Here is a 115,343-nt window from a genome sequence, read left to right as displayed (position 1 = left end):
GGGGTGACGCGGGCGATGCCGTCAGTGACGAGGTCGACGTTCGGCCGGTCGAGTGCGGGGTAGTAGTTGTTCGAGATCAGCATGCGCTTGCAGCCGATACCGTAGTTCGGCGTGACCTTCCGGCGCAGTTCCTTGTCGCGGATCTGCCGCCAGACCTGGATGCGCGCGGCGAGCTCGAGCGGCTTCATGAAGGCCTGCGCCTTGGCCAGACCCACGACCTGCGTCTCGCGGGCGGTGTACTGCAGGGCGCGTGAAAGGCGCTGGAAGCCGGGGATGAACCGGAAGGCGAACCGCTCGGGAGCGGTGTACTCGCGATCGAAGCGGGGGAGGATCCACGGTGCCGTGCGCTGGTAGACGTCGAGACGGCCCACGGTGCCGGCGATGGCCGGCACGATCTGGATGGCGGAGGCGCCGGTGCCGATGACCGCGACGCGCTTGCCGGCGAGGTCGGCGTCGTGGTTCCACCGTGCCGAGTGGAAGATCTCGCCCTCGAAACCGGAGATGCCCTCGATGTCGGGGAGCGACGGCTCGCACAGGGCGCCCACCGCGGAGATCACGACCTTGGCGCTGTACTTCCCGCGCGTGGTGGCCACGTCCCAGCGGTGCGTCGCGGTGTTCCAGCGGGCCGTCTGCACGTCGCACCCGAAGACAGTGCGTCGCCGCACGTCGTACCGGTCGGCGACCGAGCGGATGTACTCCTGGATCTCCGGCTGCGGCGAGAACGAGCGCGTCCAGCCGGGGTTGAGGGCGAACGAGTAGGAGTACAGGTTCGACGGCACGTCGCACGCCGCGCCGGGGTAGGTGTTGTCGCGCCAGGTGCCGCCCACCTCGGAGGCGCGTTCGAGCACGAGGAAGTCCTTGCCCGCCTGCGACAGTCGGATGGCCGCACCGAGCCCGGCGAACCCGCTGCCGATGATCAGCGTGTCGACCTGACGGATCTCCGCGTCGGCGACGGTATATGTAACCGGAAGACTCATGTACTTGAGGTTAGAGCGTTCCAGTGACCTGGTCAACACTTGTTGACCATAATTCAATAACGGTGTTTGCATGGTGGACGTGACAGACGACAGTCCCGGACCCCGCCGGACCCGCCTCGGTCCCGCCCAACGCCGGGCCCAGCTGATCGAACAGGGTCTCGAACTGCTCGCCGACCGGCCCCTCGAACAGATCTCCGTCGACGAGGTCGCCGACCGGGCCGGGGTCTCGAAGGGGCTGCTGTTCCACTACTTCGCCTCGAAGCACGACTACCACGTCGAACTCGTGCGATGCGTCGGCCAGGATCTCGTCGAGTACACCGCACCGGACGAAGGTCTCGAACCGATCGAGATGCTGCGCGGCACGCTCGTCGCGTACGTCGACTACGTCACCCGGCGCCGCGACATGTACGTCTCGATCCTGCGCGGCGCCACCAGCGGCGACCCCGACATGCGGGCGGCCTTCGAGGACACCCGCACAGCGCTCGTCGACCGGACCGTCGCGCACCTGCCCGCCATCGGGATCGAGCCGACGCCCGCCGTGCGGCTCGCCGTGCGCGGCTGGGTGGCCTTCGTCGAGGACACGACCATCGCGTGGCTACGCGATCCCGAACTCACCCGCGACGAGTTCGTCGAACTGGCCATCGCGGCGCTGTCCGGCGTTGCGCTGGCGGCACATTCGCTCCACTCATCGGCCGGTGACGCTGCTCCGGCCGGGGGGTTTCTCAGCGATCGTTTCCGGGAAGGTACTCCTGCAGCTTCGTCTTGACGCCCTGTTTCACGAAGCCCCAACGGTTCTCGTCACCGGCGAGCACGGCCTTGGCGACATCGGTGAACTGCTCCCACGTCGCGTGCGGCGGGATCGGCGGCATGTCCGGATCGGTGTACACGTCGAGCACCGTCGGACGGTCCGCGGCCAGCGCGCGATCCCAGGCCGAGCCCATCTCGTCCGAGGACTTCACGGTTTCGCCGCCCAGCCCGAGACTGCGCGCGAAGGCAGCGTAGTCCACGTCCGGAAGCGACTGGGACTCCGCGAATTTCGGTGCCCCACCCATCGCACGCATCTCCCAGGTGACCTGGTTGAGATCGTTGTTGTGGATGATCGCGACGACGAGCCGCGGATCGGTCCACTGCTGCCAGTACCGCTGGATGGTGATCAGCTCGGCCATGCCGTTCATCTGCATCGCCCCGTCGCCGGCGAACGCGACCACCGGACGACCCGGATGCGCGAACTTCGCGCCGATCCCGTACGGCACCGCCGGACCCATCGTCGCGAGGGTGCCCGACAGCGAACCGCGCATGTCACCGCGGAACTGCAATTGGCGCGCATACCAATTGGCGGCCGAACCCGAGTCGGCGGTGATGATCGCATCGTCCGGCAGTCGTGGTGAGGCCTCGGCGAACATCCGCAGCGGATTGACGAACTCCGTCTCGACCTCCGCCTGCTGTCCCATGGTCTGCCACCAGCGCTGCACGTTCTGCTCGATGCCCTCACGCCATGACCGGTCCTCCTTGCGCTGCAGCAGCGGGACGAGCGCGTCGAGCGCGGCGGCGGCATCCGCGACGAGGTTGACCTCGTTCGGATAGCGCATCCCGATCATGTTCGGGTCGATGTCGATCTGCACGCAGCGGGCCTGGCCGTATTCGGGCAGGAACTGGCTGTAGGGGAGGGACGAACCGACGATGAGCAGCGTGTCGCAGCCGGTCATCATCTCGTGGGTGGGCCGCGTGCCCAGCAACCCGATCGATCCGGTGACCCACGGCAACTCGTCCGACAGCACGTCCTTGCCCAGCAGGGCTTTCGCCACCCCGGCGCCGAGCAGATCCGCGACCTGCTCGAGTTGCACCCGCGCACCGCGGGCGCCGCTGCCGACGAGCATCGCTACCTTGTCCCCGGCGTTGAGGATCTCCGCGGCCCGTCGGATCGCGTCGTCGTCCGGTGTGATCCGGGGACGGTCGAAGCCGACGCTCGACGGCACCATCTTGAACTCGTGGCCAGGCGGGGAGTACTCGAGTTCCTGCACGTCGCCGTGGATGATGACTGCCGTGGGAGTGCGGTACGCGATGGCGGTGCGCATCGCCCGGTCGAGGACGTTCGGCAACTGCTCGGGCACCGTCACCGTTTCCACGAACGCCGACGCCACATCCTTGTACAGCGTGTGCAGGTCCACTTCCTGCTGGTACGACCCGCCCATCGCTGAACGGTCGGTCTGGCCCACGATCGCCACCACCGGAACGTGGTCGAGTTTCGCGTCGTACAGGCCGTTGAGCAGATGGATCGCGCCCGGGCCGGAGGTCGCCATGCACACCCCGGGCCGGCCCGTGAACTTCGCATAGCCCACGGCTTCGAAGGCGCTCATCTCCTCGTGCCGGGACTGCACGAAGACCGGATCGTTGCCGGTGCGCGTCCAGGCGGCGAGGATCCCGTTGATGCCGTCGCCGGGATATCCGAAGACGTGGTCCACCCCCCACGCGCGCAGGCGGTGCAACAGGTAGTCGGCCACGGTCGGATTTGCCATCGGTAGCTCCTCGCAGGACACGATCGGGGGTCCTCCGGAGGGTGCCCGTCGTGCCCGGTCCGAAACACACCGGAAAAAGGCGTGAGCCGGGTCGATCGCCCCTCGCGGGGACGAACCGACCCGGCTCACATGAGAACCGTCAAGGACCCGAAGGATCCGAAACGGAGCTTCTAGCGACCGAAGGCCTTCTCGATGATCTCCTGCTGCTCGACAGCGTGGACCTTGCTCGAGCCGGACGACGGTGCCGACATCGCGCGACGCGACACGCGCTTGATACCGCTGAGCTTGTCGGGCAGCAGTTCCGGCAGCGCGAGGCCGAGGAACGGCCAGGCACCCTGGTTCGCCGGCTCCTCCTGGACCCAGAAGAACTCGGTGGCGTTCGGGTACTGCTCGAGCGTCTCGGCGATGCGGCGACGCGGCACCGGGTACAGCTGCTCGATGCGCACGATCGCGACGTCGTCACGACCTTCCTTCTGCTTCTTCGCCAGCAGTTCCCAGTAGATCTTGCCGGAGGTGAGCAGCACACGAGTGGCCTTCGACCGGTCGGCCGTGCCCTCCTCGTAAGGAACCTCTTCGAGCAGCGAGCGGAACTTGCCCTGCGTGAAGTCCTCGATGTTGCTGACCGCGGCCTTGTTGCGCAGCATCGACTTGGGCGTGAACACCACCAGCGGGCGGCGGATGCCGTCGAGGTGATGGCGGCGCAGCAGGTGGAAGTAGCTCGCCGGGGTCGACGGAACCGCGACCGTCATCGAACCCTCGGCGCACAGCTGCAGCCAGCGCTCGATGCGGCCCGAGGTGTGGTCGGGACCCTGGCCCTCGTGGCCGTGCGGCAGCAGCAGCACGACGTCGGAGAGCTGACCCCACTTGGCCTCACCGGACGAGATGAACTCGTCGATGATGGGCTGCGCGCCGTTGACGAAGTCGCCGAACTGCGCCTCCCACAGCACGAGCGCGTCGGGGTTGCCCACCGAGTAGCCGTACTCGAAGCCCAGACCCGCGAACTCGGTCAGCGCCGAGTCGTAGACCATGAAGCGGCCGCCGTTGCCGGCCTGGTTGGCCAGCGAGGCGAGCGGGTTGTACTCGTCGCCGGTCTTGCGGTCGATGATGACCGAGTGGCGCTGCGTGAACGTGCCGCGACGCGAGTCCTGACCGGCCAGGCGCACCAGGGCACCTTCCTCGGCCAGCGAACCGAACGCGAGCAGCTCGGCGAACGCCCAGTCGATCTTGCCGTTGCGTGACATCTCACGACGCTTCTCGAGCACCGGCTTGACGCGCGGGTGGACGGTGAAGCCCTCGGGCGCCTCGGCGAAGGCGTCGCCGATCCGCTCGAGCACCGGCCGGTCGACGGAGGTGTCGAGACGCTTCGGCGGGGTCTGGTCGAGCTCGACCGACTCCGACGGCTCCGGCGGGTACTTCTCGAGTTCGCGGACCTCGTTGAAGACCCGTTCGAGCTGTCCCTGGTAGTCGCGCAGGGCGTCTTCCGCTTCCTTGAGCGAGATGTCGCCGCGGCCGATCAGGGCCTCGGTGTAGCTCTTGCGGACGCTGCGCTTGGTATCGATCACGTCGTACATCGCCGGCTGGGTCATCGACGGGTCGTCGCCCTCGTTGTGACCGCGGCGGCGGTAGCAGATCATGTCGATGACGACGTCCTTGTGGAACTTCTCGCGGAAGTCCACGGCGAGCTTCGCGACCCACACGCAGGCCTCGGGGTCGTCGCCGTTGACGTGGAAGATCGGCGCGCCGATCATCTTCGCCACGTCGGTGCAGTACTCGGACGAACGCGAGTGCTCCGGCGCGGTGGTGAAGCCGACCTGGTTGTTGACGACGATGTGCACGGTGCCGCCGGTGCGGTAGCCGCGCAGCAGCGCGAGGTTGAGGGTCTCCGCGACGACGCCCTGACCGGCGAACGCAGCGTCGCCGTGCAGGAGCAAGGGCAGGACGGTGAAGCCGTCCTCGCCCTTGTCGAGGATGTCCTGCTTGGCGCGGACGAGGCCCTCGAGCACCGGGTTGACCGCCTCGAGGTGCGAGGGGTTCGCGGTGAGCGAGACCTTGATGTCGTTGTCGCCGAACATCTGGATGTAGGTGCCCTCGGCGCCGAGGTGGTACTTCACGTCGCCGGAACCGTGCGCAGCGGCCGGGTTCAGGTTGCCCTCGAACTCCGAGAAGATCTGCGAGTACGGCTTGCCGACGATGTTCGCGAGCACGTTCAGGCGACCGCGGTGCGGCATCGCGATGGCGACCTCGTCGAGCGTGTGCTCGGCGGCCTGGTCGATGATCGCGTCCATCATCGGGATGACGGACTCGGCGCCCTCGAGCGAGAAGCGCTTCTGACCGACGTACTTGGTCTGCAGGAACGTCTCGAACGCCTCGGCGGCGTTGAGGCGGCTCAGGATGTACTTCTGCTGGGCGACCGTCGGCTTGACGTGGTGCGCCTCGACCCGCTCCTGCAGCCACTGCTGCTGCTCGGGCTCGAGGATGTGGGTGTACTCGACACCGACGTGGCGGCAGTACGCGTCGCGCAGCACCGACAGCACGTCGCGCAGCTTCATCTTCGGGCGGCCGTGGAAGCCACCGACATTGAACTCGCGATCGAGATCCCACAGCGTCAGGTCGTGGGTCGTGACGTCGAGATCGGGATGCGACCGGAACTTGTCGCGCACGAACTGCAGCGGATCGGTGTCGGCCATGAGGTGGCCGCGGCTGCGGTAGGCGGCGATGAGCTCGAGCACACGGGTGTGCTTGTCGACGAGACCTTCCGGCACGTCCTTGCGCCAGCGGACCGGCTCGTAGGGGATGTGCAGGGTGTGGAAGATGCCGTCGTAGAAGTCGTCGCTGATGAGCAGCTCGTGGATCTTCTTCAGGAACTCACCCGACTCCGCGCCCTGGATCACGCGGTGGTCGTAGGTGGAGGTGAGCGTCAGCAGCTTGCCGATGCCGATCTCGGCGAGCCGCGCGTCGGACGCACCCTGGAACTCGGCCGGGTACTCCATGGCGCCGGCGCCGATGATCGCGCCCTGGCCCTGCATCAGACGCGGGACCGAGTGCACGGTGCCGATACCGCCCGGGTTGGTCAGCGAGATCGTGACGCCGGAGAAGTCGTCGCCGGTGAGCTTGCCGTCGCGGGCGCGGCGCACGATGTCCTCGTAGGCCGAGTAGAACTGCGCGAAGTTCATCGTCTCGCAGTTCTTGATGGCCGCCACGACCAGCGAACGCTGGCCGTTCTTGCCGGGCAGGTCGATCGCGAGACCGAGGTTCGTGTGCGCGGGCACGACGAGGTTCGGCTTGCCGTCGACCTCGGCGAAGTGGTTGTTCATGTTCGGGAACGCCTTGACCGCCTGGACGATCGCGTAACCGAGGATGTGGGTGAACGAGACCTTGCCGCCCCGGGTGCGGGCGAGGTGGTTGTTGATGACGATGCGGTTGTCGAACATCAACTTCGCGGGCACCGCGCGAACACTGGTGGCGGTCGGGATCGACAGCGAGGCGTTCATGTTCTTCGCAACGGCAGCAGCGGCGCCGCGCAGAACCTTCTTGTCCTCGGTGGCCTGGCCCGACGGGGCCGCGGCGGGCTTGGGAGCCGGCTTCGCGGGCGCGGCCTGGGCCTTCGGCTGCGTCGCAGGCTTGGTCTCCGCCTTCGGTGCAGGCTTGGCCGGCGCGGCCTCGGCCTGCGGTGCGGGCTTCGCCGACGCGGTCTCGGTTTTCGGTGCAGGCTTGGTGGGGGCCGAAGCGGAGGAACTCGGCGCAGATGCTGTGCTCGGCGCGGGCTTCTCGGTCGTGGCGGTGTCGGAGCCGTTGGTGCCTCCGGCCACCGCGGCTTCCGGCGAATAGTCGGTGAGGAATTCGTGCCAACTCGCGTCCACGGACGAAGGGTCGTCCTGGAAGCGCTGGTACATCTCGTCAACCAACCACTGGTTCTGTCCGAACTGTGATGTAGAGCTGCTGCTCACGGCAGTTGTTCGCCTCGTTTCTTTCTTCGGTACCCGATCGGAGCGCCTGTGAATATGAGGCTAGCCCGTGGCATGTGACGATCCGAACTGACCGCGCATGTCGGTGGGCTACCTCACAATCTGGTGCGATGGGGTCTCCATCGATGACGGTTCTCGAGAGCCGATTATTCCCTCTAAGGTGCATCGGCGCAGCGCGCACCCCGTTACAAACGTGAGGACGATCTCATGTTCGATCCTTCCGTCGTCGAAGTGAGCAGGATCTCGGGCTCCTCCGGAACGAGACCACCGGTAGCGAGTTGCCACAAAGTGGTGTACAGACCTCCCGCTCGGCGGAGCTCGTCGTGGGGCCCGCACTCGACGATACGGCCGTCGTCGACGACCACCACGAGATCGGCGCGTGCGGCAGTCGCGAGACGGTGCGCCACCACCACGGCCGTCCGCGAGCGGGCCACCCGCGCACCCGCCTCGAGCACCGCCTTCTCGGTGGCGGGATCGAGGGTCGCGGTGGCCTCGTCGAGCAACAGAAGATCGGGGTCCACCAGTTCGGCGCGCGCGAGTGCGATGAGCTGACGCTGCCCTGCCGACAGACCCTGACCGCGCTCACCCACCGGATGGTTCATGCCGCCGGCGAGTCCCGCGATCATGTCCAGCGCCCCCACGGCGCGCGCGGACGATTCGATCTCCTCACGCGTCGCCTCGGGTCGGCCGTAGGCGATGTTGGTCGCCACCGTGCCCGTGAACAGGTGCGCCTCCTGCGGCACCACCCCGAGCCGGCCCCGATAGTCGCGCAGACGGTAACTGCGCAGATCGGTGTCGTCCACCCGCACCGAACCGGAGGTCGGGTCGTAGAACCGGGCGAGCAGTTTGACGACCGTCGACTTCCCGGCACCGGTGCGGCCCACCAGGGCGACCGTCGAACCGGCCGGGATCGACAGGTCCACATCGCTCAACGCGTCACGGTCGGCCTCGCTGTACCGGAAGCCCACCTGCCGCAGGTCGACGTCGCCGCGGAGGTGCCCGGTGATGGCGACCGTGCCCTCCTCGGCAGACTCGAGCGAGCTCTCGGTCCGCAGCAGGTCGCCGATCCGGCGCAGACCGACGCGCGCCTGCTGGTAACCGTCGAAGACCTGCGACAACTGCTGGATGGGTGCGAACAACAGGTTCAGATACAGCACGAACGCGATCAGCACACCGGGGCCGACCGCGCCCGACGCCACCTCGCGGGCGCCGACGAAGACGACCGCCGCGAGCGCCAGATCGGACAGGAAAGTGATGAAGGGGAAGTACAGCGAGATGGCCCGCTGCGACCGCAGGCGACTGCGCCGATAGGCCTCCGCGCGCTCGGCGAACCGCCGCGCCGCGGTCTCCTCCCTGCGGTAGGCCTGGGCGGCGCGCAGACCCGTGACGTTCTCCTGGAAATCCGCGTTCACCAGGGAGATGCGTTCGCGGGACTGCGCGTACGCCGTCCCGGAGACCTTCCGGAACCACAGGGTCGCGCCGACCAGCACGGGCAGCACCGCCAGCACTACCAGGGCCAGCGACAGATCGGTGGCGATCAGCGCGATCGAGATACCGGTGAGCGTCAGCACCGCCACGACCGCGGTGGACAGGCCGGTCTGGATGAACTGCGACAGCGCGTCCACATCGGTCGTCATCCGCGTCATGATCCGGCCCGACAGTTCGCGTTCGTAGTAGTCGAGCCCGAGCCGTTGCAGGTGCGCGTACGAGCGCACGCGCAGCCCGAACAACACCCGTTCGCCCGCCCGCGCGGTGAGCACCGTGAGGATCGCGACCACGAACCAGCCGAGCAGCGCGAGCACCACACCCGCGGCGGTCGCCTGCCACAGCCGGGACGGATCGCCCGGGGTCACCCCGCGGTCGACGGCGTACCGCACCAGCGACGGGAACGCGATGCTCGTCAGCGACTCCACCGCCAGGCACAGCACGACGACCGCCAGCAGTGCGCGCACCGGGCGCAGCGTCGTCCACAATCGGAACTGCGGGTCGGGCAGGCGCAGGGCCTCGGACCGCAGGGCCGGATCGCGTCCGGGGGTCTCGGTGGCCGGGGGAAGCGCGTCGACGGCCGCGCGCAGTTCCGGNGCCCCGGACACCGGCCCGCCGCGGCCACCACTGCCCGCCGGTCCGCCGCGACCTCCACCGACCGCCGGAAGATTCCGGACGGTACCGGACGGCTCATCGTCGTCCGGTTCCTCGGGCCACAACTCACCGGCGGGAACCGGGCGTTCCGGTGCCGGTGCGGCGTCGTCGTCGGTCGAGAGCAGACGCCGGAAGACGGGACTGCGCTCCTCGAGTTCGTCGACCGTCCCGATGTCGACGATGCGTCCCTCGTCGAGCACGGCGACCCGGTCGGCGAGTGCGAGCGTCGACCGCCGATGGGCGAGCACGAGGGTCGTGCGGCGCCGACCCGCCCGCAACGCGCCGTAGATCGCAGCCTCGGTCTCGGCGTCGACCGCAGAGGTCGCGTCGTCGAGGATCAGCACCCGCGGATCGACGAGCAGTGCCCGCGCCAGCGCGACCCGCTGCCGCTGCCCACCGGACAGTGTCAGGCCGCGTTCACCGACGACCGTGTCGTAACCCTCGGGGAGGGCCTCGACGAAGTCGTCGGCGCGTGCCGCCGCGGCCGCGGTGCGGATCTCGTCGTCCGACGCGTCGGGCCGGCCGAGCGCGATGTTGGACGCGACCGTGTCGGAGAACAGGAACGGCTCGTCGAAGACGAGGCCGACCGCCCCGCGCAGATCGTCGGCGCGGAGCGTGGCGACGTCGATGTCGCGGCCGTCCGCGGTCAGGCACACCGACCCGCGGTGTGGCGCGTAGAAGCGGGGGAGCAGCAGCGACAGCACGGTCTTGCCCGACCCGGCCGGGCCGACGATCGCGACGGTCTCGCCGGGCGCGATCTCCAGGTCGAGGCCGCGCAGTACGTCCCGGTCGTCGTCGAAGCCGAACGTCACGTCCTCCAGGTGCACCCCGAGCGGACCGTCGGGCAGTTCGACGGGATGCGGGGGATCGGCGACGTCGGGTTCGGTGTCGATCACCTCGTACACCCGCTCGACGGCGGCGCGGGACAGCTGCGCCATGATCACGACCTGCGAGAGGGTGCGGGTCGTCCCCGTCATCGTCGCCACATAGGCGGTGAACGCCACGAAGGTGCCCACGGTGATTCCGCCCTCGAGGGCGAGCCAGCCGCCGAGAGCGATGGTGGCGACGAGCCCGAACTGCGGGATCGCACCCATCGGCGCCGAGAACCACGCGTTGATTCGGGCGGCACGCAGACGCTCCGCGTACAGCCTGCGACCGTGCTCCTCGAGTTGGTCGACCGCGTGCGATTCCTGCCCGAATCCCTTCACGACCCGCACGCCCGTGACCGTCTCCTCGACGTGCTGGGCGAGATCGGCCGCGCGCTGCTGCGCCGACCAGGTCGCGGCGAACAGCCTCGGGCGCACGACCCGCACGAGACCCGCGATGATCGGGACGATGACCACCGCGACCAGCGTGAGCAGCGGCGAGAGGGTCGTCATGATCACCAGCGCGAGCACGAATTGCAGCAGCGCACCCGCCGACATCGGCACCATCGCGAGCAGCCCTTGCACGAGCTGCAGGTCGGTGATGGACCGCGAGACCACCTGACCCGTGCGGATGCGGTCCTGACCGTGGCCGTCGAGACGTTGGAGTGAGCCGAGCAGGCGCAACCGCAGGTCGTGCTGCACGTCGAGCGACAGGCGTCCGGCGAGCATGCGGCGCCCGTACTGGCAGCCGAACCGGATCACCGCACCTGCCGCGATCGCAGCCGCGGCCAGCCCGATCAGGCGCAGGTCGTCGGCGGGCACGTCGCCCTGCCCGGTCGCGCTGTCGACCGCGACCTTCGTCAGCAGTGGGAAGGCGATGTCGATCAGGGCGGCGACGACGGTGACGGCCAGCGCCCCGACGGCTGTTCTGCGGTGTTTCAGGCATTCGGCGACGAGCCGGGAAATCCATCCCGGCGAGCGCGGAATCGGGTCGTGTGCCATCGAACCGACATTAGCGCCGAGCGACGACAGGGCACGTCGGAGCCGCTCGGGGAGGGCCGGTGACGCAGGTGATCGAACGTGTCAGACGACGTCGGCGGTGCGGGCGCGCCACCAGCCGAGGCCGCCCAGCACCACGGTCCAGAGGAGCAGGAGCAGCGGGGCCGCCGGCCACGTCATCTCGAGTGTCACGTCCTCGGGCATCGACACCGCGGAGAACAGCACGTACCAGGTCACCTGCGCCGGCAGGTACGACGCGATCGCGCCGAGACCGAGACCGTGCAGGACGACCGAGACCATCAGCTCCCCGAACGGCACCCACGCGCAGATCGCGAGCACACTGCCCGTCGTCGACCGTGTGAGCAGACCCAGCCCCGCTCCGATGAGCGACCACATCAGCGCGCAGAACAGACCGATGCCCATCACCTTGGCGACCGATCCGAGGTCGGCACCGTCGAAGCCCCCACCGAACAACACGAGCGTCGCGGCCGCCGCGACTTCCGTGACGATGCAGTACAGCAGCCCGATCACGGCGACGGTCGCGAACTTCACGCCGACGACCCGGTCGCGTCCCCGCGCGGTGAGGAAGGTCGTCACGATCGTTCGGTGCGCGAACTCGCTGCCCGTCGCCACCGCGCCGAAGATCGCGGCGAACAGGAACACCAGCGACAACGAGAGGGAGATGCCGACCGCGGCGGCGACGGCCTCGGCGAAACCGTCACCGAAGCCGAGTTCGAGTTGCCGCGCGACCGGCAGCGTCAGCGCCCCGCAGAACAGTCCCACCAGCAGCGGTGCGATGCCGAGGATCCACCAGTAGCGCAGGCTCAGGACCTTGCGGAACTCGGCGGTGAGAAGCGCGGTCATGCGGTGGGACCTCCTTGCCCGGTCGGCGGTCGGTTCGGCTGTCCCCACTGCGACTGCGGGTACTGCTGTGAGTTCGGGTACTGCTGTGCGGTCGGGTACTGCTGATACTGCTGGCCGTTCGGATACTGCTGGCCGTTCGGATACGGCTGGGCCTGCGGGTGCTGCTGGGCACTCGGGTATTGCGGGCCCTGCGGATACTGCCCGCCCGGCGGATGGTGGGCTCCGTGCCCCGGATACTGCGCGACCGGCGCGGCCGCGTAGCGACCGGCCGTCATCGCCAGGTAGACCTGCTCGAGATCGACGTGCTCGACACTCGTCCCGAACAGCGTCACCTCCGCGGTCGCGGCGATCTCGGCGATGCGGTCGGAAGTCACACCGACGACCGCGAGCCGTCCGTCCTGCTGCACCTGCGCGTCGGTGTGCCCGGCCGCGGCGAGTGCGGTCGCGAGGCGGGCCGGGTCGGAGGCCGCGGCGAACACCCGCGAGCGGTAGGCGTCGCGCAGATCGGTCATCGAGGTCTCCGCGACCAGGTGACCGTTCGCGATGATCACGAGGCGGTCGGCCATCTGCTCGATCTCCCGCAAGATGTGGCTCGAGATCAGCACGGTCCCGCCGTTGGCGGCGAATGCGCGGAGGAAGTCGCGCAGCCAGGCCATGCCCTCGGGGTCGAGTCCGTTCGCCGGTTCGTCGAGCACGAGATAACGCGGTTGTCCGAGCAGGGCCGTCGCCAGGGCGAGTCGCTGCCGCATGCCGAGGGAGAACTCCCCGATGCGACGCCGCGCGACCGACCCCAGGCCGACGAGGTCGAGCATCTGCCTCGCCCGTTCGTCGGGCACGCCGATCGCGGCACAGTAGATCTGCAGGTGTGTCAGCGCCCGGTGTTTGGGGTGGGCGCTGCGCGCGTCGAGCACCGCTCCGACGACCTGTGCAGGCTGCTGCAGGGAGGTGAACGGCACGCCGTCGACGAAGGCGTTCCCGGCGCTCGGCCGGACGAGGCCGAGCATCATGCCGAGGGTGGTGGTCTTGCCCGATCCGTTGGGTCCGAGGAAGCCGGTGATCGAGCCCGGCGGCACCGTGAACCACAGATTCGATACGGCCGTGTGGTCACCGAACGTCCTGTTCAGGCCGTGGACGGCGATCCCCGCGCCCGGTGCCCCCGAGGGCACCCGGGGATCGGGTGTGCCGTACGGCGGTTGCGTTGACGGTGCTGTCACGGATTCGGACCCCCGCGTCGTCGAGATATGGGTGCGGCTGGTGCCGCGGTCGCCGTGAGCTTACGGGTCAGTCGAGGAAGGGCAGGACGGCGTCGAGGAACTCGCGGGGCGCGTCGAGCTGAGGACAGTGCCCGGCATCGGGGATGATCACCACCCGTCTCCGGCCGCCGGCCTGCACCCGTCGTGCGGCGTGAGCGGGCGTCAACCGGTCTTGTGCACCCCACACCAGCAGGGCCGGCATGTCGAGGGCGTGCACCATCTCCGGGATCGGCAGTCGGCCGAGCTCACCGATCGCGTGCCGGCCCACGGTCAGCAGCGTGTCGACCTGCTCGCGGGTCGCGTAGTTCGCCGCGAACGCCGTGCGCGCCGCCCGGTCGAAGGTGCCGCGCCGGTGCACGGCGGCCCGCGCGTACAGGGCACCCATGGCCTGCTGTATCACCGGAGCGGGCAGCAGGCGCGACAGTTCGACCGGCATGCGTGCACCCTGCGTCCACCACCGGGGGATCCCGGCGAGACCCGGCATGTCGGCGAGCACCACGCGGTCGACCCGGGACGGGTGGACCGACGCGAACACCAGTGCGGTGACCGCACCGAGCGAGTTCCCGACCAGCGACACCGGTTCGGGAACGTCGTCGACGAGCTCGTCCAGGACGTCGACATAGTGGTCGAGCACGGGGGTCTCCCAGTGCTGCGCGCTACGTCCGAAACCGGGCAGGTCGACCGCGAGCACCCGGTGCCGTTCGGCGATCGCGGGCGCGACCTTGCACCACGTACCGCCGTGATCGGAGAAGCCGTGCAGCAGAACGACGGTGCGTGGTCCCGCACCGGACTCCCTTACGAACACCTTCCCGTCGGCCGGCACGGTCAGTCCTTCGGGACCGGAACACCGGTGTCGAGCGCCGGTGCCTCTCCGCTCGCCGGGAGGACGGGACGTGCGACGGGCCACGCGGCCGGCGGTGGACCGAAGGCGTCGCGGGCGTTCTGGATCGTGCGCTTGCCCAGCGCACGGTTGCCGACGCCACCGATCGCGGCGCCGATACCAGCGGGGACGAGCTTGCCGATCAGCAGCGGACTGCGCTTGGCGAAGTACCGGCGGATGAACTTCTTGACCAGGGAATTGTTCAGCGTCTTCAGCTGGGTGCCGCCCGCGCCGGTGGTCAGCGCCTTGGGCCAGTTGCGCAGCGACGCGCCGGTCGCGGTCGCGACGATCTCCCGGCCGGCGTCACCGAGGGAGACGGCGAGCACCAGCGCGCGGCGCTGCTCGTGGTTGTGGGGTTCGATCCCGTGCACCGATGCGATGGCCAGGGTGAGCAGCGCGGACGCCTCGAAGAAGAAGGCCGTCTCGGCGCCGACCGCGCCGATGGCCGCGAGTGTCCCGATGCCGGGGAAGGCTGCGGTCGCGCCCGCCGCGGACCCGCTGCCGGTGACGGTCAGCAGGAACTGCTTCTCGAGCCGCTCGATGATCTGCGCCGGGGACTCGTCGGGGTGCGAGCGCCGCATGAGATCGACGTACTTGGCCACCGCAGGGCCCTGCAGCCTCGCGCCGTTGTCCAGCATCTTGACGATAAAGGCCTCTGCGACGCCTGCCTTGTTGCTCATCGTGCCCCTGTTCTCCGGTGCTCTTGTCTTCCGGACTGCTCTCACTACGCTGGTGCCATGACCGGGTCCGCAGTCGGTGAGTCTGACGGCGCCAGGCGGCGTCCGACACCCCTGCTGACACCCTACGTACGGTCGTACGAGGGGTATCGGCTCGACGGTTTCCCGTCGGGGACCCATCTGGGTATGCCCTCTCCGGAGGTCACCGTAATCCTCACGATCTCCGAACCCGTCGAACTCTCGCGGGGCGACGGACGGTGCCCGGAACGTTTCGACGCGCTCGCCGGAGGGTTGTCGACGCAACCGGTGCCCATCGTCCACCACGGCCGGCAGCACGGGATCCAACTCGCGCTCACCCCCGCGGGTGCGCGCGCCCTGCTGGGTGTGCCCGCCGCCGCGCTCGGGCCGTGGGCCGTCGATCTCGAGGACGTCATCGGCGCCGACGGCCGGGAGTTGTTCGACCGGATCTCCGCGGTCGAATCGTGGGACGAGCGGTTCGCCGTCCTCGACCGGATTCTCACCCGCCGCCTGGTCGCCGCACGGTCGACGAGTCCGGACGGGCACCTCGTCCACGCCTGGCACCTGCTCGTGACGCACCCGGCTCGCCCGGTCCGCGCTGTTGCGGACGAACTCGGATGGAGCAGGCGACACCTCGCGAACCGGTGCGCCGCCGAGTTCGGACTGTCCCCGAAGGACGTGGCCCGGGTGGCGCGCTTCGACCGGTCGCGACGGATGCTGCGGGCCGACCCCGGCCGCCGCCTCGCCGATGTCGCCGCCGAGTGCGGCTTCTACGACCAGGCGCATCTCGCCCGCGACTGGCGCGATCTGGCGGGCGTCCCGCCGTCGCGGTGGCTCGAGGACGAGGTGTTCCCATTCGTCCAAGACGACCGGGGGGTTCCGGGCCGACACTCGGAGACATGACGTACACAACGAATTCCACGCAGCAGTCGACCACCCTCACACCCACCGTCGACACGGTGTGGCCGTGCTTCGCCTACACCGACGCCCGGGGCGCGATCCGTTTCCTCGTGGACACCCTCGGGTTCGCCGAAGCGGAGGTCTACGGGGAAGGGGATCGCGTCGACCACGCAGCCCTGCTCTGGCCGCACGGCGGAGGGGTCATGCTCGGCTCGACCGGTCGCGGGTCGCCGCTCGACCAGCACGCCGACAGGGGCGCCGCCTATCTCGTGCTTCCCGACGACGTCACCGTCGATGCCCTGTACGAGAGGGTGCTCGCCTCGGCGCAGGCGGAGGACCCGGCGGTCCGTGCGACCGTGACCGTCGAACTCCGCGACGAGGACTACGGATCGCACGGGTTCACCTGCCGGGACCCGCACGGTGTGTACTGGACGATCGGCACCTACCGGCCCCGCCGGCCGTAGGAACCGTCGCAGGGGGTCAGCGTCGCAGGGGATCAGCGGGCGACCGTGCCGTGCCCTTCGGGGACCACCTCGCTCGGACGCGGCGGGGGCGGCGGTGTGCCGTCCCCGAACGGCCGCCCGCCGAGCGCCTCACGGCCGTGCGGATCGAGCCAGTTCGACAGGTCCGGTCCCTTCGGCACGATGCCCGTGGGATTGACGTCGGTGTGCACGAGGTAGTAGTGCTGCTTGATCTGAACGAAGTCGATGGTGTCGCCGAAGCCGGGTGTCTGGAACAGATCGCGCGCGTAGGCCCACAGCGCCGGGAAGTCCGCGAGCCGGTTCCGGTTGCACTTGAAGTGCCCGTGGTAGACGGGATCGAACCGGACGAGCGTGGTGAACAGGCGCACGTCGGCCTCGGTGATGGTCTCGCCCACGAGATAGCGCTGCGCCCCGAGGCGTTCCTCGAGCCAGTCGAGGCGGGCGAAGAGACGGTCGAAGGCCTTGTCGTAGGACTCCTGCGAACCGGCGAAACCGCACCGGTACACGCCGTTGTTGACGTCCTGGTAGACGAGCTCGGCCACCTCGTCGATCTCGCCTCGTAGCTCCTCGGGATACAGATCCGGGGCGCCCTCGCGGTGGAACTGCGTCCACTCGGTGGAGAAGTCGAGGGTGATCTGCGGATAGTCGTTCGTCACGACCTGCCCGGTGGGCACGTCGACGACGGCCGGGACGGTGATGCCGCGGTCGTATCCGGGGAATCGCGCGAAGTACGCGTCCTGCAGTCGCGGGATGCCGAGGACGGGGTCGACCCCGCCCGGGTCGAGATCGAACGTCCAGCTGCGCTCGTCGTGCGTCGGGCCGCACAGTCCCAGCGACAGAGCGTCCTCGAGACCGAGCAGCCGCCGCACGATGAGGGTGCGGTTGGCCCACGGGCACGCCCGGGCGGCGACGAGCCGGTACCGCCCCGACTCGACGGGATAGCCGTCGCGCCCGTCCGCGGTGATGCGGGTTCGGATGTAGTTGGTGTCGCGGGCGAACTCCGCACCCGGCTCGACGTACTTGTTCTCGGTCACCTACGCATCCTTCCGTGCACACTCGTCACTTCCCGGGGGGAACCCGAACCGTCACGAGGGTTCCCCAGATGTCGTATCCCGACACCGCCGCGACCGTCCGGGCACCGCGGTTGTCGCGGCGCATGCGGGCCAGCGGGACGAGTCCGGCGTCGAGCGCGTCGTGGGTCGCCAGCGTCGCGACCGTCGAGGCGAGCCCGAGCCGGCGCGCCGGCGGTGTCGTCAGCACCCGCACATCGGCCAGCAACGACCCGAGTTCGCTGTAGGCCGCGCCGGCGAGGGGACGGTGATCGTCGTCGAGCAATACGAACACGCGCGACGGCCCGGTCGGCGACAGTTCGGCCTCGGTGACGTCGTCGGGCGGGCAGCACCGCAGCAGTTCGGCGAGGTCCTCGGGGTCGTCGGAGATGAGCGGGTTCTCGACGCGTGTCGCGTCGATCCAGTCGGTGCACAGGGCGAGGATCTCCGTGCGACCCGCGTGGCCTGCGACGACGAGCTCGGCGTTCGGGGCATCGATCTCGGCCGGGTCGGGTTCGGCCGCGAGGCGGGAGACCGCGGAGTCGGGTCCGACGATCGCGGTGGCGCGCCCCACGGCGAGCAGTCGGACGTCGCGGAACGAGTCGTCGACACGCGTCACGCACCCGGGTTCGACGAGTGCGCCGTCGGGTAGGCCCAGTGCACGACACCACGCGAGGGCGGCGATGCTCGAGATGTGCGGGTCCACCCCGCTACCGTAGACCGCCGACGAGGGGAGAGGTCCGGTGAGCGACGACAGCGGGGTGGACACGCGCGAACGCGGGTCCGATGTGGCGGTGGAGATGTCCGACGGTGCCCGCTGGGCGGCGTTGGGCGCTCTGTGCCTGGGCTTCTTCATGATCCTGGTGGACAGCACGATCGTCGCCGTCGCCAACCCGGCGATCATGCGGACCTTCGGGGCCGACATCGCCGCCGTCGTGTGGGTCACGAGCGCCTATCTGCTCGCCTACGCGGTGCCGCTGCTCGTGACGGGCCGCCTCGGCGACCGCTTCGGCCAGCGCCGGGTCTACCTCTGCGGGCTGGTGCTGTTCACGATCGCGTCGTTGTGGTGCGGTTTCTCGTCGACGATCGAGATGCTCATCGTCGCCCGCGTGTTCCAGGGATTCGGCGCGGCGCTCATGTCGCCGCAGACCATGGCCGTGGTGACCCGGATCTTCCCGCGTGAGCGGCGCGGGACCGCGATGGGCCTGTGGGGCGCCGTGGCCGGGGTCGCGACGCTCGTCGGGCCGCTGGCCGGCGGTGTCCTGGTCGACGGGCTGGGCTGGGAATGGATCTTCTTCGTGAACGTGCCCGTCGGGATCGTCGGGTTCGCGCTCGCAGTGCGGTACGTGCCGGTGCTGCCCACGAGCCCGCACCGGTTCGACGTGCTCGGCATGCTGCTCAGCGGCGCCGGCCTGTTCTGCCTCGTGTTCGGGATCCAGGAGGGCAACTCGTTCGAGTGGACCGCCCGCGTGTGGGTGCTGATCGGACTGGGCATCGTGTTGCTCGTCGTGTTCGTCGTCCAGCAGTCGCTCAACCGCGGTGAACCGCTCGTACCGCTGTCGCTGTTCCGGGACCGCAACTTCGGGTTGGCGAACATCGGTATCGCGACGATGGGTTTCGCCATCACCGGCGTCATGCTGCCGATCATGTTCTACGCCCAGTCGGTGCGCGGTCTGAGCCCGACCGGCGCCGCGATGCTCATGGTGCCGATGGCGGTCTTCAGTGGTGTGCTCGCGCCGCTCGTGGGCAGGCTCGTCGACCGGGTCCATCCACGGCTGATCGCCGGCACCGGCTTCTCGCTGCTCACGATCGGGCTGGGTTGGCTCGCGCTGGTGATGACCCCCGACGCGGAGATCTGGCAGTTGCTGCTGCCGATCGCCCTGATCGGGGTGGCGAACGCGGGCATCTGGTCGCCGCTCTCGGCCACCGCGACGAACGGTCTCGCACCGAGCCGGGCCGGGGCGGGTTCCGGTGTGTACAACACGACGCGTCAGGTGGGCGCGGTGATGGGGAGTGCCGCTCTCGGTGCGATCATGGCGGCGCGGTTGAGCGCCAACGGTGTCGGCGGGGGAGGAGGGGCGCCGGAGATGGAGACGTCCGGCTCCGTCCTGCCGGAGCCCCTGCACGAACCGTTCGCCGCGGCGATGGCCGAATCGTTGTGGCTTCCCGCCGGCATCCTGCTCATCGGGCTCGTGGCCGCGCTCGCCTTCGACCGTCCCGCGAGCCAGAAGGAACAGCGTGCCGCCGAGGAGCGTTCGGCGGCAGCGAGCGCCTGACGGACGTTCCAGCGACCACCCTGCGGCACCTTCCCCGGTTGTCCGTGACCCGCCGTTTCCTCACATGGCTGTGATCCACGCCATATAGTGCAGGCACGCACGCCGGGTGGGAGGTGGCATGTCGGTGGCCGTAGTGGAAATTCCGGCAGGGAGTCGTTGGCTCCGCGACGATCGGGTCACTCGCCGCGACAGCGGCATCCTCCAGTACGACTGCCTGGAGCCGTGCATCGCCGAGCTGCTCGATCGGAGTGCGTTGCGTTTCGCGAACCGCGTCGCGGTGGTCGACCGATGCGGCCGCGCACTCACCTACCGCGAACTGTGGGCCGCCGCCGCCCGCGTCGCCGGTGGTCTCCTCGATCAGGGGGTCGGCCCCACCGACCGGGTGGTCGTCTGTCAGCCGAACGGGGTCCGTTGGCTGATCGGGTTCCTGGGCGTGGTCCTTGCCGGAGGTGTTCCGGTGCTCCCCGACCCGAGCTGCAGCCCCGAGGAAACGGCGGAGATCGGGGTCCACAGCGGTGCGGTTCTCACCCTGGACTCCGATCTGCCCGACGGTGTCGCCTTCCTCGACGGAGGTGCGTCACCGGACGAGCTCGCGGTGCTCTACTACGTGCGCGTCGCCGGTGGTGGACTGCGCGGCGTCGAACTGACGAACACCAACGTGCTGTCGACGATCGAGGCCGTCGCCCACGCAATGGATCTCGTCGGCGACGGCGTACGGACCGTGCTGACGGCGCCGCTGTCCACGGCGGTCGGATGCAGCGTCCAGTTGCTGCCCACCCTCGCCTCCGGGGGAACCGTCGTGGTCTCGGGATCGCGCGTGATCCGCGCACCGTGGCGGCACCTCCGCGCAGCTTTCCCCACCTCGCGGTGTGTGCGGGGCTGGGGAGTCGCCGAGACGGGAGGGATCGGTCTGCTGCTGCCTTCGGAACACCGCTCCCGCCATCCCCGCAGTGTCGGAGTGCCGTTCGGAGGGATCGAGATCGCGCTGCTCGGGCCCGATGCCGAGCACGGTGTCGGCGAACTGCTCTGTCGCGGACCGAGCGTGGCCCGCCGCTATTGGCGCGATCCGTGCGCCACGGACGAGACGTTCACGGAGGACGGCTGGTTCCGCACGGGCGATCAGGTGCGCATCGACGACGAGGGCTTCGTCGATCAGATCGCCGTCCGGGTGTCGTGAACCCTGCAACGGGTTCCCGTCCGGTATACAGCCTGTAACCCGATGAACCGGCATTTTTCGTAGTGGAGAGGTGTGTCCATGTCCGACGTAGTCCTGCTCGAACGACGCGATCGCGTTCTCGTCATCACCATCAACCGGCCCGAGGCGCGCAACGCCGTCAACGCCGCCGTGAGCCACGCGCTCGCCGAGGCGGTCGACCAGCTCGACAGCGACGACTCCCTGTCGGTCGGTGTGCTCACCGGCGCCGGCGGCAACTTCTGCGCGGGCATGGACCTCAAGGCGTTCGTCGCAGGCGAGAACGTGGTCGTGCCCGGTAAGGGTCTCGGCTTCACGGAGGCGCCGCCGCGCAAGCCGCTCATCTCCGCCGTCGAAGGATTCGCCCTCGCCGGCGGAACCGAACTCGTCCTGGCCACCGACCTCGTCGTCGCCGCGAAGGACGCGAAGTTCGGCATCCCGGAGGTCAAGCGCGGCCTCGTCGCCGGTGGCGGTGGCCTGCTGCGCCTGCCGTCGCGTATCCCTTACCAGAAGGCCCTCGAACTCGCCCTCACCGGGGACGCGTTCACCGCCGAGGAAGGCTACGGATACGGTTTCGTCAATCGTCTCACCGAACCCGGTGGGGCACTCGAGGGTGCATTCGAACTGGCCGAGCGCATCACAGCGAACGGACCGCTCGCCGTGGCGGCGACCAAGGAGATCATCGTCCGCTCGGCCGACTGGTCGAGCGACGAAGCATTCGCGAAGCAGATGGAGATCATGGCGCCCGTGTTCACCTCGGAGGACGCGCGTGAAGGCGCCACCGCATTCGCCGAGAAGCGACCCCCTGTGTGGAAGGGTCGCTGAGCTCCGGTGTGGAAGGGTCGCTGAGCTCCGGTGTGGAAGGGTCGCTGAAAGACCGAACGAGAGATGACGAGGATCAGGTGACCGACGGATTCGCAGAACTGCACGTACACATCGAGGGCACGCTCGAACCCGAGCTGATCCTCGCCCTCGCCGAGCGGAACCGCATCGAGTTGCCCTATCGCGATCTCGACGATCTGCGCAGCCGCTACGAGTTCACCGACCTGCAGTCGTTCCTCGACCTGTACTACGCGAACATGGAGGTCCTGCGCACCGCGCAGGACTTCGCCGACCTCGCCCGCGCCTATTTCGCTCGTGCGGCGCGGGCGGGTGTCACCCACGCGGAGTTCTTCTTCGATCCGCAGGCCCACACCTCGCGCGGTGTCCCGCTGCCAGAGGTCGTAGCCGGGCTCTCCGACGCGGTCGCCGGGGCACACCGGGAGTTCGGGGTCGATGCGGCGATGATCGCGTCGATCGTGCGCGATCGCCCCGTGCCCGAAGCGCATGAGGTGTTCGGCGAACTGCTGCGCCTCGGTGCGCCGATCATCGCTCTCGGCCTGGACTCGGCGGAGGTCGGTCACCCGCCGTCACTGTTCGAGGACGTCTTCGCGCGGGCGCGGGCCGAAGGGCTGCACATCACCGCGCACGCGGGGGAGGAGGGACCTCCGGAATATGTTCGGCAGGCGCTCGATCTGCTCGGCGCCGAGCGCATCGACCACGGCATCCGCTCGCTCGAGGATCCCGAACTCGTCGCGCGCCTGGTCGACGAGAGCATTCCCCTCACCGTCTGCCCGTTCTCGAATGTCCGCCTCCGCGTGGTGGATACGCTCGCCGACCATCCGCTGCGCCGCATGCTCGAGGCGGGCCTGTCGGTGAGCGTGCACTCGGACGATCCCGGCTATTTCGGTGGTTACGTCGACGACAACCTCGCAGGGCTGAAGGATCAGCTCGGTCTGACCGATGCCGAACGGGATGTGCTCCGGCGCAATTCGTGGGACGCCGCCTTCCTCTGAGTCCGTCCGGGTGAGTCGGCTCGGGCGTCATTCGCCCAGGACGCGGCGCAGATACGGGTTCGTGAAGGTGCGGTGCGGATCCACGCGGTCGCGCACGGCGAGGAAGTCGTCGAACCGAGGGTAGAGCTCGCGTAGAGCGTCCGCGGTCAGGGAATGGAGCTTGCCCCAGTGCGGGCGTCCCTGCGCGGCGCGCAGGATCGGCTCGACACCGTCGAAGTAGGGCGTGTGGTCGCGCCGATGGTACTGGTGCACGGCCACATAGGCGGTATCGCGGCCCTGCGCCGTGGACAACCAGACATCGTCGCCCTGCGCGAACCGCACCTCCACCGGAAAACCGACACGAACGTCCGTGCGCTGCAGCCACGCATCGATCTCGCGCAGAACCGCTGGAAGGTGCTCGGCGGGGAGCGCGTACTCCATCTCCCGGAACCGCACCCGGCGGGTGGAGGCGAACACCCGGTAACTGCGGTCGACGAAGGTGCGCGGGGACAACGCCCGAGACGCGACCCGGTTCAGCGCCGGGATGGTGGCGGGAACCCGCGTCCCGACCTGCTGGAGGAGTGCGAAGGCGCCGTTGGAGAGCAGTTCGTCGTCGAGGAGGGTGCGCACCCGCCCGACCGGCTGCACCGGTGCCTCACCGGGGAGGCGGGTGTTGCGTTTGATGAGCACGCCGTCGGTGTGTGGGAACCAGTAGAACTCGAAATGGTCGACACCGCTTCGCAGTTCGTCGAGGACATCGAGTGTGGTGCGGAGCGACGAGGGGGCTTCCTCTGCGCGCAGGCGGAATGCGGGGACACAATCGAGCGTCACGGTCGCGAGCACGCCGAGGGCGCCGAGGCCGAGCCGGGCGGCCTCGAACAGGTCGGGCTCGTGCTCGGGGGAGCAGTCGACGATCCGGCCGTCGGCGAGCACGATCGTCGCGCCGCACACGGCTGCTGCCAGTCCGCGGAAGGTCGCGCCGGTGCCGTGGGTGCCGGTCGAGATCGCGCCGGCGACGGACTGCACGTCGATGTCGCCGAGATTCGGTACGGCGAGGCCCTGTGCCCACAGCAGGTCGCCCAGGCCGCGCAGTCGCGTCCCCGCCCGCACGGTGACGCGCGCGCCGGTGGCCGACGGTTCCACCGCGACGAGACCGGACATCCGGTCGAGCGAGATGAGCGTGCCGTCGGTGACGGCCGCGCCGGTGAACGAGTGCCCGGCGCCCACGGCCTTGACATGTTCGCCCTGCTCGGAGGCGCGGACGACGACGCGCGCGAGGTCGTCGGTGCTGCCGGGGGTCTCGAAACGGCGAGGTGCCGCACTCTCGGTGCGAGCCCAATTGTGCCAGGTGGACATGCCTCATCTTCGACCTGGACAAGCGTCCAAGTCAACACCTGCTCGTGAACCTTTCCCGACCTCTACCATCAGGGTCATGCCGAATCGGTTGCCTGCTGACGAGCGCCGCGCCCAACTCGTGGCAGCAGCACTGGAACTGGCGGAGGGCGGGGGAGTCGGAGCCGTCACGGTCCGCGCCGTCGCCGAGAAGGCCGGAGTGTCACTGGGCGTTGTCCACTACTGTTTCGACAGCAAGGAAGCCCTCGTCGTCGCCATGGCGAACGCCGTCGTCGGCGAACTCGCCGGAGCCATGCACGCGGCCTTCGATGTGCCCGAGGACGCGCAGCAGACCGGCGGAGTCGACTGTCTCCGCTCGATGCTCCACACCGGCCTTCGCTCCATGTGGTCGACGATCGAATCCACGCCGGGGCTGCAGACCCTCACCTACGAGATCACCGCCTACTCGCTCCGGCAGCGCACCGATGGCAGTCCCGCCGGCGGCGACATCGCCGTGGAGCAGTACCGCCTGATGGACAAGCAGGCCCAGTTGTTCCTCGACACCTGCGCCGAGCGGTGCGGCGTCGAATGGTCGCTGCCCACTTCGACGCTCGCACGACTGTCGTTGTCCGTGCTCGACGGCGTCGTGCTCCGGTGGCTCGTCGATCGCGACGGCGAGGCGGCCACGGCCGAACTGGGAGTCGTCGCCGACATCATCGCGACCCGTGCCGTAGAACGTTCCTGACCCGACCCGACCTTTTCGAAGGGATCGCCCGTGCTCCGTGCTGCTTCCGTTCACGACGCCGCCCTCGACCGGGTGCACGCGGCGACGGCCGACCTCGACCCGCCGTTCGCCGCCGTCGATCTGCCCACCCTGCGGCGCAACGCCGACGACCTGATCCGCCGCGCGAACGGTGTGCCCGTGCGGGTCGCGAGCAAATCGGTGCGCTGTCGTGCCGTCCTCGCCGAGGTCCTCGGCCCGGAACTGACCACCCGCGGCGGTTTTCGCGGCATCATGGCGTACTCGCTACGGGAGGCGCTGTGGCTCGTCGAGCACGGAGCGCGCGACATCCTGATGGGCTACCCCACGGTCGACCGGGCGGCGCTCGGGAAGCTCGCGGTGTCGCCGGACGCGGTGCAGGCGATCACGCTCATGGTCGATTCGGCCGAGCACCTCGACATCATCCGTACGGCTTTGGGGAAGAACACTTTCCGGACGAAGGTCTGCCTGGACATCGATGCGTCGTTGCGGGTGGGTCCGCTCCATCTCGGTGTGCGCCGTTCTCCGCTGCGCGACCCGGAGGCAGCCTCCGGCCTGGCCCGTCGCGCCGACGCCGCCGGATTCGACGTCGTCGGAGTGATGTTCTACGAGGCCCAGATCGCGGGCCTGCCCGACTCGTCGCTGCCGGTACGGCTCGTCAAGGGACTGTCGGCGCGGGATCTCTCCTCGCGCCGCCGCGCCGTGGTGGAGGCCGTGCGTGCGGTCGTGGGTGACCTCGAACTGGTCAACGGTGGCGGAACCGGCTCGCTCGAGGTGACCACCGCCGATCGTGTCGTCACCGAGGCCACCGCGGGATCGGGGCTGTACGTGCCCACCCTGTTCGACGGCTACCGGGCGTTCACCCCGAACCCGTCGATGTTCTTCGCGCTGCCTGCCGTACGCAAACCGTCACCGTCGGTCACGACGTTGTTCGGCGGCGGGTACATCGCGTCCGGCCCGACCGGCGCCTCACGGGTGCCGCGCCCGGTCCGTCCTGCGGGATTGAAGTTGCTGGGGACGGAAGGTGCCGGCGAGGTGCAGACCCCGGTGCGCGGTCGCGCTGCCGCGTCGATCCCCGTCGGGGGACGGGTGTGGTTCCGCCACGCGAAGGCCGGCGAACTGTGCGAGAGGTTCGACCGGGTGTACCTCGTCGACGAGAACGGACGCACCGAGGTTCCCACCTATCGCGGTGAGGGCGGCTGCTGGTGACCTTCCGGCTCCGGCCACAATGAGGCCATGCCGTTGACGTTCTTCCCCGGGTCGGTCGGCCGGGTCCACTGGCGGTGCCGGACCGTCGACGACGCGAGAGCCGGTGTGGTGTTCGCGCACGGCTTCGGGCAGCACACCGGGCACTACCACCGTTTCGCCTCCGGCCTCGCCGCCCACGGCATCGCGTGGTGGGGACTCGACCTCGCCGGACACGGGCTCTCCGAAGGAGAACCCGGCTCACCGGGCAACGTCGAGTTCCACGCCGAGGACTTCGGCGTGCTCACCGGCCTCGCCGCCGAGTCCGGTCTGCCGCTGGTGGTGATGGGCCATTCGCTGGGGGCGGCAACGGTCCTGACGGCGCTGGATGCCGATCCCTCCGGTGGTAGCCGCCTCGCGGGCGTCGTGCTGTGCGGTACGCCGCGCACCGCGGCCCTGCCGGAGACGGCCGAAGCGCTCGGCGCGAGCGACCTGCCGGTCCTGCTGGTCCACGGCGTCGACGACCGGCTGGCCCCCATCGACCCGGTACGCGAGTGGGCGTCGTCGCTGCCCGGGGCACAGTGGTGCGAGTATTCCGATGCCGGGCACGACCTGTTGCACGAACCCGTACATCGCAGGGTGACTTCGGATATTGCCGCGTTCGTGGGCGACGTGGCCGACCGGATTCCCAGATTCCCCGAGAAACGACCGGGCCCCTCGCGGTGACGAGGGGCCCGGTCGACGGTGTGGAACCTCAGTTGTAGATCGCTGCGATCTCGGCGCCGTGCTTGTCGTGGATGATGTTCCTCTTGAGCTTGAGCGTCGGGGTCAGCTCGCCGCTCTCGACGCTGAAATCGGTCTCGAGGAGGCGGTACTTGCGGATCGCCTCGGCCTTCGAGACCTTCTTGTTGGTCTCGGCAACCGCCTCGTCGATCTCGGCGATCAGGTCGGGGTTCTTGATCAGATCGGCGACCGTGGTTTCCGCCGGCAGACCGTGTCGCTCGAGCCAGCCCGGCAGCGCCTCCGGATCGAGGGTGATCAGCGCGCCGACGAATGGCTTGGAATCACCGACCACGATGACCTGGCTGATCAGCGGGTGGGCGCGCAGCGAATCCTCGAGGACGGCCGGGGCGACGTTCTTGCCCCCCGCGGTGACGATGAGTTCCTTCTTGCGGCCGGTGATCGAGATGAAGCCGTCCTCGTCGATCGCACCGATGTCGCCGGTGTGGAACCAGCCGTCGCGGATGGCTTCGTCGGTGGCCTTGTCGTTCTGCCAGTAGCCGTCGAACACCTGGGGGCCCTTGAGGAGGAGCTCGCCGTCCTCGGCGATCTTCGCGGCGCAGCCGTTGAACGGCGTGCCGACGGTGCCGATCTTCTGGGCGGCCGGGGTGTTCATGATGATGCCGCCGGTGGTCTCCGTCAGGCCGTAACCCTCGTAGATGGTGACGCCGACACCGCGGAAGAAGTGGCCGAGACGTGCGCCGAGTGCGGCGCCGCCCGAGACGGCCCGGGTGACGTTGCCGCCGAGCGCGGCCTTGAGCTTGCCGTAGACCAGCTTGTCGAAGACGAAGTGCTGGATCTTCAGGCCGAGGCCGGGGCCGCCGTTCTCGAGGGCCTTGCTGTACTCGATCGCGACCTCCGAGGCCTTCTCGAAGATCTTGCCCTTGCCGCCGTCGTAGGCCTTCTGCTTCGCCGAGTTGTAGACCTTCTCGAACACGCGGGGCACCGAGAGGATGAAGTTCGGCTTGAAGACCGCGAACTGGTCGAGCAGCGTCGTCAGGTCGGAGGTATGACCGACGGTGACCTTGCTGTCGAATGCCGCGAACGAGATCAGGCGCGCGAAGACGTGTGCCATCGGGATGAACAGCAGGGTGCGCTGGCCCTCGTGCATCGAGTCGGGCAGGGCCAGGCCGCAGGCCGCGGACTCCGAGGCGAAGTGGCGGTGCTTGAGCTGGACGCCCTTCGGCCGGCCCGTGGTGCCGGAGGTGTAGATGAGGGTCGCCGCGGATTCGGCCGTGACCGAGTTGCGCCGTTCCTCGACCTGCTCGTCGGTGACCGCTGCGCCGCGTGCGATGAGCTCGTCGACCGCGCTCTTGCCGCCCGGCGCCGGCTCGATCTGCAGGACCTCGCGCACGGTCGGGGCGTTCTCGGCGACCTCGCGGACGGTGTCGACGTGGCCGGAGTTCTCGACGATGAGCAGCTTGGTCCCGGAGTCCTCGAGGATCCACTGGGCCTGGTCGGCCGACGACGTCTCGTAGATCGCCACGGTGGCACCGCCCGCGGCCCAGATGGCGTAGTCGAGCAGGACCCATTCGTAGCGCGTCGCCGACAGGACCGCGACGCGGTCGCCGAGCTCGATACCCGACGCGATCAGGCCCTTCGCCACGGCGCGCACCTCGGATGCGAACTGGCGGGCGGTGACGGGAACCCACTTGCCGTCGACCAGTCGCTCAAACGGCACGAACTCAGGCGACTCCTTCTCGTGCCGGAAGACGCTGTCGGCCATCGACGTGTTCTCGGGAATCGAGAACGACTGTGGTACGGCAATCTCACTCACTGTGACCCCTCCATCGTTAGGTGCTGTCGGTGTGCATTGCATCACACGTCGTTGGGAAATGCATTACCCTCGGACCGCTTTGCCCCCTTTTTACAGTCCGATAGGCAGTGATCCAGGTAACAATGCTACCCGCCGGTAACGAGGATTGCCACTATCGGATCGTCTCGTCGGATTTCCCGGTACCGGAAGTACCAGTATTTCGGAGAAGGAGAATCGCTTCGTCGTCGCCGAGCTGATGGAAGTCGTCGTAGGCGGCGCCGACGCTGTCGGTGTCCACCGGCGTCCACGGGCAGATCACCTCGTCGGCCGTCCGGCCGGCCCGGCGCAGTGCGTCGGGGGAGGCCACCGGCACCGCGAGGACGACCCGGGTCGCTCCGGAGGCGCGCGCGGCGAGGCATGCCACCGCGGCCGTCGCACCTGTGGCGATGCCGTCGTCGACGACGATCGCCGTGCGGCCCTCCAGCGGCACCCGGGTGCGACCGGCACGCAGGCAATCGGCACGTCGAGCCAGTTCGGCCAGCTCGCGTCGCTCGACGGCCGCCACGGATTCGGGGGCGATCCGCCCGCGCCGGATCACGTCGTCGTTGAGGACCCGGAAGACGGCGTCCTGCGTGGTCGATTCCCCGGCGGTTCCGGGACCCGGTCCTTCGGCGATCGCGCCCATCGCGAGTTCGGGATGCCAGGGCACGCCCAGTTTGCGCACCACGAGGACGTCCAGGGGCGCATCGAGGGCTGCGGCGAGTTCACGGGCGACGGGAATGCCGCCGCGAGGTAGTGCGAGGACCACCGGGTCGGCGTCGCGCAGGTGCCCGGCCGACCGGGCGAGTCGCCGGCCTGCCTCCTCGCGTGTGGCGTACCCCACACCTCCAGTATGGGACGGTCCGCCCGGGCGGGCGAGCACTCACCGCCCGGACGGACCGGGGGGATCTCGGTCGAGCTCGCCCGACAGGTACGAGTGGTAGGCGGGCAGATCGAGCTGGCCGTGGCCGGACAGGCCGATCACGATGACCTCGGGTTCGGTGAGGCCCCGCGCGTACTCCGCGGCCGCGGCGATCGCGTGCGACGACTCCGGCGCCGGCACGATGCCCTCGTTCCGGGCGAAGAGCACCGCCGCGGAGAAGGCATCGGTCTGTGCCACGGACTGTCCCTGCACGTAGCCGAGCTCGACGGTGTGGCTGAGCAACGGCGCCATGCCGTGATATCGCAGCCCGCCGGCGTGGATCGGATCCGGGATGAAGTCCTGGCCGAGGGTGTGCATCTTGAGCAGCGGCGTCAGGCCCGCGATGTCGCCGTGGTCGTAGCGGTACTCGCCCTGGGTGATGGACGGGCATGCGGCCGGTTCGACGGCCACCACGCGCGTCGCGGCACGCTCGTGCAGCACCTCGCGGATGAACGGGAACGCCAGACCGGCGAGGTTCGAGCCGCCGCCTGCGCAGCCGAACACGACGTCGGCGTTCTCCTCACCGGCCGCGCGCAGCTGCGCGACGGCCTCGAGGCCGATCACGGTCTGGTGCAGCACGACGTGGTTGAGCACGCTGCCGAGGGTGTAGCGGGCGGCCGGGTCCTTCACCGCGACCTCGACGGCTTCGGACACGGCGATGCCGAGGGAGCCCGGGGTGTCCGGATGGTCGGCGAGGACCTGGCGGCCCGCGTCGGTGAGTTCGGACGGGCTCGCGTGCACGGTGCCGCCGTAGGTCTCGATGAGGAACCGGCGGTAGGGCTTGGAATCGTACGACGCGCGCACCTGCCACACCTCGAGGTCGATCCCGAACTTCGCGCACGCGAAGGACAGGGCCGAACCCCACTGCCCGGCACCGGTCTCGGTGGTCAGCCGGGTGACACCGTCGATCGAGTTGTAGTACGCCTGCGCGACCGCGGAGTTGACCTTGTGGCTGCCGACCGGGCTCACGCCCTCGTACTTGACGTAGATGTGGGCCGGGGTGCCGAGGGCCTTCTCGAACGACCGCGCCCGGATCAGCGGGGTGGTGCGGTAGTTGCGGTAGGCATCGCGGACGGGTTCGGGGATCTCGATGTCCGTCTCGGTGGACAGTTCCTGTTCGATCAGGCCCTTCGCGAACAGCGGGGCGAGGTCGTCCGCCGTGATCGGTTCCTTCGTGCCGGGGTGCAGGTGCGGCGGCGGAGCGACAGGCAGGTCGCCGGCGATGTTGTACCAGTGGGTGGGAATGCTGACGGGCTCCGACACCGGGTCGTCCTTTCGGTCTGCAACGAGAACTCGTTCAGTGTGCCAACGCACACATCGACGCCCGTCGGCGGTGTGGCCCCTACCTAAAATATGTAGACCGGTCTATTATTTTGGCGTGACCACCAAGGGAGCGCGAACCAGGACGCGCATGATCGACACCGCGCTCGAACTCATCCAGACCCGCGGCTACCACGGCACCGGGCTCGCACACATCACCGCCGGCGCCGCGGCACCGCGCGGCTCGCTCTACTTCCATTTCCCCGGCGGCAAGGACGAGCTCGTCGTCGCCGCCCTCGACCGGGTCGGCGCGGAGTTCACCGGCCTGCTCGAGTCGCTGATCGCCGACGGCCGGGGCGCCGGCGCCGTCGTCTCGGCCGTGTTCGACGACCTCGCTGCCCGGCTCGAACGCTCCGATTTCGCGGCCGGCTGCGCGGTCGCGTCCGTCGCCGTCGACGCCGCCGCCGAGAACCCCGCGCTGCAGGAGAGCTGCGCCCGGGTGTACGAGTCGTGGCGGGTCGTCCTCGAGCAGCTCCTCGTCCGGGACGGCGTGCCGAACCCGGCAGCGCTCGCGGGTGCGATCGTCGGTCTCGTCGAAGGCGCGACCGTCGTTGCGCGGGCGCGACGCGACACCGCCCCGCTGCACGAGGCGAAGGCCGTCGTGCTCGACCTGATCGGAGCCTCACGATGAACGGGGCAGCGACGAACGGGGCAACCGTGGTGTTCGGCGCGACGGGCTTCATCGGCCGCGGGCTGCTGCGCGAACTGCTCACCGGACCGGACGACGGCCGGATCGTCGCGGTCGTGCGCTCGGCGGAATCCGGGGCCCGGCTCCGGGAGCGGCTCGCGGGCGACGGCGTGCCGATCGACCGGCTCTCGGTTCACCTCTTCGATCCCGACGCCGCGGAGATCTCCCTCGAACCGGCGGTGCCGGAGGTGCGCGACGTCCACAACCTCGCGGCCGCGTTCGCCTTCGGCATGACACCGCAGGCGGCGCGCGCGGTGAATGTCGTTCTGGCCGAGAAGATCACCCGCTTCGCCGCCGCGTCCGGGGCGCGCCGGCTGATCCACGTCAGCGGGTATCGCGTCGGTGCGCATCCGACGATGCCGGTGCCGTGGCCGCCGCGTCACCGGCGCCGGATCTACGGCAGGCTCGGCGCCTACGAAGCGTCCAAGATCGAAGCCGACGCGGTGGTGCGCGCGCTCGCGGCCGCGCTGAACGTCCCGCTCACCGTCGTCAATCCCGGCACCGTGATCGGCGACTCCCGGACGGGGGAGGCCGACCAGTACCTGGGCCTGGCGGAACTCGTGCTGCAACTGTCCCGCGGGCAGCTGCGGGCGGTGCCCGGCTCCCGGGGCACCGTGGTGCCCGTCGTCACCGTCGACCACCTCGCACGGTTCCTGGCGCTCGTGCCGCGGGACCCGCAGGCCGCGGGGCAGGCGTACTGGGTTCTCGACGACGCGACGCCGGCGCTGCCCGAACTCGTCGCCCTGGTCGCGGGGGAGCTGGGTGTGCCCGCGCCGCGTCGTCTCGTTCCCGTCGTCGCGCTGCGGATCCTGCCGGCGTGGCTCACCGGGGCGCAGAAGGAAACGCTGAGCTTCGTCAGTACCGACACGTACCCGACGGCGTCGGCCACTGCGTTCGCGCGCAGGCACGGGCTCGAATATCCACCGGTGCGGCCCGCGCTGCGACGCTGGGCGAAACACCTCGCCGCGACGGCTCCGGACCGGCGACTCGAGGGTGCCGGAGGGAGGTCGGGGCGCCGATGATTCGAGGTCAGCGACGCTCATCCGATAAACTGCAGGTCAAATGAGTGATACTGTGCAAGACCCCGACGCCGAAAACGCCACCCCCACGTTCGCCGATCTCGACATCGATGCCCGTGTGCTGCAAGCGCTTTCGGATGTGGGCTACGAGTCCCCGTCGCCGATCCAGGCGGCGACCATCCCGCCGCTGCTGGAGGGACGGGACGTCGTCGGTCTCGCTCAGACCGGCACCGGCAAGACCGCCGCGTTCGCGGTGCCGATCCTGTCCCGCATCGACACCTCGAAGAAGCGTCCGCAGGCGCTGATCCTTGCGCCCACGCGCGAGCTCGCGCTGCAGGTCGCAGAGGCTTTCGGCAAGTATTCGGCGCACATCCCCGGGTTGCACGTGCTGCCCATCTACGGTGGCCAGGCGTACGGGGTGCAGCTGTCGGGGCTGCGTCGCGGCGCCCAGGTCATCGTCGGCACCCCCGGACGTGTGATCGATCACCTTTCCAAGGGCACCCTCGACATCTCGGAGCTCGAATTCCTCGTGCTCGACGAGGCCGACGAGATGCTCACCATGGGCTTCCAGGAGGACGTCGAGCGGATCCTCGCCGACACCCCGGACACCAAGCAGGTGGCGCTGTTCTCCGCGACGATGCCCGGCGCGATCCGCCGGCTGTCGAAGCAGTACCTCAACGACCCCGAAGAGATCACGGTCAAGTCGAAGACCACGACCTCCTCGAACATCTCCCAGCGCTGGGTGCTGGTGTCGCACCAGCGCAAGCTCGACGCCCTGACCCGCATCCTCGAGGTCGAGTCGTTCGAGGCGATGATCATCTTCGTCCGGACCAAGCAGGCCACCGAAGACCTCGCCGAGCGGTTGCGTGCCCGCGGCTTCTCGGCCGCCGCGATCAACGGCGACATCGTGCAGGCCCAGCGTGAGCGCACGATCAACCAGCTCAAGAACGGCACGCTCGACATCCTCGTCGCGACGGACGTCGCCGCGCGTGGTCTCGACGTCGAGCGCATCAGCCACGTCGTGAACTACGACATCCCTCACGACACCGAGTCGTACGTGCACCGCATCGGCCGCACAGGCCGCGCCGGCCGCACCGGCGACGCGCTGCTGTTCGTCGCTCCGCGCGAGCGTCACCTGCTCAAGGCGATCGAGCGGGCCACCCGCCAGCCGCTCGCCGAGATGCAGCTGCCCACCGTCGAGGACGTCAACGCCCAGCGCGTGTCGAAGTTCAACGACTCGATCACCGAGGCGCTCGCCTCCGATCACCTGCAGCTGTTCCGCACGTTCATCGAGGACTACGAGCGCGAGCACGACGTGCCGCTCGCCGACATCGCGGCCGCGCTGGCGGTGCTGTCTCGCGACGGCGAGTCGTTCCTCATGGAGGCCGAACCCGAGCCGGTCGCACCGCCGCGCCGCGAGCGCGAACCGCGCGAGCGTCCGCCGCGTCGCTTCGACGACGGGCCGAAGGTCGGTCGCGACGGCCAGGAGATGACCACCTACCGCATCGCCGTGGGCAAGCGTCACCGCGTGCAGCCCGGTGCGATCGTCGGTGCCATCGCCAACGAGGGCGGACTGCGTCGCGGCGATTTCGGGCACATCAGCATCCGTGCCGATCACAGCCTCGTCGAGCTGCCGAAGGATCTGTCGCCGCAGACCCTCGACGCGCTGCGCTCCACCCGCATCTCGGGCGTGCTCATCCAGCTGCAGCCCGACTCCGGCGCACCGTCCGGACGTCCCAGCTCGTATCGCGGACGCGACGACCGTCGCGGCGACGATCGACGCGGGGGAGACCGTCGCGATCACGGCAAGCGTGATCGTGGCGGCAAGCGCGAGTACGGCGACAGCCGTGGTGGCCGCTCCGGCGACTTCACGCACCGCAGCGACCGCAACGATCGTGGTGGTCGCGGCGGATACCGCGACTGAGACCGCCGGCCGATCCACTCGGCCGGGACGTCGGCGGTGGCACCGTCGACGTCCCGGCGCTCATGCGTCGAGTATGGGGGTTCCCACCGATACCTTCGGTCCCGAATCGGCGAACTGCGTGCGGTACAGCTCCGCGTAGCGGCCGCCCGCCGCCAGGAGATCGTCGTGGTTGCCGCGTTCGACGATGCGCCCGGCCTCGACGACCAGGATCTCGTCGGCGGCGCGGATGGTCGACAGGCGGTGCGCGATGACCACCGACGTGCGACCCTCGAGCGCCTCGGTCAACGCCTCCTGCACAGCGGCCTCCGAGGTCGAATCGAGATGGGCGGTGGCCTCGTCCAGGATCACCACCCGCGGATGGGCGAGCAGCAGTCGCGCGATCGTCAGCCGCTGACGCTCACCACCCGAGAGCCGGTAGCCGCGTTCGCCGACGACCGTGTCGAGTCCGTTCGGCAACGACGCGATCAGGGGCTCGAGGCGTGCGCGACGTAGGGCGTCCCACAGTTCGTCCTCGCCGGCTTCGGGGCGGGCGAGCAGCAGGTTGTTGCGGACCGTGTCGTGGAACAGGTGACCGTCCTGGGTGACCAGCCCGACCGTCGCGCGGATCGAGTCGGCGGTCAGTTCGCGGACGTCCGCTCCGCCGAGCAGCACGGCGCCGGAATCGACATCGTACAATCGCGGGATCAGTTGTGCGATGGTCGATTTGCCCGCGCCGGACGATCCGACCAGTGCGATCATCCGGCCCGGTTCCACGCGGAACGACACGTCGCGCAGCACCTCTTCGCCGCCCCGCGAATCGAGCACCGCGACCTCCTCGAGGGAGGCGAGCGAGACCTTGTCGGCGGACGGATACGCGAAGGTGACATCCCGGAGTTCCACCGAGACCGGACCGTCGGGCACCGGCCGGGCGTCGGGCGACTGCTCGATCAGCGGTTTCAGATCGAGGATCTCGAAGACCCGCTCGAAGCTCACCATCGCACTCATGACGTCCATGCGGGCACTGGCCAGCGCCGTCAGCGGCGAGTACAGGCGCGTGAGGAGCATCGCCATCGCGACCACCGAACCGGGATCGAGTTGATCCCGCAGGGCGTAGAAACCGCCGAGGCCGTAGACGAGCGCGAGCGCGAGCGCGGACACCAGCGTCAGGGCCGTGACGAACACGCTCTGCAGCATCGCGGTGCGCACCCCGATGTCGCGGACCCGCGTCGCCCGGACGGCGAACTCCCTCGACTCCTGCGCCGGACGGCCGAACAGCTTGACCAGGGTGGCGCCTGGAGCCGAGAACCGTTCGGTCATCTGCGTGTTCATCACCGAGTTGTGGTTGGCGGCCTCCCGGCTGAGCTGCGCGAGCCGGGCGCCCATGTGCCGGGCGGGAATCACGAAGATCGGGAGCAGCAGAAGTGCGAGAAGGGTGATCTGCCAGGAGATCCCGATCATCACCACGAGAGTGATCGCGAGGGTGACGATGTTGCCCACCACGCCGGACAGGGTGTCGCTGAAGGCACGCTGCGCACCGATGACGTCGTTGTTCAGGCGCGAGACGAGCGCGCCCGTACGGGTTCTCGTGAAGAAGGCGACCGGCATGCGCTGCACGTGGTCGAAGACCGTGGTGCGCAGATCGAGGATGAGATCCTCGCCGATGCTCGCCGACAACCAGCGGTTCGCGATCCCGAGGCCGGCCTCGATCAGTGCGATCGCGGCGATGATCACCGCGAGCAGCACCACGACCGAGACCGCAGCGCCGTCGACGATCGCGTCGATCACCCGGCCCGCGAGTACCGGTGTCGCGACGCCGAGCGCCGCGATGGTCACGCTCAGGACGAGATAGAAGGTGATGTTACGGCGGTGCGGCCGGGCGAACTCGGCGATCCGCCGTAGGCTCGCTCGGGAGAACGGCCTGCGGTCGCTCTCGGCGTGCATCGCGTTGTACATCGCGTTCCACGCGGTGACTTCCATGCTCATGGTGTCGGCCTCCTCGGGTCGCAGCCGAGGCTAGGACCTCGAGTGCGCTCGAGGTCAAGCCTAGGCTCGCACCACGACAGGACGAGGCGTCAGCGAGCCACGTCGATCACCACGCGGGTCGGTCCGGTGAGGGAGTACACCGAGAACGGCGTGCCGTGCGCGGCGACGCCGATGAACGACTGGGTGACACCTTCGAAGACGCCGGACCCGCTGACCTCCACCACGGATCCGCCGGCATCGGCGAGCACGGGATCCGGGCCGGCGTACTGCTCGACACCGCTGTCGAACGGATAGGCCGAGCCGTCGATGAGCACCTGCAGCACGGCGTCGCCGGCGACGGGGACCTCGTTGCCGCTGCCCTGCTGGAGTGCCTCGTCGACGTAGCCGACCCGCCACCCCGGTGTGCCCTCGCCGCCGAGTTCGTAGACCACGCGGTCGAAGCCCTCGTGACGTCCGGTGCGGATGTCGACGACCGTGAGTTTTGCGCCCTCTCCGGCCGGGGAGACCTTCTCGCGCGCGTCGCGCGGGACCTCGTCGGAGGTGGTGGTCTCGGGAGCCGAGGACGTCGGCGTGTCGACCGAGACGGCGGGGGAGGGTGCGGGCTCGTCGGCACCGGCGGAGCATCCCGCCAGGACCAGTGATGTTGCGGTGACGGCCAGGGCGAGACGCGTGTGCTTCATGGGACTCATGGTACGTCGGAGCTCCCGTCGGCCACTGGCGACGCTCGCGGGGGTTGACCGGATCGAGACGTGAGGCGCACAATTCATCCAAGGATGATTTCAACACTCGATGAATTGAGTGGATCATGGCCATCGACCACATCTCCGACGCTGTCGACATCCGCGATCTGCACGTTCGGCGTGGCACCCATCGAGCTCTCGAGGACGTGAGCGTGCGCGTCCCGCGCGGGGCGATCACCGGACTGCTCGGCCCCTCGGGCTGCGGGAAGACCACCCTGATGCGCACGATCGTCGGCACCCAGATCGTCGAATCCGGCACGGTCACGGTGCTGGGCCTGCGCGCGGGCAGCGCCGAACTGCGCCGCCGCATCGGTTACGTCACCCAGTCGCCGAGCGTCTACCCCGACCTGACCGTCACCGAGAACGTCTCCTATTTCGCCTCCCTCTACGGGCGGAAGGGCGCCGCGGTCGCCGACACCCTCGCGGCGGTCGGGCTCACCGACCACGCCGGCAACCGGACGGCGGCCCTCTCCGGCGGTCAAATGGGCCGGGTGTCGCTCGCGTGTGCGCTGGTGGGCGATCCCGAACTGCTCGTGCTCGACGAACCCACCGTCGGACTCGATCCACTGCTGCGCGCCGAGCTGTGGGAGCACTTCCGCGCACTCGCCGACCGCGGCACCACCCTGCTCGTGTCGAGCCACGTCATGGACGAGGCCGGCCACTGCGACGAGCTCGTCCTCCTGCGCGAAGGCCGACTGGTGGCCCAGCTGACCCCGGTCGAACTGCGCGAACAGACGGGGGAGACGGGCCTCGAGAACGCTTTTCTCCGACTCATCCGGAACCGGACGGGAGCACGACCGTGAGCGCCGTCATCTATGCCACCACGACCACCCGCATCCTGCGTCAGTTGCGAGCCGACCATCGCACCGTCGCGATGATCGTGCTCGTCCCGAGCCTGCTGATGACGCTGCTGTACTTCATGTACCAGAACGCCCCCACCGGTCCGGGCGGAGTCTCGCTGTTCGACCGGATCGCCGTCACGATGCTCGGGATCCTCCCGTTCGTCGTGATGTTCCTGGTCACCTCCATCGCGATGCAACGCGAGCGCAGTTCGGGCACCCTCGAACGGCTACTCACGACACCGCTGACGAAACTCGACCTGCTCGCCGGNACGGCAGCGCTTTCTCGCTCGCGGCGGCCGTCCAAGCCGGTCTCGCATGCGTGGTGGCCTTCTGGCTGCTCGACGTCACCAGCGCCGGATCGGTGCTGTGGGTGCTGGTCGTCGCGGTTCTCGTCGCCGTCCTCGGGGTCTCCCTGGGGCTGTTGTGCAGCGCCTTCGCCCGCACCGAGTTCCAGGCCGTGCAGTTCATGCCGGTGATCGTCATTCCGCAGTTCCTGCTGTGCGGGTTGCTCGTCGCCCGGGACGATCTGCCCGACTGGCTGCGCTGGATCAGCAACGCACTGCCGTTGAGCTACGCGGTGGAGGCGCTGCAGGAGATCACCGTGAATCCGGGGGTCACCGCCGTCATGGTGCGGGATCTGATCGTCGTCGCGGCGTTCGCCGCCGCGGCCCTCACACTCGGTGCGGCGACGCTGCGCCGTCGCACCCCGTGACGAGCGAGGCCGGGACGCGGCGCCCCGGCCGCCGTCCCGGGAACTCGGGCGCGCGCGGTGACATCCTCGCGAGCGCCCGGGAACTGTTTGCCGCCAACGGTTTCGACAAGACGACGGTGCGTGCGGTAGCGGCCCGTGCAGGGGTGGACCCGGCGCTCGTGCACCACTACTTCGGCACCAAGCTGCAGCTGTTCACCGCGTCCATCGCGCTGCCGGTCGATCCGCGCGACGTCCTCGCCCCCGTCTACGCGGCCGAACCCGAAAATCTCGGCCGTGCCCTCACGACCGCCCTTCTCGGTGTGTGGGACTCCCCGCACCGCGACGCGGCCGTGGCGATGTTCCGTGCGCAGATCGCCGGGGGCGACAGCGGTCTGATCCGCTCGTTCCTGCTGGAAGTCGCGCTCGCACCGCTGTTCGAGCGTATCGACCGTCCCGTCGGCACCGGCCGGCTGCGGGCCGAACTGGTGGCCACCCAGATGACCGGGATCATGCTGGTGCGCTACATCATCGGACTCGAACCGCTCGCGTCGATGTCGTCGGAGCAGCTCGTCGAGATCGTCGCCCCCACTGTGCAGCGCTATCTGACCGGCGACCTGCCCGGCATGTGACCGCAGCTTCGGGGGCGTGCGCTTCGGTCGGAGACAGAGGCGCGCCGTCGACACGGTGCATCGGTCCGCGCACGACGCAAACGTAGAACGGAGTGTGTCGTCAGGTCGAGTGCTCCCGCAGGAAGGCGATGTCCTCGGCGAGTCCCTCCGCCGGGGTCTCGAGCACGATCGGTGCGTCGGCCTGCACCGCGATCTCCGCGAGCAACTGCGGATCGATCTGCCCGTCGGCGAGATTGGCGTGCCGGTCGCGGGCCGAATCGAACTCGTCACGCGAATTGTTCAGGTGCACCAAATCGATCCGGCCGGTGACCGCACGCACCCGTTCGACGACACCGACGAGATCCTCACCGCCCGCCCAGGCGTGGCAGGTGTCGAGGCAGAAGCCGGGACCGTAGTCGCCGATGGCGTCCCACAGACGTCCGATCGCGTCGATGTAGCGGGCCATCGCGAAGTCGCCGCCCGCCGTGTTCTCGACGAGGATCGGCACCCCGAACCCGCCCTTGTCCTCCTGCCGTTCGAACAGCTTGCGCCAGTTCTCCACCCCGGCGGCGACATCCTCACCCGCGCGCACGTGCCCGCCGTGGACCACCAGCCCGAGCGCACCGATACGCGCGGCCGCCTCGGCGTGGTCGGCGACGGCCTTGCGCGACGGCATCCGCACCCTGTTGTTCAGGCTCGCTACGTTGATGACGTACGGCGAGTGCACCACCACGTCGACGTCCGATGCGAGGATCTCCTCGGTGCGCGGATGCTCACCGGGCTTCGTCCATTTCTGCGGGTCCGACAGGAACACCTGCACCAGATCGGCACCGAGATGTTCGCCCTGACCGATGGGATCGTCGTCCTGCCGGACGTGCGCACCTATCCGCATGTGCCACAGGTTAGGGCAGTGTCCCGCCGACCGGGACCGCAATACCCGGACGTGCCCGGAATCTGCTCGACTCCTCGCATGGGCACACTCGAAGGCGGCAAACTCGACGGCAGGGTCGCGCTGATCACCGGCGCAGGTCAGGGGGTCGGTCAGGGGGTTGCGTTCGCGCTGGCCCGCCAAGGTGTGGCCATCGCGGTCGCCGGCCGGACCGAGTCGAAGCTGATCGACACCGCCGAGCAGATCCGCGCCTTCGGTGGCACCGCCGAGCCGGTCGTGTGCGACATCGCCGATCCGGATGCGATCGCCGCCGCGGTGGACCGCACGGTCAGAGCCTTCGGAGGTGTCGACATCCTCGTCAACAACGCGAGCTTCAATCCGCTCGGGCCGCTGCTCGACCTGAAGCCGGCCGTGCTGGAGAAGGCGTACCGCTCGGGTCCGCTCGCCGCGCTGCACGCCATGCAACTCGTCCACCCGATCATGAAGGAACGCGGTGGCGGGTCGATCGTCAACATGGTCACCTCCGCCGCGGTGCGCTGGGACGCGAGTGGTTACGGCGGCTACGCCTCGACCAAGGAGGCACTGCGGTCGCTGACCCGCACCGCGGCATCCGAATGGGGAGTCGACGGCATCCGAGTCAATGCCATCGCCCCGCACGCCCTTTCGCCGGGCCTGAAATGGTGGACGGAGAAGAACCCGGAGGAGGCCGCCGAGTTCGTGCAAACCATCCCGCTCCGCCGCATCGGCGACCCCGAAGAGGACATCGGGCGCGCCGTGGCGTGGATTGTGAGCGACGACGCACGCTATCTCACCGGCGCGACGATCCCGCTGGACGGGGGTCAGGCACGCTGGGCCTGAGCCACCGCCCCGGCATACACCCGTATCCCCGAATCGAAGATCGGGGTCATCCCCGATGGTGCGGTGGTCCCGGCACCGGGAAGATGGGTGCATGCCACTGCACTCGGCCCCAGCAGCCCGCGCCCAGGACCTGAAGAAGATCTACGGAACCGGAGAAACCGCGGTACACGCCCTCGACGGTGTGACCGCGGATTTCGCCGCCGGTGAGTTCACCGCGATCATGGGTCCCTCCGGATCGGGCAAGTCGACCCTCATGCACTGCCTCGCAGGTCTCGACAGCGCGACCTCCGGAGCGGTCTTCATCGGCGACACCGATCTGACGACCCTGTCCGACAAGGGGATGACCCAGCTGCGGCGCGACCGCATCGGCTTCGTCTTCCAGGCGTTCAACCTCGTCCCCACCCTCACCGCGCTCGAGAACATCACCCTGCCGGTGGATATCGCGGGCCGCAAGATCGATCAGGAATGGCTCGACACCGTCGTCACCCGTCTCGGTCTCACCGACCGTCTCGGACACCGCCCCGGCGAATTGTCCGGTGGCCAGCAGCAGCGTGTCGCGTGCGCGCGTGCCCTCGCGGGCCGGCCGGAGATCATCTTCGGCGACGAGCCGACCGGCAACCTCGACTCCCGCTCGTCCGGTGAGGTGCTGTCCATCCTGCGGGCGGCCGTCGACGAGTTCGACCAGACCGTCGTGATCGTCACCCACGACCCGCGTGCCGCCGGCTACGCCGACCGCGTGGTGTTCCTCGCCGACGGACGCATCGTCGACGAGATGCGCGAACCGACGGCCGAACGAGTGCTCGACCGGATGAAACAGTTCGATCCCGCCTCCGCGGCTCCCGTGGCGGAANTTCATCACCGGTTCGTTCGTCTTCACCGACACACTGCAGCGCACCTTCGACGGCATCTTCGGCGACGTCGCCCAGGGCGTCGACGTCCGCGTCAGCACCGAGCAGTACGGCACCAGCGGTGTCCCGATCGAGGCCGTCGACCAGGTCGTCGCCCTCCCCGGCGTCGAGCGCACGTCCCCGTCGATCGGTGGCGGCATCATCGTCCTCGACTCCGAGGGCGCCGCGATCCAGACCGGAGGCGCACCCGCCGAGGGTTACGCCTACATCCCGCCCGACCGTCTCGTCGGCGAACCGGAGACCTTCGTGGCCGGTGGACCACCCGCGGAGAGCGGGCAGATCGCGCTCAACGAGAGCGCGGCCGAACGCGGTGATCTCTCGATCGGCGACAGCACGACCGTGCTCACCATCTCGCAGGGCATGGTGCCGGTGACCGTCAGCGGCATCTACGAACTCGAGACCGACACCGGCGGCTACATCGGTGCGTTGTTCACCGAGGAACAGGCCTCCCAGCTGTTCACCGACGGCCGGCACATCGGCTTCCTCGACGTCGCAGGCGACGGTTCGCTCTCGCCCGAGCAGCTGCGCGACGAGATTGCGGCAGCGCTGCCCGAGCTGAAGGTGCAGACCGGAGCCGAGGTCACCGAGGAGACCAAGTCTCAGGTCGCCGAGGCCCTGAACTTCCTCAACTACTTCCTGCTCGCGTTCGGCGCGATCGCACTGCTCGTCGGCACGTTCATCATCTACAACACCTTCTCGATGATCGTCGCCCAGCGACTACGCGAACTCGCCCTGCTCCGCGCGATCGGCGCGAGCCGCAAGCAGGTCGGCCGGTCGGTCACCCTCGAGGCCTTCGTCGTCGGTCTGATCGGCAGCATCATCGGTATCGCCGCGGGCGTCGCGCTCGCCTACGGTCTGCGCGCGGCACTGAACGCCGCGGATCTCGGACTGCCGTCGGGCCCGCTGCAGTTGTCCCCGCGCACCGTGATCGTCGCGCTGCTCGTCGGCGTGGTCGTGACGATGGTCAGCGCCTACGCCCCGGCGCGGCGCGCGACCCACGTTCCGCCCGTCGCCGCGATGCGCGAGGAATCCACAGCGACCGTCGAGTCGCTGCGCATCCGCACGATCATCGGTGTGCTCTGCGCGATCGTCGGTGCGGCACTCGTCGTGGTGGGCGCACAGCAGGTCGGTGGCGGCGCGGCTGCGACCGTCGGTATCGGCGCCTTCCTGCTGATCCTGTCGGTGCTGTTCGCGGCGCCGGCGTTGTCCCGGCCCGTCGTGAACGCGCTCGGTGCGGTCTTCGCTCGGCCGTTCGGGGCGATCGGCCGGCTCGCGCGCACCAATGCGACCCGCAATCCGCGTCGCACCGCCGCGACCGCGTTCGCCCTCACCCTGGGACTGATGCTCGTCTCCGTCATCGGGGTATTCGGGTCGTCGGCGAAGGCCAGTGTCGACGCGCTCGTCGACAACGGGGTCGAGGCGGACTTCATGCTCACCGGGCCGCAGATGTTCGGTGTCCCGGCCCCCGCCGCCGAGGCGGTCCGCGGAGTGGACGGCATCGAGGAGGTCGTGCCCGCCTACGGCGTGCAGGCCAAGATCGACGAGGACTTCGAGTTCGGCACCGGAGCGGGCGGGCCCCTCCAGGACGTTCTCGACCTGGACATGGTCGCGGGAGCCTTCGAGGTGACCGGGAACGAGATTCTCGTCTCGCAGGCCTCGGCGGACGACCACGGCTGGGAAGTGGGCTCCACCGTTCCGCTCACCAGTCGCGACGGCGACACCGTCGACACCACGGTCGCCGGCATCTTCGCCGACAACCAGCTGATCGGTCCGTGGGTCGTCTCGCAGGAGCTGTTCGAGCAGTTCACGCCGCCGAACAACCGGTCGGCGCTCGTCGTCCTCATGAACACCGTCGACGGTGCCGATCCGGAGACCGTGCGCGCGTCGATCGAGGAGGCCGTCAAGGACTACGTGATCGTGCAGGTCCTCGACCGTGAGCAGTTCAAGGGTCAGCAGGCGCAGCAGATCGACATGCTCCTCGCGATCCTCTACGGCCTGCTCGCCCTCGCCGTAGTCATCGCCATCCTCGGCATCGTCAACACCCTCGCGCTGTCGGTGGTGGAACGGCGGCGGGAAATCGGCATGCTCCGCGCCGTCGGTATGCAACGCGCCCAGGTGCGTCGCACGATCTACCTGGAGTCGCTGCTCATCGCGGTCTTCGGCGCGGTCGTGGGTGTCGTGCTCGGTCTCGCGTTCGGCTGGGCGTTCGTACGCACCCTCGCCGATCAGGGACTCGACATCATCTCGGTGCCGTGGTCGCAGGTCGTCGGCATGCTCGTCGCGTCCGGCATCATCGGTGTCCTCGCGGCGCTGTGGCCCGGGCAGCGGGCGGCGAAGACGCCGCCGCTCGAAGCGATCAGCGACATGTAGGCAGAAAGTGCAGGTGGACACGAGTTGTCCACAGGCAGTGGAGTTGTCNCCGGCCGTCGTCGGTGCCCCTTATGCTTCCGCGGCAGGGGGTGGTGATGTGCAGGTGGACGATCTGGCGGGGTGGGATCCGGATGCGCTCGAGCGCACGGCGACCGAGCTCGCGGCATGTGCCGATGCCGTCGACGCCGTGGCCGGCGACGTCGCGCGGTCGGCGTCCTTCGGCGACGCCTGGAGCGGTGCGGCGCATGACGGAGCGATGTCCGCATTCGCCTCGTACGGGCGGGATCTCGCGGCACAGGCCGAGTCGTATCGGCGCGTGTCCGCATGTGCGCGGTTCGTCGTGCCGCGACTGCGGGCACTGCACTCCGAACTGGGCGAGCTGCAGACCAGGGCCGCTGCGCGGGGTTTCCCGCTCGACGCCGACGAATTGCTCGCGGCGTCGCTGCGATCGCTGCTCGTCCGTGCCGATGGGCTCGACCGCGAGGCCGCCGCTCGCCTGAGTGTCGAATCCGATCCGCCGGGAACGGTTCTCGGCGAACAGGGTCGCCTACATACCGCGATCGCGCGGTCCGGATCGACGACGCTGCCGGTCCTGCCGGATCCGGCCACCGATCCCGTGCAGGTCGCGCAGTGGTGGAACGGTCTCGACGACACGGCACGCACCGCGCTGGTCGCCGAACATCCCGAACGGATCGGCGCCCTCGACGGACTACCCGCTGCGGTTCGCGATCTCGCCAATCGTGCCCTGCTCGACGACGAACGTCGCCGCCTCGAATCCGTCGCGACACAACTGCGGGCCGAACTCGACGCGATGTTCCTCGGTGGCACCGTGATCGACAGTCTCGGCGTCACCGGACTGTTCACCGACGCCGATGCCGGGCTCGAACAGACGGTGCGGAAGATCGAGGCCCTCGCCGCGATCGACGCGACCCTCGCCCACGGCGACCGGCAATTGCTCGCCCTCGACCTGTCCGGACGCGAAGCGATGGCGGCGGTGGCCGTCGGGGACGTCGACACCGCCGAGCACCTGGCCGTCTTCGTCCCCGGCGCCGGCTCGACCGTGCAGGGCAATCTGCAGGGCTACGACACGCAGGTCGCGGCGCTGCGCGACGCCGCTCGGCTCCACCTCACCGGCGGCGATCCCTCCGTCGCGGCGGTCACCTGGCTGAATTACCAGGCTCCCCAATGGGGATGGGGTCTCGCGTTCACCGAGCGCAGTCCGGTCTCCGACCTCGCCGCCCGGATCGCCGCGCCTCGCCTGGTCGACTTCCTCGACGGCATCGCGGCCTCGCGTCCCGACGACCCGCGTATCACCACGGTCGGGCATTCCTACGGGGCCGTCGTCTCTGGTCTGGCGCTGAGGGAGACCGGTGCGGTCGATGCCGCGGTGTTCGTCGGGGCTCCGGGGATCGGGACCGGCGACGTGACCGACCTGCGGATCCCGCCCGACTCCGCCTATCTCGTCGAAGCCGAGCGCGACATCGTCGCCGACGTCGGAACCTTCGGTGGCGACCCGAGCTTCCTCGACGGCCTGACGCATCTTCCCGCCGGTCCGGGCACCACCACCGCCGGAGTCCCGCTCGCGGGCATCACCGGCCACAGCTCGTATCTCACCCCCGGAACGTCGAGTTCCCACCACATCGCCGGTGTCGTCGCGGGCACCGCAGAACGGAGTACGCCGTGACCTCTGTGTGGAGTTCTCGGCTCGGGGCGTGCGTCGTCGTTCCGGCAGCACTGCTCGCGGCGTGCACCACCACGGTGACCCCGGTCGCGATGCCCGAACCGGTCGCCACGACCAGCGCGGGCGCGGTCGAGTTCTACACCGCCGTGCAGCGCGACGTCCTCACCGCGCTGTCCGCCGAGTTCCCCAGCGTGCGCTTCGAACCGAAGTACGCGAGCACCACCGCGGGATGCACGCTGCCCGACGGCACCTCGGGCCTGACGGTGCACCTCCCGATCCACGGCTCGGGCAGGCCGGTGCCGGTCGACGAACTGGACCGTGCGGCCAGGGTCTTCGAGGACACCGCCGCGCGGGCGGGCTTCCACGGTCGTCATGTGCTGCCTCCGGATACCGGTCTCGCCGTCCGGATGTTCGCGGCCGACGGCTCGTACATCACCTTCGGCAGTTACGTCGCCGCGACCGTCGGACTCACCGTCGGTTGTTACCCGGAGTAGGCCCGGTAGTCGGCTAGGCTCGTCCGAGCGACGGCCGCTCGGGCCGTCGTGATTCGTGCTGGCAGCCGTGGAGGGACGAACAGATGCGCCCGATGCTCGGCATCTCCGTCGACGACGGTGAAGTGTGCGCGGTCCTCGTCGATGCCGACGTTCCGAGTCTCGGTCCGTTCGACTCCCAGCGAGGCTTCGGCGCACCCGGGGACACGCCGGCGGAGGCCGCTGCCGCTGCCGCCTCCGCCATGGCGGAACGTGCCGCCGCGGCGTCGCTGACCCTGTCCGCGGCCGCGGTGGTGACCGGTCCCGAGAACGACGAGGACGCCGAACCGGTCACCGAGGCGGTGCGAGCCGTGCTCGGTATCGACGTCGACACGGTCCTGCTCGACGACGCGCGACTGGCCTTCCTCGCCGGAGCACCCGAACTCGCGGAACTGCCGGTCCTGGCCCTGCACACCCGTACCTACGGCGTCGAATCCGCATCGATGGTCGACGTCCCCTCGCGCACGGTGCTGTCCACGGTGAGTCCCGACGGCGACGAGTTCGGTCCCTACACGCAGTCCCTGCCCGAGGCGATGGACGAAGCGGTCGCCCGCGCAGGCACCTCGCCCGACGCGGTGGTCTTCCTCGATCTGCGTCCCGGCGACGCCCGTCCGGCACGAGAACTCGCCACCGTCCTCGGTGTTCCCTTCGTGACTCCGCACGGGGTGCCCTGGCATCGCGCGACCGGTGCCGCGCTCGTCGCAGCCGCCCGCCGTTCCCCGACGGTCGTCGCCGCGCCCACGAACCGTCGTCGCGGCACCGTCCTGCCGGCCATGCTCGTCGCGCTCGTCGCCCTGCTGGGTGGGGGACTGGCCGTCGCGGTGAGCAGCGGCGTGCAGGCGGAACGCTCCGCGCCCGGACTGCAGACGGCCGTGGCGCCGCCGCCGTCGCCGGTGCCGTCGCCCGATCGCGCACCCGTCGCCGACCCGTGCTCCGAGGCGCGACCGGCATCGTGGCCGGCCCACGCGTCCGATCCGGTCGACCCGGTGCCGACGCCCGAGACGCCCACCGAGATTCCCTGCGGCAGCGCACCTCCCACCGCTCCGTGATCGGCCGGTGATCGGGCGCATTTCTCAGGTGCGCAGTGCCGAAAGGCGCATCTCTCAGGTGCGCAGTGCCGAAAGGTACATCTCTCAGGTGCGCAGTGTCCGACCGGCGCGCGTCAGCGATTCCGCATCGGATGCGACGACGACATCGGCGAACCGCTCGCGGTAGTCGCCGAGGTCGTCGCCGACCGAACCGACCACCGCGACCACCGGAACGTCGCTGCAGCGCGCGAGGATCGCCGAGACGATCTTGCCCGCCCGCGACTGGCCGTCGAGCCGTCCCTCGCCGACCACCACGAGATCGGCGGTGCGCACGGCGTCGTCGAATTCCACTGCGTCGAGCACGAAGTCGGCTCCCGACCGCAGTTCTGCACCGAACCGCGACCACATCCCACCGGAGAAACCCCCGGCCGCTCCGGAGCCGTCGACCTCCCGCGGGTCGCGGGGGAGGGTCAGCGCCCTCTCTTCGAGGCGGCGCGTGAGCAGCGCGACGGCTGCCGTATCGGCGCCCTTCTGCGGCCCGAAGATCCGTGCCGCATCGGTGTAGCGGGTCGTCACGTCGGACAGCACGGTGACGCGGGCGTCGTCGAGCCCACCCCGCTCGTCGATCGCGGCGATCGCACCTGCGCCCCCGTCGGTCGTCGCCGACCCACCGGCCGCGACGACGATGTGCCGTGCTCCGCGCCGGACGGCTTCGGCCATGACCATCCCGGTGCCGTAGGTGTCGGCGGTGACGGCGTCGCGCGGACCGTCGTGCGGAGTGGTGATGCCGCTCGCCGTCGCGAGTTCGACGACGGCCGTGCCGTCCGGCGACATCCCCAGCAGTCCGCGGCACGGTGCGCGCCACGGGTTCACGGCCTCGACCTCGATCCGGACGAGACCGAGCGGCCCGGCGAGCGCGTCGAGAGTGCCCTCGCCGCCGTCCGCGACGGGCATCCGGATCGCGGTGTGCCCGGCGCTCTCCACACCGGAGGCGATCGCGTCGGCGACCTCGACGGCGGTGTAGGTGCCCTTGAAGCTGTCGGGGGCGATCAGGATGCGGGTCACCGGAGGGCCCAGTCGAAGGCCTCGGCCTCGGAGCGGGCGCCCTGCCGGGCACGCGACCGGTTCGGTTCGTCCAGTTCGGCGACGATGTCCTCGCCGAGCCGGACCAGGGCGCCGAAGACCTCCGGGTCCAGCCACGACGGGCGGGTCGCGAACAGCAGGTCCTCGCTCGCGGTGTTGCCGCTCGCACCCGGTGCGAACGGGCACCCGCCCAGGCCGGCGAGTGCGCCGTCGACGACGGTCGCCCCGGCGTCGATCGCGGCGAGGCTGTTGGCGACACCGAGACCCCACGTGTCGTGACCGTGGTAGACGATCCGTCGGTCGGGGGATTCGGCGGCCAGGCGCGCGACCAGCGACGACACCTGGCCGGGCACGGCCTGGCCCAGGGTGTCGGCGACGACGATGTCGGCGGCCCCGTCGGTGCGCGGATCGCATGCGATCTCCACGACCCGGTCGGGATCGACCGGCCCGTCGAACGGGCACGTGAACGCCGTGGCCAGGCACAACTGGATACCGCCGCCGACGGCGTGGGCGCGTTCGATCGCCGCCGGCATCGCGGCGATGCTGTCCGCGGTGTCGCGGCCGATGTTGGCGCGGTTATGGGCGTCGGAGACCGAGAAGCAGTACTGGAACCGTCGGGCACCGGCCGCGATCGCCTTCTCGACGTGGCGCGGCGTGGCGACCCAAATCCAGCAGCGGTCGAGTTCCTCCTCGGTCAGCGCTGCGACGAGGTCGAGGGTGTTCGCCATCGGCGGCACGAGGTCGGCGCGGGCCAGGGACCCGATCTCGAGTTCGGGCACGCCCGCGGCGAGCAGCGCCCGGACGATCTCCACCTTGCGTTCGGTGGGGAGCAGTTTGCCGGTCAGCTGCAGTCCGTCGCGCAGCGTCACGTCGCGCAGGATCACGTCCGTGCATGCTCGGTCACTCGTCGGTTCCGCCACTGTTTCCGCCTCCCCGTCGTGTTCCTGCCGACCCCACCGTCTCGAACCGCACCAGTATGCCCCGGTCACCGTGCGGGCACGATCCGTCGACACACCGATGGACTTTCGCGAGGACTGTGACAGATGACACTATCCTCACCGTTCTGATCGTGAATTGCCGGAAGGTGCGGGGAAATGGCTTCGGTCCTGGGAAAAGTACTGCTCTGGATCGCTCTGCTGGGGGGACTGGCCGGGGCGGTGATCGCCGTGTGGGCGCTGCACGTGAACGGGCTGGTGGCCTCGCTCATCGTCGCGTCGGTGACGGGACTCGTCCTGCTGCGGCTGCGCCCGGAGGCGCGTGACGACTCCGACATCGCGCTCACCTGAGCGGTCGACCTCGCGATCACCTGAGCGGTCGACCTCGCGATCACCTGAGCGGTCGACACCGCCCTCACCTGACGGGAAACGGGGCGTTCGGACTGTAGGGTGAGAACCGGCGTCCGGGTCGAGGGCGCCTCGCGTGGACGCGCTGCACGAGCGCGCCGTCGACGCCGGAGAGGGGGCCCGCGGCCTCCGCCGGGCGTGGAAGAGGAGCATCGGTCAGTGTCGCTGTGGTCTCGTGCCTTGTCGTCGGACGAACTCGACAGTCGTCGCTGGGTGGATCTGATGCCGTGGATCGACCGCTACGGATCGGCCCGCACCGCCGCCCTCGGGGCACTCGTGTCGTCGTCCCGCTGGTGGGAGAACGAGTCGCCCGCCGAGACCTGCGAGCACACCGAGATTCCCGAACTGTGCGCCGAACTCGCCCACATCTACGTCACCGACCACCCGGAGCTGCGCTTCGCGGACGGTCTGCTGCGTGAGGACGAAGTGCCCGTGGCCGCACTCGATCTCGGTCCGGCCGCCGCGACCCTCGTCGCGCGCCTCCCGCACGCACCCACCACCGCCGAATTGTTCAGTCGCAGTCCGGCCGATCTGCTCGGGATCCGCGGCGCCGACCGCGACGCGGTGGAGGAGATCGTCTGCGCCGCGCTCGTCGCGACGGTGCTCCGCGAACCGGCCACCCTCGAAGCCGATCCGCGTGCCGCGCGGGTGCCCGCCGCGGCGCTGCTCCTCGACGACCTGGCGGCGCTGGCGCGGTGGAGTCGCGTGTGCGGCCGCGACGATGCTCCTCTCCTGCTGGCCGTGATCGACGACGGGGCGCCGGAGGAGATCCAGGACGCCGCGGCCCGGTTGCGGGCACTCACCGCCCGCGACCTGCCGGTGGCGGCGCCGGCCGATCCGATCGCCGAACTCACCGACTACCTCGAGGGCTTGCCCGACGCGGAACGCACGGCCTTGCGGCGCCGCGTCCACGACGGCGTCGACGACCCGGCCGGGCCGTCCACCTTCCCATTCGGCACGGCGGTCGGCGACCTGCTCGCGGCGTTGCGCGTCGACGTGCGGCCGGTGGCGGCCTTCGACCGGATGGTGCGCACCCACCCGGTGCTGGGCCGGACCGTCCAGGGTTTCGACGTGCCCCTGTGGCGGGTGTTGCACCGTCTCGACGACCGTTTCGAGGTCGCGGACGGGTGGATCGCGGTACCGGATCTGCCCGACGCCGAGAAGCAGACCCGCGGACTGCTCTCGGAGTTCGAATCACCGAACGGTGTGGTCGAGCCCGCCGCCGTGAAGGCCGTGTGGTCGCTTCCCGACGACGAGTTCGAGGCGTGGACCCGGTACTGCGGCACGACGACCTTCGAAGGCCGTTTACTGTCCCCGCCGGACGGGCTCGCCGGACGTGCCGCTCAGGTCCTCGAGGTTCTCGGCGACCCCCTGACCGCCGACACGCTTGTCGCGCGCATGGGGGTCAATGCCGACGTCCACACCCTCGTCTCCGAACTCGCCGACGACGAGCGCTTCACATCCGACGGTGAACGTTGGGCGCTGGCCGAGTGGGACGTCGACGTGGTCACCGCCATCCGCAACCGCATCGCACGGCTGGTCGATGCCCGCGGCGGAAGCGCCGATCGCGACATGGTGGTCGCCGCGCTCGTCGACCGATTCGGCATCTCGGAGGATTCCGCCCGGACGTTCACGGCCGGAGGGGATTTCGAGGTCGTCGACGGCCGTGTCCGGCGTCGTCACCGCTCGCACGTCCCGATCGCCCTGCCCGAGCGCACACGCCGCCTCTACCGGCTGGGGGAGGCCTGGCGCCTGCGCATCCCCGCGACCCGCGACCACCTGCGGGGAGCCGAGTTCACGGTTCCGTCCGCCGTCGCCGCGATCGCCGGGTGCGCACCGGGTGGGCATGTGGTGCTCCCGTCCCGCCTGGGCGGCCAGACCCTGCGCTGGACGGGACCGGTGCCGCGTCTGTCCTCGATCCGCCGGTTTCTCGAGGACGTCGGGGTGGAGGAGGACAACGAGCTGCTGCTCGAGGTCCGCACCGACGGCCGGTTCGACGTCCTGCCGCTGCGCACCGTCGCCGACAACGCCGAACCGCTGCGCAAGGCGCTCTCGCTCATCGGCCACACCGAACCGGAAACCGTACCCGAGGAGCGGATCGCGTCGGCGTTGGCGTCCGCTCTCGGCCTCGACGGGGAGTCGCGCCCGCGCCGGATCCTGTCGGCCTACCGGGCCCGCAGGGAGACCGAAGTGGTGGCCCTGCTCGAACAGGCGTGGGTCCGTGTCCCGAACTGAGCGGGAAGTGGGTGCGCGTCCCGAACTGAGCCGGAAGACGTGATGCATCCGGCCCTTCGACGTAGCACGATTGGGGTATGGCCGACACGTCGAAACCCACCGCCGCAGTCCCCACCGCCCCCGACGCGGTCCTCGAGGCGTTGCGGGGAGCAGTCGCGTCGGTGGAGGCCGCCGTCGTGCGTCTCGAAGGCGACGATGCGGCGCCCGGAACCGTCGACTGCGTGCTCGACCTGGCCGGGGCGGAGCCGGCCGGCGACATCGTCGCGACCCATAATGTTCTGACCAGGGCGGCATCGATCGCCGACCACACCGGCGGTCTTCCCGACCGGGACTGGCAGTCGATCGCCGACCTCGGTGAGGTCCTCGCCCGGACGGTGACGCGTCTGCGCGGGCACGTCTCTTCGTCGCTCGACGATCTCGGACTCGACGCGGCGGTGGGTGAGCACGTCGAACTGCTGCAGAAGGTCGCGGTGGAGGAGGCTCTGGGGGAGACGCTGCAGTTGCTCGTGATCGTCGAGGACTGCCTGTTCCTGTGGCATCGCGTGCGCCTGGCACGCACGCCCGACGACGAACTGCGCGACGCGCTGACCTCCGCCCGTCAGGTCCTGGCCGACCACTTCACGCAGGACGCCGAACTGCTGCGCCGCGCCCGTGCCGCGCTCGCCCGGTTCGCGGAGGGCACCCCGATCGAGGTCGTACGCCGCTTGTCGTCGGGACGGACGACGAAGGTGCTCGCGGGTCTGCGTCAGGACTTCGACGACTTCCGGTGGGCGTGCCGTGCCGACGAGGCGGGTTGGCTCGACGACGAGGACCCGGTGATCGCCGAGGCCCTGGACTCGATGAGCAGTCCGCTCAAGGCGGTCGGGGGAGTCATCGGAGACGTGTTCGAACGCGGCCGTGCGCGGGTGACGGAGACGTGGAGTCGCTCCGAGGCTTCGGAATCTGCCGCTTCGGGATCTGCCGCTTCGGGATCTGCGGATTCCGGATCGACCGCCTCCGGCTCCGACGAATCCACAACCGCCGGATCCGACGACCGGCAGTAGACGCCACCGCACCACCTTGCGGAGAGCGCTCGGTCCTCATACCTAGATCTGCTAGGGTCACCGTTATCCATAGAACCTCTAGGTATGAGGACGACATGTTCATCGAGAAGGATTTGGTGGCCGCGTCCGCCACCCCGCTCGTGCTCGGCATCCTCGCCGAGGGCGAGTCGTACGGGTATGCGATCATCAAACGCGTCAACGAGCTGTCGCAGGGCCGGATGCAGTGGACCGACGGGATGCTCTATCCCCTCCTGCACCGTCTCGAGCGGGCGGGGCACGTGTCCGCCACCTGGCGTGTCGCCGACAACGGGCGGCGCCGCAAGCACTACGCCATCACCGACGCGGGCCGGGAAGTCCTCACCGAACGGGCGGCGCAGTGGACGGTCGTCGCCGAGGCCCTGCACCAGGTGTGGCAGTCGGCCCAGTTGCCTCCCGCCGTCGCGCCGGGGTGGTCGTGATGACACTCGACGCACATCTCGAGGACCGGATCGCCGGCTGGCGCAACTACGTCGCCGACCATCGGGTCATCTCGTCCTCGGACATCGACGAGATGGAAGATCATCTGCGGGAACAGATCTCGGACCTCGTGTCGGTCGGACTGACGGCCGACGAGGCATTCCTCGTCGCGGTCGGCCGGATGGGTGGTCTCGACGAGGTCTCCCGCGAGTTCGCCCGGGAACACTCCGACCGGCTGTGGAAGCAGCTCGTCCTCACCGGTGGCGGTCGCGGTGAGGAGTACGGAACCCCGCGTCGCCGTAGGGAACTCGCGGTCGTCCTCGCCTGCGCGCTCGGTGCCGGTCTGGCCGTCCGGGCCGGATTCGAGTGGCTCTCCGATAACGCACTGGTGCGCAACGCCGCCGTGCTCATGCTGCCCTTCCTCACGCTGTATTTCGCGTGGAAGCGTCAGATGAGTCCGAAGAGCAGTGCGCTCCTTGCCGTTCCGTTCGTCCTCGTGGCGATCGTGCTCAACGTCTTCCCGTTCGAACCGGGCGGCGCCACCGAGATCATCGCGGCGATCCACGCCCCGGTGGTCCTGTGGTTCGTCGTCGGTGCGGCCTATGTCGCAGGGCAGTGGCGATCCCATCGCCGTCGCATGGACTTCGTGCGCTTCACCGGGGAGTTCGCCGTGTACCTGGCGCTGCTCGCGCTCGGCGGCGGCGTGCTCATGGGGCTGACCGCGGGTGCCTTCAGCGCCCTGGGGATCGATATCGAACCGTTCTTCGAACAGTGGATCGTCCCGTTCGGGCCGGCCGGAGCGATCGTCGTCGCGGCCTGGCTCGTCGAGGCGAAGCAGCAGGTCGTGGAGAACATCGCTCCCGTTCTCACCCGGGTCTTCACGCCCGTCACGATCCTCATGCTGGTCGCGCTGTTCGTCGCGGTGATCGCGTCCCACAGCGTCGTCGACGTCGACCGGGGCCTGCTGATCCTCATGGACCTGATCCTCGTGCTCGTCCTCGGACTTCTGCTCTACTCGATCTCTGCCCGCGACCCGCACGCCGCACCGGACGTCTTCGATCTGCTGCAGGTGATGCTGATCGCCGCGGCGCTCGCCGTCGACCTGCTGATGCTCACCGCGATGGCCACCCGCATCGCCGAGTTCGGCTTCACCGCCAACAAGGTCACCGCCCTCGGTCTGAACCTCGTCCTCCTGGTGAACCTCGTGTGGGCGGCGTGGCTCGGCATCTCGTTCCTGCGGGGCCGCACCGGTTTCGCGGCGGTCGAGCGGTGGCAGATGCGCTACCTGCCCGTCTACTGCGGGTGGGCGGCACTGGCGGTCGTCGCGATCCCGCCGCTCTTCCGGTTCGTGTGAGCGCTCTCGACTCGGGACTACCATGCCCAGGACGGACGCGGTGCCCACGTACACGATGAGGCAACTCGCTCTCGTCTGCGATCACCGACCAGAAGGCCCTCGCGGTCAAGTTCCTCGTCCGGCAGCGCGCCCAGGGCGTCAAGCTCACACCGACCGGTCACGCGGTGCTCGAGCGGGCGAAGATGCTGCTGCACCACGCGAGCGAACTCGAGAGCGACGCGCGGTCGGAGGCGGGCGACATCGTCGGTCCGGTGGCGGTGGGGTGTTATCTCTCCCTCGCGCCGACATCGACTTCCGCGAGGACACCCAGAACCGTTTGCGGATGCTGCTCGACTCGCCCGATCTCGTCGAGGCACTCGGCGGACGGCCGGTGAGGCCTTCGTAGTCCGCCCCGACGGTCTGCTGCTGTGCCGTGTGCCGGTCGCCGACCTGGACAGTGTCGCCGCATCCCTGCGCTCCGGTGCCGCTCCGGCGGGCGCGGAACTCCCGGCCCGGCCTGCCGAGCAGGTCACCGAGGACGACCAGCGTCGCGAGAACGTCTGGCTCGGCCTGTCGACTGCCCTGGATCAGGCCGCCGAGGACGACCGCGAGGGCTTCCTGACACGACTCGCGCTGGTGCTCGGCTCGCAGATCGACCGCCGGCAGTTCGAGGAGGCCATCGCGGCCGCCGCGGACACCTCACCGCTGCGCGTGGAGGAACTCGCCCCGCAGGCCTGACCGCCGATACCGCTCGACCATCCGTCCCCGGTAGCCCCCTGCTACCGGGGGCGGACCCCTGTCAGGGATCGGTCGGCGGGACCAATCCCGTGCGGAAGGCGATCGCGACGAGATTCGCCCGGTCCCGCGCCTGGAGCTTCGCGAGAATACGGGTGACATGGGTACGCACTGTCGTGGGACTGATGAACAGCTCGCGTCCGATCTCGTCGTTCGACAGCCCCCGACCGACCTCGGCGAGGATCTCGCGTTCGCGCTCGGTGAGCACACTCAGCATCTCCGTCCCTCGCACCCGGGGACTGCGCGCTGCCGCCTGCATGACACGGCGCGTCACCGTCGGCGAGAGCATCGTCTCGCCGGCCGCGACGGTGCGGACGGCGGTACGCAGTTCCTCGGGGGCCGAGTCCTTCACGAGAAAGCCGGTCGCACCTGCACCGATCGCGTCGAGAATGTTGTCGTCGCTGTCGAAGGTCGTCAGCACCACCACCCGTATCCGGGTCGACGGCGAGGCGCCGAGGATCCGGCGGGTCGCTGTGATCCCGTCCGTCCCCGGCATCCGGATGTCCATGAGCACCACATCGGGTTCCGTACGCTCGACCACTCTCACGGCGTCGTTGCCGTCGGCGGCTTCGCCCACCACCTCGATGTCGTCGGCGCGACCGAGCAGTGCCCGCAGCCCCTCCCGGACGAGGGCCTGGTCGTCGACGATCACCACCCTGATCACGATCGACCTCCTGTCACGATCGACTTCCCGTGGGGATCCGGGCCGACACGAGGAAACCCCCACCGTCCGATCGTCCCGTCTCGATCGTTCCGCCGAGCAGACCGACGCGTTCGCGCATGCCGGCGAGCCCCCAGCCGGCCGAGGCGCCCTGGCTCGGACCCCGACCGTCGTCCTCTACGGCCACCACGAGGACATCGTCCCGAAGTGTCATTCTCACAACCGCTTTCGAGGCATCGGCATGTCGTAGGACGTTGCTCAGCGCCTCCTGCACCACCCGATAGGCAGTCGCGGCCACAACCGATGGAAGGTCGTCGGTCGTTCCGTCGCGGTCGATGCGCATGTCGAGTCCCGCGGCGCGCACCGTGTCGACGAGACGGGGCAGCTGCGCGAGCGACGGTGTCGGGGCGCGGCGGGAATCGTCAGGGGAGCGGAGGGCCTCGACCGTGGCGTGGAGTTCCTCCACCGCACGCGAACAACCGGTGCGTACCGCGGCGAGCGACCGGCGAGCGAGCGGCGGATCGTCCTCGATCGCTTCCGTCGCGACGCCGGCGTGCAACGAGATGACCGAGACGGTGTGCGCGAGCAGGTCGTGGAGGTCGCGGGCGATCTGCACCCGTTCCCGCTCGACCCGCCGGGCGGTTTCGTGCTCGCGTTCGAGCTGTGCTGCCCGTTCCCGCCGGACCATCTCCGCTCGCAGAGCGCGTCGCGACCGGACACTGTCGCCCAGGGCGATGACCGCGGCCATCAGTCCGATCTGCCCTCCCACCTCGAAGCCGAAGAGGTACGCGAGATCGTCGCCCTGCGCCCAGCGCACCCCGGTCGACAACACCGCCAACGTGACGGCCACGGTCACAGCCCAGCGCAGATGTGCCCGCTCGGCAGCCGAGTACAACGCCACCGCCAGCGGAACGGCGAGACCGATCGGCGGCAGCGACAGGCTGTAGTACACGACGAGCGCGACGGCCGTGAAGAGCAATACGCCCACCGGGTGAGTCCGGCGTACGAGGACCGCGCCGGCGACGAGTGCAGCAAAGACGTAGGCGAGTGCCGTCGGTCCCGAGCTGTCGCTCCCGAGATCCGCGACGATCGCCCCGACGAGAACGGCAAGGACCACAGCCGCGAGGAGCACATCGATCGTGCGGGCCCGGCTTCCGGTGCCGCCGGGGCCGCGAGCGGACCACCACACGTCGGCGACGTTACCGCGCGGACGGCGCGGGCGGCATTCGAACATCGTGTGCGGCCTGCTCCCGTGCGGCACGAGCGAGTGCAGACGAGATCAGCACGCGACGCAGGGCGCCGAACGCGAGTGTCGCGGTGAGTGCACTCATCGCGAGCCGCACACGGTGGCCGGTCACGAACTCCGTGGCCACGCGACGCAGTGTCTCCGCCGAGTGCACCGCGATGCCCTCGTCGAACATGATGGTGTTGCGCGGCCAGAAGTACAGCGCGGAGAACGCGAACTCGCCCAGGAGCAGGACGGTCAGGCTCGCGAGAACCCACCTGCGCGCCGCCCGGTCCCGGCGTACGACGATGAGGGCGGCGAGACCGAGAGCGACCGTGAGTGCTCCCATCGGCGGGAAGAAATCGGCGGGACCGGTCTGCGAGAAGAACCGGACGGCCAGATCGAGAGAGTCCGGCGGAGCGTGGAAGATGTTGGGATACAGAATGATCGTTTCGGCGAGGATTCCCCCGAACGCGATGAGCGCGACCCAGGAATAGGCCGCGCTCACCACGGTTCGGAGGGTGTCGCTTCGGGAGTTCGTGACTCGGAGTGCGGTCATGGGATCGACGTTAGGAGCGGTGGGCTCCGCAAGCGTCCACCCGTGATCGTGATCCGCGTACGACTTCCGACGTACGGGGATTACCGCAGCGCGTCGAGTGCCTCGTCGATCGGGACGTCACCGTTGTTGAACTCGATGGTGCGTCCCACCGTCTCCGGTCGCTCGAGCACCGCTGCGGCGACGGCCGCGACGTCGGCGCGCGAGACCTGCCCCTTGTCGCTCGCCCCGTGCCCCTCGATCTCGATGCGGCCGGTGGGCGGGTCGAGGGTCAACGCGCTCGGACCGAGGATCGTCCAGTCGAGGTCGGTACCCCGCAGATGGGTGTCTGCGGCCGACTTGGCCTCGGCATAGGCATAGAAGCTGTTGTCCTCGGGGACGCCGTGGTCGGGGCGGGCCCCGAAGTACGACACCATCACGTACCGGCGGACCCCGGCCTCCTGCGCGGCGGTCATCGAGGCGATCGCCGCGTCGCGGTCCACCGCGTAGGTGCGTTCGGGATTCCCTCCGCCCGCGCCTGCAGACCAGACCACCGCGTCGTGGCCGCGCAGCAGCTCGGTGATCTCGGCGATGTCCATCTTCTCGACGTCGGCGACGACGGGCGTGCCACCGGCAGCGCGGACATCGTCGGCGTGATCGGGATTGCGGATGAATGCGCTGGTCTCGTGACCGGCATCGGCCAGCAGCCGCTCGAGATGCAACGCGACCTTGCCGTGTCCTCCGAAGAGTGCGATTCGTGCCATGGAGACCTCCTGACGATGAAGTGTTTCCCATGCAGCATGCCCGGAACCGGTCACCGCGAACCATGACGTCCGCCGCCGGGTGACCCGATCAGGCGATGCGTTCGAGTGCGTGGTCGACGAGATACTCCGCGATCGCCATCGACGAGGTGGCCCCGGGCGACGGGGCGTTGCGCAGGTGCACGACCCGTCCGTGCCCGGTGACGACGAAGTCGTCCTCGAGACCTCCGTCGGAGTTCATCGCCTGGGCGCGGATGCCGCGCGGACCCGGCCGCACGTCGTCGACGGTCAGCCCGGGCATGTACGCGGCCGCATCGGCGACGAACCGCCGAGTGCTGCTCGCGGTGCGCAGTTCCCGGCCCGCTGCGGGCAGGTTGTGGGCGGCGAACCGCCAGAAACCGGGCCAGGCGACGGCATCGCGCAGATCCCGCCACGATCCGCGCCCGCCGCGATAGGCCTCGCGGCCGGGGGAGAGGAAGGCGTTGGGTCCCACCATCACCTCACCGTCTATCCGCCGGGTGAGATGCACACCGAGGAACGGATAGCGGGGATCGGGCACCGGATAGATCAACCCGCGCACCTTCGCCGCCGCGTCGGGTTCGAGTAGCAGATAGTCGCCGAGGAACGGGACGATCCGCGGGTCGCGGGTGTCACCCGAGGTGTGGGCGAGGCGGTCGGACTGCAGTCCCGCGCACGTGATCACCAGGTCGAAGGCCAGTTGATCGCCCGGGATGTCGACGACGACCTGCTCGCCCGCCTCACGGATCGCCGTCACGGCGGTACCGGTCCGCACCGTGCCGCCCGCGGCGACGACGTCGTCCGCGAGCGCGCGGGTGACGGCGACGAAATCGATGATCGCCGTGTGCGGGGAGTGCAGGGCCGCGATCCCGACGGCGTGCGGTTCGATCGCGGTGATCTCGCCGCCGCCGATGCGTCTGATGCCGGGGACCCCGTTCGCCGTGGCCCGCGAGAAGATCGCGTCGAGCCGGCCGAGGTCCGATTCGTCGAGGGCGACGACGACCTTGCCGCACTCGTCGTAGGGCAGGCCCTTGTCCGTGGTGAACGTCTGCAACAACTCCACCCCACGCCTGCACAACCGGGCCTTGAGGCTGCCGGGTGTGTAGTAGAGGCCGGCGTGGACGACACCGCTGTTGTGCCCCGTCTGATGCGCGGCGAGCCGGTCCTCCTTCTCGAACAGCGTGACGTCGGCGTCCGTGAGGGCGAGTCGCCGGGCGGTCGCGGCACCGATGATGCCCCCACCGACCACCGCGACGCGAAGGTTGCGAATACTCAAGGGCCGCTCCCTGTTCTCCGCGGATCGTGACGTCTGTCTGCAGTCCGGCGAGTATATGCCGCGACGCTGTGACGACGGGTTCTTCTGTCGGATCGCTCGGCGAAATCCCCCGAATGAGGGATGGCCGGGGTGACGAACACCGGTCGAGACTGGACCCACGGAATGGAGAGGTTCACCGAGAACCCTCGGCGATCGGATATCACCATGAAGAAACATCGATCATCTCGTTCCATCGCAGTGCTCCTCGCCGCGTGCGTCGCCGTGGCGGTCGGCGGCGTGGCGTCGGCGGTGCCCACACATGCCCACCTGCACTTCGGTCAGGCCGTGAGCGTCGGTGACGGAACCGCGCGTGCGTACGCCACCGTCGATGCGAACGGGGCCCCGACCGCCGTCGGTATCCGCTTCTCGCCGGCGGCCCTCGACGGACTGCCCGATGCCGACGAGATGTACATGCTGCACCTGCCCGTTCAGGCATCCGACACGGTGTTCGACCACGTCATGCTGAACTGGAACCCGCGCGGACACGATCCGACCGTGCTGTTCGGGAAGCCCCATTTCGACATGCACTTCTATATGACCGACATGGCGGCGATCGAAGCAATCGACCCGACCGCACCGGATTACGCCGCTCGCGCGGAACGACTCCCGGACCCGAAGTACATGCCCGGCGACTACGTGACCCCGCCGGGGATGCTCGCATCGCAACTCGCGGTGCCGTTCATGGGTGTGCACTGGCTCGACATCGCGGAAAAAATGGTTCCGGGCGTCTACGACTTCACCGAGACGTTCGTCAACGGTTCGTGGGACGGCGACTACACCTTCATGGAGCCCATGATCACGCGGGAGTGGCTGCTGACCCGTCCCACCATCCGCGAACAGATCAAGTTGCCGGCCGCCTATCAGCACTCGGCCTGGTATCCCACCGCCTACAGCGTCGGATTCGACGAGCAGGCGCAGGAATACGACATCGCCCTCGGAGGAATGGTCCCGCGCCAGGCATCCTGACGCGCACCTCCATGAGAACCATTGCGGTACAGCAGGAACAGTCCCCGTATCTCGGGTGAGGGCGGCAAGGAGGGATCCGTCTCGCGCGCCACCGTCAAGGTTGCCGGACGGCGAATCGAACTCACCGAGGAACTGGCCCGCGTCGAGCCCGGCAGAGCCCAGCACCGCCGCAGCGTGAAGAGCCCGATCCGGTACGAGACCGTCTATCGCTTCGAGTCGGTGGAGACGGGAACCCGCGTCACCTTCCACCAGGACACCGAGGACGTCGGGAACCTCTTCGGCAAGTTCACCCAGCCGGTCGTGGAGAAACTGTACGCGCGCGATGTGCGGAACAACCTCGAACACGCGAAACAGCTTCTGGAGGAGGGAGATGCGGTCGAAGGGTGATGTGAAGGACCGGCACCACCGGACAGGTGCCGGTCCTTCGCGTGTTCGTCAGTGTTCGACGAGCGTCAACACCCGGTCGGCCGCAGCCGATGCACCGTCGACGGTTCGGAGACGGGCGCCGAGTTCTGCTGCCGCCGTGCGATAACCGTCGTCGGTCAGCAGCCTCTCCAAGGCCGCGCGTATCTGCTCGGGCGAGGCGGTCTTCCGCAGGCGGATTCCAGCCCCCGCCTTCGCGACCTCACGACCGATGATCGCCTGATCCGTCACCGCCGACATGGGCATGATCAGTATCGGAAGTCCGTGTGCGAGAGCCCGGAAGGCCGTCGCGTGCCCGCCGTGCCCGACGACCGCCGAACAGGTCCGCATCAGCTCGTGGTGCGGGATGTACCGACGGACGGTCGCATTGGGCGGTACGCGCAACCCGGTAGGGTCGATCGCCGGCCCGGTCGTGACGACGAACTCCGCGTCCATCTCCGCGGCGGCGTCGAAGATGTTCTGGTAAGTGCGGCGCTGACCCGGGAAGCCGGCGGTGCTCAGACTGACCAGCACGCGCGGCGGTGTTCGACCGACCGCCGCGGCCTTCGCGTCGTGGATCGCACCGGTCCAGGTCAGCGAGCCGTCCGTGCGCCGTCGCGCGGCCGGGTCGAGCACTCGGTCCGAGCACACGAGTCGCATGTCGGCCTGTTCCCACAGTCGCTTCGGACCCAGGCCGCGTAGTCGCGAACCGATCCCGAACGGTCCGTGCCGGAAGGCGCCGTCGAATGCGGCGAAGAAGGAATGGAACAGCACCACGTACGGCACCCCGGTGCGCGCCGCAGCGTCCTGGGCGTTGAACAGCATGCAATCGACGATCACCAGATCGGTCGGCTCCCCGGCGATCTCGTCCTCCACATCCCGTGCGACGGCGGAGTCGGTCATCATGGCGTAGGCCATGGTCAGCACTTTCGGGGTGCTCAGTTCTACGTGCGGGGTCCAGGTCGGCGAGTGCCGGTAGCCGCAGAAGACGAGGCAGGCATCCTCCGCGACCTTCCGTTGCGATTCGTGACCGAGAACCCGAACGTGATGTCCGCGGCGGTGCAACTCGCATCCGAGCGCTGCTTCGGGCGGGTAGTTCCCCCCGCCTTCCAGTGTGACGATCAGGATGCGTGCCACGGCTCACCTCTTCCGATGTGCACCGACCGGGACGCTCGTCGGCGCCGGTTTCTCGACGAACCACCCGTCCGGCCCGATCTCCGTACCGACCCGGGGGAGGCAGTGCGTGAAGAACAGTCGTGCGACGAGTTCCTGCCGACTGTTCACGCCCGTCTTCGCATAGATGCTCTTCAGGTGGTCCTGCACGGTGTACAGGCTGACGAACAGTCCACGCGCGATCTCGGTGCGTGTCTCTCCCGCAAGAACGCGGGCGAGGACATCGGTCTCCCGTTCGGTGAGACCGTGAAGGGCGGCGATCAGAGCCACGAGATGACCGGGCTGCGCGGGTTCGATCGCGACGACGATCCGGGCCGATTCTCCTCGGCCGTCCAGCGACCCGGCCCGCAGGACGAGCCACTGACCGTCCTCCGTACGGACACGGACGACGCGCGCGGCGGCCCCTTCGTAGCGGAAACGGACGGCGACCACTACGGCCGGGAGCATGAAGGCGCCTTCGGCACCGAGTCGCTCGAGATACTCCACCGCCTGCGGAGTAGCCGATTCGATCTCGTTGTCCGCGCCCACCACCACGACCGAGGGACCGGAACCGCCGGGTGATGCGTCCGCCGCGAGTCGAGGGGATTCGCGGAGCAACGACAACCGCAGTCCGTCGCCGATCTCGCCCACGCATCCTGCGAGTGCTGCCACATCGTCGGCGTCGAAGCGTCGGCCGGGGGCGCGCATGAGAGTGCCGCCGCCCCAGACGCGCCCGTCACGGCCCCGGAAGACGAGGCGCACCTCGTCGTCCATTCCCTGCGGTTCGAGGATCTCGCTGTAGGGCAAGGAATCGCGGATGTCGCAGTCGATCGCCTCGCGGATCGTCCGGACACCGGTGCGCGTCCGGGCGAGCTTGCGGTAGGTGTTTGCGAAGCGCGACGTGCCGTACTCGATGTGTGCCACCGTCTTCGCGGCACGACCGGGCGGGGCGTCGGCGCCGAGCATGGTCACGGACGTGAACAACATGCTCACCGGATCGACGAGAGCGATGCATCCGATGTCGTAGTGGATACGCCGCCGGATCGTGTCGAGGACGGCGTGCCGGAACTCGACCGGGTCGGCGGTTCCGAGTGCGATGTCCCGAACCTCGCTGCGGAGCGCCGACGCCTGCCGTGACGCGGTCATATTTTCAGTATGTGCTGGTCACGGTCGCTCCGGTACCTTTCGGTGCGGGACGAACGACGTATATACGGCGAATGCCGCCCCCGATCGGTGATCGGGGACGGCATTGTCCGGAACGGGACGAATTGCTCTGCGGCGCTGTGTGAGTGCTCAGCGGTTGCGGTCGGAGCTGTAGCCCCGGAGCCAGTCGGTGTACTTGTAGCTCGAGGTGTCGCGGGTGCGGAACAGCTCGTTGCGGGCCTCGCGACCGGCACCGTCGAGGTGCCACAGGTCGCCCCACATGCGTCCGGTGGTGAGGATGCGGTCGGTCGCGGAGCCGTCGGCGTCACCGGCGGAGAACTCACGCCGCCGCGCTGGCTCTGAGGTTTCCGCACGTACGAACGACGAAGGCTCTTCCATCCCGGAGAGGATGGAAGAGCCTCCGCTCTTTTACGGGACGGACCGATCAGCGCGGATCGCGCTCGCAGCCGATCCCGTCGTTGTCGCGGTCGAGGCGCGGTGCGTATCCGGGGTCGTTGCGGTGGACCGGAGCAGCGCCCGCGTTCCAGGCCTCGGTGCAGTTCTTGAACCCGCCGCTCGGTGCGGACGGAGCCGGACGGGGAGCCGGGGGAGCCGGTGTCACCTGCGGAGCCGGGCCGGCCTGAGGTGCCGGCGGGGACGGGGGAGCCGGAGGTGCCGGAGGTGCCGGCGGCGGAGCGAACGGATTGAACGATCCGCTCGGAACGAGATCGGCGATGCCCTTCGGGAGCAGGTCCACGAGAGGGAAGGCGGTGGCGGTCGAGGGTGCGGCGACCGTCAGGGCCACACACCCCAGCGTCGCAGCGACGATGCGGCGGAACTTCATGCGCGAGGCCTTTCTGTACTTCGTCCGGATCCGATTTGCCGGATCCGATCGAAATGTCGGCCTGGACGGCGCGGGTGTTACGTCGGCCGGTCGCAGACGACGATCGGCCCGCTCGCGACCGGATGTCGCGAACGGGCCGATGTACTCCGGGCCTGCCGGGGGACGGCCCGGAAGTCCGTCGTACGCCGGGATCAGGCGGCGTCGGTCCATCTGCCGGCTCAGCCGGCGTCGGCCTCCTCGAACGCCACGACCACCTTCGGGTCGATCCGCATGACGGTGTACCCCGCCACCGCTCCGGCGCCGAAGCCGGGAGCGAAGATGCGCACCGGTTCGGTGATGACCCCCTCGCGGACGGCGTCGTGGATCGCGAGTGGGATGCTCGCCGACGACGTGTTGCCGACCTTCTCGATGTTGAAGTACAACCGGTCGGCCGAGAGTCCGGCGTTCGCGGCGAGCTCGATGACCATCGTCTTGTTCGCCTGATGGGGAACGATGAGATCGATGTCGTCGAGCAGCGAACGCTCGGCGTCGTCGGGAGACGGGAGGGCCTTGATCTCGTCGAGCATCTGCGCCAGATAACGACCGGCGAGCGTCTTCACCTCGGGTCCGTAGACCGTGATGAAGTTGTCGAAGTCCGGGTTCGGCCAGATGATCGAGTTGACCTCGCTCGTCGGGCCGCTCGCGTAGCTGTTGAAGAACTCGAGATCGGGTGCCTCGCCCTCGGCGGCCGGAGAGATGACCATCGCCGCGGCGCCGTCACCGAAGATCATCCGGGACGGCCGGACGGTGCCGATCTTGTCCGAGAACTTCTCGACGCACACCACGAGGACGGGGCGCTTGACCTGCTGCAGGATGCGGGTCGCCTCGGCCAGGCCGTAGGGCATTCCCGCGCACGCCGCGATCAGGTCGAACGAGGCATGGGTCTGCCCGATGCCCAGTTCGCCCGAGATCCACGTGGCCAGCGACGGGATCAGCCGACCGCTCGTGCACGTGCAGGTGATGACCGCGCCGATGTCCTGCGGGCCGACTCCGGCGTGGGTGATCGCCTGCTTCGCCGCCGTCAGGGCCAGGTCCTCGAAGGTTCCCGAGGTGTACCGGCGCTGCTCGATCCCGGTCTTGGCCGTGATCTCGTCGGCCGACATGGGCGACCAGTTGTAGGCGGTGTTACGGATCAGGTCCTCGTTGGTGCACACCTGGTCGCCGTGCGCGACCGCGATCGCATCGATGCGGGGTGCGATCGCGAACTCCGAGCGCACGTCGACGGCCGGGTAGGGCGCAGACGGTGCCACCGGTTCGTGCCGCGTGTACGAGGTGGCCTTACGGGTCTTGCCCGACATGACCCGGTTGATGAACCGCTGGACCTCGCGATTGCGCGGATGGGAGGCCACGACGTAGTCGTCGTCCTTGAGGTCCGCGACCCGGACGAGCTCGGTTTCGCTTCCGTCCCAGGGTTGCTGGTTGTGCAGAACCATCGACCAGCGGCTCAGTGCCTCGAGTTCGGCGACGTCCTCGTGACAGTCGAGGATCTCGTCGTATCCGAAGACGGGGTGGTTCGGATCGTAGTGGCGAACACGCAGGGTGATGTTCTCCGGATCGGAGATCAGCTGTGGCACGGTCGGTTTGACCGTGGGCAGGTCGCCGGCGAAGTGACGACGCGAACCGAAGACCGCGAAGAGTCGATCGAAGATGCGGTCCTCGGCGGCACTGTCCCATGCGCGGGGGAGAGCGCGGTATGCCTCCTCGACCGCCCCCAGCCGCTCTTCGGCCTCGGGCCAGGGAGTCAGACGAGGCATGTAGACGTCGTCGCGGTTGCGGGGAACGTCGCCCCAGCGAATGACGCGCCGCTCGAACATCATCAGCGGGAATCGGTCGGCCCAGAAGACGTTCAGGGCCATGTCCCGCATGATCTCGAACTTCGAGGCGTACTTGCCCAGTTCGTGCCGGGAGAGGATCTCCGAGACCGTGGGTGCCTTGGTGTCGAAGTCGCGTCGGATGACGGCGTCGAGGTGGTCGACGCTGCCCAGCGTGGAGAAGTCGAGTTCGGGAACGAAATTGGAGGGGAAGACAATTCGGCCGTGCCGATTGAGCTCGAATGGCTGCATGTGCGAGGGGACCGTTCGATTCGAAGTAGTGGGTGGGGAGACCGGATCACATGTCCAGGCCGCCGTTGACGCCCCATACCTGACCGGTGATGTACGAGGAGGCGTCCGCGGCGAGGAAGTGCACGACCCGGGCGATCTCCTGCGGGTCGGCCAGTCGTTTCACGGGGATGGTGTCGGTGATGCGTGCGAGAACCTTCTCGGGGATGGCCTCGACCATCTCGGTGGCGACGAAGCCCGGGGTGACGGTGTTGACGGTGACGCCGATGCCGTTCGGGTCCAGCTTGTCGTTCTTGGCCAGGTAGAAGGCCGCTTCCTTGGCGAGGGTCTTGGTGAGACCGAACAGGCCGGCCTTCGATGCCGCGTAGTTGGCCTGGCCGATGTTGCCGGTCTCGCCGATGACGGAGGAGACGTTGACGATGCGTCCGGTGCCACGCTCGAGCATGTGGCGCAGTGCGGCCTGCGCCAGGTAGAACGCACCCGAGAGGTTCACGCCGATGACGGTGTCCCAGTCCTCGTCCTGCATCTTCAGCACCGTGCGGTCGATGGTGATGCCGGCGTTGTTGATCAGGATGTCGAGACGGCCGTGCGTTTCGATGACCTCGTCGATGGTGCGTCGGCAGTCGTCGGCGTTCGCGACGTCACCGCGGTGCACGGAGTAACGGACGTCCTTGCGGCCCGTCTCGTTCAGGTCTGCGAGGAACTGATCCGCCTGGGCGGTGTTGCGTCCGTAGCCTGCGGCGACGGTGGCGCCCTGGCTCGCCAGGCTGCGGCTGATCGCCGCACCGATGCCGCGTGTGCCGCCGGTGACGAAGGCGACGCGTCCGCGGAGCTTGTTTCCGCCGGCAGCGATCTGCGAGCTGGGTTCGATGGTGCTGGTCATGCTGATCTCCTCGCTGTGCGAGGGGGCGACGGGCGCGGCTGTTCGCCGACGTCGCACAAACGTCCCCTGCGCGTTGATTTCTCTGTGGAGGAGCACGTTTCGAATCCCCCTGACTCGAACGCGTGTCCCCTGAAACGAGCCTTCATCGGCTCATAACTCCCTGCGGCACCAATCATGCACCACCTCGATGATGTTGTCACCAGAAACAATTCGAGTCTCGAATTTCGTCAATTTGTCCGAATAGTTCGAGAAGTATTGGAGCACAATCATATTCGACGAAGATTCGGGGTTACCCCACGGTACGAACACGCTGAATGTTCGTATCCATCCGGACGTACAGCCTGCACGAATCGGACTGCTCCAGAATGGCACAACGTGCTACCGGGGAGTCAGGTACAACCGTGTGCACATGGCGTGGACGCGAACGTGTTTCGCGCATGGCCCCGAAAGTAATTGCAGATGAAGGGATTCGGGGTCGATTTCCTACCGTGGGCGGTCGCTTGACGCCTGTCGGGGAGAGGCGCACTCCGTGCCGCCGAAGCTCGACCAAGACGAGCTCGTTGGCATTCCCCGTTCGAAAACGCGCCACACCTGGCGTCGGTGTGATTCTCGACACTACAGAGGGTCGTTGTGGCGAAGCACAGGTCTTTCCGGCGATGAGAGGATGGCCCCGTGAGCAACACTCGTCTTGTCGAAACACCGGTGGCCGAACTCGAGGTACGTCTCGACGGGGAAGGGCCGGCAGTCGTCCTGCTGCCCTCCCTCGGGCGCGACTCCTACGAATTCGATCCGATCGCGAGCGACCTCGCCGCAGCGGAATTCACCGCTCTGCGACCGCAACCCCGGGGTATCGGCAGCAGCCGCGGACCCATGACCGGTCTCGACCTGCACGATCTCGCGGGCGACGTCGCCGCCGTCATCGAGCATTTCGACGCCGCACCCGCTGTTGTGGCCGGTCATGCGTTCGGGCACTACGTGGCCCGGGTACTCGCCGCCGACCGGCCCGAACTCGTCCGGGGGGTCGCCGTGCTCGCCGCCGGGGCCCGCCGGTTTCCGGCTTCGCTGACCGAGCGTGTCGCCAAGTGCTCCGACCTCTCGCTTCCCGACCACGAACGACTCGTGCACCTGCGCGACGTCTTCTTCGCCGCAGGACACGATGCGGCGGTGTGGCTCGACGGGTGGTGGCCCGACGCGATCGTGTCGCAGCGGGCAGCGATGGCCGCGACCGACAAGGAATCGTGGTGGACGGTGGCGCCGTCACCTCTGCTCGACGTACAAGCAGGAGAGGACGTTTTCCGGCCCGCGGAGACCCGAGGTGAGCTCGTCGACGAGTTCGGGAGCGAACTCGTCTCCACGGCCGTCGTGCCGGCTTGCGGGCACGCCCTCGTCCCGGAGGCTCCTCACAAGGTAGCCAGGATCCTGGTCGAGTGGATCCGTACGCGTCTCGGATGAAGGTTTCGTCATCTTCGGCTCATCGACCCCTCATCGTCGTGCGCCAAAGTTACCGGTGACCAGGACGAACACCGAGTCGAGGAGAACGATCATGGCGATGAGCCGCACCGCATGGGCCGTGACCGCTGTAGCGGTCGCGATGACGGCCGGCACCGTCGGTTTCGTGTCGGCGAACCGAGGTGAGTCCGCTCCCTCCGAACCGTCGTCGTTCACCGTCGCCCGCGTGGTGGACGAGACGACGACCGGCGGCCCGGATGGAACTGTTCGGGCGGGCGTCGACCCGGCCCGGGATGCGGGGCCGGGTGACCTGCCCACCGACATCCCCTACATCGACGTCACGAGCTGCGACGCGTGGTTCGAGGACTGGGACGACACGGTGCCGGACCACGTCGAGGACTTCTACGACGCGTGGGACGACCGCTGTGACGATGTACACGACGACGACCGGGACGACGACCGGGACGACGATCACGACGACTGACCCGCACGACGGCCCCACGACGACGAGACCCCACCGGAAGTGTTCCGGTGGGGTCTCGCTCTAGTTGCGTGGGTTACGCGAGCGTGCGTGCCATGCCGCGCTCGACGGCCGCGATGATCTGCGGCCGCAGCTCGACCGCCGGCACGATCGCGTCGACCGAGCCGACCTGCTGTGCGCGCTGGATGTTGTGGATCGCCTCGAACTCGGCTGCCACCTCACCGAGCTTCTCCGACCGCACCGCGGTGCGCAGAGCGGTGAGCTCGACGCCCAGTCGTGCCTTGTCGCCGTCCTCGGCGGCCCGCAGCTGCGCCTCGAGTTCCACGACCCGCGGATCGCTCGCGGTGCGCTTGTTGACGTCGCGGGTGAAGACCACCGCAGCCGCCGGAGCGCCACCGAGCACCGAGGCGAACGAACCCTCCACGGCGAGGACTTCCATGTTCTCGTTCAGTGCGCCCGAGAACACCACGAAGGCACCACCGTGGTAGCGGGAGACCACGACGAACACGATCGGACCGTCGAAGTTGACGATGGCCCGGCCGATCTCGGCGCCGTACTCGAGCTGCAGGTTGCGCAGCGACTCGGGGGAGCCGTCGAAGCCCGACAGGTTGGCGAGCACCACGAGCGGACGGTTGCCGCTCGCCGCGTTGATCGCCCGTGCCGTCTTCTTCGACGACTTGGGGAACAGCGTGCCCGAGGTCCACTGGTCCGGTCCGTCGGCGGGGAACCAGCCCTTGCGCGGGATCGCGCGGGACTCGATGCCGATGACCGTCACCGGGTTTCCGCCCAGGTGTGCGTCGAACACGACCGAGGTGTCGGCGTCGGCCATGTCGGCCCACCGTTCGAGCACAGCGTGGTCCTGGTCGACCACCGAGCGCATCACCGTACGGATGTCGAACGGCTTCTTGCGATCCGGGTTGGTCTCGGACGAGAAGATGTCGCCCACGGTGGTGAAGTCGCTGGACGGATGCACGTGCGGGTACACGCACACGTTGCGGTCGACCGGGTCGGTGGACGCGGCCTTGCGCGGGAAGCGCTCGCCCGGCGCGACGTAGGCGTGGGCGTAGTGCGCGAACAGCGTCTCGATGGCGGCCCTGAGGTTGGGGGCCCAGTACTGCGCCTGACCGTTGGGGCCCATGACGCGGTCGTAGCCACCGATACCGAAGTTGTCCTCGGCGGAGACGCCACCCGAGTAATCGAGCGACTGCTTGCCGGTGAGCACCATGGCGCTGTCCGGGGTCATCACGAGGATGCCCTTGGTGTGCATGAGCATCGTCGCCTCGGCGTTCCAGTACGGCTGCGCGCCGACATTGATGCCGGTGACCACGACGTTGATCTCGCCGCCGTTCTGCGTGAATGTGATGATGCGACGCAGACCGCGCGACACCCAGTCCATGTTCTCGGTGCCCGAGTCCATGGAGATCGTCGCGCCGGACGACAGCGCGAACCACTCGACGGGAGCGTTCAGGCTCTCCGCCAGGTCGATCGCGGCGACCACACGGGAGCACTCGGCCTCCGCGACGGTGCCCAGCGCCTTGGTGGGATCACCGAACAGCGTGACGCGCTTCATGCCCTCGGGGTACCGCGGGGTCGGGGTGTCGACGACGCCGACGATCAGACCCGCGGTGTTGCGGCCGTAGGGGCGGTCGACGGGCACGAGGGTGCCCTGCTCGTCGAAGTCGTACTCGACGAAGGTGCCCTCGCCGCCGGTGAGCAGCGGGATCAGCTCGTACGGGTAGACGGTGCCGCGGGCACGGGACCGCTGGACCTTCTGGGTGTACTCGTCGAGCGGCTTCAGCGGCTCCTTCGGCGGCTCGGTGACCCGCACGATGACGCCCGCACCGGAGCGGTACGAGAAGCGCAGGGCGACCTCGCGTGCCGGCTCGTCCTGGCGATCACGCCACGACCCGATGACGGTGATCTCCTCGAGTCCGGCACCCACGGTCAGCGGCGCGGCGTTGCGGCCGATGCGGCGTAGGTCCTCCATGTCGAGATCGACTGCGGGCCACACGTAGAGCACCACGCGGTTCGCGTCGAGACGTCGCCCGCCGCGGTTGGCCTGGGCGCGTCGCATGCCGTCGAGCGAGCTCGCGAGAGCGCGTTCGAAGGCCGGCAGTCCGACGATGCGACCGGACTCGTCGCGCTGCGGCGTCAGGTCGCGCACCTCGGCGAGGGCGATGAACCGCTCATCGGACGGATTGTCCTGCGACACCAGGTGATACAGGTAGGTGTCCGGGTTGGCGGGCAGGCGGGTGCCGTCGAAGTTCTTCAGGCGCCACAGATCCAGACGCTGACCCGTGAGCGGGTGGATGTCGCGGATGTTGGTCTCCTCCGCGTATCCGGTCTCGTAGGGGCGGAAGGTGAACACGTGCTCTTCGGCCGTGTCGGTGTGGCAGACCGTCACGGTCACGCGACGGGCCACGCCGGTCACCGGGCGTGTGGCGAGTTCGGCGCGCAGCGCGTCGGCCTGGGCGTCAGCATCGGCCGGAGCGTCGTCCCACGCGAGGTACAGGTCGATCACGAGGTTCTTCGTGTCGGGAACCGAGGCCGCCGACTCCTCGACGGCGTCGAGCAGCGACGCGAACTCGGCCTGCGGGGCCTCGGCGGAGATCAGGTACAGGCGCGTGCCGCGCAGATCGAAGTTGCCGGTGACGAACTGGTGTCCGCCGACGGTGCACGAACGCACGTCCTCGAGGGTGCGGATCTTGTACGCCCGGCGAGCGATGACCTCGAGCAGCGGGCCCGGAACGGTCTCCGGACGCGTGATCTGCTGTGCGAGAAGGTCGATCAGCGGCTCGGGTGTGGCGACCAGCGAATCGATGCGCTGCGCGTAGTCCGTCGCCTGCGGATGCTCGGCGAGGTACGCGAGCGAACCGCGGACCCCGTCGTAGACCTGCTCGCGGGCCTTGCGGATCACCGGCTCCTCGAAGTAGCGGTACCGCAGGTTGCGGGCGGTGTCGCCGATGACCGGGAAGCGGACCTGGGTCGCGACGATCAGCCGGTCGAGGACTTCGTTGAGCTCGTGGGAGATCCCCACCTCGGTGTCGTCGCGCTCGACCCAGCGGTCGAGTAGCGAGGTGACCACGGGGACGTGGGCCTCGATGCGCTCGAGCGCGAGGAACAACCGGTAGACGGCCTCCTCGAGCTCCGGGGTGCGATCGAGTTCCAGGACGTCGTAGTGCCACAGGGCACGGGCGAGACGCGCGCGGAAGCTGTCGGGCAGACCCCCGACCTCCACGTCGAGCGACTGCAGGTAGCCGTGGAAGAACTCGCGGGGGCTGTGGACCCGGTCGTCGCTGTTCTTCTCCTCCTCGGTCGGACGGTTGCGCGACAGTTCGCACACGTCCGCGAAGGTCGTCAGCAGCGAGAGCTCGGCGCGGACGAGCGCGCACGAGTCGACCGAGCCGGAGAGACGCTCGTACTCGGCGAGCAGTGCCGCGGTGCGCTCGGCGGACACGTCGTATCCGGTGACCAGAGCGGCGAGCGAGTCGAGGCGAGCGAGTGCGTCGGCGGCGACATCGTCGCTGAGCGAGGGCGCCGGTGCAGCGAACTCCACGCGCTCGACGGTCTCGGTGACGACCTCCTCGACGATCTGGTCGACCCGCAGAAGCGGGGCGCCCGCGTCGACCTGCGCGTTGACGACGGCGAGGATCTCGCGGACCTTGCCGGCGAAGGGAGCGCGGACCGCGGTCTCCATCTTCATCGACTCGAGCACGACGAGGGTCTGACCGGCCTCGACCTCGTCACCGACGGCGACGGGAACCGCGACGACCACGGCCGGGGCAGGGGTGCGCACCACGCCGGCCTCGTCCTGGCTGATCTGGTGGCTGATGCCGTCGACCTCGACGAGGAAGTGGGCCGGACCGGCGATCGACACCACGTTGTGGCGGCGTCCGCCGAGGGTCAGGCGCGACTCGTAGTCGCCCAGCCGCTCGACGTCGACGTCGAACTCGGCGGAACCGGTGTCGACCCGGTAGCGGTGCGGGCCGACCTGGCCGACGACGAGCTCGTAGGCCTGGCCCTGGTAGCTCAGCTCGATCTTGCGTCCGACGGCGTGTCCGGCACGCGGGCGACCGCCGCGGGCCGAAGCGAGGAAGGCGGAGCGCTCGTGGGCCTCGTCGGTGTCGTAGACATCGACGGCCGTCGCGATCAGAGCGACGTCGGCGACCTTGGACGGACCGGTCTCGGTGCCGGCGCCGGTGCGGTCGAGCCAGCCGGTGTCGGCGGAGGCGTCGATGACCTCGGGACGGTCGAGCAGGTCGAGCAGGAACGACTTGGTCGTCGTGCCGCCGTCGAGGACGACGGTGGTCTCGCGCAGAGCGGTGCGCAGGCGGGCGAGTGCCTCGTCGCGGTCGCGGCCCCACGCGATGATCTTGGCGACCATGGAGTCGTAGTCGGGCGGAATGACGTCGCCCTGGGCGATTCCGGTGTCGACACGCAGACCGGAGCCGAGCGGGAACTTGAGCAGCTGCACGGTGCCGGGGGCGGGTGCGAAGCCGTTGGCGGCGTCCTCGGCGTTCAGGCGGGCCTCGACGGCGTGCCCGAACTCGCCGGGGCACTCGCCGGGAAGCTTCTCGCCGGAGGCGACGAGGATCTGCAGCTTGACGAGGTCGATGCCGGTCGTGGCCTCGGTGATGGGGTGCTCGACCTGGAGACGCGTGTTGACCTCGAGGAAGGTGAAGATCTTCAGGTCGGGCTGGTAGAGGTACTCGACGGTGCCGGCACCGGCGTAGCCGGCGGCGCGGACGAGATCGGCCGAGACCGTGCGCAGGTGGTCGGACTGCTCCTTGGTGAGCAGCGGCGAGGCGGACTCCTCGATGACCTTCTGGTTCTTGCGCTGGATCGAGCAGTCGCGCACGCCCGGGGCCCAGACGTTGCCGTGCTTGTCGGCGATGACCTGGACCTCGACGTGGCGTGCGTCGGTGACGAGACGCTCGATGAACACGACGGGGTCGCCGAAGGAACGCTCGGCCTCACCCTGGGTGCGCTCGAGGGCGAGCTCGAGCTCGTCTTCGGCGTAGACCTTGCGGATGCCACGGCCACCGCCGCCGGAGCGGGCCTTGATGATCAGCGGGTAGCCGATGGCCTGCGCGTGGCGGCGCGCGTCGGCGCGGGAATCGACGGGTCCACCGGACCACGGTGCGACGGGAACGCCGACCTTCTCGGCGAGGAGTTTCGCCTCGACCTTGTCGCCGAGCAGACGCATGGCGTCGGCGGAGGGACCGATGAAGGTGATCCCGAGGCGGGCGCACAGCTCGGCGAAGGCGGGGTCCTCGGCGACGAAGCCCCAGCCGACCCAGACGGCGTCGGCCTTCGCCTCGAGGAGCGCGCGCTCGAGTTCTGCATGATCGAGGTAGGGGGTCGCCGCCGTCGTCGACGGCCGGAGGGTCACTCCTTCGTCGGCCTGACGGACGAACATCGCCCGTCGCTCGGCATCGGTGTGCAGAGCGATCGTCTTGATGTCGTAGCCGTGCTCGGAGTTGAGCTCCCGGACTGCCCGGATGAGGCGTACGGCCGCCTCACCGCGATTGACCACTGCGATCCGCTTGAACATACTCGTTGCCACCGTTCTCCATGGTTTGTGCACGCATCGGGCGCGCGTCTCGAAGCTCCACCCCAATGAGGAAGTCAAACTAACCGGTCCTACCTTCCACGTCTCGTGTTGGCGACGCGAGCGGGAACATGTAGCGGTCGGCTCCTCGTGGTTGGCATGGGCATGCGTGTTCGTCGTCGATCCACCGGGCAACATCCGCGGTGTCCGAAGGACCGTTTCGAACAGGTCTCCGCAGCTACGGCCGTCGGTTGCGACGGTCACGTCCCCCTGGGCGAAGGCTCCGTTCGGATTACAGCATGGAGGAAACATGAGGGTTTGTCACGTTTTGCTTCCATGCGGGGCGATCGGCGGCGCCCTCGTGGCCGACTTCTCTCACAGGCATTCGCGCGCAGAGGATTTCGCTCGGGAACGGGTGTCGGGGAGGGGGTCTCCGGTCCCGGAGGCTGCCGGTACTGTGCAGTAACACCGATCGGTAACTTCCTGAGGGGTCAGGGACCCGTCGCCGGCGTCCTCTCGCTTCTGCTGGTATGCAACGGTTTTCGCGCGCCCCCGTCTCGGGCGCGATCCGGGATCGGGCAAATCGTTCGGAGCTACCTCGATAATGCTGTGACATCCGTCACGAAGGGCGAAAAGGTGAAGGTCTCAACCGAACCGGAGCGCGGCCGTGGACGTGTGGGATCGTGCCCGTCGAGCGCCCGGGATCGGGGCCGTTACCGGGCATTTCTCCGAGCCCGCGCGGAATCTGGAACAGTGGACGGTGCATGCCTGCGGACGAGCCGCGAGGAGGATCCCCGTGTCCGAAGCCGATCGACCCCACCTCCCGGGGCGCGACGACGCGCCCGGCCGGGACATCCCGTCGGTGGACCGGCGGACACGTATCGCCGGGCAGGTCCGCCGGTGGTGCGAGACCGGCAGTATCGAGGGCGGGCACGCTCCTCTGTCGGACGCCGCGGCGGTCGCACTGGCCGCCGGCTACCTCGACGAATCGGCACGTGCTGTGCTGGCGAACCGCCGGCGCGTCGGGCGCCGGTTGCCCACCCTCGACGGATTCGGTGAGCTGCGCCGCCTGTCCGACGAGCACGCCCGCCTCCGCACACGGATCGACGGCCTGCGTCCCGGCGCTGCGCGACTCGCACTCGAATACCGGGCCAACGAGCTCGGCAAACGCATCCGGGCGGCGCGACAGACCGTCGTGCACTCGCCGCTGCACTACGCCCAGGGCGTCCGCGCCGTGCGCCGCGACCGACGCGACGGGCTGCATCTCGAGATCGAACAACGCGAGGCGCTGTTCGCTGCACTGCGACGCACCCCGGCGCCCCTGCCCGTCACGCCCGTCGAGCAGGCCCGGGGAGTGGTGCTCGGTGTCGCCGTCGACCGCGTGGGTCGCTGGTCCGAACGCACCCCGCTGGCCGAGACGGGGCGTCGCGTCGCCGAACGGCTCGGACGCGAGGTGCCCTCCGGCGACGACCGCTTCGTCGACCGCTACGACACCCTGCTCTTCCTCGCCGGTTCCCTGTACGACCGCGTCGAGGCATCGGCGGCGTGGCGTTCGGAGTACTTCGAGGTTCAACGAGCCCAGCTCGATCTCGCCGAGGAGCTCACCCAGATCGCGGTGGACACCGTCGCCCTGCGCGACCTGCTCGACGAGTTGCAGTCCGCGATCCGATCGGCGCCCGAGGCGCGGTCCGGTCTCGAATCCCGGGTGGCAGCGCTCGAACCGGTATGGGACCAGATCCTTGCGCGCGTCACCGCGCTCGCGCGCATCGGCGACCTGCTCACGCGCGCGGAGGGCCATCTGCATCTCGCACACATCGCGCAGCGGACCGCGAGTCTCGACCAGCGGATCGACGACCTGATCGGCAGATCGGGTGCGCGCGAGTTGTCCGCCGAGAACACCGATTTCGTCGGCGACCAGCTCGGCGCCGCAGCCGAACCGATGGTCGCGCTCCGCAGTGCTCTGTGGACGGACATCGCCGAGCTCACCGCAAAGGAGTAACTCGGAGTTACTGTCATTTGTCACATCGATTCGGCTGCGTTTCGGGTCGTATCCCCGAACTCGTGGAAAGTGACCGTCTTCGCTGGTGTATTCGTCCGAACCGGTGGTAGCTTCCTCGCGTCCTATCGGGGGTCGATACACAGGGGGGTGCGGTGGCGTCGCGGTTCGTGCGTACGGGTTTTGCGCTGGCTGTCGCTGCGGTGCTGGGGGTCTCGGGTTGTTCGGGGGCGACGACGAGCGTGTCCGTCGTCGACGACCCGCAGCTCGAGGCCGAGTTCGAATCGGTGCTCGTCTCCGGACAGTCCCGCACGCTCGGGGAGGTCGCGGCCGCAGCGGGTGTCGAGTCGTGGGACCGGATGTACTACTTCCGCGTCCCGGTGCTGATGAGCGAACTCAACCGCGTGATGCACACCCCCGGAGTCACCTGGCGGAACATGCCGGGATCCGATGCCGAAGGGCTCATCGTGTTCGTCTCGGAGGGGCAGATCGTGCGCGCGGTCGCCGACCGCGAGCCGCCGCTGTACCTGAGCGGTTTCGCGACCTCCGATTCGTACGTCACGCCCGACGAACTCGCCGGCATGCCCCGTCTCGCGGTCGAGTCGAGGGGCCGCTGATCCGGTAGCTGTCACCCGGCTGCCTCGTATGTCCGCCTTCGGGTAGTTTTGCTCGCGATATCGAGTAATGAATTTCTTTCCCGAAGAGGTGTGGGGTGGCACGGGTAATCGCGACGATCAACCTGAAAGGTGGCGTCGGCAAGACCACGACGACGGCCGCTCTGGGCGAGTTCATGGCGGCGGAGTTCGGGCAGCGGGTGCTGATGATCGATCTCGACCCGCAGACCAACCTCACCACGATGATGGTGGGGGAGGAACGCTGGCAGGAACTGAACGAACTCGGTCTGACCCTCGCGACGCTCTTCCGTAAGGCGATCACGCCCCACGCCGACGCGTTCGACATCGAGAAGGCCGTCCAGAAGAACGTCTCGCCCGTGCGAGCGGTCCGTGATCTCGACCTGCTCGCGTCGTCGCTGGATCTCATGGACATCCAGGAGGGGCTCACCCACCAGCAGTACGCCGATCCCGGCTCGCACCGTCCCGTCGAGGTGCTGCTCTCCGCTGTCCGGCCCATCGCCGACCGGTACGACTACATCCTGATCGACTGCCCGCCGAATCTCGGGATCCTCACCCTCAACGGATTGCGTCTCGCCGACGGCTATCTCATCCCGACGATTCCCGACATCCTGTCCACCTACGGAATTCCGCCGCTGCAGACGAAGATCCAGGAATTCGCGACACGGACCGGGCACACCGTGCGGGAGATCGGTCTCGTCATCACGAAGTACCGCAGTGCCTCGAATCTGCACCGCACGATCATCGAACAGCTCCAGCGCGACCCCCGGATTGCGAGCGTCGTTCCCGCCTGGGTGCCCGAGGCCAATCAGATCGCGGCGTCCGCCGAGTTCGTGCCCTACGGCACGCTCAAGCGAAAGTACGGCAACACCGGCCAGTACGACGCACTGCGAATCCTCACCGAGACGATCATGATGAATGCGCAGGTGTACCTGTGACGAATCCCGACCCCGATACCGACATGGCACAGGCGCGTCTGCGGGTGCGCATCGGCGAGGCGGGTTCGGCGTTGCTCCGTCTCGACGAGGCGGCACCCGGCACGGCCGGCGCGCTCGTCGCTCTCGTCCAGGTGATCGCCGATGAGGCGGCACGCACGCCGCGGTTCGCGAGGGCACTCGCGGGAGCGCTCTCGGTTACCGCGGACGCAAGCGCCCCGACCCCTGCTCCCGCTCCTGCTACGCGCCCGGCCGCGGCCCGAACGTCTGCGCGTCGCAGTCGTCGCGCACCCGGGGCCTTCGACCCGTTCGTGGTGTTCCGCGAGAGCGGCGAGGCGACTCTGCGGGAGAGGCTGTCGACCCTCGGGGTCGAACAACTCAAGGACATCATCGCCGAGCACGCCATGGACTACGACAAACTCGCGATGCGCTGGCGCACCCCGTCCAAACTTCAGGACCGCATCGTCGAACGGGTCAAGGCGCTCACCACGAAGGGTGATGCTTTCCGGTGATCGGTCACATGCAGTTCTTCTTCTGCTCGTAGCCACGTATGGTCGCACCAGACCTCCGGTCTCGATGAGACCGCGCAGGACGTGGGCACATCGCGCGTCGATCCCGATTCACTGCTCGATGTGCGCACCGAGAAGAGGAGTCGATATGGGGGACATCGTTCGACAGGGAGTCGCGGCCTTCGTGGCCGAGGTTCTGGCGCGAGGCGGCCGGGCCGAGCCGATCCCTGGACAGCGGGACGTCCGCGTACAGGGCGCGGACGGATCCGAACGTGTGGTGCGGGTGTGCTCGACGGCGAGCGATCCGTGGCTCGCGCGACGCCGCGACGGAGTTCCCGCCGCCGACGGTGCGGGCGTGTCGTACTGGGTGTTCGTCGATCTCGCACCCGAGCTACCGGAGTTCTATGTGGTGGACGCGGACGACATCGAAGGGGGAATCGAGGAGGAGGTCGCGCTCTGGCTCGCCGACCGCCCCGGCCGGACACCGACCGGCAGCCACCCGATTCAGCGCAGCAATGTCGTTCACGGTCAAGATCATTGGGATCTGCTCGGTCTCGACGCGGTCAAGGATCCCGACCACGACGCGGCGCCGGTGCCGGCAGCGGCCGTCCGCGTAGCACGTCCGGCCACACCGGTGGTCGCCGAACCCGACACCGACGACGGACGGCTCGCGGTGGTCGCCGATATCGGGGGATACCGCGTGCAGGGGCGCGTCGATCCGGTGTCCGGGACGCTCGAGATCAACCGGGGACCGATGGAGGGGCGTCGTTTCCCCGACGCCGCGGCAGCCGCACAGGCGCTCGTCACCTTCTTCGACGACCACGAGACCGTCCCCGACGGCGACACCTTCTGGCGGAGCGAGATCCTCGAGTGAGAACGCACTCCCGATAGCGGCTTCGGCTCGTTTCGATCTCCCGTAAGCGAGCTCGGCTCGTTTCGATCTCGCTGACCACAACCGTCGACTCTGCCGACGGATGGCGGTGAACTGAATCGGCGCAAGCGACAACGCCAGGTTCAGATCATCGAAGGAGAGATCGCATGACCATCACCGAACTCGATCGCGATACGACCACCGCCGAATCCGTCTACACCGCCGGGGGCATCGTCGTCACCAAGCTGGGGGAGCATATCGGTGCGCGGATCGACGGGGTGCGGTTGTCCGGCTCGTTGGCGTCCGAGACCGTCGAGGCCATCCGCTACGCACTCGCCGTGCACAAGGCGATCGTCTTCCGCGACCAGCATCACCTCGACGACGAGGAGCAGTGGGCCTTCGCCGGCCTGCTCGGCACGCAGACCCAGTCGCACCCCACGGTCCACTCGAAGGGTAAGCGGCTGTTGCCCATCGAGGGTGCTGCGAACAGCTGGCACACCGACGTCAGTTTCGTCGACCGCATTCCGAAGGCGTCGATCCTGCGGGCGGTGACCCTGCCGCCGTACGGCGGTGCGACGACGTGGGCCTCCACGACCGCGGCCTACGAGCAGTTGCCGGATGCGCTGAAGGCGCTCGTCGACAACCTGTGGGCCCTGCACACCAATCTCTACGACTACGCCGAGAAGCTCGACGCGGGCAGCTCCGATCCGGCGCTGACCGAGGAGCGACGCCGCTACCAGGACGAGTTCCGCCGCAACACCTACGAAACGATCCACCCGGTGGTGCGGGTCCATCCCGAGACGGGTGAGCGCACCCTGTTGCTCGGTCACTTCGTCAAGGAGTTCGTCGGTCTCGAGCCGTCGGAGACCGCCGCGCTGCTCCAGCTGCTGCAGAGTCGGATCACGAAGCTGGAGAACACGTTCCGCTGGTCGTGGGAGAGTGGCGACGTCGCGATCTGGGACAACCGCGCCACGCAGCACTACGGCATCGCCGACTTCGGCGACCACACCCGCCGCCTGCATCGCATCACCCTCGCCGGCGACATCCCCGTCGGCGTCGACGGCTCGCGCAGCAGGGTCGTGCAGGGCGACGCGAGCGAGTACTCGGTGGTCGAGGAGCCGGCGCGACTGCCCGGCTTCGACGGGCACTGACACAGCAGAGCGCGAAACGGTCATAGGAGCGCGAAACATCCCGCGCCGAAGACCGTTTCGCGCTCCTCAACGTCAGGCCACGACGTACTTCTCGTTCTCGCGGACCCACAGCACGCCGTCGCCCGCTGTGGGGCCTTCCTTCTCGAATTCCTCGGGTACGAGCGACGTCTCGTCGCGCAGCACGATCGCGGTCATGATAGGGGCGGCGGCGAGGTTCTCACCGTCCACGCGCATCCAGTCGGCCGTGCGACCGGCGAGGTAGATCCAGCCGTCCGCGTCCTTGTAGGCCACCCGGCGAGGATCGCGTTGGAGTGGAACAACGGCATCGACAGGTAGATTACGTCGTCGCTCGTGATCGAGAACTGCGGGACGAGCGTGCTGCCCGAGAACAACACCATCATGTGGGCGAGCATCACCGGCTTCGGATCGTCGCTCGTCCCCGAGGTGAAGATCAACATGAANCCCGCCACTCGGGGCTCGCGACGTCGAAGACGGCGACGTCGCCGAGATCCAGGCCGTCCAGCAGAGGGGCGTGCTCGGCATCGGTCAGCAGGATCTGGCAGTCCGCACGCAGGATGTCGCGTGCCAGACCCTCACCGCGTCGGGTGTTGTTGAGGCCGACGAGCGGGAAGCCCGCGAGCCCGGCCCCGGCGATCGCGTGGACGACGGCCGCGGTGTTGTTCTCGAACAGGTCACGGAGTGCCTGCTGGACGGTCTCTGCCATGGCTACCTCGGATATATGGAGAACACGTTCTCTTCGCCGTACACGAGTCGTTCGGGTCGCTCGTCGTCGCGTCACAATTCGGTCCGCGAACCCGGTGCGCGTGTGAGGTGGAACGCCTACTCTGAGTTCACCTGCAGCATCGCGGGTGGTGATCGCCGTGCGCCGTCGATCCCGTCCGCGCCGCACCGTTGCCGCCTCACGGCGGCTCGAGGAGGCCCGATGAACGCGGTTGTCGCTCCCGTCAAGCCCACGCGGCCCTATCCACCGCGAGCGAAGTCCAAGGGGGCGGTCCTCCATGACCTGATCACCACCACGGACCCGAAGACGCTCGGGCTGATGTACATCTTCACCTCGTTCGCGTTCTTCCTGTTCGGTGGTCTGCTCGCCCTGCTGATGCGCGCGGAGCTCGCGGTGCCCGGGCTGCAGTTCCTGTCGAACGAGCAGTACAACCAGCTGTTCACCAACCACGGCGGCATCATGCTGCTGATGTACGCCACGCCGGTCGTCTTCGGTTTCGCGAACTACATCCTGCCGCTGCAGATCGGTGCCCCCGACGTCGCCTTCCCGCGCCTGAACGCCTTCAGCTACTGGCTCTTCCTCTTCGGCGCACTCACGGTCGCCTTCGGATTCATCACGCCCGGCGGCGCTGCCGATTTCGGCTGGACGTCCTACATGCCGCTCGCCGACGAGATCCATTCGCCGGGGATCGGCGGCAATCTGTGGTTCCTCGGCCTGATCGTCATGGGTCTCGGTACCATCCTCGGCGGCGTCAACATGATCACCACCGTGGTGTGCATGCGCGCGCCCGGCATGACCATGTTCCGAATGCCGATCTTCACCTGGAACATCTTCATCACGATGATCCTCGTGCTCCTCGTCTTCCCGCTGCTCGCCGCGGCCTTCATGGGTGCCTTCGTCGATCGGGTGATCGGCGGCAACATCTACGACCCCGCGACCGGCGGTGTGCTGCTCTTCCAGCACCTGTTCTGGTTCTTCGGTCACCCCGAGGTGTACGTCATCGCGCTGCCGTTCTTCGGCATCGTCTCGGAGATCTTCCCGGTCTTCTCCCGCAAGCCGATCTTCGGATACAGCGGCCTCGTGTACGCGACCATTGCCATCGCCGCGCTCTCCATCGCGNTCGCGACCTACGCCGGCATCTACTTCTGGTTCCCGAAGATGACCGGCAGGATGATGGACGAGCAGCTCGGCCGCTGGCACTTCTGGCTGACCTTCATCGGTTTCCACACCACCTTCCTGGTGCAGCACTGGCTCGGTAACGAGGGCATGCCGCGTCGCTACGCCGACTACCTGCCCTCCGACGGGTTCACCACCCTGAACACCATCTCGACGATCGGGGCCTTCGTCGTGGGCGCGTCGACGCTGCCGTTCCTGTGGAACGTCTTCAAGAGCTACCGCTACGGCCAGGTCGTCACGGTCGACGACCCGTGGGGTTACGGCAACTCGCTCGAATGGGCGACGACCTGCCCGCCGCCGCGGCACAACTTCTACGAGCTGCCGCGGATCCGCTCGGAGCGTCCCGCCTTCGAGCTGCACTATCCCGACATGGTCGAGCGGATGCGTGCCGAGGCGCACGTGGGTCCGGGTAGCGACAAGCACGAGGTGAACGTGCTCGAAGGTGCCGACCGCACGCCGGGCGACATCCCCCGGGAGTGATCGACCGCGATAGCTCCGCGCATCGAACGAACCCCGCCGAAGGACGGAGTCGAGCGAACATGACCGCAGTCGAACCCGGCGGGTGCGTGCCCGCCGAGGTGGATGTCCTGATCGTCGGTGCCGGTATCTCCGGCATCGGCACGGCCTACCACCTGAAGACGAAGAGACCGGGGACGAGCTTCGCGATCGTCGAGGCGCGTGACGCGCTCGGTGGCACGTGGGACCTGTTCCGATATCCCGGCGTGCGCTCCGACTCCGACCTCCACACCCTCGGGTACGAGTTCAAGCCGTGGCGGAAGAAGCATGCGTACGCCGGAGGCGGCGAGATCCTCGGCTATCTCCACGAGACGGTGGACGAACACGGACTCCGTCCCTACCTGCACCTCGGGCACCGCGTCGTCGGCGCGTCCTTCTCGTCCGATACCGGCAGGTGGACGGTCACGCTCCTGCGCACGAGCGACGACACCATGCTTACGGTGACCTGCTCGTTCTTCTTCTCCGCGACCGGCTACTACGACTACGACGAGGGGTACAGCCCGGAGTTCGAGGGCAGCGACGACTTCCGCGGCACGATCGTCCATCCCCAGCACTGGCCCGAGGCTCTCGACTGTGCGGGCAAACGCGTCGTCGTCATCGGCAGTGGCGCCACCGCGGTGACGCTCATTCCCGCCCTGGCCGGCGTCGCCGAGCACGTGACGATGCTGCAGCGCTCTCCGTCCTACGTCCTGGGGTGGCCGAAGGAGAACAAGGTCGCCAACGCGCTGCGACGTGCACTCCCGACAGCGGCGGCCGACCGCGCCGTCCGTTCCCTGAGCATCCGGATGCTGCACGAGATGTACCGGACGAGTCGCCGGGCGCCGAACCTTTTCCGCCGTCTCCTGCGCCTTCGGATGACGAGCGTGCTGCCCGACGACTATCCCGTCGACGTGCACTTCAACCCGTCCTACGACCCGTGGGATCAGCGCCTGTGCGTCGCGACCGACGGTGACCTCTTCGACGCCATCGCCACCGGCGAAGCGTCGGTGGTCACCGATCGGATCGCCCGGTTCACGCCCACGGGGATCGCCCTCGAATCGGGGGGCGAGATCGAGGCCGACGTCATCGTCACCGCGACCGGCCTGAAACTGGTGCCGTTCGGGAGGATCGAAGTCGACGTCGACGGCGTCCCGGTCGACTGGCACGAATGCGTCACCTACAAGGCGACGATGCTCACCGGCGTGCCGAACTTCGCCTTCGCGTTCGGCTACACCAACTCGTCGTGGACCCTCAAGGTCGACCTCACCGGCCATCATCTGTGCCGGTTGCTCGACCACATGGACGACCAGGGCTACGACGTCGTCACCCCGATCTGCGACGATCCGGCCGTCGGCGGAGGGCCGTTCTGGGACCTCACGTCGAACTATCTCCGGCGCTCGGCCGACGTGTTCCCCACATCCGGGGAAGGCGGCCCGTGGTCGATGGAGCAGAACTACTATCTCGACCGCAGACGGCTGCGCCGCGAACCGGTCGACGATCCCGCCCTGCGTTTCACGCGGGTGGCCGAGCCGGCGGGTTCATCGAGCCCAGCAGGTAGCCGGGAACCCCCACCACGAGTGCCCGGGCCGCGCTCGTCACTGCCGCAAGGTCGCTGACACCGAGCACCGTCAGCGATGCCGTCGCCAGCGCTTCGGGGAGCCCGGCGTCGACGTCGCCGTCGTCGGCTCGCATGCCGATGACCGATTCGACGACCCGGAACGGCAGATGGGTGCGAGGATCGCCGTCGCCCACGATCTGCGCCGCCAGGGTCCGGTAGCGCTCCATCAGGTGCCGACGTTCCTCCCGGAACCGATCGAACGGTTCGGTGCGAACCTCCGGAAGATGGTAGAGCGCACCGAGATTCCATCTGCCCGCGGACAACTGAGCCGTGTCGAACCAGGCGAGTGTGCACAGGCGCACCTCGGGCGGCAGCGCGGGATCGAGATTGTCGTCGAAGTCGAGGGTCGGTTCGACGGTGTCCTCGAGCAACGCGACGAGGATGTCGTTCTTCGTCGCGAAGTGGTTGTACAGCGATGCCTGCCGGATCCCCACGGCCTCGGCGATCGTGCGTGTCGATGTGGGGGAGAACCCGCGGGTGGTGAACAGCTCCGCGGCGGCGTCGAGGATCTCGGCACGCGCGGTCGGCCCGGGCCGTCGCGGGGCGTGGAGGCGGGGGCGTCCTGGTCCTGCATGGGTCACGCCTCCACTGTGACACGACGAAAGGTGCTGCAGCGCCACCGTCTTCGTGCGTGAAGTTTTCGTCACACGTACGAAACACGCGTCACGGACTCGTTACGCCATGGACATTCCCCGAAGATGCGCGATGGGAAAACTGTCGATCGACAGTTTCCCCGGACCGCCGATCGGAGCACCATGACCGAGACCCTCGCGACCGCCACCACGCACGCTGCTCGTGCCCATGCCCGAGCGCAGGCAGGAACCGTCACCGACGCCATGCCGATCGTCCCGGCATCGTCGTGGCCGGCTCCGCCCAGCGGTCGCGCAGCGTCGATGACCTGGGCCGAGACCGTCCCCGGTGGCCGCTACACCAGCAAGGTCCTCGCCCGCGGCACCCGCCTGCGCCTGCGGGACGTCCACGGCACCGCCTGCGCCAACATCCTCCTGTTCCGCGCCGACGCCCCGCACGAACGGCTCAACGTCGCCGACACGGTGAAGGTGCCGTGGCAGGCCTATCTCGGTGTCGGGCACCCACTGCTCTCCGATCAGGGCCGCGTCCTCGCCACGATCGTCGCCGACACCTCCGGACGCCACGACGCGCTGTGCGGCACCACCCACGTCGCGGGGAACACTGCGAAATACGGTGAGGGATCGCTCCATTCGAGCTCTCCTGCGGGTCGCGAACTGTTCACCGTCGCCGCCGCCAAGCACGACCTGCAACCGCGCGACCTGCCGCCCTCACTGTCCTTCTTCCACGGTGTCCGCGTCGAGGAGGACGGCAGCCTCGTCAGCACCGGCAACGCCGGTCCCGGTGCCGCCGTCGACCTGCTGATCCACCTGCCGGTGATCGCCCTGATCGCCAACACCGCACACCCGCTCGATCCGAATCCCGAGTTCACCACCGGCAGCCTCGAAGTCCTCGCCTGGCGAGCACCCGGCGAACTGAACTCGCTGCCGAACACCGACCCCGAGTGCCAGCGCGCCGTGCTCAACACCGACGACGCTTGGGCCGCCGCCACGTCCGAAACGGAGATCCACCGATGACCATCACCGCCGACACCGCAGACCTCGCCCTCGTTCCCGGTCGCGTCGTCCTCGACGAGATCGTCGGACTCCGCGGCCCGTGGTCGGCCGTCGTCGCCGCCGGCGACGTACTCACCATCGTCGACCTGCACGGCAACCAGGCGGTCGACACCCTCGTCTACGACGCCGCCGACCACACCCGCCGCTACAGTGCCGCTGCCACCGTGGCCGCCCAGCAGACCCTCTTCCTCTCCACCGGTTCGGTGTTACGCGACGCCGACGGTGAGCCGCTGATGACGCTCGTCGCCGACGAGGTGGGCAACCACGACACCGTCGGCGGTGCCTGCTCGCAGGAGTCCAACACCCTCCGCTACGGGCACCACACCAAGCACCAGCACGCCTGCGTCGAGAACTTCCTCATCGAAGGCGCCAAGTGGGGACTGGGCAAGCGCGACCTCGTCTCCAACATCAACTTCTTCATGAACGTGCCGGTCGAGGCCGACGGCACCCTCGGCATCGTCGACGGCCTGTCCGCACCCGGCAAGCGACTCGCAATCCGCGCCGAGCGCGACGTGCTCGTCCTCGTCTCCAACTGCCCTCAGATCAACAACCCGTGCAACGGCTTCGACCCCACGCCGGTCCGCATGATCGTCACCCGCGGGGAATGAGGTAGTCATGACCACGAAGATCACCGTCGAACGTCCCGGAATGCTCACGACCGTCCAGGACTATCCCGGACGCACCGGTTACTGGCAGATCGGTGTGCCACCCTCGGGCCCGATGGACGACCTGTCGTTCCGCCTCGGCAACGTCGCGCTCGGCAACGACGAGGGCACCCCCGGTCTCGAGACCGCCATGGCCGGCCCCGCCCTGCGGTTCACGGAGGAAACCGAGGTGTGTGTGACGGGTGCGCCCGTCACCGTGCGCGTCGACGGGGCCGCCGTCCCGCAGTGGCGCCCGGTCACAGTCCCGGCGGGCGGCCTGCTCGACGTCGGAGCTGTCTCCGGGCCGGGGTTGCGCGTCTACGTCCTCATTCGCGGTGGTCTCGACGTTCCCGAATTCCTGGGCAGCGCAGCGACCTTCACGCTCGGAACGTTCGGCGGTCACGAGGGGTGCACACTGCGCGAGGGTGACGTCCTCGTCGTCGGGGAGAACGCTCCCGGCGCGAGCGCCCCGGTCCCGTCCGAGCACGTGCCCGCACTGAGCACGCGCTGGGAGATCGCGGTCACCGAAGGTCCGCACGGCGCACCGGAATTCTTCACCCGTGCCGACATCGATGCCCTCTACGCCACCGACTACGAGGTGCACTTCAACTCCGACCGCACCGGCGTGCGGCTCATCGGCCCCAAGCCCGAATGGGCGCGCACCGACGGTGGCGAGGCGGGCCTGCACCCGTCGAACATCCACGACAACGCCTACTCCGTCGGCGCACTCGACTTCACCGGNCCCCGATCCTGCTCGGCCCCGACGGTCCCAGCCTCGGCGGGTTCGTGTGCCCGGTGACCGTCGTGGCCGCCGACCGTTGGAAGCTCGGCCAACTCGCTCCCGGCAACACGGTCCGGTTCGTGCCCGTGAAGTCGCAGCACACCGCGTCCCGCCGCGAACTCGGCGTCGCGCGTCGCGCCGGACTGTCGCTGGTCACCTCGGCCGGTGGCGACGGTGACGACGGAGTGCTCACCCGCCGTGACGGCCACACCGCCGTCACCTACCGCCGTAGCGGCGACGACAACGTCCTCGTCGAGTACGGCGACATGACCCTCGACCTGGCGCTGCGGGCCCGCGTGCACGCGCTGCACCAGCGCCTCGAGGCCGACCGTCCTGCGGGTCTGCTCGAACTCACCCCGGGAATCCGGTCGCTGCAGGTCAAGGTCGACCCCGACGTCCTGCCCGTGCCGACCCTGCTCGGCCTGCTCGGCGAGGTCGAGGACACCATCGGCGACAGCGACGAACTCGAAGTCCCCAGCCGGCAGGTACGACTCCCGCTGTCCTGGGACGACCCGGCGACCCGCGAGGCCATCCAGCGCTACATGCACGGCGTGCGCTCCGACGCCCCGTGGTGCCCGTGGAACATCGAGTTCATCCGCCGCATGAACGGCCTCGACACCGTCGCCGACGTCTTCGACACGGTCTTCGCCGCCGACTACATGGTCCTCGGCCTCGGCGACGTCTACCTCGGCGCCCCGGTCGCGACGCCGCTCGACCCGCGGCACCGTCTCGTCACCACCAAGTACAACCCCGCGCGCACCTGGACCCCCGAGAACGCCGTGGGCATCGGCGGCGCCTACCTGTGCATCTACGGCATGGAAGGCCCCGGCGGCTACCAGTTCGTCGGCCGCACCACCCAGGTGTGGAACCACCGGCACCCGCAGCCGGCCGGCCCGTTCGAGGACGGCACCCCGTGGCTGCTGCGCTTCTTCGACCGCATCTCGTGGTACCCCGTCGATCCCGACGAACTGCTCGATCTGCGAGCGGATCTCGCTGCGGGTCGCGGTGGGGGAGTGGAGATCACCGACGGCACATTCTCCCTGACCGAGCACCGGAAGTTCCTCGCGGACAACGCTGCTTCGATCAGCGGGTTCCAGGCGACGCAGTCCGTCGCCTTCGGCCAGGAACGCGCGCGGTGGAAGGCGGACGGCGTATGACGGCCGCCGAACGGATCCGTCCGGTGGGAACCCGTTTCGAGCGAACACTGTTGGCTCGGCCGGGAGCAATCCCGGACACCACCACCCGCGTCACGTGGCTGCAGGGTGAGCGGTTGTACTGCGACCTGCGACGACCGGCGACACTGCCGACGGTGACGGCCTCTACTCTCGCCGAGATGGAGATCGACGACCTCGTCGCTCTCGCGAGCCAGGACGGATTCGCCGGCCGACTGCTCGACAGCAGCAACCATGTCGAATGGGAACGGGCCGTGTCGTTCCACCCGCTCGGACCGACACCCGACGCCGGCACCCTGGAGGCCCTCGACACCGACACCCTCGTCGAACACGGTGTGTTCGAGGAGTACACCGAGCACTGGCGCATCACGGATGTCTCGCCCGACATCGAGGAGTACCTACTCGAGGACGTCGAGACCGGAGCGACCGCAGTGCTCGTGCGGGTCGGAGAGTGCTTCGCATTCGGGCGGAGTCGCGATCACGCGCTCGGATCCGAACCCCTCGTCGAACAGATCCTCGGCGCAGCGACGGTGTCGGATGCCCGAGCGTTGCTGGACTGCGAGATCGCGGTGGGTCGCATCGAAGACAGCCGGTGGACCATCTCCGCATCGACCCTCCCGTACCGAAGCGGGCGCAATCTCCACCCCGTCTTCGGTCACGAGATCCGCACCCGAGACACAACATTCGACGGAACGTCCATCACCCGTCGGTGGCGTTCCGTCCACCCGACCCCGAGGGGTGACACATGACGTTCACGAGTATTCCCATCGTCGATGTGCATGCGCTGGTGTCCGGCGACGAAACCGGACGCGACGCCGTCGTCGCCGAACTCGGGCGCGCCGCGCGAGAAGTCGGCTTCGCGCAGATCGTCGGACACGGAGTCGACCCCATCCTCGTCGACGGATTGAAGGACGCGGCCGAACGCTTCTTCGCTCTTCCCGACGACGCGAAAATGGATGTGTACATTGGCAATTCCACCAACCACCGCGGCTACGTGCCGCCCGGTGAGGAAGTGTTCGCCGGAGCCACACCGGACCACAAGGAAGCATTCGACCTGTCGATCGACCTTCCGTCCGATCATCCCGAATATCTCGCCGGCAACCCGCTGCTCGGCCCGAACCAGTGGCCCGACCTGCCGGACTTCGACGAGCCCGTGAATGCGTACTACGAATCCGTCTTCGCTCTGGGACGTGTGTTGTTGCGTGCCTTTGCCGAAGCACTCGGCGAGGCGGCGGATCGGTTCGACCGCTATGTGACCACGCCGCCTGCTCAGCTTCGAATGATCCACTATCCCTACGATCCCGACGCCTCGGACCGTCCCGGCATCGGTGCCCACACCGACTACGAGGTGTTCACTCTTCTGCTCCCCACGGCGCCGGGACTCGAGGTCCTCAACGCCGACGGCGACTGGATCGACGTGCCCTACCGCGAGGATGCCTTTGTCCTGAATATCGGTGACCTGCTGGAGATCTGGACCAACGGAGTATTTACAGCGACGTCACATCGGGTGCGTAAGGTTGCCGAGGAACGTTACTCGTTCCCCTTGTTCTTCAACGTCGATCACGACACCCGGGTCGACCCGCTGGAGAGGTTCGTCGACGCCGACGGACCGCGCTACGGCGGAGTCACTGCCGGCGAGCACCTGTTCGCCCAGACGGCCCAGAGCTTCACCTATCTCCGCAAGCGGCTCGCCGCGGGCGAGATCACCCTTCCCGACAATGCACGCCCCCTCTACTCGCTCGGACGCGAAGCCCAACGCAGCGCTCCTGCCGTCTGACCCTCTCCATACGGAGCAGCCATGATCATCATCGGTGTCGCCGTGTGCCTCGTCGTTCTCCTCGGGGCCGGCTTCTACTCCACCCGCAAGGTCCGCGGACAGGCCGGGAACTTTCTTCTCGCAGGTCGCTCGCTCGGTGCCCCTGTCCTTGCCGTCCTGCTCATGTCGCAGGTCATCGATTCCAACGCGACCCTCGGTTCCGCCGACCTCGCGGCCGGATTCGGATTCTGGGCGGGTGCGGCGATGCCGCTGGGTGTCGCATCGAGCGTGCTGCTCGTCGGACTGTTCTTCGCGAAGCGCCTACGCGCGACGGGCGTCGTGACCCTGCCCGAGTTCTTCGCCCGCCGCTTCGGCCGCAGCACCGAGATCACCGCGTCCGTGCTCACGGTCGGCAGCTTCGGCATCCTCCTCGCCGGCAACCTCGTCGCCCTGGGCTACCTGCTCCAGTACTTCCTCGGCCTGAACTACACGGCGGCGGTGCTGGTGATCATCCCGTTCGTGCTCGCCTACACGGTGGCCGGCGGCATGTTCGCCAGCGTCTACACCGGCATGGTCCAGTTCGCGATCATGGCCGTCGGTATCGTCTCGCTCCTCGTGTGGACGGCCTTCGGACCCGGCTTCACCCACGGGGACGGCCTCGGCATCGGCGATCTCGGACAGCTCACCGATCCGGCGCAGGGGGCCGCGGTCAACTGGGCCACCATCGTCGCTCTCGGTCTCGGCAACCTCGTCGCGATCGACCTGATGCAGCGCGTGTTCTCCGCCAAGTCCCCGGTCGCTGCGCAGCGCGCCTGCTTCTCTGCGGCGACCGGCATTCTCGTCCTGTGTGTGCCGCTGTCCTTCGTGGCCCTTGCTGCCGTGTCGATCGTCGGTGACAGCGCAGCCGACGCCCCGATCCTCTACGTTCTGCTGGGCGAGTACACGCCGCAGTGGTTGTCGATCCTTGTGCTCTCCGGTCTGGTGACGGCTTCGCTGACCACGATCAGTGGTGTGCTGCTGTCCACCGCGACGGTTCTGGTGCGCAACGTCTTCCGCGTAGGCGGCGAGAACGCCGCGATGTCGTCGGACGTCATGAAGGCCACCCGCCTGCTCATGCTGCCGATGGCTGCCTTCGGTGCCCTCGTCGCGCTGCGGGTCCCGCAGACCGGCATCCTGCTCACCCTCACCTTCGACCTGCTGCTCGCCTCGCTGGTAGTGCCGTTCATCCTCGGACTGTTCTGGTCGCGCGGTGACGGTCGCGCTGTGGCTGCCGCAGCGATCGCCGGTATCACGGTGCGCGCCGGCTTCTTCGTCCTCACCCCCACGATCTACGGCGTCGACAACACCCTGCTGTACATCCCGAACTCTCTGGTCACCTCGAGCGTCGACGGCTGGACGACCTTCATCGGCTTTCTCGTCTCGCTGGTCGCGTACGTGACCGTGGCGCTGGTGCGCAGCCCGGTCCCCGCGATCACGGCGCCGGAGCCCGTCGTAGTCCCCGTGAAGCAGCCGGCTGCGGTGTAGTTCGCGCGCCGAACCGGGGTTCGCCACCGCAACACGCGGGGCGAGCCCCGGTTCACCGCGTCAGAGATCGACGAGTGTTTCGATGTCCTGAACGAGGGAGAACAGGGGAGCGCACTGTTTCTCGGAAGGAATCGGTTCGTTGTCGTAGGGGAAGTGCAACCACGAGCTGACGAGAACGCCGAATTTCGTGTCCAGGATGATCGCGCAATCGTTGCGGTCATGCTGGAGGAGCGCTCTCCTGCTATTGATCGTGATCTCGGTGGAGATATCGCGGTCGCGCTCGAGATATTCCTCGTAGGAGACATTGCCGGCGAGGAAAGTGATCGCGTAGGAATCCTTGTGGTCGGTCGTCTGGGCGAAGCTCTTCCATGAGCAGCTGATGAATGTGTACGTGCCGAAGGGAAGATCGGTGAGATCCTTGCTACGGTCGTCGAAACCTCTTTCGAGAAGTATCTCCATCGGAACATCCAGGCACGGATCGAAAGTGATGTCAGGTCGTTCCGAATCGTCGACGACGCGAGGCGTACGTACGGTCGTGGCGACCTCCATCATGATTCGTCCTGCGTCGACTTCTCGGTCCACCGAATCCTCGATCCGCTCGACGAAGCTTCTGGTCCGGCTGCATCGTGCGTCGTCCGTCATCGGCTGCATCTCGCGTGTGAGGTTGTGGTGCTTGATGCTGATCAGGCCGAATCGGGTGCTCATCGATATCTCGCAGCTGTTTGTTACGTTCGGGTCGAACTTGACGAGGGCGGGACGACCGCTGACTGTTGTCTCGGTGGTGTTCTCGGGGTCCCGCTTGTAGGCTTCGTCGAGCGTCCTGTTCGACGCCAGCAGGTACAGGTCGAACCAACCCGTATCGTTACTGTCCGGGGGAATGCTGTCGAAGGTGCACAGGATCGACGTGTAACCACCGGAGGTGTGCTCGGACTTCTGCCCGGTGGAGAGGTCGACACGTTCCGCACGGAAGGCCTCCTCCGGAATGTCCGCACATGGATCGAATGTGATTTGTGCATGCACTTCCGGGTCGACCGCTTTCGGTGTGTCGTTGGTGGGAAACACGCCTTCGGCCGCGATCGATGCCGGCCCTGGAGAATGGCTGCATCCCGCAACAAGAATCACTGTTATTGCAACTGCCGTCACCGACTTCGTGACGACTGTCGTCCACCTACGCACGTGACCCCCCGATCCGTTTCTGCCGGCGGGACGTTAGCACGTTCCTTCCTCAGCCCCGCACGGCGCAGTGATTGCTTGCGCGCCGCACCGGGGTTCGCTACCGCAACACGCGGGGCGAACCCCGGTTCACCGCGTCAGCTTCGCGGCGCGACGCGCAGCCTGCCGGAGTCTCTCCGTCACGACGTCGAACCGTTCCAACTCCGCCCACGTCCAGCGCACCACTTCGTAGCCCGCGTCGCGGATCGCGTCCTGCCGGAGCTTCTCGTCGAACACGTCGCGCGGGTCGGAATACTTGATCCGCCCGTCGAACTCGCCGACGACGCCGTTCTCCCAGAAGAAGTCGACGCGATAGCGCCGCCCGTTCCCGCCCACGATCTCGTACTGGAGGATCGGTCGCGGCAGTCCTGCTTCCGCAATGCGTAGACGCGACAGCGATTCGCCCGCACTCTCGCTGCGACCGTCCAGAAACGGCACCACTGTGCGGGCACGAGCCAGGCCGTGGCGGGTCCGGGCATCGGCCAGCGCCCGCGAAACCTGTTCACGCATACCGGGGTACAGGCGAAGAGCGGAATCGCCTGCGATGACGGCCTGCTCCTTCGGGAGCGTGCGCGCGAGGTCGACGACGGTGCGGGCAATCGACGTGACGGCTACTCCGTCGACGACCACCACGTCGTCGCCGAGTTCGGTCGGATGCACGTGGATCTGCGAGGTGACACGACCGCGCCGCGTGGCGGGCCGGGAGATGTGGACGAGGTCGAGCGGTACGTCCCACAGTTCGAGGCCGTGCAGTGCCGCCGCCGACACGTGGCTGAGCGCCTCGTCGGGACCGAGCGTCGCTCCGACATGCCGGGCACGGACACGGTGGACGCCGACGGGTCCGATCGCGTCGACGTCACAGCGGTGCAGATAGCAGCCGCGTCCGACCCGTACGAGTGAGCCGGTGCGAACGGCAGTGCGGATCTCGGTGTCCGAGAGACCCGCGACGGCGAGCGAGGCGTTGGTGAGGATGTTCGGATCAGTCACAACGACGATCCTGCGCGGTACGACACTCACCGAACCCGCGACGATCTCCCGATCCGGGGCACCTGTGGATCGATCGCGGGGTTGGGGACAAACTCCTGTTGGGAGNGGTTCGCGCGTGCTACAGCGGCGGCGAACCCCGGTTCGGCGCGTTTCTCGCTTCCTCGAAGACGATGTCCCCGAGGAGGGTGCACTGCTCCACCGCGGGAGGCGGCTGCATGTTTGGGGATCATGACGCCCCTCGCCGGGATGGGTAGTGGTGAATCCATGGCACTCCCGGTGGGGACGTCGAGAGGGAACGGCAGTCGTGTGTCGGACGCCGAACGTCCGTCGACCCTGTTCGCGCGCCGAACCGGGGTTCGCTGCCGTAACACGCGGGGCGAGCCCCGGTTCACCGCGTCAACGACCGGTCCGTGAACGACCCTCTGTTGTGAGCCAGATCACCAGGGCTGAAGCGGCTGTCCGTTTCCGCAGGTCACCAGGCAATGACACGCTGTTCGCCGCGGGGTCTGGGTCTCGATGTGATCCAGAAGCCATGGAGTCGTGGAAACACAATCGCTACCGTTGATGGCGATCGAGTGCCCGAAACGGGCGAATGGAAGTGAGAGATCATGGGCAGTTCTCCGGCCCCTGAACGAATTGCCGAATACCCCAGACCTTCGCACACCCTCCTTCATCTCACCGATACACACCTCGTCGGTGGAGACGAACTCCTCTACGGCACCGTCGACGCCGACACCCGCCTCGGCCTGATCCTCGACGACATCCGTGCCTCCCGGGTCCGACCCGACGCCCTGGTGTTCACCGGCGACCTCGCCGATCGCGGCCAGCCCGACGCCTACCGCAAGCTCCGCGGACTCGTCGAACCACTGGCCGCAGCGCTCGACGCCGCGATCGTGTGGGCGATGGGCAACCACGACGACCGCGCGACCTTCCGTGAAGAGCTGCTCGACGAAGCGCCTCTCGGCGCACCGATCGACGCCGTCCACACCGTGGGCGGACTTCGGATCGTCAGCCTCGACACCTCGGTCCCGGGCCATCACCACGGTGAGGTGACCGACGACCAGCTCGCCTGGCTCGCCGACGAACTCTCGACACCCGTCCCGTTCGGTACCGTTCTCGCACTGCATCATCCGCCCGTGCCGAGCGTGTTCGACATGGCTGTCCTCGTCGAACTGCGCGACCAGGCCGGTCTCGCCGAAGTGCTGCGCGGCACCGATGTCCGCGCCATCCTCGGCGGTCACCTGCACTACTCGACCTCGGCCACGTTCGCGGGCATCCCGGTGTCCGTAGCTTCGTCGACCTGCTACACGCAGGACCTGAACGTCCCGGTCGGTTCGCAGCGCGGGCACGACGGCGCGCAGGGTTTCAACCTCGTGCACGTCTATCCCGACACGATCGTGCACTCCGTGGTGCCCAGCGGAAGTTACGCCACCGCCGGGCAGCCCCACACGGCCGAGGACGCGGCGCGGCGTCTGGCCGAAGCCGGCATCCGCATCCCCGAGAACCCCGACCTCACCGTTCGGATCTAACCGACGTCCGGTCGGCCCGGGTGGCCGGTCTCCCAGGGTGCCGGGATCGGGTAGTACCGCTCCAGGAACTGCGTGACCTTCGCGGTGCGCAGCTCCAGGTCGACCTCGGGCGTGCTGCCGTCGTTGAGGCAGAACAGGTCGAGATTGCGGCGCGCCAGGATCGTGTCCAGATGTCGCAGACCGGACTTCACAGTGGTGTCGACGTACTCCACCTTCGCCGTGGTCTGCTGCACCGCGCGGCCGGTCAGCAGCGTGTAGTAGTGGTAGAAGGAGTTCGTCACCGAGATGTTGTCGGCCGCCCGGAACGGGCTCGCCGCCGTCGCAGCGAACTCGTCCCCGAACTCGCGTTCCATCTCCGCCATGATCGACCTGCGCAACGGGACCGGGGTGTGTTCGAGGTGCCGAGTGATGGTGACCCCGAAGCGATCCTGCAGGAGCTTGCGGTTCATGCGGGCGGAGTTCTCGAATCCGCTGCGCGACGGGTCGTTCCGACCCAGCCCGATCCGCACGTCGCACTCGATGAACTTGCTGACACCCCCGCCGGAGAAGAACAGGCTCGGGCTCACCCGGCGACCGAAGAACATGTCGTCGTTCGAGTACAGGAAGTGCTCGGACAGCCCCGGGATGTGGTGCAGTTGCGACTCGACCGCCATCGAGTTGTAGGTGGGCAGCGCCGACGGGTCGGCGAAGAACTCCTCGCTCCGCACGAACGTCACACGCGGATCGTCGGCGAGCCACGCCGGTCGCGGCGAGTCGGTGGCGACGAAGATCCGCCGCACCCACGGCGCGTACATGTGGACCGAACGCAGGGCGTACTTGAGTTCGTTGATCTGCCGGTAGCGCGCCGGCGAGTCGTCACCTTCGCCGACGACGTAGTTCTGCATCAGTTTCGCGCGCTTGGCCTGGAACGACTTCGACGACCCGTCCACCCACGAGAACACGAGGTCGATCTCGAACGGGATGTCGCCGGGGTGGCGGTCGAACATGCCCTCGATCGTGGGCCACAGCTGTCCGTACCGCTCGACCGTCGTCCGGCGCATCTCGTCGCGCAGGGCGATCGTGCGGGTGAGGGCGTTCGGGCGAGGCATGATCACCTCGTCGTCGGTGTAGGTCCACAGTTCGATGTCGACTCCGTTCGACGCGCCGTACCGCATCCCGCTGGTCAGTTCGACGCGCGGGCGGAACAGCCGGAACACGCGGTCCTTCCTGTCGCGTGAGAGACGTCCGTCCGACACCGGAACCGGGCGTCGCTTGGAGCCGACAGCCTTCGAGTAGAACGGCTCGTCGGCGCATCCCTCGGCGAGCGCGGCACGCAATCTCTTCTGATCGGCACGGTCGATCGCCAGGATCGGGCGGTCGCTGTCGTCGCGGACGAGCAGGTAGTCGATGTGCGCCCGGTCGAGGACGCGGCGCAGGAGCAGTACGTCCTCGATCCGAGCCTCGTCGGGCGTCGTGGTGGTGATCGGGATGGCGTAGCGATCCTCGAACCACACCACTTCCTCGTGCCTCGCGGGGCCGCGGACGGTGGCACGGTCGAGCGGCGGAGCGTCTCCGACCTGCTGGGAAAGGGAGACGTAGGGAGCGTTGTAGGGGGCCGGCGTGTGCGTCGGAATCTCCTTTCGCGGGTCGGGGCAGGAAAGGCTCATTTTAACGCCGATCTGAGCTAAGTTCCCGGGTCGGTGATGTGACGATCCGATGAATGCCGACGCCGACGGTCTCGACGGGGTCGAGATCCCGAGGTGTAACCTGTGCGCAGGACTCGACACGGGGTGCCGGACACGGCTGAGAGAACACCCGTCGAACCTGATCTCGATTATGCGAGCGAAGGGATGCCGAGCCGGCGCCAGGCCACAGGTCTGTCGCCCTCACGCACCCTTCCCCACACAGGGAAGGCACAGAAGATGTCATTGCAGAACCAGGTCGTCCTCGTCACCGGTGCCGGGCGCGGCCTCGGCCACAGAATCGCGCAGGCGTTCGCCGACGAAGGAGCCGCCGTCGTCCTCGATTACCGGCGCAGCGGCGAGGGCGCTCACGAACTGGCCGACAAGATCGGACCCGAGCGGGCCGTCGCTCTGAAGGCCGATGTCACCGACCGCGCCGAGGTCGAAGCGCTGTTCGCGCGGGCCCGCGAGCACTTCGGACGTCCCGTCACCACGGTCGTCAACAACGCCCTGCCCGACTTCTCGTTCAACGGCGACGCCCGCGTCAAGGCGGACGAGATCGGATACGCCGAATTCGGTGCCCAGTTCGACGGGGTCGTCGGTGGTGCCGTCAACGTCATCCAGGCCGCGCTGCCGGGCATGCGGGAAGCCGGCGGCGGCAGCGTCGTCAACATCGGCACCAACCTGTTCCAGCACCCCGTCGTCCCGTACCACGACTACACCGCCGCCAAGGCCGCGCTGCTGTCGCTGACCCGCACCTTCGCCGCCGACCTCGGCCCCGACGGGATCCGCGTCAACATGGTCTCCGGTGGGCTGCTGCGCACGACCGACGCATCGTCGGCGACCCCCGAAGCGGTGTTCGACCTCATCGCGTCGTCGACGCCGCTGCGGAAGGTCACCACCCCCGAGGATTTCGCGGCCGCGGTGCTGTTCTTCGCCTCCGACTGGTCGCGGGCCGTCACCGGGCAGAACCTGGTGGTCGACGGGGGACTGGTGATGAACTGATGACCGGACCACGCACCCTCCACCTCAACGCCTTCCTCTACGGCGTCGGGCACCACTCGGCGGCATGGCGCCATCCCGACTCCGCCGCCGAACGCATCGGCGACATCACGTATTTCGAGGAACTCGCCCGCACCGCCGAACGAGGACGCCTCGACGCCGTGTTCTTCGCGGACGGTCACAGCGTCAACCCGAAGTACACGGCGGGCACCACCTGGTTCCTCGAACCCCTCACCGCGCTGGCGGCCATGGCGCGCGCGACCGAGCACATCGGTCTGGTCACCACCGTTTCTGCAAGCTTCTTCACGCCGTTCCACGCGGCACGGATGCTGGCCTCGCTCGACCACATCAGTGGTGGCCGCGTAGGAGCCAACATCGTCACCTCGATGTTCGACGAGGAAGCGCGCAACCACGGATTCGACGCGCTCCCGCCGCACACGGAGCGATATGCCCGGGCGGAAGAGTTCATCGAAGTGCTGTGCGCACTGTGGGATTCGTGGGACGACGGCGGTGCCCTCGTCGACCGGGTCGGCGGCAGGTTCCTGGACTCCTCCGCGATCCGTCCGATCCATCACCGGGGCAAGCACTTCCGCGTCGACGGTCCCCTGACCGTGCCGCGGTGCCCGCAAGGCCGACCCGTGCTGTTCCAGGCGGGGGCGTCGGAGACCGGGCGCAACCTGGCGGCCCGCCACGCCGAGGCCGTCTACTCCGTCGCGTGGGACATGACCGCGGCGATCGAGTACGCCACCGACCTGCGCGCGCGGATCGCCGCGGCCGGCAGGGATCCCGGTACGGTCGCCATCCTGCCCGGGCTCGTCACCTACGTCGGTCGCAGCGAGGAGGAGGCGTGGGCGAAGAAGGCGGAACTCGATGCGCTCCTCGACGTAGATGCTGCCATCACCCAGCTCGGCGTGTTCACGGGTCAGGACTACACCGGCCACGACCTCGACGCTCCCGTCGCCGACCTGCCACCCATTGAGGAGTTCACCGGGCCGCAGGGGCGCTACGCGACGGTGCAGCGCATCATCGAGACCCGCCGTCCCACCCTGCGCGAACTGCTCGGCTACCTCGCCGCGGGTGGTGGTCACGCGACGATGATCGGCACCCCCGAGTCCGTCGCCGACAGCATCGAGGAGTGGTTCAGCGCGGGTGCCTGCGACGGCTTCAATCTGATGTGCCCCGCCTATCCGGATTCCCTCGACGACTTCGTCGACCTCGTCGTCCCGGAACTGCAGCGTCGCGGCCTGTTCCGGACCGAATATCCCGGCTCGACCCTGCGCGACTCGCTCGGTCTGAAGACGGTATAGCGGAGCGCGAAGCGGTCATCGGAGCGGGTTGTAGCGCGCGCCGATGACCGTTTCGCGCTCCAGAGCAGCCCGACGTGCCTGCTGCCGACGACGTGCGCGCTCGAACCGATCGACGACGACGTGGAATCGCGACAGCTCCGCCCAGTTCCAGCGGATCACCTCCAGCCCGAGATCCCGTAGCGCATCCTCGCGCTCCTTCTCAGCGAGCAGATGGTGGCGCTCGGTGTACTTTCCGGCACCGTCGAACTCGCCGACGATGCCGAGTTCGCGCCACAAGAAGTCCACGCGGTACCGGCGTCCGTCACGAACGACGATCTCGTGCTGCAGGTCGGGCATCGGTAGACCCGCCTCGATCATGTGCAGCCGCGACAGCGACTCCCCGACACTCTCGCTCCGGCCGTCGACGAGGCGCGCGATCGACTCCGCCGCGACGATCCCGGTCCTACCTCGACATACAGCAAGGATCCGGGGCAGGTCGAGATGCGCCGTCGGATCCGCACGCAACGCCGAATCGCCGATGACGAGAGCACGCGGACGCGACAGCGTGCGCGCGACGTCGACGACGGTACGAGCGAGCGACGTGACGCGCAGACCGTCCACCTCGACGACGTCACCGTCCAGGTCGGAGGTGTGGATGTGCAGGTCGTCGCTCACCCGGCAGCTGCGCGTCGGTGGGCGCGTGACGTGGATCCGTCCCAGCGGCGCGTCCCAGACGTCGAGGCCGTGGACGACCGCGGCCGTCACATGACTGAGCGCCTCGTCGGCGTCGAAGCGGGAGCCGACGAGGCGTGCCCGGGCGAGATGAACTCCGGCGGGGCCGAGGGCGTCGACGTCCTCTCGTGTCATGTACGTGCCGCGGGCGATCCTGACGAGCTCGCCATGCCGGAGTCGTGTGCGCACCGCACGATCCGATATGCCGGCCTCGGCGAGCATTGCTCTCGTCCACACCTGTCGGGTCATGGACCCGATCTTCGGGCACGGCCGGACCCGTTCCGGGGCCGTCGCACTCCGATCGCCTCGGTCTGTGGAGAACTCGAATGCCTGTGGACAATCACATGTTCTGGCCGTACCTGGTCACCGGCCGCCGGTACGATCAGCCTCCCGGCGTCGGCGCGGGTGCGCTCTCCTCCGCTCCGGGAGCCCGTGCCGGATCGCCCGGCGGCTGATAGCTCGAGCCGTAGAAGATCGGCAGGATGCCCTTGACGAGGGTCAGCGCCGAACCTTCACCCGACGGCACCGTCGACAGATTCGTCGCGATGACGATCGTCAGGTCGGTCTTCGGATCGTGGCCCATGAAGGTCATGAAGCCCGGAAGCTGCCCGTCGTGTCCGAGCAGCGGACCGAACTGGGCCATGCCGAGGCCGTAGCCGGCGGTTCCGCCGCCCACCGACTGCACGCTGTCGAGCCGGGTCTGCTGCATCTGCTCATCGAGCAGACCGCCCCCGACCAGCGCCTTCACGTAGGTGGTCATGTCGTCGACGGTGGAGATCGCAGCGCCCGCGGTCCACGTCCACGACGGGTTGTCATCGGTCACGTCGTTCGGCTTCAACGTTCCTGCAACTGCTGCGGCCTGCTCGTCCTCCGGCAGTGCGAAGGTGTCGATGGTGGAGACGTTGGTGCCGAACATGTAGCCCTGCGGATGCGGATCGGGAATGGAGGAGTCGTCGTTCGCCGGGAACGAGGTGTCCGCCAGTCCGAGCGGGACGAAGATGCGTTCGTCGAACGCCTCCGCGATCGGCATGCCGGTCAGTTCTTCCACGACGAGTCCGAGCAGCACCGTATTCGTATTGCTGTATTCGAACTGCTCACCGGGTGGGAAGTTCACGGGATAAGAGAACGCGATCTCGAGCAACTCCTCCGGCGTCCACGCCTTCTCGGGCTCGCGGTCCAACGTCGCGTTGAACTCCGGGTCGAAACTGTAGCTGTACAGGCCGCTCCGCATCTCGGCGAGCTGTGCGATCGTGATCGTGTCGCCGTTCGGGACACCGTCGACGTACTTCGAAATCGGGTCGTCGAGCGACAGGCGACCTTCCTGCACCAACTGAAGGACGGCGGTGACCGTCATCGTCTTCGTGTTGCTGCCGATCCGGAAATGGTCGTCGGCGGAGATCGGGTCGTCGGTGTCGATGGTGGAGGTTCCGAAGGTGCCGGTCCAATCACCGCGGTCGGGGGAGCTGATCTGTACTACCGCGCCGGGAATGGCGTTGTCGCGCATCAACTGTTCGACGGTCGATTCCAGTTCGGCCACGTACTCGGGCCGAGCTTGATCGGAGGAGGTCGGCGACGGTGTGGATTCGGGCTCGGTGGTATCGGAACTGCACGCCGAAGCGGTCAGTACGGCCACCGTCAGGAGCGACGCTGCGAGTGTCTTCATCAATCGTCTGCTTTCGGGATCGGTGGTCCCCGAAAGAACAGGGGACTCTGTGATGGTGTCACGAATTCGGACATTTCCCGCTGTCGAGGTGAATTTTTCACCCCTTCCGAACGATTCCGCTCGCAGTGTCCCTCATGTCATCCTGGAACAGGACCGAATCCGCGTTCGGGAGGTCGAATCATGAAGGCACTGGTGTTCCACGGGCCGGGGAAGCGATCCTGGGAGGACGTTCCCGACGCGACGATCCAGGACAGTACCGATGCCGTGGTGCGCGTCGACGCCGTCACCATCTGCGGCACCGACCTGCACATCCTCGGGGGGGATGTGCCCGAGGTGACCGACGGCCGGATCCTCGGCCACGAGGCCGTCGGCACCGTGGTCGAGGTGGGGGACGGAGTGCAGACACTCGCTCCCGGCGACCGAGTGCTCGTCTCGTGTATCACCGCGTGCGGTACGTGCCGCTTCTGTCGCGAGAGCCGGTACGGGCAGTGCCTCGGAGGCGGCGGCTGGATCCTCGGGCACCTGATCGACGGCACCCAGGCCGAATTGGTCCGAGTTCCGTACGCCGACAATTCGACCCACCGCATTCCCGACGGCGTGAGCGACGAGCAGATGCTCATGCTCGCCGACATTCTGCCCACCTCCTACGAGGTCGGCGTACTCAACGGCTGTCTTCGACCGGCCGACGTCGTCGTCGTCATCGGAGCCGGACCCATCGGACTCGCCGCGATCCTCGCCGCACGACTGTTCAGCCCGAGCCGCATCGTCGCCGTCGACCTCGCCGACAGTCGCCTCGACGCGGCGAAGGCGTTCGGGGCTAACGTCGTGGTCAACAGCGGTCGCGACGACGTGGCGGCCGTCGTCCGAGATCTCACGGGAGGTCTCGGCGCCGATGTCACCGTGGAGGCCGTCGGCTATCCCGAAACGTTCGAGCAGGCGGTCGCGCTCGCTCGGCCGTGCGGACACGTCGCGAACATCGGCGTGCACGGCAAACCTGCGACCCTGCACCTCGAGGACATCTGGATCAAGAACCTGACGATCACCACCGGCCTGGTCGACACCTACTCGACGCCCACACTGATCGGTCTCGTGAGCAGTGGTCAGCTCGACACGTCGCCGATGATCACGCACCGGTTCGCGCTCGACGAGTTCGAACAGGCCTACGACGTGTTCTCTCGCGCCGGCGAAACCGGTGCGTTGAAGGTGCTCCTCACCGCCGGTTCGTGACCGGCTCTGCCTTCACTCCTGCTGGTTGACCACATCGAGAAGCTGCTGGATCTGCTCCGACTCGACCCCTGGAGCGAATCCGGCGAGGCGACCGAGCGGCATCGACGCTGCCATCTTCAGAACACTCTCGTCGACCCCGACGTCGCCGCCGAGCGAACCGAACGCCTGCAGGACGATCTCGGCGGCCGCGGGGTTCTGGAACAGTTCTCCGAGAGACGATTCCATCGTCAGCGGAATTCGCACCGCGTCGCCCGTCACGTCGACGGTGAGCGTCTGCCGGATGTCGCGGCTCGACGCACCGATGTCGATGCTGTACGTGCCACCTTCGACCACCCAGGAATCGACGCGGGTGTCCCAGTAGGCGAGGTCGTCGCGTCGGATACTCACGGTCACACGTTGCGATTCGCCGGAATCCAGACGGACCTTGGTGAAGCCCTTCAACTCTCGCGGCGCCCGAGCAACGGACGAACCGGGTGCACCGGCGTACACCTGCACGACCTCGGCGCCCGCACGCCCACCCGTGTTGGTGACGGTGACGTGCACCGTGAGATCGCCGTCGGATTCCACAGCGGCATCGGAGTATTCGAACGTCGTGTACGACAAGCCGTGACCGAAGGGGAAGGACACGTCGAGGCGACGCGCGTCGTACGAGCGGTATCCGACGAACAATCCTTCTCCGTACCGCACGTGGCCGTGTTCGCCCGGGAAGTTCGTGTGCGCCGGGGTGTCCTCGAGCCGGATCGGGACGGTCTCCGCGAGGCGGCCGCTCGGATTCGCGTGCCCGTAGAGCACGTCGGCGACGGCGCCCCCACCGGCCTGCCCGAGCAGCCACCCTTCCACGATCGCAGGAACACGGTCGGCGAAGCCGCTGAGCCGCACGACACCGCCGTTCGACAACACGACGACGACGTTCGGGTTCGCCGTCAGCACAGCATCGAGCAGCGCGGTTTGACGCTGCGGGAGTTCGAGGTCGTCGCGGTCGAAACCTTCGGATTCGAGTTCGGCGGGTAGACCGAGGAACACGACCGCGATATCGGCGTCTGCGGCACGCTTCACTGCCTCATCGACGAGTTCGGCCGAGTCCGATCCGTCGAGCGCGTAACCGGCGGCGAAGGGAACGTCCCGGCCGGACAGCGACCGGATCTCGTCGAGCGCGTTGTCGAGGCGCGTCGGTTCGATCCGGGACGATCCAGCGCCCTGGTAGCGCGGCGTGCGGGCCAGTTCGCCGATCACCGCAATGTTCGCGCCGGTGGCGAGGGGGAGCAGGTCGTTCTCGTTGCGGAGCAGCACGATGCTCTGCGCGGCCACCTCGCGTGCGAGGGCGTGATGGGCATCGGCGTCGAAGGTCGCGCCGGGATCGGACGCAGCGACGGCCTTCTGCACCAGTTCGATCACCCGCGCGGCTGCCGTGTCTAGGACCGATTCGTCGACCGTGCCCGCCCGTACGGCCGCGACGATCTCGGCGTCCGTACGACCTCCTGTGGACGGCATCTCGAGATCCAGACCTGCCGCGAGGGACGCGACGCGGTCGTCGACAGCACCCCAGTCGCTCACCACCAGACCCTCGAAACCCCACTCGCCGCGCAGGACGTCGGTGAGCAGCCACGGGTTACGGGACGAGTACACCCCGTTGATCCGGTTGTACGAGCACATCACCGTCCACGGCTGCGCGTCGCGCACGACCCGCTCGAAGGCCCGCAGATAGATCTCCCGCAGTGGCCGCGGGTCGACGTCGGCGGAGACCCGCATCCGGTCGGTCTCCTGGTTGTTCGCCGCGAAGTGCTTGAGCGACGCGCCGACACCCTGCGACTGCATGCCGTGCACGAGCGCAGCGCCCAGAACACCCGAGAGCAGCGGATCTTCCGACAGGTACTCGAAGTTCCGGCCGCACAAGGGGGAGCGCTTGATGTTGATACCGGGCCCGAGCAGGACACCGACCTGCAGTGCGCGGGCCTCCGCGCCCAACGCCGCGCCGACGCGCTCGAGCAACTCCGGGTCGAAGGAACACCCCAGCGCGACGGCAGGCGGGAAGCAGGTCGCGGGCACGGACGAGTGCAGACCGAGATGGTCGCCCTCGGCGGTCTGCTTCCGCACACCGTGCGGCCCGTCGGTGAGCATGATCGAGGGGATGTTCTCGCGCGCAACCGGTTCGGTGTGCCAGAAGTCGAGGCCGCTGGTGAGCGACGCCCTCTCCTCGACGGTCAGTCGCGCCACGATCTCGAGGGGTGAGCGGAGGGCCGGTTCGGTCATGAGACTCCTTCTCCAAGCGCGGTCGGATCCATCCTGGTCGAGTCTCGATCATGTCCGATCGCGCCGGTGAAGGCGCGGGCAAGTTCCTCCATCACGTGCGGCCACGGAATCCGCTCCTGCTCGAGGCGGAGTCGTTCCACGCGCAACCGCGTGAAGACCTCATTTTCCGCGGGCGTCAGTCGCATCGGCACGTGCGAGCTGGGGGACGGTTCCTCTACCGCGAGAGCACTCCACGCTTCCAGGGTGTGGAGGTCCATGAGGAAACTGCGCACGTCAGGCAGGTAAGCGCGGAAACGGTCGAGAATCACGAAGCCGTGCGTGTCGAGATCACCCCAGTAAACGACATCCGAGTCGGCGAGCCAGGATAGTGCGGCCAGTTCGTGCACTGCGTAACCACTGCCGTGTACGGCCACGGTGCCCGGCAGATCAGGCAGCGCATGGAGGCCCTCTTTGTTCTCGAGGACCAGTATGCGCTCCGGGTGGAGCGGCAACTCGGCGAGCTCGTCCAGCGGCGCTGCACAATGTCGCGGTGCCGTGGGTAGCAAGGTGCGGTCACAAACCGCAATTTCGCACAATCGAGGCACCGAACGCACACCGAGGTCACGATTCCCCACAGCGCCTTCGAGAAGTACCTCGACCAGTCCGCGATGCCGCGAAATCCACTTGGTATCCACACCGGGCACCGGAAGCTGCCGAATGAAAACGTCCGAAGCCGGATGGTCGGCCAGCCACCGGACCACGCCGACAAGGCGCACGAAGTCGGCTTCGCCGAGTTCGAGCCACCGTGAAAGCGTCGAGCCGATCGCGTCGGCAAGCGCGGGGGTACCGGGTGCCAGAATCTCCACCAACTGCACCCGCCGGGCGGTGAGCCTGTGCCATTCGGACATCCGGCCTGCCGCGGCGGCAATCTCACCGGGACCTGCAAACACGACCCGCACCGGCACATCCTGCGTGCCGAAGCTCGGCCAGCGCCGCGTCTCCCAGTGCACGCGACCGATTCCGCGGTGCATCTGCCAGGCGCGCACCCATGCGACCACGGCGTCGGGATCCTCCGCGACCTGCCGTTCCGAGGGTGGGTGCAACGCAATCGACAGTGAATCGGATTCGGCTGCAATTGGATCGGCCACCCACTTGCTGCGACGATTCCGGTAGGCCGTCTCTGCCCTGGTACTTACGGCTGACGGCGGCACGCACACTGTACTCACTCGCGGGGCTCCTCCGCGCTGCGGATCGGCAACAAGGCCAGCTGCGAGTACTTCTTGTCCCTGATGCTCACCGCGGCCACCCCATCAATGTAATCGTCGAGGGTTTGCAGCAACTTCAGCGGCGTCGCGAGCACCATATGGAAACCGAATCGGGTGAACACGTCGAGTGCTCGCCGCGTGTACGCAGGATCTGCACGGTCGAATGCCTCGTCGAGGATCACCGTGCCGTAGCGCGGCAACTCTTCCCCCGATGCCGCCAGCTGATAGCGCAGGGCGGCGGCGAGACAGAAGAACACCAGTTTCTGGGCCTGCCCACCCGACAGGCCGGAGCTGGAGTCGTGGAAATTGACGTCCACGCCCTCCCCGTCGACCTCGACTCCGATGAAGCCGACGTGCAGGCGGGTGTCCAGTACCAACTGCCGCCAGCGCCGGTCGGCGGGTTCGCCCGAGTCGAGGCGTTCGAGGATCCGCTCCATCTGTTCGAACCGTTGCTCGGCGGCGACCCGGTCCTCTTCCTTGAACGAGCCGCTGACAATGCGCTGCAGTTCCGCGAGGAAATCGGCCGCGGCAGGCGAACGCCGATCCTTCACATCGATCCGCAGAGTCCGGTCGGTGTCGAACGGAGAACGCCGGAGCGATTCGTTCACCGGCTCGATACGGGAACGGATCTCGCCCGGTGCCCTGCGGATCGCGCGGGCCAGCTCTCCGATGTTGCGGCTCGATTGGTCGTTGAGTAGCCGGAAGAACTCGTCCTCGTATGCGGGTAATCCGTCGTTGCGCAGTCGAGTGAGCACCGCGAGAGCATCGTCTACGTACTCTGCGTCGGAGCGCATCTCGGCGCGTCGTGACTCCCATTCGGCGAGATAGGCGGTGAGGATCGCGGTGATGCGCCGCTCGGCGTCCGTGGTTCTCGTGAGCGCCGCACGGTGCTCGTCCGTGATGGTTCGTCCGACGGTATGCAGCAACCGGTCGATGTTCTCGCTCGTCGGTCGACGTGCGGCAGCATCGAAGCGTGCGCGGATGCGCTTGTCGATCCCGTCGGGAACCGCCGAATCGGCGTGTGCTTCCACTTCTGCAAGCCGCTGCCGAGTGTGCTCCACATCGCCACGGTGGCGTTCGAGACCGGATCCGGCTGCGGTATACGCTGCGCGGGCCTCCTTCTCCTCGGTTTCCGCACGGGCAAGATCGAGCGTGAGCGAGGCGTACTCGGCATTGCCCTGCAACCATCCCTCGAGTCGATGCTCGATCGCGCCAACCGCTGCCTCGGCCGCTTCGACGTCGATGTCGGCCCAGGTCGTGTCGAGGATGATCTCCGCCGCGTGTCGACGCTGCTGTACCGTGCACTCTGCGTGCTCGAGCAACTCCTGCCGACGTTGCAGGCGGGCGATCTCGGATTCGACCTCGCCGATGCGGCGACGCAGATCGGAGATCTTGGTTTCGTTGTCGAACCCGAGCACCCATCGGCTGCGGTCGTCGACGCGGTACCTGTCGTCCTTCTCGTGCCGCTCGCCGCCGTGCTTGACCTGACCGGCCCGGGTCACGCCGCGCGGCACACCTCTCAGGTCGTCGACGGTCGCCACGCACGCATAGTCGAAACGCTCGGCGAGGTGGTGCTGCAGCCACGCTGCGAGCGGTCCCGGCCGCACGTCCAGTTTTCGAACCAGCGATTCGTCACCGCTCGCCGGGGTGGCAGGTCGGCCGGAACGAGTACGCACCCGGCGGTACACCAACCGGGTGCCGAGATGCTGCGCGTCGACCACTGCTGCAACGCGTGAATAATATTCGTCGGGTACGAGCATCGTGCGAGCAAGCCCGCCGAGTACGCGCTCGATGGGGCCGGTCCACTCGGCATGCTCGGAGCGCACTTCGAGGAGTTCGCCCGCGAAGTGCAACATGTCTTCGCCGAGACCAGCTGCGGTGCAGACCAGTTCGCGTATCCGCAGTAGAGCGGGATCGAGATTGGAGCGTCGCCGGGCGAGCAGCTCTCGGTCGGCGATGAGTTGTCGGTGTTCGGAACGCAGTGTGCCGAGTGCTCGCACCACCTCGTACACATCGTTTCTGCGTGTACCGACTGTCGCGTCGAGCTCACGCAACTCCGTTTCGAGCTGGGCTCGCAGATGCGCGAACTCCTCAGCGGTGGTCGGTGCCTCTGCTTCCCACGATCCGACGGCGGTGTCGAACCTGCTCCGTGACTGTACGGTCCGAGTCAGGTCGGCTTCCGCCGCGTCGCGTTGCAGCCTGAGAGTGGACAACCGTCCACCGTCGGTGGTTTCGATCCGCACCCGCAGATCGAGGGTGCGCTCGGCCGCGCGCTCGGCTTCCACCGAGGTCTTGTCGACGGCAGTCTGCAACAGTCCGATCTGTGCGTAGGCCTCGTCGAGCTTCTCTCGCAGCAGATCCACCGTCATCCGGGCATGCACGGCGTCGAGGTGGTCGTTCTCTTCCTGTAGTTCGCGTTGTTGCTGGAGGCCTCGGCGGCGAACCTCCGCGAGACCGACAAGGGGATCGAGTGCCTCGACTTGCCGACGCGCGTCGACGACGACACGGTGCGCCTCGCGCAGGTCGCGGAACTGGGACGTCGCGCGATCGGCCATCGCGAAGGTGTCGGGTTCGTCGAGCATGTAGTCGCGCAGCAACTGATCGAGACTGTTCAGACTCTTGGCCGACAGTGTTCGGTGCAACAACCGTTGGGCCGCCTCCGACGAAATGCCCAGCTTCGCGCGGAAGGCGCGAGCGAACGGCGTGTAACTGGGATTGACAGTAGCCCCGGGCCAACGCTTTCGGATGCCCCGGGTGTCGATACCGCGGCCGGCGAACGGCTCGAGATCGATCAGGTCGAAATCAAAATCGAAGATCAGATGCAGGTGAGAGACATCGTTGTTCGCGTTGGCTCCACGCCGCAGGTGCATGAGCTTGACGAGCGTCACGGGCGCGGCACCGTCGCCGGTGCGGTAGGTGAGCGCGACGGCACTCCAAGTGGCGCCCGTACGTAGATAGGAAGCGGTCAGGGAGTCGGTATCGACGTCGGCTTCGCGCCGCCACGCACCGCGGATGTAACTGACGAAGTTGCGCCCGGAACCGGCCGCGGATTCCTGCGCGGCCGCGTTGAATCGGACACTGCCGCCCGGCATGAGCACCGTGGAGATCGCNCGGATCCCGACGCGCCGGTGATCAGGAAACCCTTGCGCGCAATCGGAATGTCGTGGTGACCGTGTAAGGTTCCCCAATTCACCACCTGCACGCGGGCAAGCCGGAACTGGGACGGGTGGGGAGGGGTGGCCGTCACGGCTGACTCTCCGCGACGATGTGCCGGAACTCCGCTTCCACAGCAGCAACCTGATCGGCATCGAACAACTGCCGCAACACCGGAGAGACTTCCATCCGACCCTCCGTCGACGTCGACGCGAGAAGGCTGTACTTCTTCAACTTCTCCCACGAAGCGTTGACCCTGCGCCGGAAACCGGCCGGGTCGGTACTCGTGGCCGCACGGTACATCTCGAGCTGCCCGGCCATTTCGTCGAAATCGACGATGACCCGATCACCGGGTTGTGCGCGGAGGAGCAGCTGCCGCAGCGACAACAGCATCACGGTGTCCATGAATGTCAATCGCTCGGTGCGCAACACTGCGGGGGCCTTGTGATCGCCGGTTTCGGCGGGACGGGTGAATGCGAGCTGTTCGTCCTCGTCGACGACGAGATCGAGAAACACATCGGCCAACCGAGAACGCAGCACGCGCTCGTCGCGGATCACCGTCCGCCACACCTCGGGATGCTTGCCGGCGGTAATGAGCGGACCCTTGAGGAGCTGGACCAATGCGCGCCGGGTGTCGAGTTCGAGTTCGCCGGTGTCGCCGGGATACAGCCCGGTCGTGGTGTCGGTCATAGGCTGTCCTGTTCCAAGGTGGTGAAGGCAGGATCGGTGGGATCGAACAGATGCCGGCGTACCGTGGCCACCCGTTCGACGCCGGATGGGGAGCTCCAGCAAATCTCCTCATCGCCCTCCACGCGGTGTCCGTGCTCGACGGCGAGAACCAGAAGCCCGATGGCGCTTGCCAACCCTTGGGTTGCGGGATGTTCGCGCAGGACCTCGCCGATCGTCGCGCTACCGCGCACGCGCAGTGTGGCCGCTATGCTACCGACCAGCTCGTCCATGTCGATTTCCGATTCGCGGACGATGCGCCGCAGATCGTCGAGGTCGACCTCACCTGGCGTCTGCGACACCACCGGTTCGGCCACCAGATCGTCTGCGGGATTGTGCAACTGTAATGCCGCGACCGATTCGATACTCATGCCGATCCGCACCAGGTCGAGGTCGAGCGGTTCATAAGGCTTGCGGTGGGGTGCCACCTGCAGAGCGTGCTGTTGCGCCGAGCGCAACAGACGTTGCAATCGGCGATGTTCCTCGTAATGGCGGGACTGCACGAAATGCCGCAGTGAGCGTGACAGCGACGTCATCGTCGCATGCACTTCGCCACCTGCGTCCTCCATCTCGGTGAGCAAGGATCGGAACCGATGACGTTGCTCGGGAGACAGGCTTCGGGCGAACGGACGAGTCAGTACCGCCTCGATCCAGTCGTCGAGCTGTGCAGACCGTTCGGGATCGATGATCATGTCGTAGAACCCGGTGAAGCTGCGTCCTGCATCGGAACTGCCGATGAGGTCGACACCTCGGAAGACCTCGCCCAGAGTGTCGCCGCGGTCGCCTTCGTCGTCGAGGATCCGTGCGCGCAACTCGCGATTGAGCCCTTCGAGTTCGGCCCGTACTCGTGCGAAATCCCCGGGGATCTCGCCGGCAAGCGCGAGGATCTCCGACACGCGTTCCGCGGCCCGTGGGCCATCGAGGACAGGGAAGTCGCCGGATTCCACCGCTGCGATCTGCCGGTCGAGTGCGTCGCGCTCGGCCCGCAGCGTTGCCAGACGGGTTTCGCTCCGTGGGTCCGAATCGCGGGCCAGCGCCTGCAACTGGCTCGACAGGGTTGTCAGTCGTGATTCCGTGATCGAACTGGTGTCGGTCGTCAGTTGCGCAACGAAATTCAGTGCGACGAATGCGGACTCGGTCGGCTCCAGCGTCTCTTCGCGCGAGCCCGTATCGGCACGTCGGAGCAGAAATCCGGCGCGCACCCAATCTGCGCAGTAGGCCTGGGCGGTGCGTGGAAGGTCGAATCCCTGGTCGCGGAGGTCCTGCAGGTCTGCGTCGAGGCGGGCGAACAGTTCGGGGGCGGGAAGTCGCCGGGTTCCCCGATCGAAGTGTCGTCCCAGCATCCCGAGGATTGCGGGGGCGTGGTCGGCGCGCAGCAGCGTCCACGCGGCGTGCTGATCGCGCAGCCGCGTCAGGCGGTACAGGTCGGCAGTCGACACAGCTTCCCTCTCGCTTCGATCGCGCCCATGGTGGCACACGCCTACGACAACCGCCTCCTACGGGATCGGCTCGATGTCGGGGCGGTGACGACAGTGTCGGCAACGACGACAGTGTCGGTAACAAGGGCCACAATGTCCGACCGTGTCGGTTTTCGTCGGGGGATGAACGCGATCGGAGGATGACGTGATCGAAGTGCACGCACCCGCGGAGGGCGCCGTGACGTTGCCCCGCGACCATCGATGGGTGGTGGTCGACGTCGAAACCTCGGGTGTGCGGTCCAACGCCCACAGGGTCCTGAGCGTGGCCGCCCTCGTGTTGCGCGAGGACGGCTCTGTCGAGCAGGAGTTCTCGACCCTCGTCGACCCCGGCTGCGACCCGGGACCGGTGCACATCCACAACCTCACGCGGGAGCGCCTCACCGGGTCGCCACGCTTCGAGGACATCGCCGGTGAACTGGCCGGGATTCTCGACGGCGCCACGATCGTCGCCCACAACGCGTCGTTCGACTACGGATTCCTCGACGCCGAGTTCCGTCGGGCCGGCACGTCGCTGCCGGCGGAGCACCGTCTGTGCACGCTCGCGTTGTCGCGCCGGCTCGAACTCGACGTCCCCAACTTCCGATTGGCGACCCTTGCGCAGCACTGGCAGGTCCACCAGCTGCAGGAGCACGACGCCTACGACGACGCGCGCGTCCTGTCGGAGATCTTCCTGCGCAGCGCCGCGATGGCCGACAACCTGCAACTGCCGCTGCCCGTCGTCAACTGCCGCAGCCGCAAATCGGTGTATCCCGCATCCGTTCCGCGGGTCGCGTGCCAGTGGAAGAACCCGGGTCGCCTCGGCAACGATGGGCTCGTCCAAGGCATGAAGGTCGTGATCAGCGGCTCCACCGTCACTCCGCGGGTCGCACTCGCGAACCGGCTGACCGACGCCGGACTCGACGTGATGAACAACGCGAGCAAGCAGACCAGTGTCGTGGTGTGCAACGACCCGACCGTGCAGACCGCCAAGGTCCGCAAGGCGATGGCCGAAGGCATTCCCGTGATCAACGAACACCAGCTCGAGGACCTGTTGACGCGAGTGCGGCCGGGCGAACCGAAGGTCGCGACCGTCGTCGACATCATCCCACCGCCGGAACCGCAGGTCGCGGTGGTGCCCCCGGTCCGGCCGCCGACCGGGCGGAAGCCCAAGATGTGGACCGGACGCAAGGTGCTGTTGCTCGGCGGCACGCATCTGCAAGCCGTCATGATGCGCTCGCGCCTCACTCAGCTCGGTGCCCGGCCGGCCCTCAACTTCACGGCCGCCGTCACCGACGTGCTGGTCCTCGAAGGGGGAGAAGCCGACAAGCGGATGGCGCGGGTCGCGGCACGTGAGCTGCCCGTCCTGCGACCCGACGACGTCGATGCCGCAGTGGAGAACGGAGTGATGCCCCCGCACATGCGGGTGGAGTCACGGCTCACGGCGCCGGTGCTGTCCCGCGGTGAAGTGATCGACCTGCCGTCCGACAGTCACCGCTGGGCCGTGAACGTCGCCTGGAAGGCCGAAGCTGTCGGCGACGAATTCGATCTCGACATCGTCGCCTTCCTGCTCGGCGCCGACGAGAAAGTCGACACCGACGACGACTTCGTCTTCTACAACAATCCGCTCTACGACGACGGCGTCATCGAACTGACCATCGACGGTTCGAGTGAGCACTGCATCCGCGTCGACCTCGCGGAGCTTCCCGCCGAATGCGAACGCATCGCCATCGCAGCGGCCATCGACGGCAACCGCACCTTCGGCGAACTCGGCGCGGTATCGGTCGCGGTCGACAGTGAGACCGGCACCGCCGCGACCTTCGTGCTCGACGCCGGCACCACCGAACGAACCATGGTCCTCGCCGAGATCTACCGCCGCGCCGGCAAATGGCGGCTGCGCGCGGTGGGGCAGGGGTACGACGACGACCTCGCGGCCCTCGCACGCCGGTACGGGGTGGATGTCGATGACTGATCTCCGCTATCGGGTTGGTGTCGGTGCTTGGGGCACCTTCTCACTGCATCCGCTCGCGAAATTGCTATCTGCACCTGCCGTACGGAAGTTGTCAACCTGTCTGAGACAGATGGGTGATGTTGATTCCG

The 115,343-nt window shown here is 68.2% G+C and carries 90 protein-coding genes, 10 pseudogenes and 1 riboswitch (1 of these 101 running past the window's edge); of the genes and pseudogenes, 54 read left to right on the top strand and 46 right to left on the bottom strand.

Annotated elements, in window-relative coordinates:
• Positions 1-977 carry the 5' portion of a flavin-containing monooxygenase gene (locus QR64_RS16640; protein WP_039586291.1) on the bottom strand. It extends 586 nt beyond the left edge of the window, so the window shows 977 of its 1,563 coding nt (coding positions 1-977); it begins with the start codon at positions 975-977; its stop codon lies beyond the left edge, outside the window.
• A gap of 70 nt (positions 978-1,047) precedes the next feature.
• Between QR64_RS16640 and QR64_RS16635 the strand changes: the two genes are divergently transcribed.
• Positions 1,048-1,743, top strand: a complete 696-nt coding sequence (locus QR64_RS16635; protein WP_033097304.1) for a TetR/AcrR family transcriptional regulator — start codon at positions 1,048-1,050, stop codon at positions 1,741-1,743.
• Here the strand turns inward: QR64_RS16635 and QR64_RS16630 are convergent.
• The 8 genes and pseudogenes from QR64_RS16630 to QR64_RS16600 form a co-directional block, all read right to left on the bottom strand.
• Entirely contained in the window at positions 1,700-3,493 is a 1,794-nt protein-coding gene (locus QR64_RS16630) for a thiamine pyrophosphate-requiring protein (protein WP_039586289.1), read from the bottom strand. The genes QR64_RS16635 and QR64_RS16630 overlap by 44 nt on opposite strands.
• A gap of 170 nt (positions 3,494-3,663) precedes the next feature.
• The gene (locus tag QR64_RS16625; protein ID WP_084222355.1) at positions 3,664-7,440 is read right to left on the bottom strand and encodes a multifunctional oxoglutarate decarboxylase/oxoglutarate dehydrogenase thiamine pyrophosphate-binding subunit/dihydrolipoyllysine-residue succinyltransferase subunit; all 3,777 of its coding nucleotides are present in this window, start codon (positions 7,438-7,440) and stop codon (positions 3,664-3,666) included.
• 203 nt (positions 7,441-7,643) lie between these two features.
• Positions 7,644-9,539, bottom strand: a pseudogene (locus QR64_RS28110) (ABC transporter ATP-binding protein); the annotation flags it as partial.
• 1 nt (position 9,540) lies between these two features.
• Positions 9,541-11,465, bottom strand: a 1,925-nt coding sequence (locus QR64_RS28105; protein WP_235367211.1) for an ABC transporter ATP-binding protein, incomplete at its 3' end; no start/stop codon positions are given.
• An 81-nt stretch (positions 11,466-11,546) separates the two neighbouring features.
• Positions 11,547-12,326, bottom strand: coding sequence for an ABC transporter permease (locus tag QR64_RS16615; protein ID WP_024103462.1), 780 nt, complete (start codon positions 12,324-12,326; stop codon positions 11,547-11,549).
• Positions 12,323-13,540: an ATP-binding cassette domain-containing protein gene (locus QR64_RS16610; protein WP_411908085.1), complete on the bottom strand. Its 1,218-nt coding sequence runs from the start codon at positions 13,538-13,540 to the stop codon at positions 12,323-12,325. Before QR64_RS16610 ends, QR64_RS16615 begins: the two co-directional genes overlap by 4 nt.
• A 67-nt stretch (positions 13,541-13,607) precedes the next feature.
• On the bottom strand, positions 13,608-14,402 hold the full coding sequence (locus QR64_RS16605; protein WP_033097309.1) for an alpha/beta fold hydrolase: 795 nt from the start codon (positions 14,400-14,402) through the stop codon (positions 13,608-13,610).
• A 2-nt stretch (positions 14,403-14,404) separates the two neighbouring features.
• Positions 14,405-15,139: a hypothetical protein gene (locus tag QR64_RS16600; protein WP_006554327.1), complete on the bottom strand. Its 735-nt coding sequence runs from the start codon at positions 15,137-15,139 to the stop codon at positions 14,405-14,407.
• A gap of 57 nt (positions 15,140-15,196) precedes the next feature.
• Between QR64_RS16600 and QR64_RS16595 the strand changes: the two genes are divergently transcribed.
• Together QR64_RS16595 and QR64_RS16590 are read left to right on the top strand one after the other, a co-directional pair.
• A complete protein-coding gene (locus QR64_RS16595) occupies positions 15,197-16,057 on the top strand; it encodes an AraC family transcriptional regulator (RefSeq protein WP_033097311.1) in 861 nt (286 codons plus the stop codon).
• The gene (locus QR64_RS16590) at positions 16,054-16,518 is read left to right on the top strand and encodes a VOC family protein (RefSeq protein ID WP_039586280.1); all 465 of its coding nucleotides are present in this window, start codon (positions 16,054-16,056) and stop codon (positions 16,516-16,518) included. Before QR64_RS16595 ends, QR64_RS16590 begins: the two co-directional genes overlap by 4 nt.
• A 32-nt stretch (positions 16,519-16,550) precedes the next feature.
• Here the strand turns inward: QR64_RS16590 and QR64_RS16585 are convergent, their stop codons facing one another.
• Both QR64_RS16585 and QR64_RS16580 read right to left on the bottom strand, forming a co-directional pair.
• Positions 16,551-17,570, bottom strand: coding sequence for a glutathione S-transferase family protein (locus QR64_RS16585; protein ID WP_006554330.1), 1,020 nt, complete (start codon positions 17,568-17,570; stop codon positions 16,551-16,553).
• 25 nt (positions 17,571-17,595) lie between these two features.
• Positions 17,596-18,291: a hypothetical protein gene (locus QR64_RS16580; RefSeq protein ID WP_039586278.1), complete on the bottom strand. Its 696-nt coding sequence runs from the start codon at positions 18,289-18,291 to the stop codon at positions 17,596-17,598.
• Positions 18,292-18,385: 94 nt separating this feature from the next.
• On the opposite strand from QR64_RS16580, the gene QR64_RS16575 reads away from it, so the two are divergent.
• The 4 genes from QR64_RS16575 (at position 18,386) to QR64_RS16560 (ending at position 22,888) form a co-directional block, all read left to right on the top strand.
• Complete coding sequence (locus QR64_RS16575) at positions 18,386-19,861, top strand: MFS transporter (protein ID WP_033097394.1); 1,476 nt, start codon at positions 18,386-18,388, stop codon at positions 19,859-19,861.
• A 133-nt stretch (positions 19,862-19,994) separates the two neighbouring features.
• Complete coding sequence (locus QR64_RS16570; protein WP_006553915.1) at positions 19,995-21,038, top strand: class I adenylate-forming enzyme family protein; 1,044 nt, start codon at positions 19,995-19,997, stop codon at positions 21,036-21,038.
• A 78-nt stretch (positions 21,039-21,116) separates the two neighbouring features.
• A complete protein-coding gene (locus QR64_RS16565) occupies positions 21,117-21,878 on the top strand; it encodes a crotonase/enoyl-CoA hydratase family protein (RefSeq protein WP_024103470.1) in 762 nt (253 codons plus the stop codon).
• Positions 21,879-21,955: 77 nt separating this feature from the next.
• Positions 21,956-22,888: an adenosine deaminase gene (locus QR64_RS16560; RefSeq protein WP_039586275.1), complete on the top strand. Its 933-nt coding sequence runs from the start codon at positions 21,956-21,958 to the stop codon at positions 22,886-22,888.
• A gap of 27 nt (positions 22,889-22,915) precedes the next feature.
• Here QR64_RS16560 and QR64_RS16555 read toward each other — a convergent pair whose 3' ends face one another.
• Positions 22,916-24,223, bottom strand: coding sequence for a D-arabinono-1,4-lactone oxidase (locus tag QR64_RS16555; protein WP_039586273.1), 1,308 nt, complete (start codon positions 24,221-24,223; stop codon positions 22,916-22,918).
• A 76-nt stretch (positions 24,224-24,299) separates the two neighbouring features.
• On the opposite strand from QR64_RS16555, the gene QR64_RS16550 reads away from it, so the two are divergent.
• Genes QR64_RS16550 through QR64_RS16540 form a run of 3 tightly spaced genes read left to right on the top strand, consistent with a single transcriptional unit; the run spans position 24,300 to position 26,870 of the window.
• Positions 24,300-24,944 carry a TetR/AcrR family transcriptional regulator gene (locus QR64_RS16550; RefSeq protein WP_024103473.1) on the top strand — a complete coding sequence of 215 codons (645 nt, stop codon included), beginning with the start codon at positions 24,300-24,302 and terminating at the stop codon, positions 24,942-24,944.
• Between the two features lie 30 nt (positions 24,945-24,974).
• On the top strand, positions 24,975-26,168 hold the full coding sequence (locus QR64_RS16545) for an alanine racemase (protein WP_006553919.1): 1,194 nt from the start codon (positions 24,975-24,977) through the stop codon (positions 26,166-26,168).
• A 27-nt stretch (positions 26,169-26,195) separates the two neighbouring features.
• The gene (locus tag QR64_RS16540) at positions 26,196-26,870 is read left to right on the top strand and encodes an alpha/beta hydrolase (protein ID WP_033097316.1); all 675 of its coding nucleotides are present in this window, start codon (positions 26,196-26,198) and stop codon (positions 26,868-26,870) included.
• Between the two features lie 28 nt (positions 26,871-26,898).
• On the opposite strand, the gene QR64_RS16535 is transcribed toward QR64_RS16540, so the two are convergent.
• The 3 genes from QR64_RS16535 to QR64_RS16525 all read right to left on the bottom strand — a co-directional run bounded on the left by QR64_RS16535 (position 26,899) and on the right by QR64_RS16525 (position 30,904).
• Positions 26,899-28,701, bottom strand: coding sequence for an AMP-dependent synthetase/ligase (locus QR64_RS16535; protein WP_039586272.1), 1,803 nt, complete (start codon positions 28,699-28,701; stop codon positions 26,899-26,901).
• A 151-nt stretch (positions 28,702-28,852) separates the two neighbouring features.
• On the bottom strand, positions 28,853-29,563 hold the full coding sequence (locus QR64_RS16530) for a phosphoribosyltransferase (RefSeq protein WP_024103477.1): 711 nt from the start codon (positions 29,561-29,563) through the stop codon (positions 28,853-28,855).
• Between the two features lie 39 nt (positions 29,564-29,602).
• Complete coding sequence (locus QR64_RS16525) at positions 29,603-30,904, bottom strand: TrpB-like pyridoxal phosphate-dependent enzyme (protein WP_039586270.1); 1,302 nt, start codon at positions 30,902-30,904, stop codon at positions 29,603-29,605.
• A gap of 115 nt (positions 30,905-31,019) precedes the next feature.
• Between QR64_RS16525 and QR64_RS16520 the strand changes: the two genes are divergently transcribed.
• From QR64_RS16520 to QR64_RS16510, 3 genes are read left to right on the top strand one after another with little or no spacing between them, the layout of a single operon-like run.
• A complete protein-coding gene (locus QR64_RS16520) occupies positions 31,020-31,592 on the top strand; it encodes a TetR/AcrR family transcriptional regulator (protein WP_039586269.1) in 573 nt (190 codons plus the stop codon).
• Complete coding sequence (locus QR64_RS16515) at positions 31,589-32,671, top strand: SDR family oxidoreductase (RefSeq protein WP_039586267.1); 1,083 nt, start codon at positions 31,589-31,591, stop codon at positions 32,669-32,671. Before QR64_RS16520 ends, QR64_RS16515 begins: the two co-directional genes overlap by 4 nt.
• Positions 32,672-32,711: 40 nt before the next feature.
• Complete coding sequence (locus tag QR64_RS16510) at positions 32,712-34,592, top strand: DEAD/DEAH box helicase (RefSeq protein WP_039586265.1); 1,881 nt, start codon at positions 32,712-32,714, stop codon at positions 34,590-34,592.
• Positions 34,593-34,652: 60 nt separating this feature from the next.
• On the opposite strand, the gene QR64_RS16505 is transcribed toward QR64_RS16510, so the two are convergent.
• Both QR64_RS16505 and QR64_RS16500 read right to left on the bottom strand, forming a co-directional pair.
• Complete coding sequence (locus tag QR64_RS16505; protein WP_039586264.1) at positions 34,653-36,554, bottom strand: ABC transporter ATP-binding protein; 1,902 nt, start codon at positions 36,552-36,554, stop codon at positions 34,653-34,655.
• Between the two features lie 89 nt (positions 36,555-36,643).
• Entirely contained in the window at positions 36,644-37,234 is a 591-nt protein-coding gene (locus QR64_RS16500) for a hypothetical protein (RefSeq protein WP_039586263.1), read from the bottom strand.
• A 125-nt stretch (positions 37,235-37,359) separates the two neighbouring features.
• On the opposite strand from QR64_RS16500, the gene QR64_RS16495 reads away from it, so the two are divergent.
• The 4 genes and pseudogenes from QR64_RS16495 (at position 37,360) to QR64_RS16485 (ending at position 39,456) form a co-directional block, all read left to right on the top strand.
• A complete protein-coding gene (locus tag QR64_RS16495) occupies positions 37,360-38,097 on the top strand; it encodes an ABC transporter ATP-binding protein (protein WP_019288102.1) in 738 nt (245 codons plus the stop codon).
• Positions 38,094-38,404 (top strand): annotated as a pseudogene (locus QR64_RS28100) (ABC transporter permease); the annotation flags it as partial. The gene QR64_RS16495 and the pseudogene QR64_RS28100, both read left to right, overlap by 4 nt.
• Position 38,405: 1 nt before the next feature.
• The coding region (locus QR64_RS28095) for an ABC transporter permease (protein WP_235367189.1) at positions 38,406-38,848 on the top strand (443 nt) is incomplete at its 5' end.
• On the top strand, positions 38,845-39,456 hold the full coding sequence (locus tag QR64_RS16485; RefSeq protein WP_006553927.1) for a TetR family transcriptional regulator: 612 nt from the start codon (positions 38,845-38,847) through the stop codon (positions 39,454-39,456). The genes QR64_RS28095 and QR64_RS16485, both read left to right, overlap by 4 nt.
• A gap of 100 nt (positions 39,457-39,556) precedes the next feature.
• On the opposite strand, the gene QR64_RS16480 is transcribed toward QR64_RS16485, so the two are convergent.
• Positions 39,557-40,327 carry a deoxyribonuclease IV gene (locus QR64_RS16480; protein ID WP_006553928.1) on the bottom strand — a complete coding sequence of 257 codons (771 nt, stop codon included), beginning with the start codon at positions 40,325-40,327 and terminating at the stop codon, positions 39,557-39,559.
• 78 nt (positions 40,328-40,405) lie between these two features.
• Between QR64_RS16480 and QR64_RS16475 the strand changes: the two genes are divergently transcribed.
• The 6 genes and pseudogenes from QR64_RS16475 to QR64_RS16450 all read left to right on the top strand — a co-directional run bounded on the left by QR64_RS16475 (position 40,406) and on the right by QR64_RS16450 (position 47,720).
• Positions 40,406-41,182, top strand: coding sequence for an SDR family NAD(P)-dependent oxidoreductase (locus QR64_RS16475; RefSeq protein ID WP_006553929.1), 777 nt, complete (start codon positions 40,406-40,408; stop codon positions 41,180-41,182).
• A gap of 91 nt (positions 41,183-41,273) precedes the next feature.
• Positions 41,274-42,032 (top strand): annotated as a pseudogene (locus tag QR64_RS16470) (ABC transporter ATP-binding protein); the annotation flags it as partial.
• Position 42,033: 1 nt separating this feature from the next.
• The coding region (locus QR64_RS16465) for an ABC transporter permease (RefSeq protein WP_039586416.1) at positions 42,034-44,460 on the top strand (2,427 nt) is incomplete at its 5' end.
• Positions 44,461-44,509: 49 nt separating this feature from the next.
• The coding region (locus QR64_RS16460; RefSeq protein ID WP_318025582.1) for an alpha/beta hydrolase at positions 44,510-46,144 on the top strand (1,635 nt) is incomplete at its 5' end.
• The gene (locus QR64_RS16455; protein ID WP_006553933.1) at positions 46,141-46,635 is read left to right on the top strand and encodes an LppA family lipoprotein; all 495 of its coding nucleotides are present in this window, start codon (positions 46,141-46,143) and stop codon (positions 46,633-46,635) included. The genes QR64_RS16460 and QR64_RS16455, both read left to right, overlap by 4 nt.
• An 83-nt stretch (positions 46,636-46,718) precedes the next feature.
• Positions 46,719-47,720: a hypothetical protein gene (locus QR64_RS16450; protein WP_039586261.1), complete on the top strand. Its 1,002-nt coding sequence runs from the start codon at positions 46,719-46,721 to the stop codon at positions 47,718-47,720.
• Positions 47,721-47,804: 84 nt separating this feature from the next.
• On the opposite strand, the gene QR64_RS16445 is transcribed toward QR64_RS16450, so the two are convergent.
• Both QR64_RS16445 and QR64_RS16440 read right to left on the bottom strand, forming a co-directional pair.
• A complete protein-coding gene (locus QR64_RS16445; RefSeq protein ID WP_039586259.1) occupies positions 47,805-48,764 on the bottom strand; it encodes a glycerate kinase in 960 nt (319 codons plus the stop codon).
• On the bottom strand, positions 48,761-49,666 hold the full coding sequence (locus QR64_RS16440; RefSeq protein WP_006553936.1) for a hydroxymethylglutaryl-CoA lyase: 906 nt from the start codon (positions 49,664-49,666) through the stop codon (positions 48,761-48,763). The genes QR64_RS16445 and QR64_RS16440 overlap by 4 nt, the downstream gene beginning before the upstream one ends.
• 210 nt (positions 49,667-49,876) lie before the next feature.
• Here QR64_RS16440 and QR64_RS16435 point away from each other — a divergent pair, with 210 nt between their 5' ends.
• From QR64_RS16435 to QR64_RS16410, 6 genes and pseudogenes are all read left to right on the top strand, one after another.
• Entirely contained in the window at positions 49,877-50,068 is a 192-nt protein-coding gene (locus tag QR64_RS16435) for a hypothetical protein (protein ID WP_006553937.1), read from the top strand.
• Positions 50,069-50,284: 216 nt separating this feature from the next.
• On the top strand, positions 50,285-52,360 hold the full coding sequence (locus QR64_RS16430) for a hypothetical protein (protein ID WP_006553938.1): 2,076 nt from the start codon (positions 50,285-50,287) through the stop codon (positions 52,358-52,360).
• A gap of 77 nt (positions 52,361-52,437) precedes the next feature.
• Complete coding sequence (locus QR64_RS16425; RefSeq protein ID WP_039586257.1) at positions 52,438-53,403, top strand: hypothetical protein; 966 nt, start codon at positions 52,438-52,440, stop codon at positions 53,401-53,403.
• Between the two features lie 95 nt (positions 53,404-53,498).
• Complete coding sequence (locus QR64_RS16420; protein WP_024103494.1) at positions 53,499-53,861, top strand: PadR family transcriptional regulator; 363 nt, start codon at positions 53,499-53,501, stop codon at positions 53,859-53,861.
• Positions 53,861-55,213: a permease prefix domain 1-containing protein gene (locus QR64_RS16415; protein ID WP_039586412.1), complete on the top strand. Its 1,353-nt coding sequence runs from the start codon at positions 53,861-53,863 to the stop codon at positions 55,211-55,213. The genes QR64_RS16420 and QR64_RS16415 overlap by 1 nt, the downstream gene beginning before the upstream one ends.
• 325 nt (positions 55,214-55,538) lie before the next feature.
• Positions 55,539-55,930: pseudogene (locus QR64_RS16410) on the top strand (aromatic ring hydroxylase); the annotation flags it as partial.
• Positions 55,931-55,991: 61 nt separating this feature from the next.
• Here QR64_RS16410 and QR64_RS16405 read toward each other — a convergent pair.
• The 5 genes from QR64_RS16405 to lhgO form a co-directional block, all read right to left on the bottom strand.
• Positions 55,992-56,651 carry a response regulator gene (locus QR64_RS16405; protein WP_039586254.1) on the bottom strand — a complete coding sequence of 220 codons (660 nt, stop codon included), beginning with the start codon at positions 56,649-56,651 and terminating at the stop codon, positions 55,992-55,994.
• Positions 56,652-56,664: 13 nt separating this feature from the next.
• Entirely contained in the window at positions 56,665-57,837 is a 1,173-nt protein-coding gene (locus QR64_RS16400; protein ID WP_161793634.1) for a sensor histidine kinase, read from the bottom strand.
• Positions 57,838-57,847: 10 nt separating this feature from the next.
• A complete protein-coding gene (locus QR64_RS16395) occupies positions 57,848-58,432 on the bottom strand; it encodes a DUF1772 domain-containing protein (RefSeq protein WP_006553945.1) in 585 nt (194 codons plus the stop codon).
• A gap of 80 nt (positions 58,433-58,512) precedes the next feature.
• The gene (locus QR64_RS16390) at positions 58,513-59,172 is read right to left on the bottom strand and encodes an SDR family oxidoreductase (protein ID WP_006553946.1); all 660 of its coding nucleotides are present in this window, start codon (positions 59,170-59,172) and stop codon (positions 58,513-58,515) included.
• 88 nt (positions 59,173-59,260) lie between these two features.
• Positions 59,261-60,457 (bottom strand): L-2-hydroxyglutarate oxidase, encoded by a 1,197-nt coding sequence (lhgO, locus tag QR64_RS16385; protein ID WP_039586409.1) that lies wholly within the window; start codon positions 60,455-60,457, stop codon positions 59,261-59,263.
• A 210-nt stretch (positions 60,458-60,667) separates the two neighbouring features.
• Between lhgO and QR64_RS16380 the strand changes: the two genes are divergently transcribed.
• Both QR64_RS16380 and QR64_RS16375 read left to right on the top strand, forming a co-directional pair.
• Positions 60,668-61,468, top strand: coding sequence for a DUF5602 domain-containing protein (locus tag QR64_RS16380; protein ID WP_039586408.1), 801 nt, complete (start codon positions 60,668-60,670; stop codon positions 61,466-61,468).
• 21 nt (positions 61,469-61,489) lie between these two features.
• Positions 61,490-61,855, top strand: a complete 366-nt coding sequence (locus tag QR64_RS16375) for an SRPBCC family protein (RefSeq protein ID WP_039586252.1) — start codon at positions 61,490-61,492, stop codon at positions 61,853-61,855.
• Positions 61,856-61,903: 48 nt separating this feature from the next.
• On the opposite strand, the gene QR64_RS16370 is transcribed toward QR64_RS16375, so the two are convergent.
• From QR64_RS16370 to QR64_RS16345, 6 genes and pseudogenes are all read right to left on the bottom strand, one after another.
• On the bottom strand, positions 61,904-63,007 hold the full coding sequence (locus QR64_RS16370; RefSeq protein ID WP_039586251.1) for a glycosyltransferase: 1,104 nt from the start codon (positions 63,005-63,007) through the stop codon (positions 61,904-61,906).
• A gap of 3 nt (positions 63,008-63,010) precedes the next feature.
• A complete protein-coding gene (locus QR64_RS16365) occupies positions 63,011-64,168 on the bottom strand; it encodes a helix-turn-helix transcriptional regulator (RefSeq protein ID WP_039586250.1) in 1,158 nt (385 codons plus the stop codon).
• A gap of 147 nt (positions 64,169-64,315) precedes the next feature.
• Positions 64,316-64,471: pseudogene (locus QR64_RS28090) on the bottom strand (salicylate monooxygenase); the annotation flags it as partial.
• A gap of 139 nt (positions 64,472-64,610) precedes the next feature.
• Positions 64,611-65,009, bottom strand: coding sequence for an excalibur calcium-binding domain-containing protein (locus tag QR64_RS16355; protein ID WP_006553953.1), 399 nt, complete (start codon positions 65,007-65,009; stop codon positions 64,611-64,613).
• Between the two features lie 218 nt (positions 65,010-65,227).
• Entirely contained in the window at positions 65,228-67,111 is a 1,884-nt protein-coding gene (locus QR64_RS16350) for a ketoacyl-ACP synthase III (protein ID WP_039586249.1), read from the bottom strand.
• Between the two features lie 46 nt (positions 67,112-67,157).
• Entirely contained in the window at positions 67,158-67,991 is an 834-nt protein-coding gene (locus tag QR64_RS16345; RefSeq protein ID WP_006553955.1) for a 3-oxoacyl-ACP reductase family protein, read from the bottom strand.
• A 672-nt stretch (positions 67,992-68,663) separates the two neighbouring features.
• Here QR64_RS16345 and QR64_RS16340 point away from each other — a divergent pair.
• Positions 68,664-69,443 carry an alpha/beta fold hydrolase gene (locus QR64_RS16340; protein WP_039586248.1) on the top strand — a complete coding sequence of 260 codons (780 nt, stop codon included), beginning with the start codon at positions 68,664-68,666 and terminating at the stop codon, positions 69,441-69,443.
• Between the two features lie 97 nt (positions 69,444-69,540).
• A complete protein-coding gene (locus QR64_RS16335; RefSeq protein ID WP_006553957.1) occupies positions 69,541-69,924 on the top strand; it encodes a hypothetical protein in 384 nt (127 codons plus the stop codon).
• A 73-nt stretch (positions 69,925-69,997) separates the two neighbouring features.
• On the opposite strand, the gene QR64_RS16330 is transcribed toward QR64_RS16335, so the two are convergent.
• On the bottom strand, positions 69,998-75,475 hold the full coding sequence (locus tag QR64_RS16330) for a carboxyl transferase domain-containing protein (protein ID WP_039586246.1): 5,478 nt from the start codon (positions 75,473-75,475) through the stop codon (positions 69,998-70,000).
• 793 nt (positions 75,476-76,268) lie between these two features.
• On the opposite strand from QR64_RS16330, the gene QR64_RS16325 reads away from it, so the two are divergent.
• From QR64_RS16325 to QR64_RS16300, 6 genes are all read left to right on the top strand, one after another.
• The gene (locus QR64_RS16325; RefSeq protein ID WP_039586244.1) at positions 76,269-77,471 is read left to right on the top strand and encodes a hypothetical protein; all 1,203 of its coding nucleotides are present in this window, start codon (positions 76,269-76,271) and stop codon (positions 77,469-77,471) included.
• Positions 77,472-77,638: 167 nt separating this feature from the next.
• The gene (locus QR64_RS16320; protein ID WP_230826357.1) at positions 77,639-78,085 is read left to right on the top strand and encodes a hypothetical protein; all 447 of its coding nucleotides are present in this window, start codon (positions 77,639-77,641) and stop codon (positions 78,083-78,085) included.
• Between the two features lie 95 nt (positions 78,086-78,180).
• Complete coding sequence (locus tag QR64_RS16315) at positions 78,181-79,038, top strand: ParA family protein (protein ID WP_006553961.1); 858 nt, start codon at positions 78,181-78,183, stop codon at positions 79,036-79,038.
• Positions 79,035-79,547, top strand: coding sequence for a hypothetical protein (locus tag QR64_RS16310; RefSeq protein ID WP_039586242.1), 513 nt, complete (start codon positions 79,035-79,037; stop codon positions 79,545-79,547). Before QR64_RS16315 ends, QR64_RS16310 begins: the two co-directional genes overlap by 4 nt.
• Positions 79,548-79,692: 145 nt before the next feature.
• Positions 79,693-80,418 carry a hypothetical protein gene (locus QR64_RS16305; RefSeq protein ID WP_039586241.1) on the top strand — a complete coding sequence of 242 codons (726 nt, stop codon included), beginning with the start codon at positions 79,693-79,695 and terminating at the stop codon, positions 80,416-80,418.
• Positions 80,419-80,582: 164 nt separating this feature from the next.
• Entirely contained in the window at positions 80,583-81,566 is a 984-nt protein-coding gene (locus QR64_RS16300) for a TauD/TfdA dioxygenase family protein (protein WP_019288129.1), read from the top strand.
• Between the two features lie 72 nt (positions 81,567-81,638).
• Here QR64_RS16300 and QR64_RS28710 read toward each other — a convergent pair.
• Both QR64_RS28710 and QR64_RS28075 read right to left on the bottom strand, forming a co-directional pair.
• Positions 81,639-82,027: pseudogene (locus tag QR64_RS28710) on the bottom strand (AMP-binding protein); the annotation flags it as partial.
• 1 nt (position 82,028) lies between these two features.
• Positions 82,029-82,245: pseudogene (locus tag QR64_RS28075) on the bottom strand (acyl-CoA synthetase); the annotation flags it as partial.
• Between the two features lie 264 nt (positions 82,246-82,509).
• Between QR64_RS28075 and QR64_RS28070 the strand changes: the two are divergent.
• The 3 genes and pseudogenes from QR64_RS28070 to QR64_RS16280 form a co-directional block, all read left to right on the top strand.
• Positions 82,510-83,427: pseudogene (locus tag QR64_RS28070) on the top strand (cbb3-type cytochrome c oxidase subunit I); the annotation flags it as partial.
• Between the two features lies 1 nt (position 83,428).
• Positions 83,429-83,964: cbb3-type cytochrome c oxidase subunit I (locus QR64_RS28065; RefSeq protein WP_235367186.1), on the top strand; the 536-nt coding region annotated here is incomplete at its 5' end.
• 59 nt (positions 83,965-84,023) lie between these two features.
• Entirely contained in the window at positions 84,024-85,595 is a 1,572-nt protein-coding gene (locus QR64_RS16280) for a flavin-containing monooxygenase (RefSeq protein ID WP_039586237.1), read from the top strand.
• On the opposite strand, the gene QR64_RS26000 is transcribed toward QR64_RS16280, so the two are convergent.
• Complete coding sequence (locus QR64_RS26000; protein ID WP_071934601.1) at positions 85,492-86,178, bottom strand: TetR/AcrR family transcriptional regulator; 687 nt, start codon at positions 86,176-86,178, stop codon at positions 85,492-85,494. The genes QR64_RS16280 and QR64_RS26000 overlap by 104 nt on opposite strands.
• A 174-nt stretch (positions 86,179-86,352) precedes the next feature.
• Here QR64_RS26000 and QR64_RS16270 point away from each other — a divergent pair, with 174 nt between their 5' ends.
• The 7 genes and pseudogenes from QR64_RS16270 to QR64_RS16245 all read left to right on the top strand — a co-directional run bounded on the left by QR64_RS16270 (position 86,353) and on the right by QR64_RS16245 (position 93,117).
• Positions 86,353-87,201 carry an urea amidolyase associated protein UAAP1 gene (locus tag QR64_RS16270; protein ID WP_024103516.1) on the top strand — a complete coding sequence of 283 codons (849 nt, stop codon included), beginning with the start codon at positions 86,353-86,355 and terminating at the stop codon, positions 87,199-87,201.
• On the top strand, positions 87,198-87,848 hold the full coding sequence (locus tag QR64_RS16265; protein WP_039586234.1) for an urea amidolyase associated protein UAAP2: 651 nt from the start codon (positions 87,198-87,200) through the stop codon (positions 87,846-87,848). Before QR64_RS16270 ends, QR64_RS16265 begins: the two co-directional genes overlap by 4 nt.
• Positions 87,849-87,855: 7 nt before the next feature.
• Positions 87,856-88,625: pseudogene (locus QR64_RS28060) on the top strand (urea amidolyase); the annotation flags it as partial.
• 1 nt (position 88,626) lies between these two features.
• On the top strand, positions 88,627-89,822 hold a 1,196-nt coding region (locus tag QR64_RS28055; protein ID WP_235367185.1), incomplete at its 5' end, for a carboxyltransferase domain-containing protein.
• Positions 89,819-90,586, top strand: coding sequence for a hypothetical protein (locus tag QR64_RS16255; RefSeq protein ID WP_039586232.1), 768 nt, complete (start codon positions 89,819-89,821; stop codon positions 90,584-90,586). The genes QR64_RS28055 and QR64_RS16255, both read left to right, overlap by 4 nt.
• Entirely contained in the window at positions 90,583-91,614 is a 1,032-nt protein-coding gene (locus QR64_RS16250; RefSeq protein WP_039586230.1) for an isopenicillin N synthase family dioxygenase, read from the top strand. The genes QR64_RS16255 and QR64_RS16250 overlap by 4 nt, the downstream gene beginning before the upstream one ends.
• Before the next feature lie 21 nt (positions 91,615-91,635).
• A complete protein-coding gene (locus tag QR64_RS16245) occupies positions 91,636-93,117 on the top strand; it encodes a sodium:solute symporter family protein (protein ID WP_039586228.1) in 1,482 nt (493 codons plus the stop codon).
• Between the two features lie 60 nt (positions 93,118-93,177).
• Here the strand turns inward: QR64_RS16245 and QR64_RS16240 are convergent, their stop codons facing one another.
• Together QR64_RS16240 and QR64_RS16235 are read right to left on the bottom strand one after the other, a co-directional pair.
• Positions 93,178-94,260 carry a DUF3558 domain-containing protein gene (locus QR64_RS16240; protein ID WP_229567629.1) on the bottom strand — a complete coding sequence of 361 codons (1,083 nt, stop codon included), beginning with the start codon at positions 94,258-94,260 and terminating at the stop codon, positions 93,178-93,180.
• 159 nt (positions 94,261-94,419) lie between these two features.
• Positions 94,420-95,316: a type IV toxin-antitoxin system AbiEi family antitoxin domain-containing protein gene (locus QR64_RS16235; RefSeq protein WP_039586226.1), complete on the bottom strand. Its 897-nt coding sequence runs from the start codon at positions 95,314-95,316 to the stop codon at positions 94,420-94,422.
• A gap of 608 nt (positions 95,317-95,924) precedes the next feature.
• On the opposite strand from QR64_RS16235, the gene QR64_RS16230 reads away from it, so the two are divergent.
• Positions 95,925-96,845: a phosphodiesterase gene (locus tag QR64_RS16230; RefSeq protein WP_019288141.1), complete on the top strand. Its 921-nt coding sequence runs from the start codon at positions 95,925-95,927 to the stop codon at positions 96,843-96,845.
• Here QR64_RS16230 and QR64_RS16225 read toward each other — a convergent pair.
• Positions 96,842-98,338, bottom strand: a complete 1,497-nt coding sequence (locus tag QR64_RS16225) for a stealth family protein (protein WP_039586404.1) — start codon at positions 98,336-98,338, stop codon at positions 96,842-96,844. The two genes, QR64_RS16230 and QR64_RS16225, sit on opposite strands and share 4 nt — an antisense overlap.
• 262 nt (positions 98,339-98,600) lie before the next feature.
• Positions 98,601-98,692: riboswitch (TPP riboswitch) on the top strand.
• A 54-nt stretch (positions 98,693-98,746) separates the two neighbouring features.
• Between QR64_RS16225 and QR64_RS16220 the strand changes: the two genes are divergently transcribed.
• A complete protein-coding gene (locus QR64_RS16220; protein WP_039586402.1) occupies positions 98,747-99,511 on the top strand; it encodes a 3-oxoacyl-ACP reductase in 765 nt (254 codons plus the stop codon).
• A complete protein-coding gene (locus QR64_RS16215; RefSeq protein ID WP_039586225.1) occupies positions 99,511-100,815 on the top strand; it encodes an LLM class flavin-dependent oxidoreductase in 1,305 nt (434 codons plus the stop codon). Before QR64_RS16220 ends, QR64_RS16215 begins: the two co-directional genes overlap by 1 nt.
• Before the next feature lie 15 nt (positions 100,816-100,830).
• On the opposite strand, the gene QR64_RS16210 is transcribed toward QR64_RS16215, so the two are convergent.
• The gene (locus tag QR64_RS16210; RefSeq protein WP_052227344.1) at positions 100,831-101,775 is read right to left on the bottom strand and encodes a type IV toxin-antitoxin system AbiEi family antitoxin domain-containing protein; all 945 of its coding nucleotides are present in this window, start codon (positions 101,773-101,775) and stop codon (positions 100,831-100,833) included.
• Between the two features lie 133 nt (positions 101,776-101,908).
• Positions 101,909-103,189: a serine hydrolase domain-containing protein gene (locus tag QR64_RS16205; protein ID WP_039586224.1), complete on the bottom strand. Its 1,281-nt coding sequence runs from the start codon at positions 103,187-103,189 to the stop codon at positions 101,909-101,911.
• Positions 103,190-103,369: 180 nt separating this feature from the next.
• Between QR64_RS16205 and QR64_RS16200 the strand changes: the two genes are divergently transcribed.
• Complete coding sequence (locus QR64_RS16200) at positions 103,370-104,416, top strand: zinc-dependent alcohol dehydrogenase family protein (protein WP_039586223.1); 1,047 nt, start codon at positions 103,370-103,372, stop codon at positions 104,414-104,416.
• Positions 104,417-104,428: 12 nt separating this feature from the next.
• Here QR64_RS16200 and QR64_RS16195 read toward each other — a convergent pair whose 3' ends face one another.
• From QR64_RS16195 to QR64_RS16175, 6 genes and pseudogenes are all read right to left on the bottom strand, one after another.
• Positions 104,429-106,666 carry a glycoside hydrolase family 3 C-terminal domain-containing protein gene (locus tag QR64_RS16195; protein ID WP_052227343.1) on the bottom strand — a complete coding sequence of 746 codons (2,238 nt, stop codon included), beginning with the start codon at positions 106,664-106,666 and terminating at the stop codon, positions 104,429-104,431.
• A complete protein-coding gene (locus tag QR64_RS16190) occupies positions 106,663-107,856 on the bottom strand; it encodes a DUF3322 domain-containing protein (RefSeq protein ID WP_231782095.1) in 1,194 nt (397 codons plus the stop codon). Before QR64_RS16190 ends, QR64_RS16195 begins: the two co-directional genes overlap by 4 nt.
• Positions 107,857-107,867: 11 nt before the next feature.
• Positions 107,868-108,347 (bottom strand): SbcC/MukB-like Walker B domain-containing protein, encoded by a 480-nt coding sequence (locus QR64_RS28050; protein ID WP_235367207.1) that lies wholly within the window; start codon positions 108,345-108,347, stop codon positions 107,868-107,870.
• A gap of 2,674 nt (positions 108,348-111,021) precedes the next feature.
• Positions 111,022-111,112, bottom strand: a pseudogene (locus QR64_RS28045) (ATP-binding protein); the annotation flags it as partial.
• Positions 111,113-111,153: 41 nt separating this feature from the next.
• The gene (locus tag QR64_RS16180) at positions 111,154-111,753 is read right to left on the bottom strand and encodes a DUF4194 domain-containing protein (protein ID WP_033097366.1); all 600 of its coding nucleotides are present in this window, start codon (positions 111,751-111,753) and stop codon (positions 111,154-111,156) included.
• On the bottom strand, positions 111,750-113,228 hold the full coding sequence (locus QR64_RS16175; protein WP_019288152.1) for a DUF3375 domain-containing protein: 1,479 nt from the start codon (positions 113,226-113,228) through the stop codon (positions 111,750-111,752). The genes QR64_RS16180 and QR64_RS16175 overlap by 4 nt, the downstream gene beginning before the upstream one ends.
• A 184-nt stretch (positions 113,229-113,412) precedes the next feature.
• Here QR64_RS16175 and QR64_RS16170 point away from each other — a divergent pair, with 184 nt between their 5' ends.
• The gene (locus tag QR64_RS16170; protein WP_052227342.1) at positions 113,413-115,215 is read left to right on the top strand and encodes a TerD family protein; all 1,803 of its coding nucleotides are present in this window, start codon (positions 113,413-113,415) and stop codon (positions 115,213-115,215) included.
• The last annotated feature ends 128 nt before the right edge of the window (positions 115,216-115,343 follow it).

Source organism: Rhodococcus sp. Chr-9 (genome assembly GCF_000801125.1).
GTDB classification, from domain to species: domain Bacteria; phylum Actinomycetota; class Actinomycetes; order Mycobacteriales; family Mycobacteriaceae; genus Rhodococcus; species Rhodococcus pyridinivorans.
The sequence above is the reverse complement of the archived record's forward strand: the minus strand, read 5'-3'. Positions and strand labels throughout refer to the sequence as shown.

Excerpts from the sequence above, each read along its gene's own strand:
- QR64_RS16450 (WP_039586261.1), top strand. The coding sequence starts at position 46,719 with ATGCGCCCGATGCTCGGCATCTCCGTCGACGACGGTGAAGTGTGCGCG.
- QR64_RS16330 (WP_039586246.1), bottom strand. The coding sequence starts at position 75,475 with ATGTTCAAGCGGATCGCAGTGGTCAATCGCGGTGAGGCGGCCGTACGC.
- QR64_RS16630 (WP_039586289.1), bottom strand. The coding sequence starts at position 3,493 with ATGGCAAATCCGACCGTGGCCGACTACCTGTTGCACCGCCTGCGCGCG.
- QR64_RS16425 (WP_039586257.1), top strand. The coding sequence starts at position 52,438 with ATGGCCGACACGTCGAAACCCACCGCCGCAGTCCCCACCGCCCCCGAC.
- QR64_RS16200 (WP_039586223.1), top strand. The coding sequence starts at position 103,370 with ATGAAGGCACTGGTGTTCCACGGGCCGGGGAAGCGATCCTGGGAGGAC.
- QR64_RS16210 (WP_052227344.1), bottom strand. The coding sequence starts at position 101,775 with ATGACCCGACAGGTGTGGACGAGAGCAATGCTCGCCGAGGCCGGCATA.
- QR64_RS16575 (WP_033097394.1), top strand. The coding sequence starts at position 18,386 with ATGTCCGACGGTGCCCGCTGGGCGGCGTTGGGCGCTCTGTGCCTGGGC.
- QR64_RS16415 (WP_039586412.1), top strand. The coding sequence starts at position 53,861 with ATGACACTCGACGCACATCTCGAGGACCGGATCGCCGGCTGGCGCAAC.
- QR64_RS16565 (WP_024103470.1), top strand. The coding sequence starts at position 21,117 with ATGTCCGACGTAGTCCTGCTCGAACGACGCGATCGCGTTCTCGTCATC.
- QR64_RS16515 (WP_039586267.1), top strand. The coding sequence starts at position 31,589 with ATGAACGGGGCAGCGACGAACGGGGCAACCGTGGTGTTCGGCGCGACG.
- QR64_RS16550 (WP_024103473.1), top strand. The coding sequence starts at position 24,300 with ATGCCGAATCGGTTGCCTGCTGACGAGCGCCGCGCCCAACTCGTGGCA.
- QR64_RS16595 (WP_033097311.1), top strand. The coding sequence starts at position 15,197 with ATGACCGGGTCCGCAGTCGGTGAGTCTGACGGCGCCAGGCGGCGTCCG.
- QR64_RS16335 (WP_006553957.1), top strand. The coding sequence starts at position 69,541 with ATGAGCCGCACCGCATGGGCCGTGACCGCTGTAGCGGTCGCGATGACG.
- QR64_RS16600 (WP_006554327.1), bottom strand. The coding sequence starts at position 15,139 with ATGAGCAACAAGGCAGGCGTCGCAGAGGCCTTTATCGTCAAGATGCTG.
- QR64_RS16435 (WP_006553937.1), top strand. The coding sequence starts at position 49,877 with ATGGCTTCGGTCCTGGGAAAAGTACTGCTCTGGATCGCTCTGCTGGGG.
- QR64_RS16350 (WP_039586249.1), bottom strand. The coding sequence starts at position 67,111 with ATGCAGCCATTCGAGCTCAATCGGCACGGCCGAATTGTCTTCCCCTCC.
- QR64_RS16380 (WP_039586408.1), top strand. The coding sequence starts at position 60,668 with ATGAAGAAACATCGATCATCTCGTTCCATCGCAGTGCTCCTCGCCGCG.
- QR64_RS16365 (WP_039586250.1), bottom strand. The coding sequence starts at position 64,168 with ATGACCGCGTCACGGCAGGCGTCGGCGCTCCGCAGCGAGGTTCGGGAC.
- QR64_RS16635 (WP_033097304.1), top strand. The coding sequence starts at position 1,048 with ATGGTGGACGTGACAGACGACAGTCCCGGACCCCGCCGGACCCGCCTC.
- QR64_RS16345 (WP_006553955.1), bottom strand. The coding sequence starts at position 67,991 with ATGACCAGCACCATCGAACCCAGCTCGCAGATCGCTGCCGGCGGAAAC.
- QR64_RS16505 (WP_039586264.1), bottom strand. The coding sequence starts at position 36,554 with ATGAGCATGGAAGTCACCGCGTGGAACGCGATGTACAACGCGATGCAC.
- QR64_RS16250 (WP_039586230.1), top strand. The coding sequence starts at position 90,583 with ATGACGTTCACGAGTATTCCCATCGTCGATGTGCATGCGCTGGTGTCC.
- QR64_RS16540 (WP_033097316.1), top strand. The coding sequence starts at position 26,196 with ATGCCGTTGACGTTCTTCCCCGGGTCGGTCGGCCGGGTCCACTGGCGG.
- QR64_RS16390 (WP_006553946.1), bottom strand. The coding sequence starts at position 59,172 with ATGGCACGAATCGCACTCTTCGGAGGACACGGCAAGGTCGCGTTGCAT.
- QR64_RS16205 (WP_039586224.1), bottom strand. The coding sequence starts at position 103,189 with ATGAAGACACTCGCAGCGTCGCTCCTGACGGTGGCCGTACTGACCGCT.
- QR64_RS16180 (WP_033097366.1), bottom strand. The coding sequence starts at position 111,753 with ATGACCGACACCACGACCGGGCTGTATCCCGGCGACACCGGCGAACTC.
- QR64_RS16355 (WP_006553953.1), bottom strand. The coding sequence starts at position 65,009 with ATGAAGTTCCGCCGCATCGTCGCTGCGACGCTGGGGTGTGTGGCCCTG.
- QR64_RS16500 (WP_039586263.1), bottom strand. The coding sequence starts at position 37,234 with ATGAAGCACACGCGTCTCGCCCTGGCCGTCACCGCAACATCACTGGTC.
- QR64_RS16280 (WP_039586237.1), top strand. The coding sequence starts at position 84,024 with ATGACCGCAGTCGAACCCGGCGGGTGCGTGCCCGCCGAGGTGGATGTC.
- QR64_RS16590 (WP_039586280.1), top strand. The coding sequence starts at position 16,054 with ATGACGTACACAACGAATTCCACGCAGCAGTCGACCACCCTCACACCC.
- QR64_RS16265 (WP_039586234.1), top strand. The coding sequence starts at position 87,198 with ATGACCATCACCGCCGACACCGCAGACCTCGCCCTCGTTCCCGGTCGC.
- QR64_RS16195 (WP_052227343.1), bottom strand. The coding sequence starts at position 106,666 with ATGACCGAACCGGCCCTCCGCTCACCCCTCGAGATCGTGGCGCGACTG.
- QR64_RS16245 (WP_039586228.1), top strand. The coding sequence starts at position 91,636 with ATGATCATCATCGGTGTCGCCGTGTGCCTCGTCGTTCTCCTCGGGGCC.
- QR64_RS16220 (WP_039586402.1), top strand. The coding sequence starts at position 98,747 with ATGTCATTGCAGAACCAGGTCGTCCTCGTCACCGGTGCCGGGCGCGGC.
- QR64_RS16255 (WP_039586232.1), top strand. The coding sequence starts at position 89,819 with ATGACGGCCGCCGAACGGATCCGTCCGGTGGGAACCCGTTTCGAGCGA.
- QR64_RS16555 (WP_039586273.1), bottom strand. The coding sequence starts at position 24,223 with ATGTCCACCTGGCACAATTGGGCTCGCACCGAGAGTGCGGCACCTCGC.
- QR64_RS16305 (WP_039586241.1), top strand. The coding sequence starts at position 79,693 with ATGGGGGACATCGTTCGACAGGGAGTCGCGGCCTTCGTGGCCGAGGTT.
- QR64_RS16215 (WP_039586225.1), top strand. The coding sequence starts at position 99,511 with ATGACCGGACCACGCACCCTCCACCTCAACGCCTTCCTCTACGGCGTC.
- QR64_RS16300 (WP_019288129.1), top strand. The coding sequence starts at position 80,583 with ATGACCATCACCGAACTCGATCGCGATACGACCACCGCCGAATCCGTC.
- QR64_RS16270 (WP_024103516.1), top strand. The coding sequence starts at position 86,353 with ATGACCGAGACCCTCGCGACCGCCACCACGCACGCTGCTCGTGCCCAT.
- QR64_RS28050 (WP_235367207.1), bottom strand. The coding sequence starts at position 108,347 with ATGGAGCGGATCCTCGAACGCCTCGACTCGGGCGAACCCGCCGACCGG.
- QR64_RS16420 (WP_024103494.1), top strand. The coding sequence starts at position 53,499 with ATGTTCATCGAGAAGGATTTGGTGGCCGCGTCCGCCACCCCGCTCGTG.
- QR64_RS16395 (WP_006553945.1), bottom strand. The coding sequence starts at position 58,432 with ATGACCGCACTCCGAGTCACGAACTCCCGAAGCGACACCCTCCGAACC.
- QR64_RS16230 (WP_019288141.1), top strand. The coding sequence starts at position 95,925 with ATGGGCAGTTCTCCGGCCCCTGAACGAATTGCCGAATACCCCAGACCT.
- QR64_RS16475 (WP_006553929.1), top strand. The coding sequence starts at position 40,406 with ATGGGCACACTCGAAGGCGGCAAACTCGACGGCAGGGTCGCGCTGATC.
- QR64_RS16510 (WP_039586265.1), top strand. The coding sequence starts at position 32,712 with ATGAGTGATACTGTGCAAGACCCCGACGCCGAAAACGCCACCCCCACG.
- QR64_RS16615 (WP_024103462.1), bottom strand. The coding sequence starts at position 12,326 with ATGACCGCGCTTCTCACCGCCGAGTTCCGCAAGGTCCTGAGCCTGCGC.
- QR64_RS16480 (WP_006553928.1), bottom strand. The coding sequence starts at position 40,327 with ATGCGGATAGGTGCGCACGTCCGGCAGGACGACGATCCCATCGGTCAG.
- QR64_RS16495 (WP_019288102.1), top strand. The coding sequence starts at position 37,360 with ATGGCCATCGACCACATCTCCGACGCTGTCGACATCCGCGATCTGCAC.